Origin of the sequence: Streptomyces sp. NBC_00885 (genome assembly GCF_045207475.1) — a bacterium.
Taxonomy (GTDB): domain Bacteria; phylum Actinomycetota; class Actinomycetes; order Streptomycetales; family Streptomycetaceae; genus Streptomyces.
In genome coordinates, this window is sequence record NZ_CP108796.1 from 5,107,701 (window position 1) to 5,222,403 (window position 114,703).

The 114,703-nt window shown below is 69.9% G+C and carries 100 protein-coding genes, 1 tRNA gene and 3 rRNA genes (1 of these 104 running past the window's edge); 57 read left to right on the plus strand and 47 right to left on the minus strand.

The features are described 5' to 3' along the window. From eno to OHA61_RS23315, 6 genes are all read left to right on the plus strand, one after another. On the plus strand, positions 1–855 hold the 3' portion of the coding sequence (gene eno, locus OHA61_RS23290; protein WP_324990154.1) for a phosphopyruvate hydratase. Its footprint begins 432 nt before the window's first position; the window shows 855 of its 1,287 coding nt (coding positions 433–1,287); the start codon falls outside the window, past its left edge; it ends in the stop codon at positions 853–855. A 79-nt stretch (positions 856–934) separates the two neighbouring features. Continuing rightward, on the plus strand, positions 935–1,408 hold the full coding sequence (locus OHA61_RS23295; RefSeq protein ID WP_266475776.1) for a septum formation initiator family protein: 474 nt from the start codon (positions 935–937) through the stop codon (positions 1,406–1,408). A 30-nt stretch (positions 1,409–1,438) separates the two neighbouring features. Then, positions 1,439–1,972 carry a DUF501 domain-containing protein gene (locus tag OHA61_RS23300; protein WP_406304677.1) on the plus strand — a complete coding sequence of 178 codons (534 nt, stop codon included), beginning with the start codon at positions 1,439–1,441 and terminating at the stop codon, positions 1,970–1,972. Further along, positions 1,969–2,898, plus strand: coding sequence for an exopolyphosphatase (locus OHA61_RS23305; RefSeq protein WP_406304678.1), 930 nt, complete (start codon positions 1,969–1,971; stop codon positions 2,896–2,898). The genes OHA61_RS23300 and OHA61_RS23305 overlap by 4 nt, the downstream gene beginning before the upstream one ends. 320 nt (positions 2,899–3,218) lie before the next feature. Next, complete coding sequence (locus OHA61_RS23310; RefSeq protein ID WP_406304679.1) at positions 3,219–4,598, plus strand: NAD(P)/FAD-dependent oxidoreductase; 1,380 nt, start codon at positions 3,219–3,221, stop codon at positions 4,596–4,598. Positions 4,599–4,988: 390 nt separating this feature from the next. Next, positions 4,989–6,278 (plus strand): cyclopropane-fatty-acyl-phospholipid synthase family protein, encoded by a 1,290-nt coding sequence (locus OHA61_RS23315; protein ID WP_324990807.1) that lies wholly within the window; start codon positions 4,989–4,991, stop codon positions 6,276–6,278. 58 nt (positions 6,279–6,336) lie between these two features. Here OHA61_RS23315 and OHA61_RS23320 read toward each other — a convergent pair whose 3' ends face one another. Together OHA61_RS23320 and OHA61_RS23325 are read right to left on the minus strand one after the other, a co-directional pair. After that, a complete protein-coding gene (locus OHA61_RS23320) occupies positions 6,337–8,874 on the minus strand; it encodes an ABC transporter permease (protein WP_406304680.1) in 2,538 nt (845 codons plus the stop codon). Positions 8,875–8,940: 66 nt separating this feature from the next. Further along, the gene (locus OHA61_RS23325) at positions 8,941–9,711 is read right to left on the minus strand and encodes an ABC transporter ATP-binding protein (protein ID WP_361917698.1); all 771 of its coding nucleotides are present in this window, start codon (positions 9,709–9,711) and stop codon (positions 8,941–8,943) included. Between the two features lie 362 nt (positions 9,712–10,073). Between OHA61_RS23325 and OHA61_RS23330 the strand changes: the two genes are divergently transcribed. Beyond that, positions 10,074–10,156, plus strand: a tRNA-Leu gene (locus OHA61_RS23330). A 165-nt stretch (positions 10,157–10,321) separates the two neighbouring features. After that, the gene (locus OHA61_RS23335) at positions 10,322–11,194 is read left to right on the plus strand and encodes a Bax inhibitor-1/YccA family protein (protein ID WP_324990801.1); all 873 of its coding nucleotides are present in this window, start codon (positions 10,322–10,324) and stop codon (positions 11,192–11,194) included. A gap of 74 nt (positions 11,195–11,268) precedes the next feature. Here OHA61_RS23335 and OHA61_RS23340 read toward each other — a convergent pair whose 3' ends face one another. Then, a complete protein-coding gene (locus OHA61_RS23340; protein ID WP_142217527.1) occupies positions 11,269–11,499 on the minus strand; it encodes a DUF4287 domain-containing protein in 231 nt (76 codons plus the stop codon). A gap of 99 nt (positions 11,500–11,598) precedes the next feature. Between OHA61_RS23340 and OHA61_RS23345 the strand changes: the two genes are divergently transcribed. Then, positions 11,599–11,925, plus strand: coding sequence for a hypothetical protein (locus OHA61_RS23345; protein WP_389374541.1), 327 nt, complete (start codon positions 11,599–11,601; stop codon positions 11,923–11,925). Between the two features lie 79 nt (positions 11,926–12,004). On the opposite strand, the gene OHA61_RS23350 is transcribed toward OHA61_RS23345, so the two are convergent. The 3 genes from OHA61_RS23350 to OHA61_RS23360 form a co-directional block, all read right to left on the minus strand. Further along, positions 12,005–12,820 (minus strand): hypothetical protein, encoded by an 816-nt coding sequence (locus tag OHA61_RS23350; RefSeq protein ID WP_406307428.1) that lies wholly within the window; start codon positions 12,818–12,820, stop codon positions 12,005–12,007. Between the two features lie 245 nt (positions 12,821–13,065). Then, on the minus strand, positions 13,066–14,286 hold the full coding sequence (locus OHA61_RS23355) for an acetyl-CoA C-acetyltransferase (RefSeq protein ID WP_266475792.1): 1,221 nt from the start codon (positions 14,284–14,286) through the stop codon (positions 13,066–13,068). Between the two features lie 777 nt (positions 14,287–15,063). Next, on the minus strand, positions 15,064–16,059 hold the full coding sequence (locus OHA61_RS23360) for an SGNH/GDSL hydrolase family protein (RefSeq protein ID WP_406307429.1): 996 nt from the start codon (positions 16,057–16,059) through the stop codon (positions 15,064–15,066). Between the two features lie 140 nt (positions 16,060–16,199). On the opposite strand from OHA61_RS23360, the gene OHA61_RS23365 reads away from it, so the two are divergent. After that, entirely contained in the window at positions 16,200–17,588 is a 1,389-nt protein-coding gene (locus OHA61_RS23365) for a cystathionine beta-synthase (protein ID WP_266475793.1), read from the plus strand. A gap of 401 nt (positions 17,589–17,989) precedes the next feature. Here the strand turns inward: OHA61_RS23365 and OHA61_RS23370 are convergent, their stop codons facing one another. Then, a complete protein-coding gene (locus OHA61_RS23370) occupies positions 17,990–18,412 on the minus strand; it encodes a hypothetical protein (RefSeq protein WP_406304681.1) in 423 nt (140 codons plus the stop codon). A 162-nt stretch (positions 18,413–18,574) separates the two neighbouring features. Here OHA61_RS23370 and OHA61_RS23375 point away from each other — a divergent pair, with 162 nt between their 5' ends. Continuing rightward, positions 18,575–19,411, plus strand: coding sequence for a MurR/RpiR family transcriptional regulator (locus OHA61_RS23375; RefSeq protein ID WP_324989514.1), 837 nt, complete (start codon positions 18,575–18,577; stop codon positions 19,409–19,411). Between the two features lie 52 nt (positions 19,412–19,463). Here the strand turns inward: OHA61_RS23375 and OHA61_RS23380 are convergent, their stop codons facing one another. The 5 genes from OHA61_RS23380 to OHA61_RS23400 all read right to left on the minus strand — a co-directional run bounded on the left by OHA61_RS23380 (position 19,464) and on the right by OHA61_RS23400 (position 22,984). After that, the gene (locus tag OHA61_RS23380; protein WP_324989512.1) at positions 19,464–19,838 is read right to left on the minus strand and encodes a hypothetical protein; all 375 of its coding nucleotides are present in this window, start codon (positions 19,836–19,838) and stop codon (positions 19,464–19,466) included. 57 nt (positions 19,839–19,895) lie between these two features. Beyond that, complete coding sequence (locus OHA61_RS23385) at positions 19,896–20,324, minus strand: roadblock/LC7 domain-containing protein (protein ID WP_406304682.1); 429 nt, start codon at positions 20,322–20,324, stop codon at positions 19,896–19,898. Positions 20,325–20,361: 37 nt separating this feature from the next. Then, entirely contained in the window at positions 20,362–21,129 is a 768-nt protein-coding gene (locus tag OHA61_RS23390; protein WP_406304683.1) for a transcriptional regulator, read from the minus strand. Beyond that, positions 21,126–21,494, minus strand: a complete 369-nt coding sequence (locus tag OHA61_RS23395) for a hypothetical protein (protein WP_324989506.1) — start codon at positions 21,492–21,494, stop codon at positions 21,126–21,128. The genes OHA61_RS23390 and OHA61_RS23395 overlap by 4 nt, the downstream gene beginning before the upstream one ends. 161 nt (positions 21,495–21,655) lie before the next feature. After that, positions 21,656–22,984, minus strand: coding sequence for a diaminopimelate decarboxylase (locus OHA61_RS23400; RefSeq protein WP_406304684.1), 1,329 nt, complete (start codon positions 22,982–22,984; stop codon positions 21,656–21,658). A gap of 118 nt (positions 22,985–23,102) precedes the next feature. On the opposite strand from OHA61_RS23400, the gene hutU reads away from it, so the two are divergent. The 6 genes from hutU to OHA61_RS23430 all read left to right on the plus strand — a co-directional run bounded on the left by hutU (position 23,103) and on the right by OHA61_RS23430 (position 30,656). Continuing rightward, positions 23,103–24,764: a urocanate hydratase gene (gene hutU, locus OHA61_RS23405; RefSeq protein WP_324989502.1), complete on the plus strand. Its 1,662-nt coding sequence runs from the start codon at positions 23,103–23,105 to the stop codon at positions 24,762–24,764. 50 nt (positions 24,765–24,814) lie between these two features. After that, entirely contained in the window at positions 24,815–26,056 is a 1,242-nt protein-coding gene (locus tag OHA61_RS23410) for an allantoate amidohydrolase (protein WP_406304685.1), read from the plus strand. Then, a complete protein-coding gene (locus OHA61_RS23415) occupies positions 26,047–27,405 on the plus strand; it encodes a formimidoylglutamate deiminase (RefSeq protein ID WP_406304686.1) in 1,359 nt (452 codons plus the stop codon). Before OHA61_RS23410 ends, OHA61_RS23415 begins: the two co-directional genes overlap by 10 nt. A gap of 349 nt (positions 27,406–27,754) precedes the next feature. Continuing rightward, complete coding sequence (locus tag OHA61_RS23420) at positions 27,755–28,402, plus strand: hypothetical protein (protein ID WP_406304687.1); 648 nt, start codon at positions 27,755–27,757, stop codon at positions 28,400–28,402. Then, positions 28,399–29,067 (plus strand): DUF5987 family protein, encoded by a 669-nt coding sequence (locus OHA61_RS23425; protein WP_406304688.1) that lies wholly within the window; start codon positions 28,399–28,401, stop codon positions 29,065–29,067. Before OHA61_RS23420 ends, OHA61_RS23425 begins: the two co-directional genes overlap by 4 nt. Beyond that, positions 29,064–30,656 carry an FAD-dependent oxidoreductase gene (locus OHA61_RS23430; protein WP_406304689.1) on the plus strand — a complete coding sequence of 531 codons (1,593 nt, stop codon included), beginning with the start codon at positions 29,064–29,066 and terminating at the stop codon, positions 30,654–30,656. The genes OHA61_RS23425 and OHA61_RS23430 overlap by 4 nt, the downstream gene beginning before the upstream one ends. Here OHA61_RS23430 and OHA61_RS23435 read toward each other — a convergent pair. Then, entirely contained in the window at positions 30,625–31,965 is a 1,341-nt protein-coding gene (locus OHA61_RS23435; RefSeq protein ID WP_406304690.1) for a hypothetical protein, read from the minus strand. The genes OHA61_RS23430 and OHA61_RS23435 overlap by 32 nt on opposite strands. Before the next feature lie 125 nt (positions 31,966–32,090). Between OHA61_RS23435 and hutI the strand changes: the two genes are divergently transcribed. Then, positions 32,091–33,260, plus strand: a complete 1,170-nt coding sequence (gene hutI / locus OHA61_RS23440; protein WP_406304691.1) for an imidazolonepropionase — start codon at positions 32,091–32,093, stop codon at positions 33,258–33,260. On the opposite strand, the gene OHA61_RS23445 is transcribed toward hutI, so the two are convergent. The 3 genes from OHA61_RS23445 to OHA61_RS23455 all read right to left on the minus strand — a co-directional run bounded on the left by OHA61_RS23445 (position 33,239) and on the right by OHA61_RS23455 (position 35,388). After that, entirely contained in the window at positions 33,239–34,105 is an 867-nt protein-coding gene (locus OHA61_RS23445; protein WP_406304692.1) for an NmrA family NAD(P)-binding protein, read from the minus strand. The two genes, hutI and OHA61_RS23445, sit on opposite strands and share 22 nt — an antisense overlap. Positions 34,106–34,166: 61 nt before the next feature. Beyond that, positions 34,167–34,601, minus strand: coding sequence for a DUF6196 family protein (locus OHA61_RS23450; RefSeq protein WP_324989487.1), 435 nt, complete (start codon positions 34,599–34,601; stop codon positions 34,167–34,169). 55 nt (positions 34,602–34,656) lie between these two features. Then, positions 34,657–35,388 (minus strand): hypothetical protein, encoded by a 732-nt coding sequence (locus tag OHA61_RS23455; protein ID WP_406304693.1) that lies wholly within the window; start codon positions 35,386–35,388, stop codon positions 34,657–34,659. Positions 35,389–35,466: 78 nt separating this feature from the next. Here OHA61_RS23455 and OHA61_RS23460 point away from each other — a divergent pair, with 78 nt between their 5' ends. After that, complete coding sequence (locus OHA61_RS23460; RefSeq protein ID WP_406304694.1) at positions 35,467–36,162, plus strand: aspartate/glutamate racemase family protein; 696 nt, start codon at positions 35,467–35,469, stop codon at positions 36,160–36,162. Between the two features lie 21 nt (positions 36,163–36,183). On the opposite strand, the gene OHA61_RS23465 is transcribed toward OHA61_RS23460, so the two are convergent. The 6 genes from OHA61_RS23465 to OHA61_RS23490 are packed head-to-tail and all read right to left on the minus strand — an operon-like array spanning position 36,184 to position 41,481. Beyond that, positions 36,184–37,386, minus strand: coding sequence for a cytochrome P450 (locus OHA61_RS23465; RefSeq protein ID WP_406307430.1), 1,203 nt, complete (start codon positions 37,384–37,386; stop codon positions 36,184–36,186). Between the two features lie 26 nt (positions 37,387–37,412). Next, positions 37,413–38,732 (minus strand): cytochrome P450, encoded by a 1,320-nt coding sequence (locus OHA61_RS23470; protein WP_406304695.1) that lies wholly within the window; start codon positions 38,730–38,732, stop codon positions 37,413–37,415. Further along, on the minus strand, positions 38,729–39,361 hold the full coding sequence (locus OHA61_RS23475) for an ATP/GTP-binding protein (protein ID WP_324989479.1): 633 nt from the start codon (positions 39,359–39,361) through the stop codon (positions 38,729–38,731). The genes OHA61_RS23470 and OHA61_RS23475 overlap by 4 nt, the downstream gene beginning before the upstream one ends. Beyond that, positions 39,339–39,698, minus strand: coding sequence for a DUF742 domain-containing protein (locus OHA61_RS23480; RefSeq protein ID WP_405598558.1), 360 nt, complete (start codon positions 39,696–39,698; stop codon positions 39,339–39,341). The genes OHA61_RS23475 and OHA61_RS23480 overlap by 23 nt, the downstream gene beginning before the upstream one ends. Next, positions 39,695–40,141 (minus strand): roadblock/LC7 domain-containing protein, encoded by a 447-nt coding sequence (locus tag OHA61_RS23485; RefSeq protein ID WP_406304696.1) that lies wholly within the window; start codon positions 40,139–40,141, stop codon positions 39,695–39,697. Before OHA61_RS23485 ends, OHA61_RS23480 begins: the two co-directional genes overlap by 4 nt. After that, the gene (locus OHA61_RS23490; RefSeq protein ID WP_406304697.1) at positions 40,138–41,481 is read right to left on the minus strand and encodes an ATP-binding protein; all 1,344 of its coding nucleotides are present in this window, start codon (positions 41,479–41,481) and stop codon (positions 40,138–40,140) included. Before OHA61_RS23490 ends, OHA61_RS23485 begins: the two co-directional genes overlap by 4 nt. Before the next feature lie 343 nt (positions 41,482–41,824). On the opposite strand from OHA61_RS23490, the gene OHA61_RS23495 reads away from it, so the two are divergent. After that, a complete protein-coding gene (locus tag OHA61_RS23495) occupies positions 41,825–42,622 on the plus strand; it encodes a polysaccharide deacetylase family protein (RefSeq protein WP_406304698.1) in 798 nt (265 codons plus the stop codon). 42 nt (positions 42,623–42,664) lie between these two features. Here the strand turns inward: OHA61_RS23495 and OHA61_RS23500 are convergent, their stop codons facing one another. After that, entirely contained in the window at positions 42,665–43,567 is a 903-nt protein-coding gene (locus OHA61_RS23500) for an RNA polymerase sigma factor SigF (RefSeq protein ID WP_361916324.1), read from the minus strand. Positions 43,568–43,896: 329 nt separating this feature from the next. Between OHA61_RS23500 and OHA61_RS23505 the strand changes: the two genes are divergently transcribed. The 7 genes from OHA61_RS23505 to OHA61_RS23535 all read left to right on the plus strand — a co-directional run bounded on the left by OHA61_RS23505 (position 43,897) and on the right by OHA61_RS23535 (position 49,661). Then, complete coding sequence (locus OHA61_RS23505; protein WP_324981752.1) at positions 43,897–44,265, plus strand: STAS domain-containing protein; 369 nt, start codon at positions 43,897–43,899, stop codon at positions 44,263–44,265. Between the two features lie 159 nt (positions 44,266–44,424). Next, positions 44,425–44,919 (plus strand): ATP-binding protein, encoded by a 495-nt coding sequence (locus OHA61_RS23510; protein ID WP_406304699.1) that lies wholly within the window; start codon positions 44,425–44,427, stop codon positions 44,917–44,919. Positions 44,920–45,092: 173 nt separating this feature from the next. Beyond that, positions 45,093–45,758 carry a peptidase gene (locus OHA61_RS23515; protein WP_324981747.1) on the plus strand — a complete coding sequence of 222 codons (666 nt, stop codon included), beginning with the start codon at positions 45,093–45,095 and terminating at the stop codon, positions 45,756–45,758. A gap of 3 nt (positions 45,759–45,761) precedes the next feature. Next, the gene (locus OHA61_RS23520) at positions 45,762–46,667 is read left to right on the plus strand and encodes a hypothetical protein (protein WP_406304700.1); all 906 of its coding nucleotides are present in this window, start codon (positions 45,762–45,764) and stop codon (positions 46,665–46,667) included. After that, entirely contained in the window at positions 46,664–47,737 is a 1,074-nt protein-coding gene (locus tag OHA61_RS23525; RefSeq protein WP_406304701.1) for a hypothetical protein, read from the plus strand. Before OHA61_RS23520 ends, OHA61_RS23525 begins: the two co-directional genes overlap by 4 nt. A 14-nt stretch (positions 47,738–47,751) precedes the next feature. After that, positions 47,752–49,077, plus strand: a complete 1,326-nt coding sequence (locus tag OHA61_RS23530; protein WP_406307431.1) for a hypothetical protein — start codon at positions 47,752–47,754, stop codon at positions 49,075–49,077. A gap of 224 nt (positions 49,078–49,301) precedes the next feature. Further along, on the plus strand, positions 49,302–49,661 hold the full coding sequence (locus OHA61_RS23535) for a hypothetical protein (RefSeq protein ID WP_406304702.1): 360 nt from the start codon (positions 49,302–49,304) through the stop codon (positions 49,659–49,661). 80 nt (positions 49,662–49,741) lie between these two features. On the opposite strand, the gene OHA61_RS23540 is transcribed toward OHA61_RS23535, so the two are convergent. Continuing rightward, positions 49,742–51,247 carry a peptide MFS transporter gene (locus OHA61_RS23540; protein WP_406304703.1) on the minus strand — a complete coding sequence of 502 codons (1,506 nt, stop codon included), beginning with the start codon at positions 51,245–51,247 and terminating at the stop codon, positions 49,742–49,744. A gap of 466 nt (positions 51,248–51,713) precedes the next feature. On the opposite strand from OHA61_RS23540, the gene OHA61_RS23545 reads away from it, so the two are divergent. Together OHA61_RS23545 and OHA61_RS23550 are read left to right on the plus strand one after the other, a co-directional pair. Further along, on the plus strand, positions 51,714–52,391 hold the full coding sequence (locus OHA61_RS23545) for a response regulator transcription factor (protein ID WP_186357118.1): 678 nt from the start codon (positions 51,714–51,716) through the stop codon (positions 52,389–52,391). 173 nt (positions 52,392–52,564) lie between these two features. Continuing rightward, positions 52,565–53,830, plus strand: a complete 1,266-nt coding sequence (locus OHA61_RS23550; protein ID WP_324976918.1) for an ATP-binding protein — start codon at positions 52,565–52,567, stop codon at positions 53,828–53,830. Between the two features lie 90 nt (positions 53,831–53,920). Here the strand turns inward: OHA61_RS23550 and OHA61_RS23555 are convergent, their stop codons facing one another. Continuing rightward, positions 53,921–54,430 (minus strand): GtrA family protein, encoded by a 510-nt coding sequence (locus OHA61_RS23555; RefSeq protein WP_324976921.1) that lies wholly within the window; start codon positions 54,428–54,430, stop codon positions 53,921–53,923. A gap of 192 nt (positions 54,431–54,622) precedes the next feature. Between OHA61_RS23555 and OHA61_RS23560 the strand changes: the two genes are divergently transcribed. From OHA61_RS23560 to OHA61_RS23575, 4 genes are all read left to right on the plus strand, one after another. Beyond that, entirely contained in the window at positions 54,623–55,741 is a 1,119-nt protein-coding gene (locus tag OHA61_RS23560; protein ID WP_406307432.1) for a 5-(carboxyamino)imidazole ribonucleotide synthase, read from the plus strand. Then, on the plus strand, positions 55,738–56,259 hold the full coding sequence (gene purE / locus OHA61_RS23565) for a 5-(carboxyamino)imidazole ribonucleotide mutase (RefSeq protein WP_266475849.1): 522 nt from the start codon (positions 55,738–55,740) through the stop codon (positions 56,257–56,259). The genes OHA61_RS23560 and purE overlap by 4 nt, the downstream gene beginning before the upstream one ends. 6 nt (positions 56,260–56,265) lie before the next feature. Beyond that, the gene (locus OHA61_RS23570; protein ID WP_266475850.1) at positions 56,266–57,462 is read left to right on the plus strand and encodes a dipeptidase; all 1,197 of its coding nucleotides are present in this window, start codon (positions 56,266–56,268) and stop codon (positions 57,460–57,462) included. A 141-nt stretch (positions 57,463–57,603) separates the two neighbouring features. Next, the gene (locus OHA61_RS23575) at positions 57,604–58,713 is read left to right on the plus strand and encodes a membrane dipeptidase (protein WP_406304704.1); all 1,110 of its coding nucleotides are present in this window, start codon (positions 57,604–57,606) and stop codon (positions 58,711–58,713) included. Positions 58,714–58,914: 201 nt separating this feature from the next. Here the strand turns inward: OHA61_RS23575 and OHA61_RS23580 are convergent, their stop codons facing one another. After that, complete coding sequence (locus OHA61_RS23580) at positions 58,915–59,277, minus strand: VOC family protein (protein ID WP_406304705.1); 363 nt, start codon at positions 59,275–59,277, stop codon at positions 58,915–58,917. An 88-nt stretch (positions 59,278–59,365) separates the two neighbouring features. Between OHA61_RS23580 and OHA61_RS23585 the strand changes: the two genes are divergently transcribed. Then, positions 59,366–59,941 carry a CGNR zinc finger domain-containing protein gene (locus OHA61_RS23585; RefSeq protein WP_406304706.1) on the plus strand — a complete coding sequence of 192 codons (576 nt, stop codon included), beginning with the start codon at positions 59,366–59,368 and terminating at the stop codon, positions 59,939–59,941. Positions 59,942–60,151: 210 nt separating this feature from the next. Here the strand turns inward: OHA61_RS23585 and OHA61_RS23590 are convergent, their stop codons facing one another. After that, a complete protein-coding gene (locus tag OHA61_RS23590; protein WP_406304707.1) occupies positions 60,152–61,495 on the minus strand; it encodes a UDP-glucose dehydrogenase family protein in 1,344 nt (447 codons plus the stop codon). Between the two features lie 188 nt (positions 61,496–61,683). On the opposite strand from OHA61_RS23590, the gene OHA61_RS23595 reads away from it, so the two are divergent. Next, entirely contained in the window at positions 61,684–62,841 is a 1,158-nt protein-coding gene (locus OHA61_RS23595; protein WP_324976941.1) for an acyl-CoA dehydrogenase, read from the plus strand. Positions 62,842–63,007: 166 nt separating this feature from the next. Here the strand turns inward: OHA61_RS23595 and OHA61_RS23600 are convergent, their stop codons facing one another. The 3 genes from OHA61_RS23600 to OHA61_RS23610 form a co-directional block, all read right to left on the minus strand. Next, complete coding sequence (locus tag OHA61_RS23600; protein WP_406304708.1) at positions 63,008–63,595, minus strand: Uma2 family endonuclease; 588 nt, start codon at positions 63,593–63,595, stop codon at positions 63,008–63,010. A gap of 52 nt (positions 63,596–63,647) precedes the next feature. Then, on the minus strand, positions 63,648–64,592 hold the full coding sequence (locus tag OHA61_RS23605) for a helix-turn-helix domain-containing protein (RefSeq protein ID WP_406304709.1): 945 nt from the start codon (positions 64,590–64,592) through the stop codon (positions 63,648–63,650). A gap of 283 nt (positions 64,593–64,875) precedes the next feature. Then, the gene (locus OHA61_RS23610) at positions 64,876–65,316 is read right to left on the minus strand and encodes an ATP-binding protein (protein WP_406304710.1); all 441 of its coding nucleotides are present in this window, start codon (positions 65,314–65,316) and stop codon (positions 64,876–64,878) included. Between the two features lie 127 nt (positions 65,317–65,443). Between OHA61_RS23610 and OHA61_RS23615 the strand changes: the two genes are divergently transcribed. Further along, the gene (locus OHA61_RS23615) at positions 65,444–66,295 is read left to right on the plus strand and encodes a helix-turn-helix domain-containing protein (RefSeq protein ID WP_406304711.1); all 852 of its coding nucleotides are present in this window, start codon (positions 65,444–65,446) and stop codon (positions 66,293–66,295) included. Next, positions 66,292–66,498 (plus strand): DUF397 domain-containing protein, encoded by a 207-nt coding sequence (locus OHA61_RS23620; protein WP_406304712.1) that lies wholly within the window; start codon positions 66,292–66,294, stop codon positions 66,496–66,498. The genes OHA61_RS23615 and OHA61_RS23620 overlap by 4 nt, the downstream gene beginning before the upstream one ends. A 47-nt stretch (positions 66,499–66,545) precedes the next feature. On the opposite strand, the gene OHA61_RS23625 is transcribed toward OHA61_RS23620, so the two are convergent. Both OHA61_RS23625 and OHA61_RS23630 read right to left on the minus strand, forming a co-directional pair. Beyond that, the gene (locus OHA61_RS23625; RefSeq protein WP_406304713.1) at positions 66,546–66,854 is read right to left on the minus strand and encodes an antibiotic biosynthesis monooxygenase family protein; all 309 of its coding nucleotides are present in this window, start codon (positions 66,852–66,854) and stop codon (positions 66,546–66,548) included. A 151-nt stretch (positions 66,855–67,005) separates the two neighbouring features. Continuing rightward, positions 67,006–68,226, minus strand: coding sequence for an LCP family protein (locus tag OHA61_RS23630; RefSeq protein ID WP_406304714.1), 1,221 nt, complete (start codon positions 68,224–68,226; stop codon positions 67,006–67,008). A gap of 107 nt (positions 68,227–68,333) precedes the next feature. Here OHA61_RS23630 and OHA61_RS23635 point away from each other — a divergent pair, with 107 nt between their 5' ends. Beyond that, positions 68,334–68,882, plus strand: a complete 549-nt coding sequence (locus OHA61_RS23635; protein WP_324976948.1) for an acyl-CoA thioesterase — start codon at positions 68,334–68,336, stop codon at positions 68,880–68,882. Positions 68,883–68,934: 52 nt separating this feature from the next. On the opposite strand, the gene OHA61_RS23640 is transcribed toward OHA61_RS23635, so the two are convergent. Then, positions 68,935–70,296, minus strand: coding sequence for an LCP family protein (locus OHA61_RS23640; protein ID WP_406307434.1), 1,362 nt, complete (start codon positions 70,294–70,296; stop codon positions 68,935–68,937). Positions 70,297–70,503: 207 nt separating this feature from the next. Between OHA61_RS23640 and OHA61_RS23645 the strand changes: the two genes are divergently transcribed. After that, positions 70,504–71,532 carry a glycosyltransferase family 2 protein gene (locus OHA61_RS23645; protein ID WP_406304715.1) on the plus strand — a complete coding sequence of 343 codons (1,029 nt, stop codon included), beginning with the start codon at positions 70,504–70,506 and terminating at the stop codon, positions 71,530–71,532. Positions 71,533–71,818: 286 nt separating this feature from the next. On the opposite strand, the gene OHA61_RS23650 is transcribed toward OHA61_RS23645, so the two are convergent. The 4 genes from OHA61_RS23650 to OHA61_RS23665 all read right to left on the minus strand — a co-directional run bounded on the left by OHA61_RS23650 (position 71,819) and on the right by OHA61_RS23665 (position 77,931). After that, on the minus strand, positions 71,819–73,561 hold the full coding sequence (locus OHA61_RS23650; protein WP_406304716.1) for an LCP family protein: 1,743 nt from the start codon (positions 73,559–73,561) through the stop codon (positions 71,819–71,821). 51 nt (positions 73,562–73,612) lie between these two features. Further along, positions 73,613–75,355, minus strand: a complete 1,743-nt coding sequence (locus OHA61_RS23655) for an LCP family protein (RefSeq protein ID WP_406304717.1) — start codon at positions 75,353–75,355, stop codon at positions 73,613–73,615. A 221-nt stretch (positions 75,356–75,576) separates the two neighbouring features. Then, complete coding sequence (locus OHA61_RS23660; RefSeq protein WP_406304718.1) at positions 75,577–77,007, minus strand: LCP family protein; 1,431 nt, start codon at positions 77,005–77,007, stop codon at positions 75,577–75,579. 171 nt (positions 77,008–77,178) lie between these two features. Beyond that, positions 77,179–77,931, minus strand: a complete 753-nt coding sequence (locus OHA61_RS23665; protein ID WP_406304719.1) for a TIGR03089 family protein — start codon at positions 77,929–77,931, stop codon at positions 77,179–77,181. A 127-nt stretch (positions 77,932–78,058) separates the two neighbouring features. Between OHA61_RS23665 and OHA61_RS23670 the strand changes: the two genes are divergently transcribed. The 3 genes from OHA61_RS23670 (at position 78,059) to OHA61_RS23680 (ending at position 81,609) form a co-directional block, all read left to right on the plus strand. Next, positions 78,059–79,396, plus strand: a complete 1,338-nt coding sequence (locus OHA61_RS23670) for an N-acetylmuramoyl-L-alanine amidase (RefSeq protein ID WP_406304720.1) — start codon at positions 78,059–78,061, stop codon at positions 79,394–79,396. Positions 79,397–79,481: 85 nt separating this feature from the next. Continuing rightward, positions 79,482–80,564, plus strand: coding sequence for a sugar phosphate nucleotidyltransferase (locus OHA61_RS23675; RefSeq protein WP_406304721.1), 1,083 nt, complete (start codon positions 79,482–79,484; stop codon positions 80,562–80,564). Between the two features lie 40 nt (positions 80,565–80,604). Beyond that, entirely contained in the window at positions 80,605–81,609 is a 1,005-nt protein-coding gene (locus tag OHA61_RS23680) for a DNA-3-methyladenine glycosylase family protein (protein ID WP_406304722.1), read from the plus strand. A gap of 72 nt (positions 81,610–81,681) precedes the next feature. Here the strand turns inward: OHA61_RS23680 and OHA61_RS23685 are convergent, their stop codons facing one another. From OHA61_RS23685 to OHA61_RS23695, 3 genes are read right to left on the minus strand one after another with little or no spacing between them, the layout of a single operon-like run. Continuing rightward, positions 81,682–82,977: a coenzyme F420-0:L-glutamate ligase gene (locus OHA61_RS23685; RefSeq protein ID WP_406304723.1), complete on the minus strand. Its 1,296-nt coding sequence runs from the start codon at positions 82,975–82,977 to the stop codon at positions 81,682–81,684. After that, a complete protein-coding gene (gene cofD / locus OHA61_RS23690) occupies positions 82,974–83,930 on the minus strand; it encodes a 2-phospho-L-lactate transferase (protein ID WP_324976985.1) in 957 nt (318 codons plus the stop codon). Before cofD ends, OHA61_RS23685 begins: the two co-directional genes overlap by 4 nt. Before the next feature lie 13 nt (positions 83,931–83,943). After that, positions 83,944–84,444 (minus strand): cysteine dioxygenase, encoded by a 501-nt coding sequence (locus tag OHA61_RS23695; RefSeq protein WP_389374368.1) that lies wholly within the window; start codon positions 84,442–84,444, stop codon positions 83,944–83,946. A 637-nt stretch (positions 84,445–85,081) separates the two neighbouring features. Here OHA61_RS23695 and OHA61_RS23700 point away from each other — a divergent pair. The 3 genes from OHA61_RS23700 (at position 85,082) to OHA61_RS23710 (ending at position 90,842) form a co-directional block, all read left to right on the plus strand. Continuing rightward, positions 85,082–85,345, plus strand: a complete 264-nt coding sequence (locus OHA61_RS23700; protein ID WP_023541320.1) for a WhiB family transcriptional regulator — start codon at positions 85,082–85,084, stop codon at positions 85,343–85,345. Positions 85,346–85,557: 212 nt separating this feature from the next. Further along, the gene (locus tag OHA61_RS23705) at positions 85,558–89,283 is read left to right on the plus strand and encodes a glycosyltransferase (RefSeq protein ID WP_406304724.1); all 3,726 of its coding nucleotides are present in this window, start codon (positions 85,558–85,560) and stop codon (positions 89,281–89,283) included. Continuing rightward, the gene (locus tag OHA61_RS23710; RefSeq protein ID WP_406304726.1) at positions 89,280–90,842 is read left to right on the plus strand and encodes a DUF5719 family protein; all 1,563 of its coding nucleotides are present in this window, start codon (positions 89,280–89,282) and stop codon (positions 90,840–90,842) included. Before OHA61_RS23705 ends, OHA61_RS23710 begins: the two co-directional genes overlap by 4 nt. Before the next feature lie 35 nt (positions 90,843–90,877). On the opposite strand, the gene OHA61_RS23715 is transcribed toward OHA61_RS23710, so the two are convergent. Continuing rightward, a complete protein-coding gene (locus OHA61_RS23715; protein ID WP_324977014.1) occupies positions 90,878–91,306 on the minus strand; it encodes a metallopeptidase family protein in 429 nt (142 codons plus the stop codon). Positions 91,307–91,580: 274 nt separating this feature from the next. Between OHA61_RS23715 and OHA61_RS23720 the strand changes: the two genes are divergently transcribed. The 8 genes from OHA61_RS23720 to OHA61_RS23755 all read left to right on the plus strand — a co-directional run bounded on the left by OHA61_RS23720 (position 91,581) and on the right by OHA61_RS23755 (position 101,003). Further along, entirely contained in the window at positions 91,581–92,009 is a 429-nt protein-coding gene (locus OHA61_RS23720) for a DUF3499 domain-containing protein (protein ID WP_266475888.1), read from the plus strand. 129 nt (positions 92,010–92,138) lie between these two features. Beyond that, positions 92,139–93,503 (plus strand): phosphomannomutase/phosphoglucomutase, encoded by a 1,365-nt coding sequence (locus OHA61_RS23725; RefSeq protein WP_406304727.1) that lies wholly within the window; start codon positions 92,139–92,141, stop codon positions 93,501–93,503. Positions 93,504–94,687: 1,184 nt separating this feature from the next. After that, positions 94,688–94,870: a Trm112 family protein gene (locus OHA61_RS23730; RefSeq protein WP_266475891.1), complete on the plus strand. Its 183-nt coding sequence runs from the start codon at positions 94,688–94,690 to the stop codon at positions 94,868–94,870. A 34-nt stretch (positions 94,871–94,904) separates the two neighbouring features. Further along, positions 94,905–96,050, plus strand: coding sequence for an SIS domain-containing protein (locus OHA61_RS23735; protein WP_406304728.1), 1,146 nt, complete (start codon positions 94,905–94,907; stop codon positions 96,048–96,050). 122 nt (positions 96,051–96,172) lie between these two features. Continuing rightward, the gene (gene manA / locus OHA61_RS23740) at positions 96,173–97,336 is read left to right on the plus strand and encodes a mannose-6-phosphate isomerase, class I (protein WP_406304729.1); all 1,164 of its coding nucleotides are present in this window, start codon (positions 96,173–96,175) and stop codon (positions 97,334–97,336) included. A gap of 117 nt (positions 97,337–97,453) precedes the next feature. Then, positions 97,454–98,431, plus strand: coding sequence for a cation diffusion facilitator family transporter (locus OHA61_RS23745; RefSeq protein WP_406304730.1), 978 nt, complete (start codon positions 97,454–97,456; stop codon positions 98,429–98,431). 295 nt (positions 98,432–98,726) lie between these two features. Continuing rightward, entirely contained in the window at positions 98,727–100,184 is a 1,458-nt protein-coding gene (ahcY, locus tag OHA61_RS23750) for an adenosylhomocysteinase (RefSeq protein ID WP_361912805.1), read from the plus strand. Positions 100,185–100,388: 204 nt separating this feature from the next. Next, positions 100,389–101,003: a hypothetical protein gene (locus tag OHA61_RS23755; protein WP_406304731.1), complete on the plus strand. Its 615-nt coding sequence runs from the start codon at positions 100,389–100,391 to the stop codon at positions 101,001–101,003. 108 nt (positions 101,004–101,111) lie between these two features. Here OHA61_RS23755 and OHA61_RS23760 read toward each other — a convergent pair whose 3' ends face one another. Further along, positions 101,112–102,203, minus strand: a complete 1,092-nt coding sequence (locus tag OHA61_RS23760; RefSeq protein WP_406304732.1) for an RDD family protein — start codon at positions 102,201–102,203, stop codon at positions 101,112–101,114. 122 nt (positions 102,204–102,325) lie between these two features. On the opposite strand from OHA61_RS23760, the gene OHA61_RS23765 reads away from it, so the two are divergent. The 4 genes from OHA61_RS23765 (at position 102,326) to rrf (ending at position 109,082) form a co-directional block, all read left to right on the plus strand. Then, on the plus strand, positions 102,326–103,333 hold the full coding sequence (locus OHA61_RS23765; protein WP_406304733.1) for a stage II sporulation protein M: 1,008 nt from the start codon (positions 102,326–102,328) through the stop codon (positions 103,331–103,333). A gap of 588 nt (positions 103,334–103,921) precedes the next feature. After that, positions 103,922–105,447 (plus strand): 16S ribosomal RNA (locus OHA61_RS23770). Positions 105,448–105,748: 301 nt separating this feature from the next. Beyond that, positions 105,749–108,872, plus strand: a 23S ribosomal RNA gene (locus tag OHA61_RS23775). Positions 108,873–108,965: 93 nt separating this feature from the next. Further along, positions 108,966–109,082, plus strand: a 5S ribosomal RNA gene (gene rrf / locus OHA61_RS23780). The 16S, 23S and 5S rRNA genes sit together here, the layout of an rRNA operon. Before the next feature lie 74 nt (positions 109,083–109,156). Here rrf and OHA61_RS23785 read toward each other — a convergent pair. From OHA61_RS23785 to OHA61_RS23805, 5 genes are read right to left on the minus strand one after another with little or no spacing between them, the layout of a single operon-like run. Continuing rightward, positions 109,157–110,467: a DUF58 domain-containing protein gene (locus OHA61_RS23785; protein ID WP_406304734.1), complete on the minus strand. Its 1,311-nt coding sequence runs from the start codon at positions 110,465–110,467 to the stop codon at positions 109,157–109,159. Between the two features lie 11 nt (positions 110,468–110,478). Next, positions 110,479–111,462: an AAA family ATPase gene (locus OHA61_RS23790; RefSeq protein ID WP_406304735.1), complete on the minus strand. Its 984-nt coding sequence runs from the start codon at positions 111,460–111,462 to the stop codon at positions 110,479–110,481. After that, the gene (locus tag OHA61_RS23795; RefSeq protein WP_406304736.1) at positions 111,459–112,658 is read right to left on the minus strand and encodes a DUF4350 domain-containing protein; all 1,200 of its coding nucleotides are present in this window, start codon (positions 112,656–112,658) and stop codon (positions 111,459–111,461) included. The genes OHA61_RS23790 and OHA61_RS23795 overlap by 4 nt, the downstream gene beginning before the upstream one ends. Continuing rightward, positions 112,655–113,344, minus strand: a complete 690-nt coding sequence (locus OHA61_RS23800; RefSeq protein WP_406304737.1) for a DUF4129 domain-containing protein — start codon at positions 113,342–113,344, stop codon at positions 112,655–112,657. Before OHA61_RS23800 ends, OHA61_RS23795 begins: the two co-directional genes overlap by 4 nt. A 4-nt stretch (positions 113,345–113,348) precedes the next feature. Further along, a complete protein-coding gene (locus OHA61_RS23805) occupies positions 113,349–114,575 on the minus strand; it encodes a hypothetical protein (protein WP_406304738.1) in 1,227 nt (408 codons plus the stop codon). Positions 114,576–114,703 lie beyond the last annotated feature (128 nt).

A 114,703-nucleotide genomic window follows, 5' to 3' on the forward strand; every position in this document is an offset into this window, starting at 1 on the left:
CCCGTTCCGATGATGAACATCCTGAACGGCGGCTCGCACGCCGACTCCAATGTGGACATCCAGGAGTTCATGATCGCCCCGATCGGCGCGGAGTCCTTCTCCGAGGCCCTGCGCTGGGGCGCCGAGGTCTACCACACGCTGAAGAAGGTCCTGAAGACCAAGGGTCTGTCCACCGGTCTCGGCGACGAGGGCGGCTTCGCGCCGAACCTCGAGTCGAACCGCGCCGCGCTGGACCTGATCCTCGAGGCCATCAAGGAAGCCGGTTACGCCCCCGGCAAGGACATCGCGCTCGCGCTCGACGTCGCCGCGTCCGAGTTCTACAAGGACGGCACGTACGAGTTCGAGGGCAAGTCCCGCTCGGCCGCCGAGATGACCGAGTACTACGAGGACCTCGTCGCCTCCTACCCGCTGGTCTCCATCGAGGACCCGCTGTTCGAGGACGACTGGGCCGGCTGGAAGGTCCTCACCGACAAGCTGGGCACCAAGGTCCAGATCGTCGGCGACGACCTCTTCGTCACCAACCCGGAGCGCCTGGCCCGCGGTATCGAGGACGGCGCGGCCAACGCCCTGCTCGTCAAGGTCAACCAGATCGGTTCGCTGACCGAGACCCTGGACGCCGTGGAGCTCGCCCAGCGCAGCGGCTTCAAGTGCATGATGTCCCACCGCTCCGGCGAGACCGAGGACGTCACCATCGCCGACCTGGCCGTCGCGACCAACTGCGGCCAGATCAAGACCGGCGCCCCGGCCCGTTCCGAGCGCGTGGCCAAGTACAACCAGCTGCTGCGCATCGAGGAGATCCTCGACGACGCCGCGGTGTACGCGGGCCGCTCGGCGTTCCCGCGCTTCAAGGGCTGACCAGCCCGTCGTCGTCACGTCCCCGGCCGCGGTCCCGTACCGTGTCCGGGGACGTACGTACGTAATGGGGAGGCGGGACATGGCCGGGAAGGACCGGGATCGGTTCTCCACCGCGACCAGGATTCGGCTGCTCGGCGAGCAGACCGCCGCTCGCGTCTACCGCTCCCAGAGCCGCCGCCAGGCCCGCCGCTCCCGGCTGACCGGACGCGCGGCCTTCCTGACGCTGGTGGTCTGCTCGCTGGTCGTCGCGCTCGCCTATCCGATGCGGCAGTACGTGTCGCAGCGCGCCGACATCGCCGACGAGCAGCGCCGGATGGCGGACGCCCGGGAGCAGGTGGAACGGCTCCGGGACGAGAAGGCGCGCCTCCAGGACGACCAGTACGTCAAGCGCCTGGCCCGCGAGCACCTGCATCTCGTGCTTCCGGGCGAGACCGGCTACACCATGATCGACCCCGAGGCGGCGGAGCAGCGCCGTACGGAAGAGGGGGCGGCCGACCGCCCCTGGTACTCCAACGTCTGGGACGGCGTCGACAACGCCGACCGCCGCAAGTAGAACCGTAGAACTGTTAGAGCCAAGGCAGGCATGGACACCCCTCCTCCCACCACCGCACCGACCGAGCCGACCGACGCGGACATCGCCGCGTTCAAGGAGCAGCTCGGCCGGCCGCCGCGCGGGCTGCGCTCGATCGCGCACCGCTGCCCCTGCGGACAGCCGGACGTCGTCGAGACCGCGCCCCGGCTTCCCGACGGCACACCCTTCCCGACGCTGTACTACCTGACCTGCCCGCGGGCCGCTTCGGCGATCGGCACGCTGGAGGCAAACGGCGTGATGAAGGAGATGACCGAGCGCCTGGCGGCCGATCCGGAGCTGGCCGCCGCGTACCGGGCCGCGCACGAGGACTACATCGCGCGCCGCGACGCGATCGAGGAGCTGAAGGACTTCCCCAGCGCCGGCGGTATGCCGGACCGGGTGAAGTGTCTGCACGTGCTGGTCGGCCACTCGCTCGCGGCGGGGCCCGGCGTCAATCCGCTGGGCGACGAGGCGATCGCGATGCTGCCCGAGTGGTGGCGCAAGGGGCCGTGTGTGACCCCTTGTGAAGAAGGGGACAAGCAGTGACCCGGGTCGCGGCCGTCGACTGCGGTACCAACTCCATCCGCCTGCTCGTCGCCGACGTCGACCGTGAGACCGGTGAACTCGTCGACCTGGACCGGCGGATGATCATCGTCCGGCTCGGTCAGGGCGTCGACAAGACCGGCCGGCTCGCGCCGGACGCCCTGGAGCGCACCTTCGCCGCGTGCCGCGAGTACGCCGCGCTGATCAAGCAGTACGGCGCCGAGAAGCTCCGCTTCGTGGCCACCTCCGCATCGCGCGACGCCGAGAATCGCGACGACTTCGTGCGCGGGGTGCTCGACATCCTGGGCGTGGAGCCCGAGGTGATCACCGGCGACCAGGAGGCGGAGTTCTCCTTCACCGGTGCGACCGGCGGTCTGCCCGGCCACGAGGAGCGGCTGGTCGTGGACATCGGCGGCGGTTCGACGGAGTTCGTCGTCGGCGCCTCTCATGTGCGTGCGGCCCGGTCCGTCGACATCGGCTGCGTACGGCTGACCGAACGGCACGCGCTGAGCGACCCGGCGACGCCGGAGCAGATCGCCGCCGTGCGCGCGGACATCGAGGCGGCGCTCGACCTGGCGGAGGAGACCGTGCCGCTGCGCGAGGCCCGCACGCTGGTCGGTCTCGCCGGTTCCGTCACCACGATCGCGGGGATCGCGCTGGTCCTTCAGGAGTACGAGTCGGAGGCGATCCATCACTCGGTGATCTCCTACGAGCAGGTCCGCGCGATCACCGAATCACTGCTGAATTCCACCCACGACGAGCGCGCGGCCATCCCCGTGATGCACCCAGGACGGGTGGACGTCATCGGTGCCGGAGCGCTCGTACTGCTCACGATCATGGAGCGGATCGGGGCGCGCGAAGTGGTCGTCAGCGAGCACGACATCCTGGACGGGATCGCCTGGTCGGTCGCCGGGCAAGGAACTTCGTGAACTTCTTCACAAGGAAAAGGTCCCTGATGGGGGTCGTGAGGGGCTGAAAGGCCCCGTCGGCCCGATCGTCGGGCCCGGGGGCGCGGATTCCCGGTGCCGCACGGCGCGTCGGGCGGGTGGGGGCAGGGGCGTTGGTTCACCCTGGGGCGGCCGCTTAGGGGCCAGCTCACGAGGGGTGAACAACGTTCGCCACTGCGTCTGGGTTCCATGGCCGCGCCATGACCTCGATCACGTGGGCCGCGCAGTGTAGCACAGGTGGGTCCAGTGCTTGTGAAGGGGCTCACGAGCGACCCCTACTAGGGGGGTGGATACTCGATGCCATGAGCACCACGGAGCGTCCCAGGATCCTCGTAGTAGGCGGTGGGTACGTAGGCCTGTACGCAGCTCGACGCATTCTGAAGAAGATGCGTTATGCGGAAGCGACCGTCACGGTCGTGGACCCGCGCTCGTACATGACGTACCAGCCCTTCCTCCCCGAAGCTGCCGCAGGCAGCATCTCGCCTCGGCATGTCGTCGTCCCGCTGCGACGCGTGCTGCCCAAGGCTGAGGTGCTCACCGGCCGAGTCACCACCATCGATCAGGACCGCAAGGTCGCGACGATCTCGCCGCTGGTCGGCGAGGCGTACGAGCTGCCGTTCGACTACCTGATCATCGCGCTCGGCGCGGTCTCCCGTACCTTCCCGATCCCCGGCCTCGCCGAGCAGGGCATCGGTATGAAGGGCATCGAGGAGGCCATCGGGCTGCGCAACCACGTACTCGAGCAGCTCGACAAGGCCGACTCGACGACGGACGAGGAGGTCCGCCGCAAGGCGCTGACCTTCGTCTTCGTGGGTGGCGGCTTCGCCGGTGCGGAGACCATCGGCGAGGTGGAGGACCTGGCGCGCGACGCGGCCAAGTACTACACCAGCGTCAAGCGCGAGGACATGCGCTTCATCCTGGTCGACGCGGCCGACAAGATCCTTCCCGAGGTGGGCCCGAAGCTGGGCAAGTACGGCAAGGAGCACCTCGAGGGCCGCGGCATCGAGATCTACCTGTCGACCTCGATGGACTCCTGCGTGGACGGCCACGTGGTGCTGAAGAACGGCCTTGAGGCCGACTCCAACACCATCGTCTGGACGGCCGGCGTCAAGCCGAACCCGGCGCTGGCCCGCTACGGCCTGCCGCTCGGTCCGCGCGGCCACGTCGACACGCAGACGACGCTGCAGGTCCAGGGCACCGACTACATCTGGGCCGCGGGCGACAACGCACAGGTCCCGGACGTGGCGGCGCGCAAGGCCGGTGTCGAGAACGCCTGGTGCCCGCCGAACGCGCAGCACGCGCTGCGGCAGGCGAAGCTCCTCGGCGACAACGTCATCTCCGGCATGCGGGGCTTCCCGCAGAAGGAGTACAGCCACGCCAACAAGGGTGCGGTGGCCGGGCTCGGCCTGCACAAGGGCGTCGCGATGATCGTCATGGGCAAGATGAAGATCAAGCTCAAGGGCCGTCTGGCGTGGTACATGCACCGCGGCTACCACGGTCTGGCGATGCCGACGTGGAACCGTAAGATCCGGGTCTTCGCGGACTGGACACTGGCGATGTTCCTCAAGCGCGAGGTGGTCTCGCTCGGCGCGATGGAGTCGCCGCGCGAGGAGTTCTACGAGGCGGCCAAGCCGGCGCCGTCGGCGTCCGCGCCGGCCCCGGAGAAGGCGAAGGCCTCCTAGCCCGGGCGTTTTCAGCGAGGGGCCGCCCGCCATCCGTGGTGCGGGCGGCCCCTTCGCTGTGCCTGGGGGTCTTTTCCCACCCACCCGCCCCTTGGTTGGCGTGGGGGTACGGGTCCCCCACTCCTCCGGCGCCTCGCGGTGCTGCTGGGTGCGGCGTTGGCCTCGGGTTGACGGCAATCGGGTCGACTCGTCGTGCCGCCCGGCGCGTGCGCCTTGTGCGCGGGCGTGCGGTGGCCGGTAGGTGTGGGGTGCAGGTAAATTGCTTGGGCATTGCGCGTGCCCGGGAAGCACGCAGGGTGGTCGGATTGTTCCCAGGAGTGCATCGCGCTGCCACATGCGCGGCACGGTGCCGGAGCATTTCTGGGATCCATCGTCACGGAGGTGTGCGCCATGGGCGACGCCGCGATGCGGCTGACCACTCTTGCCGAGGAGTTGCTGGGGGCCCCGCTCCCGGTTCGTATCCGGGCCTGGGACGGCAGTGAGTCCGGGCCTCCAGGCGCTCCCGTACTCGTCGTCCGGCACCGCCGCGCCCTGCGCCGGCTGCTGTGGCGGCCCGGCGAGCTCGGGCTCGCGCGGGCCTGGGTGGCCGGGGAGATCGACGTCGAAGGCGATCTGTACGCCGCCCTTGATCTGCTCTCCGGGATCATCTGGGAGCGCGGCGAGGCGAGACCCGCGTCCGGCCACCCCCTGCGCGACCCCCGCCTGCGGGCCGCCGCCCGCGGCCTGCTGAAGATCGGCGGCGCGCTGCCGCCCCCGCCTCCGCCCGCCGAGGAGGTCCGCCGCCGCGCCGGGCCGTTGCACACCAAGCGCCGCGACAAGAAGGCCATCAGCCACCACTACGACGTCGGCAACCCCTTCTACGAGCTCGTCCTCGGGCCGTCCATGGTCTACTCCTGCGCCTACTGGCACGACGGCGGCACCCTCGAGGACGCCCAGCGCGACAAGCTCGACCTCGTCTGCCGCAAGCTCGGCCTCAAGGAGGGCGACCGGCTGCTCGACGTCGGCTGCGGCTGGGGCTCCATGGCCATGCACGCCGCCCGCGAGTACGGCGTTCAGGTCACCGGCATCACCCTCTCCCGTGAGCAGGCCGCGTTCGCCCGCAAGCGCATCGCCGAAGAGGGACTCACCGACCGGATCGAGATCCGCGTCCAGGACTACCGGGACGTCAGGGACGGTCCGTACGACGCCATTTCCTCCATCGGCATGGCCGAACACGTCGGCCAGGTCCGCTACCACCAGTACGCCGAACAGCTCTTCTCGCTGCTGGAGCCCGGCGGCCGGCTCCTCAACCACCAGATCGCCCGCCCTCCGGAGGAGAACGAATCCGCCTACCACGTGGACGAGTTCATCGACCGCTACGTCTTCCCCGACGGCGAGCTCGCGCCCCTCGGCCGTACCGTCACCAGCCTTGAGGCGGCCGGCTTCGAGGTGCGTGACGTCGAGGCGATCCGCGAGCACTACGCCCTCACCCTGCGCCGCTGGGTCGCCAACCTCGAGGCCGACTGGGACCAGGCCGTACGCCACAGCTCACCCGGACGCGCCCGCGTCTGGCGGCTCTACATGGCCGCCTGCGCGATCTCCTTCGAGCGCAACAAGATCGGCGTCAACCAGATCCTCGCCGTGAAGACACCCGGGAGCGGTGCCTCAGGGCTGCCGCTGCGCACCCGCACCTGGACTTGAGGACATGCGAGAGGCCCCGCGACCACACCGGTCGCGGGGCCCCTCGGCATCCGTATCGCTACTCCGTCTTGATCGCCGTCAGCATGTTCAGCTTCGCGGCGCTGCGCGCGGGCCACATCGCGGCCAGCACCCCGACCACTCCGGCCAGCAGCAGGAAGATCCCGATCCGGTCCCACGGCACGACCAGCGCGTATTCGGGGATCTCCGACTTGAGCGTCTCGCCCAGCGCCCAGGCCAGGAAGGACCCGAGCCCGATGCCGATCACCGCGCCGAAGAGCGAGATCACCACCGCCTCCAGGCGGATCATGCGCTTGACCTTGCGGCGGTCGAGGCCGATCGCCCGCAGCATGCCGATCTCCTGCTGACGCTCGAAGACGGACATCGCGAGGGTGTTGATGACGCCGAGCACCGCGATGATCAGGGCCATCGCCAGCAGTCCGTACATGATGTTCAGCATCGTGTTGATCATGCCGCCGAACATGTTCCGGATGTCCTGGCGGTCCATGACGCTCATCGCCGGGCTGTTTCCCAGCGCGTCCACCAGCGCCTGCTCGTTCGCCTCGCTCGCTCCGCCGTCCATCTTCACCCAGATCTCGGGGATGTACGGCTTCGTCTCGAAGGGCGCGATCAGCGACTTGGGCACCAGGACCGGCGAGAGGAACTCGTTGTCCTGGTAGACCGCTCCGACCGTCAGATTCCTGGTCTCTGCCTTGCCGCCCTCGCTGTGGTCACCGAACTTCACCGGCAGGGTGTCCCCGGCCTTCCAGCCGTTGGACTTGGCGGTCTTCTCGGCGACCGCGATCTGACCCTTGCCGAGCGTCGACATCGAGCCGCTGACGGGCTTCAGGGCGAAGACCTTCTCCACGTCCCCGGGGGTGACCGCGGAGACGGAGTGGTACTCGTCCTTGATCTGCAGCGAGGTGGCCTGATTCGCGGAGACCGCGCTGACACCCTTCGCCTTCTCCAGCGCGGTCAGCGCCGACTTGTCGAGGCCGCCGCCTCCGGCCATGGTGACCATGTAGTCGGCGCGGATGTTGTCCGTGGTCGTCTTGTCGATGGCCTGGCCCAGCGTGACGCCGATGACCGTGAGACCGGTGACCAGGGTGAGGCCGATCGACAGCGCCGATGCGGTGGCTCCGGTACGGCGGGGGTTGCGGACCGCGTTCTGCCCGGCCAGCTTGCCCGAGACTCCGAAGACCCGGTCCAGCAGCGGCCGCGCCAGCGCGATGACCGGACGGGACAGCAGCGGGATCACCACGATGATGCCGATCAGCGCCAGGAACGCGCCGCCGCCGATCATCATCCGGCCGTCGTCCTTGCCCATCGCCGCACCGGCGAAGATCGCCGCCATGCCGGCCAGCATGATGACGCTGCCGATGCTGTTGCGTACGACCAGGGACTTGGTCGTCGCGGGCAGATGGGCGCTGCCCATCGCCGCTACCGGCGGGATCTTCGCGGCCCGGCGGGCGGGCAGCCACGCGGCGAGCACGGTGACGAGGACGCCGACCGCGAGCGCGGCGATGACCGCGGTGGGCGAGATCACCAGCGGACCGGCCGGCACCTTCGCGCCGAAGGAGGTCATCGCCGAGCGCAGCCCGGTCGCGAGACCGATACCGAGGACGAAGCCGATCACCGAGGCGAGGGTGCCGACGACCAGGGCCTCCAGCATCACGGAGCGCTTGACCTGCCGGCGCGAGGCACCGACGGCGCGCATCAGCGCCAGCTCCCTGGTGCGCTGGGCGACCAGCATGGTGAAGGTGTTGGCGATCAGGAAGATGCCGACGAAGAGGGCGATGGCCGCGAAGGCGAGGAGCATCGTGTTGAGGTTGGACAGGCCCTGCTCGATCTCCCGGGCCTGCTGGTCGGCGAGCGCCTTACCGGTCTGCGCCCGGGCGTCCTTGGGCAGCAGCGGCTTGACCGCGTCCAGGATCTTCTGGTCGGAGGCCCCGGCCGCGGCTGCGATCGTGACGTCCTTGTAGTGGCCGGGCCGCAGATAGAGCTTCTGCGCGACGGGGGTGTTGAAGAGGACGAGGCTGCCGCCCGCGTTGACGGCGCCGTCCTCGGTGGTGAAGACACCGGAGAGGGTGTACTCCTTCGCCGGGCCGTTCCCGGCGACCCGCACGGTGTCCCCGACCCGGTACTTGCCCTTGTCGGCGGAGTCCTCGTCGAGGGCGATCTGGGAGTCCTGCTGCGGCCCCGAACCGTCGGTGAAGGTGTAGGCGGGGTCCTTGCCGTCCTTGCCGGGGGCGAAGTTCGCGCCGGTGTTGGACCAGCCGTTGCCGATCAGCTTGCCGTCCTGGTCGGCGACCCCGGCGAAGCCGGAGACCCGTCCGGTGGCACCGGCGACCCCTTCCAGACCCCGGATCTTCTCCAGCGTCTTGGCGTCGATCCCGGGGTCGTTCTGGTCGGCGTACGTCGTGACGGCGACCGCGACGTTGTCGTAACTCTTGGCCGACTGGTTGCGGTAGGCGTTGCCGAGGGTGTCGGTGAAGACCAGGGTGCCGGAGACGAAGGCCACGCCGAGCATCACGGCGAGGACGGTCATCAGCAGCCTGGCTTTGTGCGCGAGCACATTGCGCAGGGCGGTACGGAACATGTCTGTGTCAGTCCTGAGGTGAGAGCCGGGGTTCTGGGTCCTAGGGGGAGGAGCAGCGTCGGCCGTTCAGCTGGTCCGGCCCTTGGAGTCGAACTCCTTCATCCGGTCGAGGACGCCGTCGGCGGTGGGGCTGAGCATCTCGTCGACGATCCGGCCGTCCGCCAGGAAGATCACCCGGTCGGCATAGGAGGCGGCCACCGGGTCGTGGGTGACCATGACGACGGTCTGGCCCAGCTCCCGTACCGAATTGCGCAGGAAGCCCAGCACCTCGGCGCCCGAGCGCGAGTCCAGGTTTCCGGTCGGCTCATCGCCGAAGATGATGTCGGGCTGCGAGGCGAGGGCGCGGGCGACGGCGACGCGCTGCTGCTGGCCGCCGGAGAGCTCCGTGGGGCGGTGGCTGAGCCGGTCCCGCAGGCCCACCATCTCGATGACCTGCTCCAGCCACTGCTTGTCGGGCTTGCGGCCCGCGATGTCCATCGGGAGCGTGATGTTCTCCAGCGCGGTGAGCGTCGGCAGCAGGTTGAACGCCTGGAAGATGAAGCCGATCTTGTCCCGGCGCAGCTGGGTCAGCTGCTTGTCCTTGAGCGAGCCGAGCTCGGTCTCACCGATCCGTACGGATCCGGAGCTGAAGCTGTCGAGGCCGGCCACGCAGTGCATCAGCGTGGACTTGCCGGAGCCCGAGGGCCCCATGATCGCGGTGAACTCCGCCTGCCGGAAGTCGACGGTCACCCGGTCCAGCGCGACCACCTGGGTCTCGCCCTGTCCGTACACCTTGGACAGATCCGTGGCGCGGGCGGCCACTGCGGTGGCGCGGTGAGCGATGGGAGTGGTGGTCACGAGGAGGGCTCCTGTCGGGATGTGTCGTGGGGACCACCCCATCGTGTCCGCTGCCGCGCGGCGGATCGTCAGTCCCGGTGCCCGTTCCAGGGGGCCACTTGGGTCGGACCGCCGGGCTCGATCGTCCTCCTTTGGTATGACGGCGTCCCTGAGACCCGAGGAGGGTGACGGGCGGCGACTTTCCGTCATTCCGGTGTACGTGAGACGGCGTCAGCCGACCCGGCAGGGCGGCCAAGAATGCGCCGCCACCTGCACTGACGCACCCTCAGGCGCCAGTAAAATAAGACAACTTCGGGCCACGGGCCCGTAGGCCGGGCGATCTACCCGGATAGGCTCGGGTGCCAACGCGGACCGCACGCCATGCCCGGATGGTGGAATGCAGACACGGCGAGCTTAAACCTCGCTGCCCCTCGGGGGCGTGCCGGTTCAAGTCCGGCTCCGGGCACTTCGCCGCCCGGTCGAACCGCCCGGGCGGCGCCGGTACCGGTCTTGATTCGGACGCGATCCCGGTCACGATCGCGGAAAGATCCTCCCCGAGCACTAGGGCGTTCCTTTTGCTTGCCCATTACTCTGGCTCCAAGGCCGCGCAGGGTGGCCATGGAGGAGTGAGATGAGGAGCAGTAACCCGGTCTTCTCGCGACGGGGGTTCAGCCGCGACAACGGCTACGCGGGATTCAACGCGCAGCAGCCGCAGGCCGGGGGCCCCGCCGTAGGAACCAACCCCTACGCACAGGGCGCGGGCAACCCGTACGCCACCAACCCCTACGCTCCGGCGGACACGCAGTACGGCGCCCCGGCGCCCGCGCGCACCAACGCCATGACGATGGACGACGTCGTCTCGCGTACCGCCATCACCCTGGGCACCGTCACCGTCGGCGCGATCCTGGCCTGGACGCTGCTGCCCGTCTCGTCCACCAGCTATGCGCTCGCCTTCGGCGCCGCACTTGTGGCGTTCGTTCTCGCGATCGTCCAGTCCTTCAAGCGGACCGCTTCGCCCGCGCTGATCATCGGTTATGCCGCGTTCGAGGGCATTTTCCTCGGCGTGATCAGCGAGATGTACAACAGCGTCTGGTCGGGTGCGCCCTTCCAGGCCGTGCTGGGCACCATGGCGGTCAGCGGCGCCACGCTCTTCATGTACAAGCAGCGCTGGATCCGGGTCACCGCCCGGTATGCCCGCATCGGTATGACCATCGCGATCGCCTTCATCGTCGTGATGGCCGTGAACCTCCTGCTGGTGGTCTTCGGCGTCGCCGAGGACGGCGGTCTGCGCAGCTTCGGCCCGCTCGGCGCGATCGTGGGCATCCTCGCGATCCTGATCGGCTGCTTCTTCCTGACGCTGGACTTCAAGCAGATCGAGGACGGCATCGCCTACGGCGCTCCCCGTGAGGAGTCCTGGCTCGCGGCCTTCGGTCTGACGATGTCGCTGGTCTGGATCTACCTGGAGATGCTGCGACTGGTCGCGATCTTCAGCGGCGACGACTAGCGGGACCGGTTGCCACAGGTGTGACGAAGGGCCCGTACGGCGAGAGCCGGGCGGGCCCTTCGGCGTCTCGAGACCTAGAGCAGTTTGCGCGCGGCGCGCCTCAGGTCGTACTCATGGATGATCGCTTTGGCATGTCCGTAAGCGAGATTGTGCTCGCTCCGGAGCCAGCTGACCTTCTCCTCGAAGCGGAAGAGGGATGGGCCCTCCTCGACGGTGCGAAGCCAGTCGGAGATTTCACGACCGGTGCAGTGAGGGATTCGGGAGAGCAGATTTCGATGGGTCTCTTCGGAGAAGACTTGGGACATCGGCGCCTCCGGACGCGTTGCGCGTGTGCTCCTTCACGCCACCGTGCCTGAGCGTTCGCGTATTGGCAACAGTGCGGTCTCGGCGCATAGGGTCGCGGGGTGCTTGATACGAGTGAGCTGACGGCCGCGGTAGACCGCTTCGCCGACCGTTTGAGAGCCGCTCCGCAGAGCCGGCTGCAGCGTGGTGCGGCGGCCGAAGGCCTCGCGCTGGCCAGGGAGTTGGCACTGCGTGCCCAGCGCATCGAGGCCCCCGGAAGCGAGCCGAGGATCATGCCGGAGGCGGGTCTGTTTGCGGTCGCGGATCAGCTGATGGTGGCCGGGCGAGATTTGGCCGAGGCAATGAGAATGGCCCCGTCCGGTTCCGTGGCGGAGGTTGACGAGGCCGTGAATCTGGTGCGTGAGGCGGTGGGCCGGGCGGGGCTGTAGCCCGGGGGCCGAATGGCCCGTGTGGGGCTCTGTGGGGGCGTGGAGCCCGCGGGACTGGCCGTCGCGGGCAGGGACCGGGTTACAGCGAGGCGATGACGCGGTCCGCGAGGATGTAGACGCTCTCCTCGCCGCACGCGAACGTCAGGGCGTAGGCGCCCGAGACGCCGGAGCCGCCCAGCAGTACGGGGGCCTCGCCCACCCGCAGCGCCTCGGCGAGCCTCTCGGCGGTCTCGCGGTGACCGGGGGTCATGCACAGCGTCGTGCCGTCCGCGAAGACGTACACGTCGAGCGTGCCCAGCGGCCCGGGACGTACGTCCGCGAGCTCCGTGCGCGTCTCGGCGAGCTCCTCCAGGCGGGCCACGGTGCGCTCGTGGTCGGTGACGACCGGGGTCTGGACCGGGACGAAGTCCGGGTGCGAGGGGTGGCGGCGGCGGGCCGCGGCCAGTTCGGGGGAGTCCTCGGCGAACTCCGTCACCTCGGGCAGATCCGCCAGGTCGTCCAGCGCCTCGACCGCCTCGAAGTCCATCGCCTCAAGGCTCACGAAGTCGGCCTGGCGGGGTACGTAGAACGGGGGCAGCTCGTCGCCCGGCGCGGCCAGACCGCCCAGCAGCGACGGCGCGTCCGCGGCGTCGCGCGACTCCTGCGCGGCCCAGAAGGCGCGGGCCTCGGCCAGCTCGCGCTCGCGCTCCTCGGCCAGTGCCTCGGCGACCGCGGCGCGTATCTCGGCGGCGGGGGTGGGACGGGCCTGCGGCACGGTCGCGAGACGGCCGCCGCCGTGCACGGCCAGCTCACTGCGCAGGGCCGTGACCTGCTTACGGAGCCCATGGGCGGCGTGCAGGGCAGCGGCGCCCACGGCGGTGGCGGCGGCCGTGGTCAGCAGCAGGGCAATAGACATGGCGCTCACTGACGTACTCCTGGTTTCAATCGATCCCCCGACTTCCTACATCAGCTTGCGGTGAGCCCGCGCCCCCTGTCAGTGCATTACGTCACGAATTGGACAGGACTTTGTGCCCGGTGTTTAAGCCGAAAGGTGCCTTGACCTGGGGGAATGGCTCTCCCCCAGGAGACAGGTCACATCCTGGGGGAGATTCAGTCACGAGTTGAGTTCCGCGCGGGGCCGAAACGTCTCTCCGTTGCCGCTCAGCTCAGGCGCTCGATGACCATCGCCATGCCCTGGCCGCCACCGACGCACATGGTCTCCAGACCGAACTGCTTGTCGTGGAACTGGAGGCTGTTGATCAGCGTGCCGGTGATCCGCGCGCCGGTCATGCCGAAGGGGTGGCCGACGGCGATGGCGCCACCGTTGACGTTGACCTTCTCCAGGTCCAGGCCGAGGTCCCGGTAGGAGGGGATGACCTGGGCGGCGAATGCCTCGTTGATCTCGGCCAGGTCGATGTCGCCGACGGTCAGACCCGCCCGCTTCAGCGCCTGCTTGGACGCCTCGACCGGCCCGTAGCCCATGATCTCGGGGGACAGGCCGGAGACGCCGGTGGAGACGATCCGGGCCAGCGGGGTCAGACCCAGCTCGCGTGCCTTGGTGTCGGACATGATCACCAGGGCGGCGGCGCCGTCGTTGAGCGGGCAGCAGTTTCCGGCGGTCACGAAGCCGTCGGGGCGGAAGACCGGCTTCAGGCCCTGCACGGCCTCCAGGGTGACGCCCGCGCGCGGGCCGTCGTCCTTGGAGACGACCGTGCCGTCCGGAGTCGTCACAGGGGTGATCTCGCGCTCCCAGAAGCCGTTCTTGAGGGCTTCCTCGGCGAGGTTCTGCGACCGTACGCCGAACTCGTCCATGTCCTGGCGCGTCACGCCCTTGAGGCGGGCCAGGTTCTCGGCGGTCTGGCCCATGGTGATGTACGCGTCGGGGACCAGGCCGTCCTCGCGGGGGTCGTGCCAGTCGGCGGCGCCGTTCTCGGCGACGGAGGCGGTACGGGCCTCGGCCTCGGCGAAGAGCGGGTTGTGCGTCTCCGGAAGGCTGTCGGAGTTGCCCTTCACGAACCGGGACACCATCTCGACACCGGCGGAGATGAACACGTCGCCCTCGCCGGCCTTGATGGCGTGCAGCGCCATGCGGCTGGTCTGCAGGGAGGAGGAGCAGTAGCGGGTGACCGTACAGCCGGGAAGGTGGTCCATCCCCATCTGCACGGCGACGATGCGCCCGAGATTGTGCCCCTGCTCGCCACCGGGCAGACCGCAGCCGAGCATCAGGTCGTCGATGTCCTTGGGGTCGAGCTCGGGGACCTTGGCGAGGGCGGTCTGAATGATGGTGGCGGTCAGATCGTCGGCACGCAGGTCCTTCAGGGAGCCCTTGAAGGCCCGGCCGATGGGGGAGCGGGCGGCTGAGACGATCACGGCTTCGGGCATCACGGCTCCATGGTGTGCGGGGCGGGTAGGGGGCGCTGTCTGGGAAGTTACCGGTACGTATGGCTGTGGTCACGGGGCGGGGCGTGTGATGCGGGCCTCTTTTCTAAGCGAGCGCTCAGTTGGTGGGCGGGGGTTTGTCCCCCACCCCGCCCTCCCCCTACGGCCTGGCGGCCGTGGGAGGTACCCCCATCCCGAAACTGGGGGCTGCGCCGCCAGACCCCCGGGGTGGTGGGCCGGCGCCCCACACCCCATACTCCTGCGGCTTCGCCGCGGAGCGAAAAGCGCGGTGCTTCGCCCCGGCCCTCCTGGATGTCGGCTTCCCGCACGCCCACGCTCCTGCGGCTTCCCGCCGCACCGGGCGGTGGGGTGGGCGCCCCTCACCCCGGCTTCGGCGGCTTCGGCGCGCAGTCCACGGCCACCGTTCCCGCCGCGGCTTGGGCCCGCACGGTTCCGGGGCGGTGAGGACCCCCATTTCAGGTTGCGCGGGCGGACCCCCACGCACCGCATCCCGTCCGGTGGGGAGGGGCGGTGCAGGGTCGTCCCCGCGTTTCCAGCGTCCGTGGTGAACGTGGGCCAGGGGGCGTTGGTGGTTGCTGTCCGGTGGGTGGCTTCGCGGGCGAACCCCCGATTGGCGGCCAACACCGGGTGCCCTTACGGACCCCTCATCGCCGCCGACGCCGAGGAGTCGAGCCCGAAGGGGCCCCGGAACCCGCACCACACGCCACCGGGCACCCCGGAGCGGGACCATGCACGCCCGCGCCGCACGGCATCGGGCAGCTACCCCCGCCTCGCCTCCGGTGCCGGAGACGGTTCCGGGGTTGGTGCCGGGGTCGGGAGGCGGCGGCGTCGGCGGTGCTTCAGCAGAGCCCAGGGCGCCCTCGCCCCCGTGACCTCCGTGCCCGCCACCTTCGCCGCCGTCGCCGCCGCCTTCGCCACCGGGAGCATGTCCTCGTGGCGGTCCGCCTCCAGGCGGTCCGACTCCGGCCAGACGCCGAGCACCGCGCACAGCGTCGGCAGCATCGCCATCGCCGCCGTCGCGTAGCCCTCCGCCGACGGGTGGTAGTTGTCCGCGCCGAACATCTCCCGCGGGTTCGCCGCGAACTCCGGCCCCAGCAGGTCGCCCAGCGACACCGTGCGGCCGCCCTGCTCGACGACCACGATCGTCTGCGCCGCGGCCAGCTGCCGTGAGACTCTTCGCGCCAAAAACCGCAGCGGCTGGTAGACCGGCTCGATCGTGCCGAGATCCGGGCACGTGCCGACCACCACCTCCGCACCCGCCGTACGCAGCCTGCGCACCGCGGCCGCGAGATGGCGGACGGACTGCGTGGGCGGCATCCGGTGCGTGACGTCGTTCGCGCCGATCATGATCACGCAGACGTCCGGTGTCCGCGTCCGGTCCGCGAGCAGTGCCGTCACCTGTCGCTCCAGGTCGTCCGACTGCGCCCCCGGCAGCGCCACGTTGCGGACCTCCACCGCCCGCTCGGCCACCGCCGCCAGCCCGGACGCCAGCAGAGCCCCCGGCGTCTGGCCGGCCCGCCGTACGCCCTGCCCCGCCGCCGTCGAGTCCCCCAGTACGCCGAGGACCAGCGGATTGCTGCGCCCGAAGGCCAGCCCGTAGAGCCCGTCGCCGCGCGGTGGAAGAGGGGCCGTGCCCCCGCCCACGGAGCGCTTCGCCAGCTGGACCTCCGCCAGTACAAGTCCCACTGCCGCCGCTCCGAGAAGGCCGATACTGCCGCCCCCGTAGGCCGCGCCCGCCGCGATGCGCCGTGCCACCCTCGCCCTCGACACAGTCCCAGCCACCTCCTCGTAGCTCAGCTTCAGTCACCAGCTAACTGCCCCGTGGCAACCGTCGCCCAATCACTCGCTGCTCCGCTTAGGCTGGCCGCATACCTACGGAGATCCCGGAGAACATTGTGCGTATCCACCACTCGATGATCAGTCTCGTCGGCAATACCCCGCTGCTGAAGCTGAACAGCGTCACCACAGGCATTCAGGCGACCGTCCTGGCCAAGGTCGAGTACTTCAACCCCGGCGGGTCGGTGAAGGACCGGATCGCGCTGCGCATGATCGAGGCGGCCGAGGAGAGCGGGGCGCTCCAGCCCGGCGGCACGATCGTGGAGCCGACCAGCGGCAACACCGGCGTCGGCCTGGCGATCGTGGCCCAGCAGAAGGGCTACAAGTGCATCTTCGTCTGCCCGGACAAGGTGTCCACGGACAAGATCAATGTGCTCCGGGCGTACGGAGCCGAGGTCGTCGTGTGCCCCACGGCCGTCGACCCCGAGCACCCCGACTCGTACTACAACGTCTCCGACCGGCTGGTCCGCGAGACGCCCGGCGCCTGGAAGCCCGACCAGTACTCCAACCCGAACAACCCGCGTTCGCACTACGAGACCACCGGTCCCGAGCTGTGGGACCAGACGGACGGGAAGATCACCCATTTCGTCGCGGGCGTCGGCACCGGCGGCACGATCTCCGGGACCGGCAACTACCTGAAGGAGGTCAGCGACGGCAAGGTCAAGATCATCGGCGCTGACCCGGAGGGCTCCGTCTACTCCGGCGGCTCCGGCCGTCCCTACCTCGTCGAGGGCGTCGGCGAGGACTTCTGGCCGACCGCGTACGACCGGACCGTGACCGACGAGATCGTCGCCGTGTCCGACAAGGACTCCTTCCAGATGACGCGCCGTCTCGCCAAGGAGGAGGGCCTGCTCGTCGGCGGCTCCTGCGGCATGGCCGTGGTCGCGGCGCTGAAGGTGGCCGAAGGGCTCGGCCCGGACGACGTGGTCGTCGTCCTGCTGCCGGACAGCGGCCGCGGCTATCTCTCCAAGATCTTCAACGACGAGTGGATGGCGGACTACGGCTTCCTGGAGGACTCCGGTCCGTCCGCGAGCGTCGCTGACGTGCTGCGCGACAAGGAGGGCGGCAAGATCCCCAGCCTGGTGCACATGCACCCGGAGGAGACGGTCGGCGAGGCGATCGAGGTGCTCCGTGAGTACGGCGTGTCCCAGATGCCGATCGTGAAGCCGGGCGCGGGCCACCCGGACGTGATGGCCGCCGAGGTCATCGGCTCGGTCGTCGAACGCGAGCTTCTGGACGCGCTGTTCACCCAGCGCGCCTCGCTCGGCGACCCCCTGGAGAAGCACATGAGCGCGCCCCTCCCGCAGGTGGGCTCGGGCGAGCCGGTCGGGGACCTGATGTCGGTCCTCGGTGTGGCGGATGCGGCGATTGTGCTGGTGGAGGGCAAGCCGACGGGTGTGGTGAGCCGTCAGGACCTGCTGTCATTCCTCGCCAAGGGCGGTAAGTAGCACTGTACGAACGCGGTTTCGCACAATCGGTACGCGCGCGACACGTTCGCGCAGCACCCGCTTAACACGCGTCCTGCACAGTGGTGGATGTCGGCAGGGGGACCGGGCAGGGATCCCGGCCGGCACCCACAGCGGCGTCTAGGATTTTCGGAGCGGCTCCCGGACCTCCCAAGACGCCCTGGACGCGGAGACCGGCCCTGACCCGGGACCGTGTCCCACGCGGGGACCGCCGTCGTCCCGCCCCCCGGTTCGCCGGGGGTGCGGCGGTCCCCGCGCTTTTTTGCGCCTAAACCGGCGCCGCTCTCGCGGAGTTGGTTGCCCACCGTCGGGGTTCCTCAATGGATGGCTGCGGTGATCGTCGTTTCAGACACCCGGACGCACCCGCAGCGTGAGGGGACCGCTCAGTCCTGCCAGTCGGACTTGTCGCGCTCGCGCGACCCCCTCATCCACGGCCAACCCCGCGCCGCATGCACCGCGTTCACGCCGACGATTCCGAACCAGGCCACGATCAGGCCCTCCAGGTTCGCGTTGACCACGGCGATCGCCGACAGCGGGATCGCCAGGATCAGCGAGACGATCGCGAAGCCGAAGCGTTCCCCGAAGTTCCCCTCGGGGGACTGCGGCGGGCGGGTGCCGCGGGCCACCACCATCTGCTGCTCGGCGAGCTGGCGGCGCACACGGCGGTCCACCGTGCCGTCGAGCCGCTGCTCGACCTTCTCCAGAAACGATTCGACGAGCGCGGCGTCGTACTCCTCCCCCAGCTCACGGCGGGCGTGCAGAGTGGCGTCGAGCTCCTTTTTGAGCTCAGGGTCGCGGGCTTCCATAACCGTTCACGCTATGGCCGTGCGGCTGCCGCGTCAGTGGGGTTAGCCCCACTCTTTTCCCCTGGGCTACCTGCAGTGATCCCTTGCCGGGGCTGCATATCGTCATGCAGAGTTGTCGGTGTCTGAATAGGACGTGATGAACGACCTGACGAGGGGGATGGCATGAGCGACAGCCCTGCCGCACGGCTCCAACAGCTCTTCGAGGGCCACCGGCTCACCCCCACCCAGCGCCGGATCGCCCACAGCATGGTGCGCCGGGCCGCCGACGTCCCGTTTCTGTCCAGCGTGGAACTCGCCGAGGTCGCCGGGGTCAGCCAGCCCTCCGTCACCCGCTTCGCCGTCGCCCTCGGCTTCGACGGCTACCCGGCGCTGCGCAAGCATCTGCGGGAGGTCGCGCCCGCGGAGAGCGAGGCGGGCAACAACGGGATCAACGAGTACCAGCAGGCGGTGCAGGCCGAGATCGAGAACCTGCGCCATCTCGCCGACCTGCTCGCCGACCCCTCCCCGGTCGAAAGCGCGGGCCGTCTCCTCGCCGCCTCCCGTCCGCTGCCGGTGCTCGGACTGCGCGCCGCGTCCTCGCAGGCCCGCGGCTTCGCCTACTTCGCCGCCAAGGTGCACCCCGACGTACGCCTCCTCGACGAGGGCGGCACGATGCTCACCGACCGCATCGACGCGGCCCGCCTGGCGGGTGCGAGCGCGCTGCTGTGCTTCGCGCTGCCCCGCCACCCCAAGGAGGTCGTGGAGGCGCTGGCGCACGCGCGCTCGGCGGGCCTGAAGGTGGTGACCGTCGCCGACTCGGCCTTCGCCCCGGTGGCCGGCCACAGCGATCTGCTGATCCCGGCGGCGGTCGGCACGGGCCTGGCCTTCGACACGGCGTGCGCGCCGATGCTGCTGGGGCGGGTGCTGCTGGAGGCGATGTGCGACGACCTGCCGGACGCGCAGGCGCGGCTGGAAGAGTTCGACGCGAAGGCTGCCGCGCGGGGCTTGTTCGTGGAGTAGCGGGGCCGGCCGGAAAGGCTCCACCGATGCCTCTCCGGCCGGCCCCGGGCCGTCAGATCTCCAGTTCGGCCTCGATCTTCTTCAGCTGGTGCCGGGCCATGGCGAGGTTCGCCCGCTCCTTGTCGAGCGCCAGGTAGAGGAACAGGCCGCTGGTCCCCCGGCCCTTCATCAGCCGGATCAGGTGGTACTGCGTGCCGAGCGTGATCAGGATGTCCTCGATGCCGTCCTTGAGCCCGAGCTGTTCCATGGTGCGCACCTTGGCGCGCACCACATCGGTGTTGCCCGCCGCGGCCACGGACAGGTCCAGATCCTTTCCGCCGCCGATGGTGCCGAGGGCCATTCCGCTGGTGTAGTCGACGAGCGCGGCGCCGAGGGCACCCTCGATGACAGTGGTGGCTTCCTTGAGGGCGCGTTCGGTGTTGGCCATGAGATGCGCACTTCCTTTCCGTCTGCTGGTTGATCGTGATGGTGTGTCGGTCATGGGTCAGTTGTTCTCCGGTCGGTCGAGGGCGCCGTCCACCAGCTCTCCGATACGGGCGCCGGAGCGTCGGGCCTCGAGGTGGAGCCGGCCCACGTTGATGCGTGGCTCGGCCAGGAGGGTGAGGAGGGCCGAGGAACCCGCCGCGTAGGTCGCGACGTATCCCCGCTCGCTCTGGACGAGCAGCTCGCGGAAGCCCCCTTGTCCGGTCGCCTCGGTGAGCCGCAGCGCGACGCCGAGCGCCGCGGCGGTCAGCGAGGCGACGCTCTCCGCCGCCTCGGTGTCCGCCGCCAGCACGAGCCCCTCCGGACTGGCGGCGAGTGCGCCCGTGAGCTGCGGTACGCGTATGCGCAGGCGTTTCAGTTCGGCGAGCAGGTCGCCCTCGGCCCTCATGAGTGCTCTCCTCTCGGCGCGCAGCCTCAACGCGCGCCTCATGACGGTGGGAAAAGGACCAGATGGACACAGCGGTGCCTCACAGGGTTGCCTCCAGTGCGTCACGCAGCCGTCGGAGCAGGGCGGAGTCCAGGACCGACGCGGGCTCGGTGACCTCGGCGGCGGGGGCGGCGGGCCGGCTGGGCAGCGCCGACTTCTCGGGCGTCTCGATGAGCCCGTCGGCGGCCAGCCTGCGCACCTCGATCAGGGTGTTGAAGGCGGGACGCCCCAGTTCTCTCGCGATGACGGCCGGGGTGCGTACACCGTCGGCGAGGTCGAGCAGCGACTGCCTGAGCGGGCTGACACCCCGCGCGGCGGGGTGCGCGCGGCGCTCCACCGGAGCGGTGTCGACCGTGGGGTGGGGCCAGACGGAGTCCAGCAGCCGGCTGCGCCGCTTGGCTTCGCGTTCCACGACCTCTGTGGGCACAGGTCGCAGGCGGCCGATCCAGTGCACGACCCCGTAGCGGAAGCGGGTCGGCCCGCCGGTCGGCGCGAGCGCGAAGAAGGCCGCGTCGAACAGCGCGCCCAGATGGCAGATCTCCAGCTTGCCCCCGGCCACCTGGCCGCTGTCGACAAGGAAGCGGGCGACCTCGCAGCGCGCGCCTGCCTGCGCGACCGCGTCCGCCCAGCTGTCGGGCCGCAGCAGGCCGCTCGCGGTGAGCAGGACGTCGAGTCCGGGCGCTCGGGGGCTCTCGGCGTGCACGACCTGGCCTTCGGCGAGATAGAGGGCGCCGTGGTCGCGGACCAGCACTCCCGTCGCGCGTTCGTCGGCGAGTCTGACGAGCATGGGGGAGACGGCCGCTCTCATACGAGCACCAGCCCCTCGGCCAGATTCCGCAGCCGTATCCGGGCCAGTGCGAGATTGCCCTGGTCCCGGTCGAGCCACAGATGCAGGAACACGGTGCTGTCGAAGCCGGTCTCAACGAAATGCACCAGGTGGTAGGAGCTCTGTGTGGTGAGGATGAGGTCCTCTACCGCGGGGCCCTGCCCGGTGGCGTATTCGGTGGCCATCCTGGCCAGTTCGGCGGTCTCCGCGGCGGTGGCCTCGTGGTCGTCGCCGGCGGCCTCGCCGACCGCGCCGAGCGCGAGCCCGCTGATCCAGTCCACAAGGGACGCTCCGCGCGCGCCCGGCACCGTCATGGCCGCCAGCAGACACTCGTCGATTCCGGGCACGCCGACTCCCTTTCCCGCCACGGCGTTCCGCGCACTGTTGTGCGGCGGTGACGGGGAGACTACGCAACGTGGCCACGGTTGGGGGGAGTTGAGGCATTTTCCGTTGGAACATGCCCCTGTCCCGGTAGGGTCCGGTGCTCAGGTGTGTGCCTGCGTACGGCTCAGGGGCTGAGCAGTGCGTCCGGCTGCCCGCCGCCCGACTCGGCGACGATCTCGACCGGGCTCTGCGGCGCCCGAACGGTCGCGAACCGCGTCGTGCTGCTGTCCCCCTCCGGGTCGGTGGTGAAGCCGTAGATGCCGGGCCGCGGAAGGCTGTTGTAGCCGTAGTGGTTGGAGAAGTAGTACGCGCCCGTGTCCAGCACCGCGATCACGTCGCCCGGCTCCAGCAGGGGCAGCGGACGTGCCTCGGCGAGCAGGTCGCCGGCGAAGCAGGCGGGTCCCGCGACGTCCTGCACGACGGCCGCACCGCTCTTGGGGCGGCCCTTGGAGTCGTACGCGGCGATGCGCAGCGGCCAGGAGGCCGGGTCGTAGACGGTACGGGTGGCGACCTGGACGCCCGCATGGGTCACCGCGATGGGGCGGCCGCCCGCCGTCTTGGTGTACTCGACGCGGGCCAGGATCGTGCCGTGCTTGGCGAGCAGGGAGCGGCCGAACTCGGTGACCAGGCCGTAGCGGCCATCCAGCAGACCGGGCACGTCCTCCTTCAGCAGCCGGGCGTACGCGGCGAAGGTCGGCGTCTGCTCGTCGGACGCGAAGTTGACCGGCAGGCCGCCGCCGATGTCGACGGTGTCGATCTGCTGCCGTCCGGCCGTGGCGTTGATCTCCTCGGCGAGCTCGTACACCGCGCCGATGGCCCGGGTCATGAGGGTTGGCGGCATGCCCTGCGAGCCAGAGTGGGTGTGCAGCCGGGTCAGCCAGGGGCGGTCGAGATACGCGCGTACGACCCAGTCGCGGGCGCCCTCGTCGCGCAGCGCGACACCGAATTTCGAGGTCGCCGTGGCCGTGGACAGGGCTTCGATCGCGCCGCCGCCGACCTGCGGATTCACCCGCAGTCCGAGCGGGGAGCTGGTCGGCGAGGCCCCGACGAGGGCGTCGATCCGCGCCAGCTCCTGCGGATTGTCGGCGTTGACCGCGATACCCAGCTCCAGTGCCTCGCGCAGCTCGGCGGGCGTCTTGGCGGGGGAGTCGAGGACCGTGCGGTCGGGGGGCAGGCCTGCCGCCCGGGCCAGGGCCAGCTCGCCCGGGCTCGCGACCTCCGCGCCGATGCCCTCGTCCCGCAGCAGGGCCAGTACGGGGACCAGTGGCGCGGCCTTCACCGCGAAGGCGTGCAGCACGGGCGCATCGGTGACGGCGGCGAAAGCGCCCCGCAGAGCGGCGGCACAGGCCCGGATGCCGGTCACGTCGAGGAGGGCCGCGACGGGTTGCTCCGCACGGAGGAGACCCTGCTCCACCGCTGCTCGTACGGCCTGATCCCGGCGGTCGAAAGGCACATCTGCCAGCCAATCATCCGGGACGCGGTACCGCAGCTGTTGACTAAGACTATTCAGAGCCTCAGGATGTGAATAGAACAGCCAACAGTGATGGTCGCAGTCGCGAGGAGGCATTGCCATGTCAGGACCCCGCCCCGTACGGGCACCGCGCGGTACGGAACTGAGCGCCCTGGGATGGCAGCAGGAAGCCGCCCTGCGCATGCTCCAGAACAACCTGGACCCCGAGGTCGCCGAGCACCCCGACAAGCTCGTCGTCTACGGCGGCACGGGCAAGGCCGCGCGTGACTGGCGCTCCTTCGACGCGATGGTGCGCACGCTGCGGACCCTGAAGCAGGACGAGACGATGCTCGTCCAGTCCGGCCGTCCCGTCGGCGTGATGCAGACCCACGAGTGGGCGCCGCGCGTGCTCATCGCCAACTCCAACCTGGTCGGCGACTGGGCGAACTGGGAGGAGTTCCGGCGCCTGGAGGCCCTCGGCCTCACCATGTACGGGCAGATGACGGCCGGATCCTGGATCTACATCGGCACGCAGGGCATCCTCCAGGGCACCTACGAGACCTTCGCCGCCGTCGCCGCGAAGAAGTTCGGCGGCACGCTCGCCGGGACTATCACGCTGACCGCGGGCCTCGGCGGCATGGGCGGTGCGCAGCCGCTCGCCGTGACCATGAACGACGGCGTCGCGATCTGTATCGACGTCGACCCGCGCGCGATCGAGCGCCGCATCGAGCACCGCTACCTGGACGTGCGCGCCAACTCCCTGGAGCACGCGCTCCAGCTGGCCGTCGAGGCGCGCGACGCCCGCAAGCCGCTCTCCATCGGTCTCCTCGGCAACGCGGCGGAACTGCTGCCGCGGATGCTCGCCGAGAGTGCGCCGATCGACATCGTGACCGACCAGACCTCGGCCCACGACCCGCTCTCGTACCTGCCGCTCGGCGTCGACTTCGACGACATGGCCTCGTACGCGGCGGAGAAGCCCGCGGACTTCACCCAGCGCGCACGCGAGTCGATGGCGCGCCATGTGGAGGCGATGGTCGGCTTCATGGACGCGGGCGCGGAGGTCTTCGACTACGGCAACTCGATCCGCGGCGAGGCCCAATTGGCCGGATACGACCGGGCGTTCGCCTTCCCCGGCTTCGTACCCGCCTACATCCGGCCGCTGTTCTGCGAGGGCAAGGGCCCCTTCCGCTGGGCGGCGCTCTCGGGCGAGGCATCGGACATCCACAAGACCGACAAGGCCATGCTGGAGCTCTTCCCCGAGAACGAGTCCCTGCACCGCTGGATCAAGATGGCGGGCGAGAGGGTCCACTTCCAGGGTCTCCCGGCGCGTATCTGCTGGCTCGGCTACGGCGAGCGGGACAAGGCGGGCGAGCGCTTCAACGACATGGTGGCGTCCGGCGAACTGGCGGCCCCGCTGGCGATCGGCCGCGACCACCTGGACTGCGGCTCCGTGGCGTCCCCGTACCGCGAGACCGAGGCGATGCTGGACGGCTCCGACGCGATCGCGGACTGGCCGCTGCTGAACGCGATGGTGAACGTGGCCTCCGGTGCGTCGTGGGTCTCCATCCACCACGGCGGCGGCGTCGGCATGGGCCGCTCGATCCACGCGGGCCAGGTGTCGGTGGCGGACGGTACGAAGCTGGCGGGCGAGAAGATCCGCCGGGTGCTGACGAACGACCCGGGGATGGGCGTCATCCGGCATGTGGACGCGGGGTACGACATCGCGGAGTCGGTCGCCGGTGAGCGCGGGGTCCGCGTCCCGATGCAGGAGGGCGACGCGTGACCTCGGACCACGAGTCTGCGGGCAGTCGTTCCGCCGATGCGGAGCCGCACATGTCACAGTCGGAAGGGGGCGGGGTGGGGGAAGCTCCCTCGTTCCACCGGATGTGGCGCGAGCTCGCGCCCATCGGGCGCGACGCCACCACCCGCGGCTACCGCCGCTACGCCTGGACCGCCGCCGACGCCGACTGCCGTGCCTGGTTCCGGGCGCAGGCCGAATCCCGCGGCCTCGCCTACGAAGTCGACTGGAACGGAAACCAGTGGGCCTGGCTCGGTGACCCCACCGCCGGGGACGCGGTCGTCACGGGGTCGCACCTCGACTCCGTTCCCGACGGTGGCGCCTTCGACGGTCCGCTCGGCGTCGTCTCCTCCTTCGCCGCGCTCGACGAACTGCGGGGCAGGGGCGCGGAGTTCACCCGGCCTCTCGCCATCACCAACTTCGGTGACGAAGAGGGCGCCCGATTCGGGCTCGCCTGTGTCGGCTCCCGCCTCGCCTCCGGGCAGCTGGCGCCCGAGGCCGCGCACCGGCTGCGGGACGGCGACGGCATCACCCTGCCGCAGGCCATGGAGACGGCCGGCTACGACCCCTCCGCCATCGGCCCCGACCCCGAACGCCTCGCCCGCATCGGCGCGTTCGTCGAGCTCCATGTCGAGCAGGGCCGGGCGCTCGACCTGTCCGGCGACCGCGTCGGCATCGCGTCCGCGATCTGGCCGCACGGCCGCTGGCGGTTCGACTTCCACGGCGAGGCCAACCACGCCGGGACGACCCGCCTCGTCGACCGCCGCGACCCGATGCTGACGTACGCGGAGACCGTGCTCGCGGCCCGCCGCGAGGCGGAACTCGCGGGCGCCGTCGCCACCTTCGGCAAGATCTCCGTCGAGCCGAACGGCGTCAACGCGATCCCCTCCCTGGTCCGCGGCTGGCTGGACTCGCGCGCCGCCGACCAGTCCACGCTCGACACGGTCGTCGCCGCGATCCAGCAGGCCGCGCGCGAGTACGCCGACCGGCACGGGGTGGACCTGACGGTCGTACGGGAGTCCTTCACCCCCGTGGTCGAGTTCGAGCACGCCCTGCGCGACGAGATGAACAAGATCCTTGGCGGTGCCATCCCCGTGCTCGGCACCGGCGCGGGCCATGACGCGGGTATTTTGTCCGGATCGATTCCGACCGCCATGCTGTTCGTACGCAACCCCACCGGTGTCTCGCACTCCCCGGCGGAGTTCGCCGCCGAGGACGACTGCGTGGCCGGGGTGCTCGCACTCGCCGACGTACTGGAGGGCCTGGCGTGCAGGTGACGTACTGGGCGGAACACGTCTGGCTGGACACGCATGTCGAGCCGGGCGTCGCGCTGACTGTGTCCATCAGCGGCTCCGCCGCGGGGTCGGACGGCCGGATCGCAGCCGTACGCACGGGCGTCGAGGCCCCGCCGCAGGGCGCGACGGTGCTGCGAGGACTGACGATCCCGGGCCTGGCGAACGCGCACTCGCACGCCTTCCACCGGGCCCTGCGCGGGACCGTGCAGGTGGGCTCCGGGACCTTCTGGACCTGGCGCGAGGTCATGTACCAGGTCGCGTCCCGGCTGACACCCGAGTCGTACTTCTCGCTCGCCAGAGCCGTGTACGCGGAGATGGCGCTGGCGGGGATCACGGCCGTGGGCGAGTTCCACTATCTGCACCACGCGCCCGGGGGAGCCGCGTACGCCGACCCGAACGCGATGGGCGAGGCGCTCATCGCCGCGGCGGCGGACGCGGGCATCCGGATCACGCTGCTGGACACGGCGTATCTGTCGGCCGGCTTCGGCGAGGCACCCAACCAGCACCAGCTGCGCTTCTGCGACGGCACGGCGGATGCGTGGGCCGAGCGTGCCTCCGCCCTCAAGGACAGCGAACACGCGCTGATCGGTGCGGCGATCCACTCCGTACGGGCCGTGCCCGCCGACCAGCTGTCGACCGTCGCTCAGTGGGCGTCGTCCAGGAACGCGCCCCTTCACGTGCACCTCTCCGAGCAGACGGCCGAGAACGACGCGTGCCGGGCGGCCCACGGCTGCACGCCCACGCGCCTGCTGGCCGACCACGGCGTACTGGGCCCGCGCACGACCGGCGTCCACAACACGCATCTGACGGACGAGGACATCGCGCTGCTCGGCGGTACGACGACGGGCACCTGCATGTGCCCGACGACGGAACGCGACCTGGCGGACGGCATCGGCCCGGCGGCCGCGCTCCAGCGGGCGGGCTCCCCGCTCTCGCTGGGCAGCGACAGCCACGCGGTCATCGACCTCCTGGAAGAGGCCCGCGCGATGGAACTCGACGAACGCCTGCGCACGCGGACCCGCGGCCACTGGACGACGGCGGCCCTCCTCCGCGCGGCCACCGCGGACGGTCACGCCGCCCTGGGCCGCCCGGACGCGGGCACCATCGAGCCCGGCGCGCTCGCGGACTTCACCACGGTGGCGCTGGACACGGTCCGCACGGCGGGTCCGGTGCGGCGGCTGGCGGCGGAGGCGGTGGTGTTCGCGGGGACGGCGGCGGACGTACGGCACACGGTGGTGGCCGGGCGCCATGTGGTGCGGGACGGTGCGCATGCGTCGGTCCCGGACGTCCCGAGGGCGCTGGCGGAGGCGATTGCGGCGCTGCGGGACTGACGGGCCTGGGGCCTGACGGGCCCGTGGTTGTGGCGAGCCGGACACCCTGGAACAGCCTGGCCGGTTCGTGCCGTTCCGGCCGGGTTCCGTCGAGAATTCCGCCACCCCCGGGCCTAGTGCAGTGGCTGAGTGGATGAGTCACTGTCCCAACCCTTTACTGACGGGTAGTCATGCCCCACTCTGTGGGTGTGCCGAGCCGTTCCGCGGCCCGGCTCTAGCCCACCGGCACGCCTGCGCGCGTACGGCCGCTGTCTGTGTGCCTGCACTCCGCCCCGAAACCGCCACCCGTCCCAGAGCGAATGCGACCCGCAGCCCGGCCGGTCGCTCGCCGAGGAAGGCAGGAATCGCCATGTTCGGTATGTGCCGCAAGCGCCGCACCCGCAGATCTGTCATGTCCCTGGCGATCACGCTGGGGGTGTGCACCGTGGCCCTCGTGCCGGGGACCGCCTCGGCTGCCCCTCGTTCGGAGGTCTCGGCCACCAGCGCCATGACCACCGCATCCCGAATCGGGCCGTTCACCGAGCCCGCCTTCGCCGCCACCTGCGACTGGCACCGCTTCGGCGAGGGCGAGATCCCGCCGTGGTGGCTGATGTTCCGCGATCCGCTGTGCGTGGAGTACAGCAAGCGCGACATCACCTTCGACAACGGCGGCGCCCTGCGCTTCCTCGTCGCCGAGCCCTCGCGCTTCGCCCTCGCCATGGTCACCTGCCGCTACTACCAGAAGGACCACTGGAGCGTGCAGACCACCACCGGTGCGACGCCCTGGGTGACCTGGGACGGCCAGTACTGGTGGGACAAGACCACGCAGCGCGCCGGCGCACACCTGACCAACTTCCGCATCCACGGCACGAGCGTGGGCATCGGCGACGCCGTCGCCGCGCTCCGCACCGCCTTCCCGGAACTGGCCGACGTGCTGTCCGACTACGGCAAGGACGCCGGGAAGACGGGACTGACCGTCACCCTCCCCTACGACCTGCGCTGCTCCCTGGCCGGGTGAGCACCGTGTCTTCGCTCGACCGGAGGACGGCCCTCAAAGCCCTTGCCTGGGCCGCTGCCCTGTCCGCCGTTCGGCTCCCGGCCGCCGCCTCCCGGGCGGCGGCCGCCGAGGCCGGGTCCGGTGGGTGGACGGTGCAGACGATGGAGGCCTTCGCCGACACCCTGATCCCCGGCGAACGCCGCTTCGCCGGGGACCTCTCCATCGCCGGGGCCGTCAGCGGCCCCGGCGCCGTACAGGCCGGCGTGATCAAGACGCTGACCTCGCCCGAACTGCCCCTGGCTCCTCTGCTTCCGGACATCGCGGCCCTGCTCAACGCCCGGGCGGTCGCCTACGCCGCCAGCCACCTCATCCTGCTGCCGATCACACTCCCCGCCTTCGTCGGCCTGTCCTTCCGCCACCGCACCGCCCTCGTACGCGGACTGTTCGGCCCCGAGGACCCGGACCGCGTCATCTGGCAGATGCTCAGCCTGCTGACCGGTCTCGCCTTCGACACCGCCGCCCACCTCGACACCCGCCAGGCCGTGGCCACCGGCCACCCCGGACTGACCTGGCTGGGCTTCCCGCCCGCCGGCCCCGACGGGCTGTGGCGTTTCCCCGACTACTCCTACGGCAGGGCACTCGCCGCCCTGCACCCCGCCACCACCGCCTCGGGGAGTCCCGCATGAGCGCCGAGACCACGGATGTCCTCGTCATCGGCAGCGGCTTCGGCGGCGCGATCCCGGCCTACTACCTCGCTGCCGGGGGCGCCCGCGTCACCGTCCTCGAACGCGGCCCACGCCTGGCCGCGGCCGACTTCACCCACTCCATGCAACTGGGCACGTACAACCGGATCGTCGACGTCATCCGCGGCGACGGCGTCGCCGTGGTCGCGGGCAACTGCGTCGGCGGCGGCAGTGTCGTCTACTTCGCCGCCTCCCTCAGAGCACCGGCCTTCGTCTTCGAACGCCGCGGCGGCCTGGGCCGGCGCATCTGGCCGGCCGCGCTCACCCGCGCCGCGCTCGACCCCTGGTACGACCGCGTCGAGGAGGCGATCCCGGTCACCCGCACCGGCTGGTCCGACGTCTCCTACGCAGGCGGTGTGCTCGCCGCCGCCTGCGCGCGGGCCGGGCACACCTGCAACCCCGTGCCCGTGGCTGTCGACACCGAGCGGTGCACCAACTGCAACTGGATGCTGTCCGGCTGCCGCTTCGACGCCAAACGCTCGATGCTGCTCAACTACCTTCCCGCGGCCGAGGCACACGGGGCGACGATCCGGCCCCTGCACGAAGTCCAGACCCTCGGCCCCTCCCTGATCCCGGGCTACCGATACGCCGCCACCTACACCGTCCTCGACCCCGACGACTACTCGTGCACCCTCCAGAGCGGCACCGTCCACGCCAAGGTGGTCGTCCTCGCCGCCGGCGCCGTCGGCACCCCTGTCGTCCTCCAGCGCTCGGCCCTGCTGCTCGGCGGCATCCCGGCCGCGGTGGGGCGGTACTTCTCCGGCAACGGCGATCGCGTCAGCTTCGCCGATGTGGACGAGAGCAAGGTGCGCTCGGTGCTGGGGCTTTCCCGCCCGGACGGCGTCCCGTACGAGGGGCTGCCGATCGGCCGCCCCATCACGGCGGCGACCTACGACTACCTGGACGCGACGGCACCCGAGTACAGCCGGTTCATGCTCCAGCAGATCTACTTCCCGTCCGTGACCAATGTGCTCGCCCAGGCCGTCGACCCGCCCCACTGGTTCGGCATCCCCGGCCGTGACCTCCGCTCCCGCTGGACCTCCTGGCTCACCCTGCTGGCGATGACCGAGGACGACAACGAAGGCACTTTCGGCACCGTCCTCCCGCTCACCGGAAGCTTCACCCGCCTCGCGCCCGGACTCGGACTGGGCACGATGACCTACCGCCCCACCACCCGGACCCGCGGGGGCTGGGCCAAGGCGGACGCGGCACTGCGCGCCATTCTCGAGAAGGACGGACTGGCCCGGGTCCGTCCCTGGAGCGAGGACGTCGCCGGGTCCGTGACCGCCCACCCCATCAGCTCGGCCCGCATGGGCGACAGCCCCGGCACCAGCGCTCTCACCGACACCAACGAACTGCGTGGCCACCCGGGCCTGTTCGTCACCGACGGCTCCGCGGTCCCCACCTCTCTGACCGTGAATCCGTCGCTCACCATCGCCGCCCTCGCCGAACGCGCCACGCCCGCGATCACGGACCGCGCGGAGCAGGCGGGGGTCACGGTCAGGTACGGGGCACCGCTGCCTCCCCCGTAGGGGCTTCCGGTCGCTGCTCGAGCAGGGCCTCGGCATCGCGCCGCCCCCGGTAGCGACGTACCAGCGCCGGCACCCACGGCGAGACCCCGAAGGCGAGCAGCAACGAGAGCAGCGGCAGCCGCCACCACCACGAGATACTCGCCCCCGGCGAGGGCGGCGTGTCCTCCACCCACGGCCGCGCGGTCTTCGACCAGGCCAGGAATGCGTCACCGATCGGCATCAGCCCGGCCGCGTACCGCTTGGTCCACGGGGTCTCCACCGGCATGCCCAGCAGCTCGCTGAGGTTCGTCAGGCCCTCGGCGAGCGCGCTGTCCCCGTGCACCTGGGCCGCGCCCGCGGTGACCACGGACGCCGACAGGCTGACGCCCAGCGGGAGCGGGCCGGAGTCGACATCGGCCGGGCCGTCCGTTCCCTTCGGGTACTCCCGCACGGCCGGCCCGAGGCCGAGCGGCGAGACGACGTACCGGTCACGGAAGCGCAGGTACTGCTCACGCGCGAAGGCCGGGTCGATGTCGACGAGGAAGCGCTGGATCATGCTCTGTGAGGTGGCCCTGGCCACCTCGGCCGGTGCGCCGGTGGCGGCGTCGACACGATGCGGGAGCAGCCCCGTACGCGGATCGAGCCGTTCGCGTACGCCCCGGAGCCAGCGGTCGGCCGTCCCGGCGAAGCGAGGCGGCAGCAGCTTGTCGTGCAGCCGCAGCGACGCCATCGCCACCGTGGAGTCCACCGGCCACGCCTGGCCGGGGTACGCGGCCAGGTACGGCGTATTCGAGGCCGACGCGTCGAACGCCGCACCCAGCGCCGTGGAGTCGTCGGCGAACCGGCGCAGCTCGGCCGGGTCGCGGTCCGCGGCCGGCTGCAGGCTGAGCACTCCGCCGCGCAGCCAGTTGCCCCAGCCGCGGTAGAAGACCCCGTACGACGGGACGAGGTCCGCGCTGAACGGGGCGCGGCCCGCCGGCGAGTCCAGCCGCTCCAGCGCCCACCGCGCCTCCCGCAGCGCCTCGGCGCGCTCGCCGGCAGGTTCGCGCATCCCGATCTCGACCCAGGTCAGGCCGTACAGCGCGTGCAGGAAGAAGTACCCCTCGGGGAACAGCTGCTGAGCCTCGTCACCGGCGCCGTCGTCCAGGGCGGCGCGCAGGAACGCCAACTGACGCTGAACCCCGGGCGGTTCACCTTTCGTACCCGCGGTGGCGGGAGCGACCAGGCGCACCACACCCACCAGCGCGCACAGGCTGACGGCACAGGCGATGATCCGGCGCGACCATCGCAGAGCCCGACGCAGACGTACTGACGATCGCGGTCCTGGCATGCGCACGACCCTATATTCGCGTGCTGAGAGGGCGGGAAGACGGCCGGGGGATACCCCTGTGAAAGCATGGGAGCGTCAAGGTCTGCCCCTGGCCGTAGGGGGTCGGACCCCCCGGAGAGGAACTCATGAGCACCACCCTCATCACCAACATCGGCAGCCTCGTCACCAACGACCCCGCCGGCGGCGAAGGCTCCCTCGGCCTGATCGAGAACGCCGCGCTGGTCCTCGACGGCGAAACGGTTGCCTGGGTCGGCCCCGCCGCAAGCGCGCCCGCCGCCGACGAGGCGTACGACGCGGCCGGGCGCGCCGCCGTCCCCGGGTTCGTCGACTCCCACTCGCACCTCGTCTTCGCGGGCGACCGCACCCAGGAGTTCAACGCCCGGATGTCCGGCCGCGCCTACTCCGCCGGCGGCATCCGCACCACCGTCGCCGCGACCCGCGCCGCCACCGACGAGGCGCTCGAAGCGAACCTCACGCGCTACCTCGACGAGGCACTGCGCCAGGGCACCACGACCTTCGAGACCAAGTCCGGCTACGGGCTCACCGTCGAGGACGAGGCCCGCGCCCTGCGGATCGCGGCGCAGCACACCGACGAGGTCACCTATCTCGGCGCCCACATCGTCCCGCCCGACTACGCCGACGACCCGGCGGCCTACGTCGCCCTGGTCACCGGCGAGATGCTCGACGCCTGTGCCCCGTACGCCCGTTGGGTCGATGTCTTCTGCGAGAAGGGCGCCTTCGACGGCGACCAGGCACGGGCGATCCTCACGGCGGGCAAGGCCAAGGGCCTGCACCCCCGCGTCCACGCCAACCAGCTCGGCCACGGCCCCGGCGTCCAGCTCGCGGTCGAGCTGGACGCCGCCAGCGCCGACCACTGCACCCACCTCACGGACGCGGACGTCGACGCTCTCGCCAACAGCGCCACGGTCGCCACCCTCCTCCCCGGCGCGGAGTTCTCGACGCGCGCCCAGTGGCCGGACGCCCGCCGCCTCCTCGACGCGGGCGTGACGGTCGCGCTGTCGACGGACTGCAACCCGGGTTCGTCCTTCACCTCCTCGGTCCCGTTCTGTATGGCGCTGGCGGTACGGGACATGGGGATGACCCCGGACGAGGCGGTCTGGTCGGCGACGGCTGGTGGCGCGGCGGCCCTGCGGCGTACGGACATCGGCCGTATCACGCCCGGCGCCCGCGCGGACCTCATGTTGCTGGACGCGCCGAGCCATGTGCATCTGGCCTACCGGCCGGGTGTGCCGCTCGTCTCGGAGGTGTGGCGTCAGGGCAGGAGGTGCCTGTAGGTGCCCGGGTGCTCCTTCAGGAAGTCGGCGAAGGACCGCGCCCGGTGGCCCGTCAGCCGCCGTACCGCGTCGGAGACCGTGGCTATCTCGCCTGCCGCGATCGCCTCGTAGGAGGAGACCCAGCCCGCCACTTCCCACGGCTCGGCCCCGTACCCGGCCCGTGACGCGAAAGCCTCCTCGCGCGTCTCGGGCTCGTAGGTGACCGTGCGCCCGCTGAACCTGCTCAGCTCGGCGGCCACTTCGTCGAGGGACAGCGAGGAAGGCCCGGTGATGTCGTACGTCGCCCTGTCATGGCCGTCACCCAGGAGCACGGCGGCCGCGGCGTCCGCGACGTCGTCGTGTGCGACGGCCGAGACCTGCCCGTTGCCCGCAGGTCCGCGGATCACCCCGTCTGCTCCGGCCATCGCGGGCAGCCCGGAGCAGTAGAGACTGTCGCGCAGGAAGGTGTACGCGAGCCCGGTCGCGCGGATGTGCTCCTCCGTGTGCCAGTGGTCCCGGGCGAAGGTGAAGGTCGCGTCCGCGGCGGCCCCGATGAAGGACACGTACACGATCCGCCCGACACCCGCCGCCACGGCCGCGTCGACGGCGGTGGTGTGCTCCCGCACCCGGTCGGCGCTCTCGCGCGCGGAGACGAGGAACAGCGTCTGGGCGCCGTCACAGGCCTGCCGCATCGCCTCGCCGTCCCCGTACGAGGCGTGCGGCGCGACGGTGGTCCCGACGATCGGCGGCACCCGCGCCGGATCCCGTACGAGCAGCCGGGGCGCCGCGCCCTGTTCGGCCAGACGGTGGGCGACCCGGCTGCCGAGGTGGCCGCTCGCGCCGGTGACGGCGATGACTGGAGGCATGGGCGCGTCCTCTCGTAGTGCGTGGTCCGAGTCGTGGTGCGTGCTCCGAGACCTACGCGCCTCAGGCCTCCCGCAGTTCGGCCACCACCCTGATCGCCTCCGCCGTCAGATCGGCCGGGCAGCCCCAGTAGTCGTAGATACCGCCGCGCCCGCGGTTGCTTCCGCAGACGACGAAGACGCCCGTGCCCAGCCGCGCCTTGAGGTGGGTGGCCAGCCAGCCGACGAAACCGCTGTTGTCCGCGCCGTCGGGGAAGTGGAACGAGAAGATCCCGAACCGTTCGGCAGCGCCTCCGTCTCCGGTCGCGGGGACCAGCCGGCACCAGCTGTCCGCGTCCCGGACGACCGCCAGCGTGTCGGCGGTGAGCGCCGGCGGCCGGTCGGCCGGGAACTCCTCGAAGGACCAGATGCCCTCCTGGATCACGAACTCGGCCTCCGCGAGCACGCGTTGGAGGCGCTCCTCGGTCTGCTGGGCGGTCTCGACGCTGACACTGACCATGAGCGCGCTCCTCGATGCCCGGGATCCGTACGTGGGATCCGTCTCCGGGTCGAGGCTAACGCTCGGGCTCCGGCGGCAGCGGCTGCGGGTTCAGCGCCGCGGCGTCCTCCTTCCCCGTCAGGGCGTTGAGGATCAGGACCACGCTCGCGGCCAGCACCCATGCCGCGAGCAGAATCGGCGTCAGCCACGCGCTCCACGGGCCCGCCAGGGACAGCACCGCCACGACGAGGCCGGCCCAGCCGAGCCATGCCGGGATCGCGTGGGTCTCCTGCGATGCACGCCAGAGCGCGAACAGCATCACCGCGGCACCCACCATCGCCGCGATGATCGCGCCGTACGCAGTGTTCAGCAGCAGGATCGCGATGAGCGAGGTCTCCGGGAGCACCGGGAACACGTCGGAGGTGCGCACCGTGATCGCGAAGATGTTCCCGGCGAGCGCCCCGACCAGCAGGAACGCCGTGTAGATCGTGCCGCCCACCATCACCAGATGAGAGCGGTTCCCGGCCAGTCTCGACAGCGCGACCAGGAAGAACAGGAACAGCAGGCCCGCCGCGAGCAGGATCAGGGCCAAGGCTTCCGACTGGTCCTGGTTGCTCTCTTTGAGGTACCAGAGCACGACTGTCCTCAGTGCGCCCGTCCCGGTGACGTCGGGTGTGAACGTCCACAGTACGTACCCGGCGATCAGCAGCCCTCCGGCCGCCAGACCGGCGATCCCGGGCCACAGGTCTCTGTGCTGGGCGGGCTGGACGGGTTCTGCGTTCTGCGACGCCATCATCGTGCCTCCCACGGGAACATCCCCGAGCAAAGGTCCTCGCCCCATTTTCCCACTCACGGCCGAGTCGGCACGGCGTGGCACAGTGGACCGGTGAAGACCATTGGGCTGATCGGCGGCATGAGCTGGGAATCCAGCGCGGAGTACTACCGGCTGCTCAATGAGCTCGTACGCGAACGACTGGGCGGGCTGCACTCCGCCAAGTGCGTTCTGCACTCCGTGGATTTCGCCGAAATCGAGGAGCTTCAGGTCGCGGGCGACTGGGAGCGCGCCGGTGAGATCCTCGCGGATGCCGCCCGGGGGCTCCAGGCCGCCGGTGCGGATCTGCTGCTGATCTGCACCAACACCATGCACAAGGTGGCGGGCCAGGTGGAGGCCGCCGTCTCCGTGCCGCTGCTGCACCTCGCGGACGCCACCGCGGATGCCGTACGGGCCCAGGGGATCGGGCGGGTCGGGCTGCTCGGGACGGCGTTCACCATGGAGCAGGACTTCTACCGCGACCGGCTGGCCGGACACGGGCTCGATGTGCTCACGCCCGACGCCGAGGGGCGTGCGCTGGTGCACCGGGTGATCTACGAGGAGCTGTGCCTCGGTGTCGTACGGGAGGAGTCCCGTGCCGCCTACCAGGACGTCATCGCCAGGCTCGTCGCGGCCGGGGCGGAAGGTGTCGTCCTGGGGTGCACCGAGATCGAGCTGCTGATCGGGGAGAAGGACAGCCCCGTGCCGGTCTTCCCGACGACCCGGCTGCACGTGGAGGCGGCCGTGGACGCCGCCCTGGGCGGGCGCTGACGCCCGCCCAGAACGGTCTCGTCAGGCTCGCGGGCGTACCGGCAGCTCCTGCACGCTGTTGCCCACGAAGCTCGCGTGCCGCGGCAGATCGGACTCGGCCATCGCCAGATCCAGCTCGGGGAAGCGCGTGAACAGCCGCTCCAGCGCGATCGTCGCCTCCATCCGCGCCAGCGGTGAGCCCAGGCAGTAGTGCGGCCCGTGGCCCAGCGACAGATGCCGGGCGCCACTCCGGGTGATGTCGAAGCGGTCCGCGTCCGGGCCGTGGGCCGCCTTGTCGCGGCCCGCGGCGGAGTAACCGGCAAGCACCGGCGTGCCCTTGGGGATCACCGTGCCGTCGAGTGTGAGGTCCCGGGTCGGGTAGCGGAACGGGAAGAAGCTGACCGGGCTGTCCCAGCGCAGCGTCTCCTCGACCACGTCCGACCAGGAAGCCTTGCCGGACTGCACGAGCTCCAGCTGGTCCCGGTGCGCGCACAGGGCGCGTACCGCGTTGGTGATGAGGTTCAGCGTCGTCTCGTGCCCGGCGATGATCATCAACAGCAGGGTGCCGATGAGCTCGTGCTGGCTGAGCCGGTCGCCGTCCTCCTCGCGGGCCGCGATCAGCGCGCTGGTCAGATCGTCGCCGGGGCTCTCCACGCGGGTCGCGGCGACCGTCCCGAGCACGGCCACCAGCTCACGGTTCGCGGCCACCGCCTCCTCGGGCCCGATGGAGGTGCTCACCACCTGGTTCGACAGATGGTGCAGCCGGTCCTGGTGCTCGGCGTCGACCCCGAGGAGTTCGCAGATCACCCCCATCGGCAGCGGCAGCGCGAAGTGCCTGCGCAGATCGGCGACGCCGTCGCCCGCCCGCGCCGCCTCGTCCAGGCCGTCGAGCAGCTGCGCCGTCACCGTCTCGATCCGCGGCCGCAGCTCCTCGACCCGGCGGGCCGTGAACGCCTTGCTGACCAGCGAGCGCAGCCGCCGGTGGTTCGCGTCGTCGGCGGTCGTCATGCCCTGCACGGTCGCGAAGGTCTTCAGCGGCCACCCGTCGGGTATCTCCCCGTCGCGCAGCGCGGTGAAATGCTCGGCCCCCTTGGCGACATCGGGGTGGGCGAGGAACTCCTTGAGCGCGTCGTGGCCGAGCACCGCCATGCCCGCCACATCACCGGGGAGCACGACGGACGCGACCGCGCCCTCGGCGAGGAGGCGGGCATTGTCCGCGTGCGGGCAGCCGCCGGCCGGGTCCATCCGGTGCGGACTCTCGTGCGAGGTGGTCAACTGGGCTCTCCTGACTGCGAGATGGACGATGGAGCCGACGCTGCGGACGGCAGCTGAGGGTCCGTGAAACGCACCGGAAGCGCCGCGAGCCCTTTGCTCCAGGGCGACTTGACCCAGGCGAGCTCGCTCTCCGGCACGGCCAGTTCCAGATCGGGCAGCCTGTGCCGGATGGTGTCCACCGCGGTTCGGGTGATCAGCCGGGCCGGGTCCTGCGCCGGGCAGGTGTGCGGGCCCGCGCCGAACGCCAGATGCGAACGGTTGCCGCTCACCGGAACCCCGTCCGCGGGCAGGATCTCGGGGTCCTGATTGGCCCCCGCGAGGCCCAGGAGCAGCATGTCCCCGGCACGGATCTCCTGTCCGGCGAAGGTCAGGTCGCGGGTGGCGTAGCGCGCGGGGAAGTTCTGCGTGGGCGGGAAGCGCCACAGTACGAGATCGAGCGCGTCGTCCACGCTCAGATGCCCGCCCGTCAGCGAGGACCGGAACGCCGGGTCGCAGAGCAGGATCCGCAGGGTGGTGGCAATCCAGTTCACGGTGGTCTGATTCCCCGCCACGAGCATCACCACCAGGTTGTGCAGCACTTCCTCGTCGGTGAGCCGCGCCGGATGGTGCAGCAGCGCCGATGGCACGTCGTTTCCCGGTGTCTGCCGCTTCTCCTCGATCAGCCCCTGCAGGATCACGCCCATCCGCTTGCCCGCGTTGACCGAGTCGGCGTTGGCGGCGGCCATGCCCGCGATCGCCTGCACCAGCTGCTGGCCGGTCCGCTCGTCCAGACCGAGCAGCCCGGTGATGACCATCATCGGAAGCTTGCGCGCGTAGTGGGGGACCAGGTCGGCCTCGCGCCGTGCGGCGAAGGACGCGATCAGCCGCTCGGCCGTGGCCCGTACGCTGCGGCGCAGCTCGTGCCCGTTGATCCTGGCCAGCGCGTCGGACACGGCGGCCCGCATACGGCGGTGCTGCTGTCCGTCGGCGTACAGCAGTGCGGGCCGCCAGCCGACGATCGGCAGGATCGGCGAGTCGGCGGGGACCCGGCCCTCGCGCAGCAGGGTCCAGCGGCGCGGGTCGTGCGAGAAGTCCTGCTCCTCACGGGTCAGCCGGAGCAGTTCGCGATGGCCGAGTACGAGCCAGGCCTCGATGCCGGGCGCGATGGTCACCGGGGCCACCGGGCCGTGTTCGCGGCGCAGTTCCTCGTAGAGCGCGGGCATGGCGTCGCCGTCGAGATCGGGTCCGTAGAGCGGGGTCGCGACCGGGCAGCGGCCTGCGGGCGAGTGCGCAGGTACGGCGGACGGGTGCGGGGGTACGGCAGGCGGCGTGCTCATGAGGACTCCGTGGCTGCGTGGATGAGATGGCTGACGAGGGCGATCAGCGCCCGAACCGAGGAGCGGGCGTCGCGCGCGTCGCAGGAGACCAGCGGGGTGCTGGGGAGCAGGTCGAGGGCCGTGCGCAGCTCCTCCTCGCGGTGCAGCGGGCTGCCGGGGAAGACGTTCACGGCCACGGCGAAGGGCAGGTCGAGATCCTCCAGATTGCCCAGGGCGTCGAAGGACGCGGACAGATCGCGGGTGTCGATCAGGGCCAGCGCACCCAGCGCACCCTTGGCCAGGTCCCGCCAGGCGGGCAGGAAGCGCTGCTGGCCGGGGGTGCCGAACAGATAGAGCACCAGTTCGCCGTCGATCGTCATCCGGCCGAAGTCCAGGGCGACGGTGGTGGTCTTCTTGGACCGCTCGCCGCCGGTGTCGACGCGGGCGCCCGCCTGCGTCATCACCGCCTCGGTGGACAGCGGCCTGATCTCCGAGACGGTACCGATCAGCGTGGTCTTGCCGACCCCGAGCGGGCCGACGACCAGGATCTTCGCCGCGCCCGCGACACTGGACGTGACGTACTTTCCCGACTGTCCCGACTCGGCGCCCGACGCCCGGCCAAGGGCGTCAGAGGCGGCTTTCGAGGCCATGGAGGACCTTTCTGAGCATGGTCACATCGGCGCGTTCGGCCGGCGGTATGGGCGGGCGGGTCACGATCAGGCCCCACTCGAGGAGGTCGGACAGCAGCACCTGCACCACCGAGGGCGACTGGCCCAGGTGGGCGGCCACCTCGGCGACCGACAGCAGACCCTGACAGTGCGACAGGATCGTGTGGTGTTCCGGCTGGAGGGACGCCGGGAAGGCGGCGTCCGTGGCCATCACCAGCGTCTCCCAGGACAAAGGCTCGCCGCCGGTGTCCGAGCGTCCGCCGGTGATGACATACGGACGGACCGCCGACGTGGTCCGTACCTCCGGGCGGTCCGTCATGAGGAAGGTGTCACCGGATCACGTGGCTGACTGCTCAGGTGCGCGCCGATCTTGGCGACCAGCAGCTGCATCTGCTGGGCGACCAGGCCCACATCGGCCCCCGTGTCGGTGGCCACCCCCAGATGCGCACCGACTCCTGCGTGCGTGAACAGCACGAAGCCGTGCTCGGACTCCAGCATCAGCTGGCGCACCCCCGCGCCGGCGCCGAACAGCAGCGTGGCGGTGGACCGGCCGGTCATGGTCATCGCGGCGCAGGCCGCGGAGAGCGATTCTGCTTCGGCCACGCTCAGGGAGGCGACCGCTCCCGAGAGGTTCTCGGCGGAGGCGTGCCCGAGGCGCAGCCCGTCCTCGGAGACGACGACGGCATGGCGGACGCCCGGGATCTCGGTCAGCGGGCGCAGCATCCAGCCCAGGTCGGGAAGTCTGGCAATGGTCCCGGTCACGGCCGGCCTCCATCGTGCTCGTCGGGTACGTCGGTGTGGTCCTCGTCGTTCTCCAGGGCCGCGCGCCCGCGGCGGGAGCCGGACACCACGCTGGCGATCGACGCGCGCGCGGCCTCCGGAGTCCAGGGGGAGGCGGGTTCGGGAGCCGGGGCCGGGGGCGGCGCGTGCAGGGCGCTCTGGGCCGCGGCCTCCACGGCGCTTCCGCGGCGGCTGCGGCGCCGGGGCAGCGCGCCGGGCGCGAGCACTTCGGCGGGCTCGGCGCCGGGCCCGGCAGGCTCGGCGGCCGCGGCCCCGGCGGGCGCTGTCACCGCGGGCGCCTGGTGCGAGGCCGTGAAGTGCGACAGCGGCTCGGTCAGCAGCCGGTACGGCACGAACGTCACCGCCCGAGTGCCCCCGTACGCCGATGTGCCCGTCAGCTCCACGTTGAAGCCGAGTTCCCGGCTCCACCGCCCGACACAGGCGAGCCCGAGCCGCGGCACCGCGCCCAGCCGGGCCAGGTCCAGTTCCTGCCGCAGCTGTCCGGTCGCCTGCTGGAGCACGTCCGGGGGCATGCCAAGACCCGCGTCGTCGATCTCCACGACCGCGCCCGCGCCCACCTCCCGGATCGTGACGACGACCTGGGTGCGGGAGGGGGAGAACACCGTGGCGTTCTCGAGCAGTTCGGCGATGGCGTGCATGAGGCCCTCGACCGCGGGCGGCACCACATAGAGCGTCTGCCCGCCGTGCACGTCGATGCGCCCGAACTCCACGATCCGGGACTGGGCGCCGCGTACACAGTCGTAGAGCGAGACCGGCCGGGTCTCCCTGCGGGCGGGCCAGATACCGCACATCACCAGCAGGGTCTGGGCCTTGCGGGTCATCTGCGCGGCCGCGTGGTCGGCCTTCATCACCTCGGCCATCAGCCGGGTGTCGTCGATGGACTGCTCGACATGGTCGAGGACCTGCTGCTGCACCGTGGCCATCGCGTGCATGGTGCGGGCCACCGATTCGAAGGCCGCCTGCACGGAGTCCCGCAGTGCCCGTTCGCGGCGTACCGCCTCGTCGGAGCCGAGGGCCACGACCACCGCGGCCAGTGCCCGGGCGAATTCGTGGCCGGTGTCCTCGGGGGCGAGCGGCCCGGGAATGCCGTCGAGCCGCTGTCCCGTACGCATCCGTTCGGTGATGGCGGGAATCCGTACCGAGGCCAGATGCGCCACTTCGGCGCCCCGGGCGGCGGCGACGGCCTGCTCGCGGACCCGTAACGCCCGCTCGGCCCGCAGCTGCCGCAACAGCAGGAGCGCCCAGGCGAGCAGCAGCACCGCCGCGGCCACGCAGCCGCCCGCCAATATCTGCCGGCTCACCACGACAACCTCACCACGACGACCTCGACACGACGTTCTTGCAGACCACGACCACGGAGACTGAGCCCTTCCCGGACACGCCGAGCTCCCGCGGGGGATCGGGAGCAGTCAGATCCTATGAGCAACAGGTCATGCTCGAACGCCAGTTGTGCAACTCTCGTCACTTTGCTGCCGCCTCCCGCTTCCGGCTCCTTCACGGATCCGTCACAGGAAGGGCGACGCTCCCGGTTCGTCTTCGACGAGCGCGACCCGGCCGCGCTGCGTACGCTCATGGAGTGGAGGTCCGCGCAGTGCCGCAGGACGGCTATCCGTGGGACGAGCTGCACAAACCGCGGGTGGAGACATGACGACGCCCCCGATTCCCGTACTGCTCTATCACGCCGTGATGGACGATCCGCCCGACTGGATCGCCGAATTCACCGTCACACCACGGGACTTCCGCGCGCAGCTGGACGCGATCGTGGCCGGCGGCCGCACGCCCGTCACGATCAGCGCGCTGGCCGGCCACTTCGCGGGCCGCTCCCCGCTGCCGGACCGGCCCGTCGTCCTGACCTTCGACGACGGTTTCGCCGATCTGCCGGGCCCCACCGCCGATGCGCTGGCCGCCCGCGGCCTGCCCGCAACGGCGTATCTCACCACCGGCGCCGTCACACCGGGGCGGCGCAGCCTGCTGCCGCCCGCGCCGATGATGAAGCTCTCCGAGGCGCCGCTCCTGGAGCAGTACGGCATGGAGGTCGGCGCCCACACCATCACGCACCCGCAGCTGGACACGCTCCCGGCCAAGGCGCTGCGGCGTGAACTGACCGAGCCCAAGGCGGTGCTCGAGGATGTCCTCGGCCACGAGGTGGCGCATCTCGCCTATCCGCACGGCTACAACGGCCCGGCCGTCCGCAGGGCCGCCCTCCGCGCGGGCTACGCCTCGGCGGTCGCCGTCCGCCACGCGCTGAGCTCCGGGACCGACGAGAGTTACCGCATCGCCCGCCTCATCCTGCGCCGCAGCCACACAGTGGCGGACATCGAGGCGTGGATGGACGGACGGGGCGCGCCGGTCGCGCCGTTCCCCGACTCGCTGCCGACGGTCGGGTGGCGGCTCTACCGGCGCGCCCGCGCCAGGCTCAAAGGTCCGGTCTTCGCGGGCTGACGTTCCGACGGCCTGTGCGGCGCGTCCCCGCGGTGCGTGCGGCTATTCCTCCAGCGTCAGGGCGTCCCTGAGCCTGACCAGAGTGCGTGACAGCAGCCGGGACACGTGCATCTGTGAGATGCCGAGCTCCTCACCGATCTCCGACTGCGTCATGTTCGCGACGAAGCGCAGGGAGAGGATTGTGCGGTCCCGTGGCGGAAGGCTCGCAATCAGCGGCTTCAGCGACTCGACGTACTCGATGCCTTCGAGGCCGTGGTCCTCGTAGCCGATGCGGTCGGCCAGCGCGCCCTCGCTGTCGTCCTCCTCGGGCTGGGCGTCGAGCGAGCTCGCGGTGTACGCGTTGCTCGCCGCCATGCCCTCGACGACCTGGTCGTTGCTGATGCCCAGCTGCTGGGCCAGCTCGTCCACGGTGGGTGCGCGGTCGAGCTGCTGGGAGAGTTCGTCGCCCGCCTTGGCGAGGTCGAGGCGCAGCTCCTGAAGGCGGCGCGGTACCCGTACCGACCAGGAGGTGTCGCGGAAGAAGCGCTTGATCTCACCGACGATGGTCGGCATCGCGAAGGTCGGGAACTCCACGCCCCGGCTGAGCTCGAAGCGGTCGATCGCCTTGATCAGGCCGATCGTGCCGACCTGGATGATGTCCTCCATCGGCTCACTGCGGGTGCGGAAGCGGGAGGCGGCGAACTTCACGAGCGCCAGGTTGAGTTCGACGAGTGTGTTGCGCACGTACGCGTGCTCGTGGGTGCCCTCTTCGAGGGACTCGAGCCGTCCGAAGAGCGTCTTGGACAGGGCTCGCGCGTCCAGCGCCCCCATCTCGTCGTACGGCGGGATCTCCGGGAGTGCCTCGACGAGTTCGGGGCCGTCGGGGCTCGCGGACGGGGGGGTGCCGGGGGCGGGCGGTGCCGACGGCGCGGTGGGGGTGCGCGTTTCGTCGAGCCGGGGTGACATGGTCTCCTCCATCGTTCTCGGCATATGGCTGCCGATGCCAATACATGCGCTGCGGTGAGCGGCGCCTCCAAAGCCGGTCGTGGTTGTTTGTGTCCCTACTAGCCCTACCCGCTCCGGGTGGACCGGTGCAAGTGTCAAATGCGCCATATGCCCGTTTTGATAGGGAGTTCGGCTGGCCCCCCGGCGTACGGAAGGCGTAATGTTCGACGGACGTCAGCGCCGTCATCGACGGCGCTGTGCGCGCAGAGCGGCACGGTGGACGATCCGGCGCACCATCGGCGAATACGCAGTGATGACGCAGCGAACGACACGGCGAAGAGGGACGGGCAATGGACCGCGGGACGGTCGGCAGCGCGAACCGGGGCCGGCTTCAGGTCGAGGTTCGGACCGAGGGCCACAGCGAGGTTGTGAAACCGGCGGGTGAGTTGGATCACCACACCGCCGATCTGCTCCGCGCGCCCTTGGAGGAAGCACTCGCTCAGGGCCGTGCGCGCCTTGTGATCGACTGCTCACAGCTCGAATTCTGCGATTCCACAGGACTCAATGTGCTGCTCGGTGCCAGGCTGAAGGCGGAAGCGGCCGGGGGAGGGGTCCATTTGGCCGGGATGCTGCCCGTAGTGGCAAGGGTTTTCGAGATCACCGGGGCGGAGGCGGTCTTCACCGTGCACGACTCGCTCGAAGAGGCCCTTTCCGGCTGACGGCCCACCTTCCTGTAGTCCGCGTCACGCGTACCGCGCAGGCGTCGTGGGTGTTGTCACGATCCGGCAGGGCAGGAGAACCCCGCAGAACGTTGATGGCCCAGCACTCTGAGTACTGAAGTAGATGGCGAATCGGTGAATCGGTGAGGTGAAGCGCTGATGAGCACCACCCGGCAGCAACCGCCGGGCGACCTCGGTCCCGAGCCGAACGGCGCCGGCGCCGCCGACTCCTCCGGGGTGCCCGGCAACCTGGTGCGCAGGCTTGCCCTGGGCAGCGCGAGCGGCATCGTGCCGCTCGCGCGCGACTTCACGCGCCAGGCGCTCTACGACTGGGGCTGGCTGCCCGCCGCCACGGCCGACCGCCGGGCGGCCGCCGAGGATGTGCTGCTCGTCGTCTCCGAACTGGTCACCAACGCCTGCCTGCACGCGGAGGGCCCGGAGGAACTGCGAGTCGGCTGCGACGGCAAGGTGCTCCGCCTCGAGGTCACGGACCGCGGCACGGGACAGCCCGCGCCGCGCACCCCGCACCGGGCGGGCCGGCCCGGCGGACACGGCATGTTCATCGTCCAACGGCTCTGTCTGGACTGGGGAGTTGTCCGGGTCCCCGGAGCCCCGGGCAAGACGGTCTGGGCGGACCTCGCCGCTCCGTCGTAGCCGCTCGCGGTGGTGTACGGCAGGTTTTGAAACTCTTGTAGAGCACGTCAATAGGGCGTGCTCTTTGTCTTCCCTCCCCAAGGTCCCAGGCGTACCTTGAGCGCCCGATCTGATGTGTCGTCAGTAACTTCGGCGACACCCGGCGGTAACTTCCGGCATGAGGGGAACTAGAGGTGTCGTACCAGAAGCGGACAGCTCTCTCGCTGGCAGCAGCGGTGGCGGGCTCGGTGGTGCTGATGGCCGCCCCCGCCGCCCATGCCAGTGTCCAGGACGTCGATTACCAGTGTCAGACGCCGATCGGGCCGAAAGGCGCGGTCTCGCCGATCGACATCAAGGCCGTCAAGAGCGGCAGCGGCTACCAGCTGACCATGACCTTCCAGAAGGGTGTCTCCTCCAGCCCGGTGGAGCTCGGCAAGGGCGCGATGAAGCCGAGCGCCCTGATCAAGCTGGGCGGGGCCGACGGGGGCACGGTCGCGGTGTCCGGGCCGCCGAACGCGGCCGCGATCCCCGCCAACACCCCCATCAAAATCAGTGACTTGTCGGGCACGTACACGCCCAGGAAGAGTGGCAAGGTCACCTTCACGGCCGGCGTGCTGACCATCAAGGCCCTTGGTACGACGACGACCTGCACGCCCAAGAACAATCCGAAGCCCTCCCTCGAACTGGACGTCGCCGCGGCGACCGGCTCACAGTCCGCGCCCTCCGGCGGCGGCGAACTGCCCAGGACCGGCCCGCTCGACTCGGCACTCGCGCTCGGCACGCTCGGCGGCACCGTGCTGCTGTCCGGGGCTGCCGGAGTGCTCTGGCTGACCAGGCGCGGTCAGCGGACCGCGAGCTGACCCGTGCTGCCGCGCCTCGCCGTCACCTTTGCCGCGCTGCTGTGCGCGCTGTGCGCCCCCGCGGCGCGGGCGGCGGACGCGGCATGGACGGTGCAGCCGGGCGGCGCCCGGCCGTACGTCTATCTGGAGGGCGGGCCCGGAACGGTGCTGGAGGACACGCTGTCCGTGACCAACCCGGGCACGAAGCCGCTCACCGTACGGCTGCGCCCGGCCGACGCGTACAACACCGGGACCGGGGCGCTCGCCGTACGCGGCGCGCGGAAGTCCCACGGCGCTGGCACCTGGATCACGCTCGCATCCGAGCGCGTGAGAGTTCCGCCGCGCACGCGCGCACAGATCCCCTTCTCGGTCACGGTTCCCCCGGGCGCGCTCCCCGGCGACCACCCCGGCGCGATCATGGCGGCCTCCGGCGGGCGGGAGGCGGGGTTGCGGATCCATCTGCGCGTCAGCGGCCCGACGCTGGCGGCCTTCACGGTCGAGCAGGTGAAGATCTCCGGCGGCGCGATCCACTACACCCTCGTCAACCGCGGCAACACCGTTCTGACCCCGCGCGTGACGATCCGAGCGGACGGCCTCTTCGGCGAGGTACTGCGCCGCGCGCCGCGCACGCTCCCCGTGGAACTCCTCCCCGCCCAGCGCGTCACCCTCGCCGAGAAATGGCCCGGGCATCCGTCCCTGGACGCGGTGACGGTCCACGTTGATGCGACGGCGCCCGGCGACGCCCGGGCGAAGGGGTCGGCGTCGGTGACGTTCGTGCCCTGGGCGACGGTGGCCGGTTCTGCGGCGGGGCTGCTCGCGGCGGCGGGCGGCACCGTGTGGTTCCTGCGCCGCCGCCGACGTCCTGCGGACCCTGGCCCGACCCTTGAACAGACCGGCAGCGAACGGCACTTGGCGAGGTCAGGAGCATGAGGATGTATGAAGCCGACGTGCCGCGTCGCGAAGCCGGTCCTGCGCAAACCCTGGCCGTGCTGTTCGCCCTGCTCCCGTTCCTGCTGCTTCCCCTGGCACCCCGGGCCACCGCGGCCGACGCGCAACCCGACGTCAAGCTCTCCCGGCAACAGGCGGGCGCGGGCGGGGACATCACCGTCAGCGGCAGCGGTTGGCGGCCGAACACCCTGCTGATGATGCTCATCTGCGGGCAGGCCGCGCCAGGCAAAGGCGTCATCGGCGGCACCAACGCCTGCGCCAACGCCGAGGGCCGCGCCGTCACCACCGACGCCAAGGGCGCCTTCAGCAAGAAGATGCCGGTCGCCGAGCCGCCCAAACCCTGCCCCTGTGTGGTGCACGTGGCGACCGTCACCGGTGAACAGGCCCTCGTGGACGCCCCGTTCGTCGTCGCGGGCTACCCTACCGCCCCACTGCCCGGGCGCACCGGCGGCGGAAGGCTCGCCGTGCTCGCCGCCACCCGGCTCGAAGGCGACTCCGGCATCCTCGTCTTCTTCGGAGCCCCGCCGTCCCGCCGGCTCGAATTCACTGTCGGCAACCTGGGTTCCGAGCCGGTGAAGGACCCCGTCTTCCAGATCGGCACCGCGCACGGCGTCTTCGCCCCGCAGTGGGAGGAGCAGCAGTGGCGCGGCACGATCGCGCCCGGCCGGAAGGTACTGGTCAAGCTGCCCGTCCAGCTCTCCGCGGGAGCGCACGGCGACTACCAGATCTCGGTCAAGTACGGCACGAAGGTGCTCGCCGAACAGCCGTGGGGTGTCGGCCGTCCCTGGGGCGTGACGATCTTCTGGATCCTGCTCGCCGTGGTCGTGCCCGCCGCCGCCTTCCGTATCGGCATGGCGGTCGTCGACCGCGTCCGCCCCCGCGGCAACGGCCGCCCCCGCGCCCGCGGCACCGGCCGCCACCGCACCGTACGGCTGCGCAGGCCACCGGACCCCGGGCCGAGGAGCACCACGACCACCACGGCGGCTCTGCCGTGGTTCACACCTGACTCCGCACCGTCAGACAACCGGTCCACGACGAAGGGACATTCGTGAGCACGCAACGGAGGATGAGCGCGGCCGGGGTCGCGCTGATGCTCGGCGGCGCGGGGATCCTGCTGGCCGCAAGCCCCGCCCAGGCAGCCGAGGTCGCATATAAGACGGAGTGCATCCCACCACCCATCTCGGGGCTGCCACCCGTGCAGGGCACCACGAAGGTGCAGATCACCGCGCCCGCCGAGGCGAAGGTCGGCGACGAGGTCGAAGTGGTGTGGAAGTTCGTCGAGGCGGCCTCGAAGAACCCCGACATCCTCGACCTGGACAAGGACACGGTGAAGCCGACCGGCACGCTGAAGGCGGCCGGGGCACAGACCGTGAACATCGCGATGGAGGGACCGCGTTCGAACCCGCCGATTCCCAAGAACAGCCCGATGAAGCTGTCCGACATGAAAGGCAAGATCAAGCTGACCACGGCGGGCGAGATCACGCTGACGCCGGATGCGTACAACATCAACGTCTCCAAGCCGATGTCGACCGACACCAAGTGCACGCCGAAGGAGACGGTCAAGGCGGCGGCGACGATCAAGGTGACGGACGGCGGGGGCGGTACGTCGGGCGGCACGACGAGCGGTGGTTCGACCTCGGGCGGTTCGACTTCGGGCGGTTCGACTTCGGGCGGTTCGACTTCCGGTGGTTCGACCTCGGGCGGATCCACGTCCGGCGGGGGCGGCGGCCAGACCGACTTCCCCGGCAAGGAAGTCACCGTCGCCTTCGCGTGCAAGTCGCCGGGACCGGCGAGCATCAACTCGAAGGTGACCATCAACGCCAAGAAGAACGGCGGCAGTTACGACCTGGTCGTCAAGACGGCCAAAGGCGTCATGAACAGCCCGGCCGCACTCCCCGCCGGCGCACTCAAGCCCTCCATGGCGGTCCTCCTCGGCGGAGCCGACAAGGGCACCGTCCCGGTCACGGGCCCCGCGAACCCCGACCCCCTGGAACAGGGCAAACCGGTCGACCTGCCCGACATGACCGGTACGTACAAGCCGGGCGCCAGCGGCAAGTCCACACTCAGCCCCGGCACCCTGACGATCGACGTCACCCTGGGCGGCCAGAAGATCAGCATCCCGTGCACGGTCAAGGGCACGGCGGAGGCCTCCCTCGAACTCGACACGTCGGCCCAGCCGGGAGGCGCGTCGGGCGGCTCCAGCAATGGCAGCGGCAGCTCGGCTGGGGGCACATCGAGCGGCGGCACGAGCACAAGCGGCGGCCTGGCCCAGACGGGCTCCGACAACGCCGGCGCCCTGCGCGCCCTGGCCCTGGTCGCGGGCACGGTGATCCTGCTGGGCGGCGCGGTCTTCACGTTCACCCCGTGGCGCAGGCTGCGCGGGACGCGCTAGAGCGACCGAACGGCGCCTCGGCCCCGGCCCGCCAGGCCGGGGCCCGAGTGCGTCTTGCTCAGATGTTGCTCAGATCGGCCTTCGCGCTTTGCTTGTCCAAGATCCGGACGGATATGTTCCATGCATTCGCCCGAGCGAAGGCGGAGTTGGGTAATCGGCACATAAGTGCAGCTCGATGAGCTCTGACCGTCCATCGTGGTGCACGGCCGCAGAAAGGAAAGCAAATGCGCTGGGGGAAGAAGTTCGCCACGGGGACGCTCGCCATGCTGATGGGAGCTACGGCGACAGGGCTGGTCACCGCGGCACCTGCCGAGGCGGCTACGGCCAAGTACGCGTGCAAGGCGTATGCCGACATGGACAGCATCGGCAGGCCCACGGCCTACTCCACGTGTGTCAAGAAGGGCAGCGGCAAGGCTGTCCGTCTCCACCGGGTGGAGATCAAGTGCGACCAGGTTCAGGGCGCCCGCGAGACGGTCGTCACTTACACCCTGCACGGCCCGTGGGTGTCGCCGGCCAAGAAGTCGAAGGTCAGGTGCGGCACCAAGAACTTCCTGCGCGGGTTCAAGGTCCAGACGAAGAGCTGAACAGCTGAAACACATGAGCCGGGCCGGTACGAAGCGATTCGTACCGGCCCGGCTCTGTTGTGCCCGCAGGCGCGGGGGAGCTACTTGACGTCACCCATGAGCGCGCGGATCTTCTTGCCCGCGGTCATGAACGCGAGGCCCGCGACGACGGCGATGATCGCCCACATCGTGTAGTAGACGGCGTCGCCCAGCGGGGCGTTGAGCTTGGTGGTCCAGCCGTTCAGGGCGTTGCCCGTCGAGGTGGCGAGGAACCACAGACCCATGATCTGGCCGACGAACTGCTTCGGAGCCAGCTTGGTCGACAGGGACAGACCGACCGGCGACAGGCACATCTCGCCGAGGGTCTGGACGAGGTAGACGCTGAGCAGCCAGAAGACGGTGACCTTGCCGGTCTCGCTGTTGGCGGCGGCAGCGCCGGCCAGACCCATGATCGCGAAGGAGCCACCGATGAGGAGCATCGCCAGGGCGAACTTCATCGGGGTGCTGGGCTCGCGGTTGCGCTTGGCCAGCTTGACCCACAGAGCGGCGAACAGCGGGGCCAGGATGATGACCATCATCGGGTTCACCGACTGGTACCAGGAGGCCGGGAACTCCCAGCCGCCGATCATGCGGTCCGTCTTGTTGTCGGCGAAGATCGTCAGCAGCGAGCCGGACTGGTCGTAGATCATCCAGAACAGCACGGCGGTCAGGAAGAACCACACGTAGGCCTGGATCTTCGGCCTGTCCTCACTCTTCAGCGCCGGGTTACGGAAGATCGTGACGAAGTACACGATCGGCACGACGATGCCGAGGATGGCCAGGACGTTGACGATGTGCTCGATGTCGTACGTGCCCGCGACCAGGTCGATGACCAGCGCGCCGAGGGCGATGCCGCCCCACAGCACGACCTTGCGCAGCGTCGCGCGCTTCTCCTCCGGCGAGGCCGGCGTGGCCGGCTCCTTGCCGACGTCACCGAGGTGACGGCCGCCCAGGACGTACTGGACGACGGCGAGGCTCATGCCGATACCGGCAACGGCGAAGCCGAGGTGCCAGTTGACGTTCTCGCCGAGGTAGCCGACGACCAGCGGAGCGGCCATGCCGCCGATGTTGATCGCCATGTAGAACAGCGTGAAACCGGCGTCGCGGCGGGCGCTGGGCTGACCCTCGTAGAGGCCGCCGACCATCGCGGAGATGTTCGGCTTCAGCAGGCCCGTACCGACCGCGATCAGGGCGAGACCGCAGAAGAAGGCGATGTCGGTCGGGATCGCGAGGGTGAAGTGGCCCAGCGCGATGACGATGCCGCCGACGAGAACGGCCTTGCGCGCACCCCAGAGGCGGTCCGCGACCCAGCCGCCGGGCATCGCGCCCATGTAGACGACGGCGTTGTAGACGCCGTAGATCGACGCGGCCAGGGCTTCACGACCCTCAAGGGGCCCGTCGAGAACACCCGCGATCAAGTAGAGGACGAGGATGCCGCGCATTCCGTACCAGGAAAAGCGCTCCCACATCTCGGTCATGAAGAGGGTGGCCATACCGCGGGGGTGGCCGAAGAAGGTCTTCTCGCCGGAGGGGGTACCGGCAGTGTCCTTCGTCAGGCTGGACGCCATGGGTCGATCCTTGCTAGCTCGGGACGCGGCGCTTCGTGAGCGTTACGCGCCCGGTGGGGGGCGGCCGGCACCGGCAAGGGAGGTGTCCCACCCCACGCCTTTGGGGCTCACTCCGCGGAAGGCGAAGACGGGGGACAGTCCGCACCGGGATCCACGCCCCGCGCGCTGTGTCGCGCTCGGGGCCCGGCCCACAGGTCAGTCACTGTCTCGAGGCCGGCAACCCAACCTCGCGCAGCAAAGAGACCCTTGACCGGTGTCGCAGGCCAAAGGTCCCGTGTCGTGCTACAGGCGTCACGCCACCATACGACACGACACAGCCCCATATGGAAGGACTTGAGAGATGGATCACAGGCATACCTGGAACCAGGTGCCCTGAATCGAAGGTCGTAATCATGATCGCATCCTTAACCCGCAGGCCTTGCCGATCACGCAACGACGCGTGCGCCACGCGGACTACCATCACCCCATGACCCGTGTACTGCTCGCCGAGGACGACGCTTCCATCTCGGAGCCGCTGGCCCGCGCCCTGCGACGGGAGGGTTACGAGGTCGAGGTCCGCGAGGACGGCCCGACGGCGCTGGACGCCGGACTGGCAGGCGGTGTCGACCTCGTCGTCCTCGACCTGGGGCTGCCCGGTATGGACGGCCTGGAGGTCGCGAGACGGCTGCGCGCCGAGGGCCACACGGTGCCGATCCTGGTGCTGACGGCCCGCGCGGACGAGGTGGACACCGTCGTCGGCCTGGACGCCGGCGCGGACGACTACGTCACCAAGCCGTTCCGCCTCGCCGAACTGCTAGCCCGGGTCCGGGCCCTGCTGCGCCGCGGCGCCTCTGAACCCTCACCCGCGCCGGCGACGCACGGCGTGCGGATCGACGTCGAGTCGCACCGCGCCTGGATGGGCGACGAGGAACTGCAGCTCACGGCGAAGGAGTTCGACCTGCTGCGCGTCCTGGTCCGCGACGCGGGCCGGGTGGTCACGCGCGACCAGCTGATGCGTGAGGTCTGGGACACGACGTGGTGGTCCTCGACGAAGACGCTGGACATGCACATCTCCTGGCTGCGCAAGAAACTGGGCGACGACGCGGCGAACCCGAGGTACATCGCGACGGTGCGGGGTGTGGGTTTCCGCTTCGAGAAGAGCTGAGCCCCCGGGACGGCCTCCCGCGCTCACGCCGTTCCGGTGGGGAGTGACCCTGTCCGGGCCGGCCCTCCGGGTTCGCCCGCGAAGCCACCCACCGGGCAGCAACCGCCAACGCCCCTGGCCCACGGCAGCCACGACCCCTGGAAACGACCAAACGGACACCGCCGGAGAGCACCATGCGACGACGACTCATCACCTCAACCCTCGCCGTCGTCCTCGTCGTCATCGCCGTCTTCGGTGTCTCCCTCGTTCTCGTCGAGACCCGCACCATCTCCAGCAGCGCCCAGGAAAGCGTCGACTCCGAGGCACTGCGCCTCGTCAGCATCGTCGACAGCCGGCTCATCGGCGGTGAGCCCGTCAACCCCGACATCCTCTCCGAGCAGAGCGGCGCCAAGCGGTACGCCCTGATCACGATCCCCGGCCGCGAGCCGATCGAGATCGGCAAGCGCCCCACCGGCAGCGTCATCCGCGGGGTCGCGCACGGTGAGCGCAACGAGAGCGTCACCGTCGAGGAGTCCCGCTCGTCCGTGACGCGCGAGGTCGGGCGGACCCTGTTGATCATCGCCGGGGTCGCGCTGCTCGCCGTCGTCGCCGCCGTGCTGCTCGCCGTACGCCAGGCGAACCGCCTCGGCTCCCCGCTCACCGATCTCGCCGAGACCGCCGAGCGCCTCGGCTCCGGCGACCCGCGCCCCCGGCACAAGCGCTACGGCGTCCCCGAGCTGGACCGCGTCGCGGACGTCCTCGACTCCAGTGCCGAGCGCATCGCGCGCATGCTCACCGCCGAGCGCCGGCTCGCCGCGGACGCCTCGCATCAGCTGCGTACGCCCCTGACGGCGCTCTCCATGCGGCTGGAGGAGATCACCCTCACCGACGACCCGGACACGGTGAAGGAGGAGGCGAGCATCGCGCTCGCGCAGGTGGAGCGGCTCACCGACGTCGTGGACCGGCTGCTCACGAACTCCCGCGACCCCCGCACCGGCTCCGCCGTCGTCTTCGACCTCGACGAGGTGGTCAAGCAGCAGCTGGAGGAGTGGCGCCCGGCCTACCGCAGCGCGGGCCGCGCCATCGTCTGCTCGGGAAAGCAGGGCATGCGAGCCGTCGGCACCCCGGGCGCGGTCGCCCAGGTGCTGGCCGCGCTGATCGAGAACTCGCTCATGCACGGCGGGGGAACGGTCGCGCTGCGGACCCGTGTCACGGGAAACCAGGCCGTGGTCGAGGTGACGGACGAGGGCCCGGGCGTACCGGCCGACCTCGGCGCGCGGATCTTCGAGCGGACCATCAGCGGCCGCAATTCCACCGGCATCGGACTGGCCGTGGCCCGGGATCTGGCGGAGGCGGACGGTGGCCGGCTGGAGCTGCTCCAGCAGCATCCGCCGGTCTTCGCGCTGTTCCTGAGCCGGGTGGCGCGCAGCCGCAAGAACGGCCCGCCCACGGTCCGCTGAAGCGGACGGCTCAGCGCCCGACGCTCACAGCCCGAGCCAGACGCTCAGGCCCAGCCCGACGCTCAGCCCGGGCCGTCCGGCACCAGACGCTCAGCGCCCGACGCGGTCCGGCTCCGGCCGCCGCTGCCCCAGGAACGACTCCGCCGTGTGCACGGCCTCGCGTGCGGGCAGCGCCCGGAAGACCCAGGTGCGGTAGGACCAGAAGCGGAACAGCGTCGCGATGCCGATGCCGAGGAACTTGAAGACGTTGCTCTGCAGCGGGCTGTCCCAGTCGAAGCCGTACGTCGCCGCGTACAGAATGCCGTTCTCGATCACCAGGCCGACCACGCTGAACAGCAGAAAGAGCGTGAGCTCCTTGGTGCGCCCGCTCTTGTCGCGGTCGCGGTAGGTGAAGTAGCGAAAGCCCACGTAGTTGAAGGCGATCGCGACGACGGTCGCCAGAATCGACGCCCGCACCACAGGGATCCCGGTGGTGTGACGTACGAGGTTGAAGACGGCGAGGTTGACCAGCAGCCCCGCACCGCCCACCGCTCCGAACTTGGCGACTTCGCGGGAGAGCTGCTGGAGCTGCCCGCGCAGCGCACTGCCTCGTTCACTCATAGTGAGAGTCCAGCCCCATCGTTTCGGCAGCGTCAACGCAGCCATGCTATCCACCCGCTCCCGCCGCCGCCCGGGGACGTACCCAACCATGTGGCGAGGCTGTGACAAGCCCGACCCCGGCCGGGCGCCTCGGGCGGCAGGGGGCCCCGGGGCGGCGGATACCCTAAGAGGGTGACGTTCCCGGTAGTCGGCATGGTCGGCGGCGGCCAGCTCGCCCGTATGACCCACGAGGCGGGCATCCCCCTCGGCATCAGATTCAAGCTCCTCAGTGACACCCCGCAGGACTCCGCGGCCCAGGTGGTCAGCGATGTCGTCATCGGCGACTATCGCGACCTGGACACGCTGCGTGAGTTCGCGCGGGAGTGCGACGTGCTCACGTTCGATCATGAGCATGTCCCGATCGAGCACCTGCGCGCCCTGGAGGCGGACGGCATCCCCGTCCGCCCGGGGCCCGACGCCCTGGTGCACGCGCAGGACAAGGGCGTGATGCGCGCGAAGCTCGACGAGCTCGGCGCGCCCTGCCCGCGCCACCGCATCGTCACCGGCCCCGCCGATGTGACGGCCTTCGCCGAGGAGGGCGACGGTTTCCCCGTCATCCTCAAGACCGTGCGCGGCGGCTACGACGGCAAGGGCGTCTGGTTCGTGCGTACGCAGGCCGACGCCGAGGCCCCCTTCAAGGCGGGCGTTCCCGTCCTCGCCGAGGAGAAGGTCGACTTCACCCGTGAGCTGGCGGCGAACATCGTCCGCTCCCCGCACGGCCAGGCCGTCGCCTATCCCGTGGTCGAGTCCCGGCAGGTCGACGGCGTCTGCGACACGGTGATCGCACCCGCGCCCGCCCTGGACCCGGAGCTGGCGGGCCAGGCACAGGAGCTCGCCCTGCGGATCGCCGACGCGCTCGGCGTCGTCGGCCATCTCGCGGTCGAGCTGTTCGAGACCACCGACGGCCGCATCCTGGTCAACGAGCTCGCGATGCGCCCGCACAACTCCGGCCACTGGACCCAGGACGGCGCGATCACCTCGCAGTTCGCCAACCATGTCCGCGCGGTGCTCGACCTGCCGCTGGGCGACCCGCGCCCGCGGGCCAGGTGGACCGTGATGGCCAACGTCCTCGGCGGCGACTACCCGGACATGTACCAGGCGTATCTGCACTGCATGGCCCGCGATCCGCAGCTGAAGATCCATATGTACGGCAAGGACGTCAAGCCCGGCCGCAAGGTGGGTCACGTCAACACCTACGGCGACGATCTGGACGACGCGCTGGAGCGCGCCCGTCACGCAGCCGGCTATCTCAGAGGAACGATCACCGAATGAGCCCTGTCGTTGGCATTGTCATGGGGTCCGACTCCGACTGGCCCGTCATGGAGGCCGCGGCGCAGGCCCTGGACGAGTTCGAGATCGAGTACGAGGTCGACGTCGTCTCCGCGCACCGGATGCCGCGCGAAATGATCGCCTACGGAGAGCAGGCCGCCGACCGCGGCCTCAAGGCGATCATCGCGGGCGCCGGGGGAGCGGCCCACCTTCCGGGCATGCTCGCCTCCGTCACCCCGCTCCCGGTGATCGGCGTCCCCGTACCGCTGAAGTACCTCGACGGCATGGACTCGCTGCTGTCGATCGTGCAGATGCCCGCGGGAGTGCCCGTCGCTACGGTCTCGGTCGCCGGCGCCCGTAACGCAGGCCTGCTCGCCGCCCGGATCCTGGCGACGCACGACGATGAACTCCTCGCCCGTATGCGGGAGTTCCAGCAGGAGCTGAACGACCAGGCGACCGAGAAGGGCAAGCGGCTGCGCACCAAGGTGGCAGGTGCGGACTCCTTCGGCTTCGGGAAGTAACAGCGCATGGAATCCCCCACGGACCACCTGAGCCAGGCGCGCGAGCTGCTCGCGTCCCACCCGGTCGTCGACGGCCACAACGACCTGCCCTGGGCGCTGCGCCAGCACGTCCGCTACGACCTGAACCGCATGGACATCGCCGGTGACCGGACCGGCGAGCTGCACACCGACATCCCGCGGCTGCGCAAGGGCGGCGTCGGCGCGCAGTTCTGGTCCGTGTACGTACGCAGCGACATGGCGGGCGACGACGCGGTCAGCGCGACCCTGGAGCAGATCGACGGGGTGCGCCAGCTGCTCGAGCGCTATCCGGCGGACCTCGCCGCCGCGCTGAGCGCGGACGACATCGAGAAGGTGCGCGGCGAGGGCCGTATCGCCTCCCTCATGGGCGCCGAGGGCGGCCACTCCATCAACAACTCCCTGGCCACGCTGCGGGCGTTGTACGCGCTGGGCGTGCGCTACATGACCCTGACCCACAACGACAACATCGCGTGGGCGGACTCGGCGACCGACGAGGTCGGCGTCGGCGGCCTGTCGGCCTTCGGCCACGAGGTCGTACGGGAGATGAACCGGATCGGCATGCTCGTCGACCTCTCGCACGTCGCCCCCTCGACGATGCGCGACGCGCTCGGCACGTCGGTCGCGCCGGTCGTCTTCTCTCACTCCTCGGCCCGGGCGATCTGCGACCACGTACGCAACATCCCCGACGACGTGCTGGAGCGGCTGCCCGCGAACGGCGGTGTCGCGATGGCGACGTTCGTGCCCAAGTTCATCCTGCCCGCCGCGGTCGACTGGACCCGCGCAGCCGACGAGAACATGGAGGCGCACGGGCTGCACCCCCTGGACACCACGCCGGGGGCGATGAAGGTCCACGCCGCGTTCGAGGCGGCGAATCCGCGGCCGGTGGCGACCGTCGCGACCGTCGCCGACCACCTGGACCACATGCGCGAGGTGGCCGGCGTCGACCACATCGGCATCGGCGGCGACTTCGACGGGACGGCCTTCACACCGGCCGGTCTCGAAGATGTCGCGGGCTATCCGAACCTGATAGCGGAACTGCTCGGCCGCGGCTGGTCCGCCTCGGACCTCGCCAAGCTGACCTGGCAGAACGCGGTCCGTACGCTGCGCGCGGCGGAGGATGTCGCCCGTGGGCTCCAGGCAGAGCGTGGTCCCTCGAACGCGACGATCGAGCAGCTCGACGGCTGAGACGGGCCGACGGGGTACGGGCCGGATGCGGGGCTGTCCCGCATCCGGCCCCGTACCCCCGAACGCACCGCCTGCCGTGAAGCCTCGCCGCTCCCGTGCCACGGTTGATCCACGGCACCGCCGTCGACGCTCGGAGCACCCATGGCAGATCTGCAGAACGACCCCCCGGCCGAGTCCATAGCCGTCGGCGACCTCGACGATGTGGCGCCGCCGCGCAGAGAGCCGTCCACCGAGCCCGCCGCCCCGGCCGCCGCAGGCCCGGCCGCCGGAAGCCCGGCAGCCCGAAGCCTGGAGCGCGCACGCGAACTCCTCGCCGCACACCCGATAGCCGACGGCTGCAGTGGGCTCGGCCTGGCGCTGCGGGAGATCCCCTCGTACGACATCGAGGACGGCGAGCGCATGCTGGAGACGGACATCCCGCGGCTGCGGGACGGCGGGGTGGGCGCGCAGTTCTGGTCCCTGCACGTGCGCGGCGAGCCCACGGGGGACCGTGCGGTCACCGCGACACTGGAACAACTCGACCTGGTCCGTGCCCTGGTGGCCGAGTGCCCCGAGGGCCTGCGCCTGGCCCTGAGCGCCGGCGACCTGGCCGACGCACGCAACTGCGGGCGCATAGCCGCCCTGCTCGGCCCGGTGGCGGGCCCGGCCCTCGGCGATTCACTCTCCACGCTGCGCGCTTATCACGCCCTCGGCGTCCGCAGCGTCACCCTCGCGGGCACCCGCTGGACACAGCGCACCGGACTGACCCCCTTCGGCCAGGAGGTCGTCCGTGAGATGAACCGCCTGGGCGTCCTCGTCGACCTCTCCGGCTGCACGCTGGAAACGATGCGCCGCGCGCTCGTCGTGGCAAAGGCCCCCGTCGTCATCTCGCACCACCCCGAGCCGGTCCCGGACGACGTGCTGCGCCAGCTGCGCGCCAACTGCGGTGTGTGCATGGTCGCCTGCACGGGCACCTCGATCCGGGAGACGGCGGACCGCCTGGACCATGTCCGCGAGACGGCGGGCCCGCAGTCGGTGGCCCTGACGGGCGCCTACGACACGGGCTCCCCGCACGCCCCCGGCCTGGCGGATGTGTCCTGCTTCCCGCGCCTGATCGCCGAACTCCTGGACCGCGACTGGCCGCAGTCCGATATCGAGGCCCTGACCTGGACGAACGTATCCAGGGTTCTCAGGGACGCGGAATTCGTCTCCCGCGCGATCCAGGCACGCCGACCCCCGTCGACAGCGAGACCGACACCGCAGGACGGCTGAGCGGCGGGGCCGGAGCTTCCGCCTCAGCAGGCGCAGAGGCAGAACGGGTGCCCGGCCGGGTCCGCGTACACGCGCCACGACCGTGCCCTGTCGTCGGCGACCGATTCTTGACGCCGGTCTCGCACCGTTCGGCGCCGGGGCGCCTCCCGGGCTTCGCCCGGCTGCGCCGGACTCCGTCCGGCGGTGTGGAGCACGTGCCTCTCAGCAGGCGCAGAGGCAGAACGGGTGCCCGGCCGGGTCGGCGTACACCCGCCACGACCGTGCCCTGTCGTCGGCGTCGAGCGCCTTCGCGCCCAGTGCCAGTACGTGCTTCTCCGCCGCGTCCAGGTCGTTCACCGTCAGGTCCAGATGGAACTGCTGGGAGGCGTCCGGCGCGGGCCACTTCGGCGGTACGAAACCGGGCGAGACCTGGAACGAGAGCGGCGTCCCGGCGGCTCCCCTGAGGGACACCCAGCCGTCGCCGTCGTCCTCGATCTCACCGCCGAGCACGCCTGCGTAGAAACGGCCGAGTGCGACGGGGTCGGGACAGTCCAGCACGACGGTCCCCAGGGTGGCGATGGGCATGACTCCTCCTCGGGTCAGAGTTACCGTTGAAGTGGCTCAGCCGGTAACGGTTACTTCATGCTGCCGCATCGGAGGTAACGTCGCAACCATGAATGAGAGGGAAACCGCGCCCGGAGCCCTCGCCCTGGTCGAGGCCTTGGTGAACACGCTCGATGTCGAGACCGGCACCGACTCCCTCGACACGGAGGACGGCCGCGCCGCCTTCGGTCTCGCCGAGCAGGACGTGCCGCACGCGCGCGAACTGCGTGAGGCCCTGCGTGCCGCGTGCCTCGCGCACGCGGGCCACCGGTCGGACCGTTCGCCCGCCGCGCTGGACGAGCTGCTGGCCGGGGCGCCGCTGTACGTCACCGTCGCGGAAGACGGCACCGCCGCACTCCGCCCGGCGGACCCGGACACGCTCGCCTCCCGCATCGCCGAGGCGCTCGCCGCGGCGTCCGCCGACGGGACATGGGCGCGCCTGAAGGCGTGCGAGGCGGAGGACTGCCGGTGGGTGTACTACGACCGCAGCCCGGGCGGCCGGCGCCGCTGGTGCTCGATGTCGGTCTGCGGCGCCCGCGCCAAGATGCGCACGTACCGGGCCAGGGGCAAGGCCTCTGCCTCGGGTTCCACCCCGGACCCGGCGCCTCGAACGCCGGCGGCGCTGGATTTGCCCGGGCAGTCCTGAAGATCCGCACGGTCGGAATACCCAGCCCGTCCGGCGTTTGAGGACATGCGGCCGAAGGTCGCATACGGGGTCCGGGGCGAAGCCCCGGTTCGTGCCCGACGCCCGAGCGGGGGGGCTGGGGGCCTGCCCCCAGTTCGGGATGGGGGTACCTCCCGCGGCCGCCAGGCCGTAGCGGGAGGGCGGGTAGGGGCAAAGACCCCCGCGCGAGCCCTACGCCCGCGGCCGGCCCATCGCCCGATACGTCCAGCCCGCCTCGCGCCACTTCACCGGGTCCAGCGCATTCCGCCCGTCCAGGACGATCCGGCTCGACGTGACACTGCCCAGAGCCGCCGGGTCCAGTTCGCGGAACTCGCGCCATTCCGTCAGGTGCAGCACCACGTCCGCACCCCGCACCGTGTCCAGCGCCGTGTCCGCGTACCCGAGGGTCGGGAACATCCGGCGTGCGTTGTCCATGCCCTTGGGGTCGTACACCGTGACCTGACCGCCCTGCAGATGGATCTGCCCGGCGACATTCAGCGCGGGCGAGTCCCGCACATCGTCCGAGTCGGGCTTGAACGTCGCCCCGAGCACCGCCACTCGCTTGCCCAGGAACGATCCGCCGCCCACGGCCTCCCGCGCCAGCTCCACCATGTGGCCGCGGCGCCGCATGTTGATCGAGTCGACCTCGCGCAGGAAGGTCAGCGCCTGGTCGGCGCCCAGCTCACCGGCGCGGGCCATGAAGGCGCGGATGTCCTTCGGCAGACAGCCGCCGCCGAAGCCGATGCCCGCGCGCAGGAATTTGGAGCCGATGCGCTCGTCGTATCCGATGGCCTCGGCGAGCTTCACGACATCGCCGTCGGCGGCCTCGCACACCTCGGCCATCGCATTGATGAAGGAAATCTTCGTCGCGAGGAACGAATTCGCGGAGGTCTTCACCAGCTCGGCGGTCGGGAAGTCCGTCACCACGAACGGCGAGCCCTCGCCGACCGGCGTCGCGTACACCTCGCGCAGCAGCTTCTCAGCCCGCTCGCTCTGAACACCCACCACGATCCGGTCGGGGTGCAGCGTGTCCTGGACGGCGAAGCCCTCGCGCAGGAACTCGGGGTTCCACGCCAGCTCGGCGTCCGCGCCCACCGGGGCCAGTTCGGTGAGCAGAGCCGCCAGCCGGGCCGCGCTGCCGACCGGGACGGTCGACTTGCCGACCACCAGGGCGGGCCGCTTCAGCTGCGGCGCGAGCGAGGCGAAGGCGCGGTCGACGTAACTCATGTCACAGGCATACTCCCCGTGCTTCTGCGGGGTGTTCACGCAGACGAAGTGGACGTCGCCGAACTCCCCGATCTCCTCCCACGAGGTCGTGAAGCGCAGCCGCCCGCTCGAGCCCTCGATCCCGGCGACATGCCTGGCGAGCAGCTCCTCCAGCCCCGGTTCGTACATGGGGACCTTGCCCGCGGAGAGCATCTCGATCTTCTCGGGCACGACATCGAGTCCGAGGACCTCGAAGCCCAATTCAGCCATGGCCGCGGCGTGGGTGGCGCCGAGATATCCGGTGCCGATCACGGTGATCTTGAGGGCCATGCGGTGCTCCAGTGAATCGCGGGCTGGGAATGCCTGCCCGAGCATAGCTGCGCCCCGCACCGGGGTCGCGAGCCCGCCGAGCAGTGCTCTTTTCCGCTGTCGCCAAGGTCACGTATGCCTTGGGGCTGCTGGACCTTTAAAATTAGGTTACTTAACGGTAGTTAGCGTTCCCTGGGGAGTGAGAGACAGTGGCCGGATCGGCTGATTTCGACCTGTACCGCCCGTCCGAAGAGCACGACATGCTCCGTGACGCCATCCGCTCGCTCGCCGAGGCGAAGATCGCTCCGTTCGCGGCCGAGGTCGACGAAGAGGCCCGCTTCCCGCAGGAGGCGCTGGACGCGCTCGTCTCCGCCGACCTGCACGCCGTCCACGTCCCGGAGGAGTACGGCGGCGCCGGTGCCGACGCCCTGGCCACCGTGATCGTCATCGAAGAGGTCGCGCGCGTCTGTGCCTCCTCCTCTCTTATCCCGGCCGTGAACAAGCTCGGCTCGCTCCCGGTGATCCTTTCCGGTTCCGAGGACCTGAAGAAGAAGTACCTGGGTCCGCTCGCCCAGGGCGACGGGATGTTCTCGTACTGCCTCTCCGAGCCGGACGCGGGCTCCGACGCGGCGGGCATGAAGACCAAGGCCGTCCGCGACGGCGACTTCTGGGTGCTCAACGGCGTGAAGCGCTGGATCACCAACGCCGGTGTGTCCGAGTACTACACGGTGATGGCCGTCACCGACCCCGAGAAGCGCTCCAAGGGCATCTCGGCCTTCGTCGTCGAGAAGTCCGACGAGGGCGTCTCCTTCGGCGCCCCGGAGAAGAAGCTCGGCATCAAGGGCTCCCCGACCCGCGAGGTCTACCTCGACAACGTCCGTATCCCCGCCGACCGCATGATCGGCGCGGAGGGCACCGGCTTCGCCACCGCGATGAAGACCCTGGACCACACCCGCATCACGATCGCGGCCCAGGCTCTCGGCATCGCCCAGGGCGCGCTGGACTACGCCAAGGGCTACGTCCAGGAGCGCAAGCAGTTCGGCAAGCCGATCGCCGACTTCCAGGGCATTCAGTTCATGCTCGCCGACATGGCCATGAAGCTCGAGGCCGCCCGCCAGCTCACCTACTCCGCCGCCGCCAAGTCGGAGCGCGGCGACGGCGACCTGACCTTCTTCGGCGCGGCGGCGAAGTGCTTCGCCTCCGACGTCGCGATGGAGGTCACGACGGACGCGGTCCAGCTCCTCGGCGGCTACGGCTACACCCGCGACTACCCGGTCGAGCGCATGATGCGCGACGCCAAGATCACCCAGATCTACGAGGGCACGAACCAGGTCCAGCGGATCGTCATGGCCCGCAACCTGCCGTAGCAGCTTTTTGCAGCTCAGAACGCCTCTGCCGCGATCGGCAGGGGCGTTCTTGTGTACTTAGCCGGAGTGGGCTCGCCGGGTGAGGAGCTGGCGGCGGGCGGTACTGAACGCACAAGGCTGGTAGCTGGACCGGTGGGGTTCGTACGCAGACGGTCCGGGCGACGGGCTATGCGTACCGGGGGAGGTCCCCGGTCGGGATGGTCCAGTCGCCGATGGTGACGTCCTCGCCGTACACGAACTCCTTGCGCGTGGCGTAGCGAGGACCTGCCGGGGTGGAGTGGATGTCGCAGAGCACCGCTCCCGAGCCGGTGCGCGGATCGAAGACCGCGTAGACCGGGACGCCGAGAAGGGGGTAGTCCCGCATCTTGCCCACCCAGTCGTTGTCCGGGTTCGACCGCGAGACGACCTCGATCGCAGCGAGGAGCGTGCGGGGATCGAAGGAACCCTCGCCCTCCATGTCGGACTCGGCGATCACCATCACGTCGGGGTGCCGCATGATGCCCTCGGGCGGGTGCTCCACGTCCGGGGTGCCGGTATGAGCCACCAGCTCGTCCGGCAGGACCTTTTCGAGGCGCTTGCGTACCCGCAGCACGGTGAGTTCGTGCGGTCTGGCGGGCGACATCATGTCGTGGACGATCCCTTCCTTGGTGATCTCGAACTTGCCGGGAAGGGTGTCGTCCATCGACGACACGAACTCGCGCATGACCTGGTACTGGCGGGCGTCGTGCTGCGCGTCGTCCGGGGCGATGGTCATGGTGCTCGCTCCTCGTCGTCCGTACCCGGCGGCAGGGGTCGTCCCCTTCATGCTAGGCGGCCTCGGCGAGGTCGGTTCTGCAGTCGCGGCACCGGCCTGGTTCCGGGGCGCGGAAGGCGCGGTCGCACCGGTCGCAGTTCTGGAGCGGGTCGCGGGGTCTCGCAGGCGTTGGTGTAGCGGGTAGCGGGGGCGGGAGGAGCGCGGTGAGCCGGTGGGCGAGGAGTCCTGCGGGCTGTTTCAGCCGGTCGGGCAGGTCGGCGGTGAGTGCGTGGCGTACGGCGTCGGGGTGGGCGTTCCGTTCGAGCCAGGCGGCCACGGCGGGGGCCAGCCGGCGGACGTCGTGCTCGCCCAGGAGCAGCCGGGGATCGTCGCGGCGCAGACCGGCGAGGAGGTCGGTCGCCGCGCGGTGGCGCTTCAGGTCGGGGGCTTGCGGCTGGGGGAGCGGAGGGCGCGGGCGCGCGGGCGGCGGCGGCAGAGGGGCGGATTCGGCCTCCGCGGCGGGGGTTGCCGGCAGGGCGGGCTCTGGGGCCGCAGGCTCGGGTTCCGCCGCCGGAGGCGGGGGCGTAGCCGCGACCGGGGTCGGGAGACTGGGCGCGGTCTGCGGCTCGCGCCCTGCGGCGGGAGACGGGGCGGCACCAGGCTGGTTGTACGAGATCGTGCGCGTGGCGAGCTTGCCGCCGGGCAGGCGCACCAGCGTGCGCTCCAGGTAGCTGTGCTCCTCCAGTTCGCGCAGCGCGGCAGCGATACGAGCCTCGCTCTCCGGGAAGCGGTCGGCGAGCACCTTGATGCCGATCTTCGCCCCGTCGGGCAGCGACTGGATGTGGATGGCGAGCCCGATCGCGGTGAGCGACAACTCGCCGTGCTGGGCGAGGTGGTTGCCGACGATCGTGAAGCGGCTGGTGTGGATCGCGTTCACGTGGATCACACCGGAAGCGGTGACACGTCCGGGAACAGGGGACGAGGCGCGCGAGCGCGCGCTAACCTGCTGGGTATCCATCGGGAAGGGCCTAACTTCCTCGGTGGTCAGGCCCTCGATCGGGATTGCGAGTCCCGGCCGGGGGCCGACGCATGTCTGCGGTTGTCGCGGCGAGCATATGCCCGCCAACCCGCCCGAAATCCAGCCCGATTGGCCAAGGTCACCCGTGAGGGTGACGGGGGTGGGGTGGGGTTGGGTGGGTGATTTCCCCGGTTCTTTCAAACGTTCTTAAGAGCTTTTTGCGTCGTGCGGCAGCGCGTCGCGGACAGCCGGGTCGCAGGACTCCGCGACCCGGTGCGACGAGTCACGGTACGAGGTCGAGTTCGGCCCAAATGGTCTTGCGGGGCACGGGTCCTGACGCGACACCCCAGCGGTCGGCGAGCGCTTCCACGATCAGCAGACCGCGCCCGGACTCGGACCCGGCGGCCGGGGTGGCGGGGGCGCCGGGGCCGGGCGGAAAGCGGTCCCCACGGGTGTCGGTGACCTCGATCCGCAGCCGCTTGCCGCCGTCCTGGACGGCGAGATCCAGTCGGAAGTCCCTGCCCGGTACGCGGCCGTGGACGATGGCGTTGGTGGCCAGTTCGGCGACGATGTGCGCCGCCGACTCCGACGGCAGTCCCCAGGAGGCCAGTTGAGCCGTGGTCAGCAGGCGTGCGAGCCGGGCTCCTCGGCGCGTGGGGGAGAGCAGCACGGTGAACTGCCTGGCAGGAGCGGAAGGTTCGGTTCGGGTGATTTCCAGATTCACGTGACTCAGCGTGGTCCGTCCATGCTTACGCTGAACAGAGCGACGCGTGTACGGACAGTGATTGTCCAGGTGGCGTACGGCCCTGTCCATCCGGTACGACGTCGACACGGATGAAGGCGGGTGTCGTATGGCGGACGAGATCGGCACGGACGAGCCGGACCGGGACGTGGATCTGGATGACGACTCGGGAGCGGTGATCGCGGCGGTCGGCCGACAGGTCCGGCTCTGGCGCGAGGCGGCCGGGATGCGCGCGGCGGAGCTGGGCGCGGCGATCGGGTACGGGGAGAACCAGGTCTACAAGGTCGAGACCGGAAAGCGCATCCCGAAACCGGAGTTCCTGGACCGGGCGGACGAGGTCCTGGGCGCGGGCGGGAAGCTGGCCGCGATGAAGAAGGACGTGGCGGAGGCCAGGTACCCGAAGAAGGTGCGGGACTTGGCGAAGCTGGAGGCGGACGCGGTCGAGCTCGGCGCGTATGCCAGTGTCACGGTGCACGGCCTGCTGCAGACCGAGGAGTACGCCCGTGCGCTCTACGGAGAACGCCGACCCGCGTTCTCTGAGGACGAAGTGGAGCGGCGGGTGGCGGCGCGCATGGCCCGGCAGTCGGTATTCGAGCGGCAGCCCGCCCCGCTCCTCACCTTCGTTCAGGAAGAGGCGACGCTGAGGCGGCCGACTGGGGGCAGAATTGTGTTGCGCCGCCAGCTCGAACGCCTCTTGGAACTAAGCTCGTTGAGGCACGTCGAGATTCAGGTCATGCCGACGGAGACTGAGGAGCACGCGGGCCTCGACGGCTCGCACCGGGTGCTTAAGCTGAGGGACGGTACGGCTGTGGGCTACAACGAAGTTCAGCTCACCAGCCGTCTCTTCAGCGATCCGAAGGAGGTCCAGATTCTTGAGATGCGGTACGGCCTGATCAGGGCCCAGGCACTCACGCCTCGGCTGTCGCGGACCTTCATCGAGAAACTGCTGGGAGAGACATGAGCGTCAAGCCCTCGGCCGGAGTTCCTTCCGGGCTGACCTGGGTCAAGAGCAGCTACAGCGGGGCCGACGGCCCTGACTGCGTTGAGGTCGCTGCTGCCGTCAGCACGGTCCACGTCCGTGACTCCAAGAAAGCTCCCGGCCCGCAGCTTGGCTTCACGCACGGCGCGTGGACGGACTTTGTGACCTACGCGTCCAGGAGCTGACCCCCGAGAAGCGCACCCCGAGCCCGGTTGAGCAGGCTGAGGGCACCTCAGATCACCACGGCCGACTCGTAGTTGCCGGCATGCATCTGTGAGCAGAGAGCCCGACAGCCTCCGAAGTGTTCGGCGAACTCGGGCTTGTGCTTCCATGCGTTGAGGGAGTCGATGTCCCGCCACTCCGCAAACGACAGGAAGTGATCCGGGTCATTCAGATCATGGATGAGCCGAGCCGTCACGAAGCCCTCGTTCGCTTCCCTGGTCCAGGTCAGAAATCCGGTCCATCGCTCGATGAACTCCTCGGCCTTGCCCTCGGCCACATGCCAGCTCCCCGACGCCCAGTACTTGGTCTCCTCAACCATGCGCGCACCCCTCGTTCCTTGATCGCGGTGCTCGTCAGCCTAGGGCCGGCCCCTCGGGTGCGCGATCGCAGCGCCGCCGGCCGGATGAGGTACGGCAAAGGCTCCGGACCCGAGGTCCGGAGCCTTCGGCCGGGTGCGCTGCCCGGGTGCGTCAGCGCTCCGAGGTGACCGTGACCTTCTCGTCGTTCTTCAGCTGCTCGACGAGCTGCTTCACCTTGGCCTTGTCCCAGACCAGGTTGCCGCCCCTGCTGCCCGAGATCGGCATGTTCATCGATGTGCCGTCGCCGCCCGTGACGCCCTTCATCGCGAAGAACATCTGGCCCAGCGACCACAGGGACATGTCCTTGTCCACGATGAGCGTGTCCAGGCCCGCGCCCGCCGTCGGATAGAACTTGAACGGGTTGAGGATCGTGCCCGGCGTCGCCGTCTGGCTGGCCAGGGCCGCGAGGAACTTCTGCTGGTTCTTCGTACGGTCCAGGTCGCTGTTCGCGAAGGCGTAGCGCGTCCGTACGAACGCCAGCGACTGCTCGCCGTCCAGCGTCTGCTTGCCCGCCTGGAAGTCCGCGCCCGAGTTCTTGTCCTTGAAGGCCTTCGGGATGTCGATCTCGACTCCGCCGATCGCGTCCACGATGTTCGCGAAGCCCGCGAAGCCGATCTCGACGTAGTGGTCGATGTGCAGGCCGGTGTTGTGCTCGACGGTGCGGACCAGGAGCTCCGGTCCGTCCTCCGCGTACGCCGCGTTCAGCTTGGTGTGGCGGCCCTTCGCCGGGAAGAGCTTGCCTGACTGGGAGCCCTTGAAGGAGGGGATCTCCACGTCCGAGTCGCGCGGCAGCGAGATCAGCGTCGGGCCGTTGGAGCCGTCGTGCAGGATCATCATCGAGTCGGTCCGCTTGCCCTCGGCCGAGCCCGTGTGGAGCTTCTTCTTCTCCTCGTCCGACATGCCCTCACGGCTGTCGGAGCCCACGATCAGATAGTTCGTGCCCTCGCCCCCGCCCGGGCGCTCGATGACCTTCGAGAGATCGACCTCGCGCTTGAGCTTGGAGTCGGCCCAGAAGTACGTGCCTATGGACACCGCGAGCAGCAGGACCACCAGTGTCAGGGAACCGATCTTGAGCCGTCGGCGCCAGTCGGGGCCGGTGTGCGGCGGGTAGCCCTGCGGGGGGCCGCCGTTGCCGCCGCCGTTGCCTCCGCCCTGGCCTCCGTAGACCTGGCCCGTGTTGTAGCCGCTGTCGTAAGGGGTGTCGTAACCGTCGTCGTACCCCTGCGACTGCTGCTGCGGAACCGGTCGTCGCTGCACATGGCGCATCGCGCGAGCGCCTTCGGGCTGGGAGCCCTGGCTGCCGCGTCCGTATCCATCGGGCCAATCGTTCATGCGGACCAGTGTGCAGGCCGGGGCTGCGGCCTCACAGGGGGGGTGGGAAATCGGGCCAGGGCTGTTGCCAAGCTGATGCAATGCGGCCCCGGCATATGGTGGAGCCCATGACAGATCTGGCCCAGCGCCCGGAATCAGAGATTCCGGGTAAGCCCACCTCGGCGTCCCGTACCACCTTGAGTCACATCATGACCGGCCATGACACCAACCTTCTCGGCACGGTGCACGGCGGCGTGATCATGAAGCTGGTCGACGACGCGGCGGGCGCGGTCGCGGGCCGCCACTCGGGCGGGCCCGCGGTCACGGCCTCCATGGACGAGATGGTCTTCCTCGTGCCGGTACGCGTCGGGGATCTGGTTCATGTGAAGGCCCAGGTCAACTGGACCGGGCGGTCCTCGATGGAGGTCGGCGTGCGGGTGCTCGCCGAACGCTGGAACGAGTCGACCCCCGCGACACAGGTCGGCAGCGCGTATCTCGTCTTCGCCGCGGTCGACGGGGACGGCAAGCCGCGTCCCGTACCGGCGGTGATCCCCGAGACCGAGCGGGACCAGCGGCGCTATCAGGAGGCGCAGATCCGGCGCACGCACCGGCTGGCGCGGCGCCGCGCCATCAAGGAGCTGCGCGAGAAGCGCGCGTCGGAGGGCCTGGAGGACTGACCGGGGAGCCCCGGGCCCCCGCATAGACTGCGCTTTGTGCGGGTTTGCCCGGTTACGGGCAGACCACCTGGTCTCCCGTCACCGCTCCGAACTCGCCCTGGTGCTTGGCCTCCGCCCGGACCGGTGTCACTCCCTTGTAGTCCGTCCCGGCCGTCACCTTCAGCGTTGGCCCCTGGCCCCTCACCTTGAGCAGTTCGCAGCCCGGCAGAGCCGCCGCCAGCGACTTCGCCGAGCGGTCCCAGCGCGGGTCGTATCTCACATACGTGCGCCGCACCTCCGCGCCGGCCCGGTTCAGCGGCGTGCGCGTCGTGCTGAAGCCCGTGGCCCTCAGCGCATCGTCGAGCTTGCGCCCCATGCCGTCCGTCCGTGTCCCGTTGTAGACCTGCACCCGGATCTGCTGCGGCGGCACGTCGACCAACGTCGCCTTCGGCCCCGCCGGCCGGTGCGGCGCCAGCGGCTTGTCCTCGCGCATCATCTGGAAGAGCTTCTTCGACTTCGCCTCGTCCCACTTCACCGTGGAGCCGATGCCCTTGACGTGGTAGCCGCCGCGGACCGGCACGGTCGTGAACTCCGACGAGGCCGCCGTGAAGCCGCGCATCGCCCTGCCCAGCGCGATCATCTCCTCCGTCCCGAAGCCCTCGTCGGCGCGCACGGAGCCGAGCATCATCGAGCTGACCCGACGGAACTTCGCCGGGTTCAGCAGCACCCCGCTGCTGGTCGCCTGATGGATGAGCGCCGCGAGAAAACGCTGCTGGCGCTGCATCCGGCCCAGGTCGGCCGCCCCGTCGACATACCGCGAGCGCACGTACTGCAACGCCTGCCCGCCGTTCAGCCTGTGCGTGCCGGCCGCGAGATCAAGACCGGTGTACGTGTCCTTCATCGGCCGGGGCGTGCAGACCTCCACCCCGCCGAGCGCGTCCACCGTCTTCATGAAGCTGGTGAAGTCGACCTCCAGATAGTGGTCGATCTTCACCCTGGTCATCTTCTCGACGGTCCGCAGGGTCAGGCCCGGCCCGCCCTCCGCGTAGGCCGCGTTCAGCTTCACCGGGTGCGCCCCGTGGCGCTTGCCGGTCGTCCGGTCGACGTGTGCGGGAATCTCCGTGTACGTGTCCCGGGGCAGGCTCACCACAGTCGCCCGCTCCCGCTCCCGCGAGATGTGGACCAGCATGATCGTGTCGGTGCAGCGGCAGGGCGCGCCGCCGAGCCGGTACTGCCGCTTCTCCGCCCGGGTGATCTTGTCGCGGCCGTCGGTGCCGACGAGCAGGAGGTTCATGCCGTGGCCCGGCTCGGGCCGGTTCTTCATGTCCTTGAAGGGGTCCACCCTGGCGATATTGGTGTCCAGGCTGGTCACCACCGCGTGTCCGATGCCGCCCACGCCGAGCACCAGGACCGAGAGCGACGTCCCCATCCGCAAGCCCCAGCGCGGCCGCGCGAGGCGCCGGCCGGTCCTGGACTGGGCACTTTGCCGGGGACGGCGGGAGCGGGGCGGCGTGGGCACCGGGGGACCTCCGCGAGCGACAGGGGGAATCCCGCACACCGTAGGCCGATACGATCTGCGACCACCGGCACCGACCCGGCCGCCGCGCGTCCGTGTCCCCCGTTCGCGGTAACGTGGCGACCGATGAACGCCACACCCGCCGCCACGCCCCCTGTCTCCGTGATCATTCCGGTCCTCAATGAGGAGCGGCATCTGCGCAACTCGGTCCGTCACATCCTCGAGCAGGAGTACGACGGCGAGATGGAGGTGGTGATCGCGCTCGGGCCCTCGACGGACCGCACCGACGAGATCGCCGCCGAACTCGTGTCGGAGGACCCCAGGGTCCACACCGTGCCGAACCCGACCGGCCGCACCCCGGCCGCCCTGAACGCCGCCATCAAGGCGTCGCGTCACCCGATCGTGGTGCGCGTCGACGGCCACGGCATGCTGTCGGCGAACTACATCGCCACCGCCGTGCGCCTCCTCGAGGAGACCGGCGCGCAGAACGTCGGCGGCATCATGCACGCCGAGGGCGAGAGCGACTGGGAGCACGCCGTCGCCGCCGCGATGACGTCGAAGGTCGGCGTGGGCAATGCCGCCTTCCACACCGGTGGCGAGGCGGGCCCGGCCGAAACCGTGTATCTGGGCGTCTTCCGCCGCGAGGCGCTGGAGCAGCAGGGCGGCTACAACGAGGAGTTCATCCGTGCCCAGGACTGGGAGCTGAACTTCCGCATCCGTGAGGCGGGCGGCCTGATCTGGTTCTCGCCGGAGCTCAAGGTCCAGTACCGTCCGCGGCCCTCCGTCAAGGCGCTCGCCAAGCAGTACAAGGACTACGGCCGCTGGCGGCATGTCGTCGCCCGCTACCACCAGGGCTCCATCAATCTTCGCTACCTCGCGGCGCCGGCCGCCCTGTGCGCGGTCGCCGCGGGCATCGTCGTCGGCGCGGCCCTCACGCCCCTCGGCTTCGTCGTCCCGGCCGGCTACCTCGCGGGGATAACGGCAGGGTCGGTCCCCGCGGGCAAGGGCCTGCCGCTCAAGGCGCGCCTGCAGATCCCTGTGGCGCTCGCCACCATGCACATGTCGTGGGGATACGGCTTCCTGACCAGTCCGCGCGCGCTGGCGAAGAAGGTCATCGCCAGCCGCCGCCCGGCCGTGCGGACTGCTTCCGCCTGACACGCGTACCCAGGCCCTGTCCGGCCGATCTTGCCGGGCTCGCGTGCCCTGGCACGGCACTCCCCCGTAGCCCTTCGGGCACGGGAGGTGCCCCCACGCTGCGTTGCGTCAGTCGCCTACGCTCCGCGTGGGCTCGCCCCCTGCCTTCGGCGGGGGGACCCCCATCCTCCGGCCTGCGATGCACCACGCCAGACCCCGCTCACTGATCCGGCCTGATCGACCGGACAGGACCTAGATGAGAGGGCCCCGGGCGATCGCCCGGGGCCCCTCTCATGACGAGCACGGCCTACCAGGTGAAGCCGTCCTGCACCGCCATGCACTCCTTGTCGTTGGCGCCGTTCAGCGGCCGCGCCGATGTCGGCGTCTTGTTGTCGTCCTTCGGCGCCGTCTTCGGGTAGGTGTCACCCTGCCGCCAGTCCGCGCCCACGATCAGCGTGATGCCGGTGACGTCCGTCGACTTCTTCACCGAAGTCAGCGGAATCCCGAGGGACTTGGCGATCGCCTGGGCATCGCCCTCGAGTTCGGCGTTGGAGAACCGGATGACCGTGTTCGCCTGCGGATTGGTCGTGGCGTCGGCCTGGGCCCGGGTGAAGCCCTTGTCCGCCAGAATCCCGGCCACCGCCGTCGCCCTGCCCTTCGCGGCGAACTGACCGTCACCCGAAGTGCCGTTCTGCACCATCACCGCGATCTCGCCGGGCGCCGCCGCGGCGTCCTTGGAGGCGGCCGGGGTGGTGGCCGGCTTCTTCTTCGGCGCCTTGCCGTCCAGCGGGATGTCCTCGCGGACCATCCGGAACAACTGCTCCGCGTCGCCGGGCTTGGGCTCGACCTTGCCGCTGAAGCCCGGCCGCTCGGTGTAGAAGTTCGGCATGGTCGTCATGGTGATCCGGTCGGTCGGGACGCTCTTGAGCTCCTCGCCCAGGTCGTAGAGCTCCTTGACCGAGCCGATGCCCTTGTCGACGGTGAGCGCGCCGATCGCGGCCTCGGCGAGGTTGCGCAGCTTGGCCGGGTCGGTGAGCTTGGTGTTCTTCCGCAGCTCACGGACCATCGAGTTCATGTACATGTGCTGGGCGTGTGTACGGGCGAGGTCGGTGCCGTCCTCGAAGCCGTACCGCGTCCGCAGCCACTGCAGGGCCTGTTCGCCCTTGACCGGGTGGGTGCCCGCCTCCAGCTTGAGGCCGGAGCCCTGGCCCTGGCGGTTGCGCGAGTTGACGTTCTTCTCGACACAGACCGGGACGCCGCCGATGGCGTCGGCCATGGAGACCACACCGGCGAAGTCGATCATCATGAAGTGGTCGATGGTGATGCCGGTGAGTTCGTACCAGGTGGCCACCGTGCAGCCGGGCCCACCGCGGCCGAGCGATTCGTTCGTCAGTGTCCAGCCGGTCGCCGCGTACGTCTTGCCGGTGTCCGGGTCCTTGCACTCGGGCATTTTGACCACGGTGTCGCGCGGCATGCTGATCACCGAGATGTTGCTGCGGTCCGCCGAGACGTGCAGCAGCATCTGCACATCCGCGAGCGGTGTCCCGCCGAAGGTGTCCCTGGCGCCGCCGAGCTCTTGGTTCTTCTTGGAGTCCCGCGCGTCCGAGCCGATCAGCAGGATGTTCAACGGCGTCTGGCCCGCCGCGTTCGCCTGGTGCTCGCGCATCTTGTCGCCGAGCGTCAGGTCGTCCTTCTTGAGCTTGCTGTTGAGGTGCTCGTAATAGAGGTATCCGGCGCCGGCCGTGCCAAGTATCAGCAGCGACAGCACGGACGCGACCCAGCGCAGTACGCGGCGCTTGCCGCGTTTCCCGCGGCGTGGGCCGCCAAGCCGGTGACCTGAGCCCGGATCGTCGCCGGAGCCCTCCGCGCTCTCGGCATTCCCCGCCTCGGCGTCCTGCTCGTCGGACCGGGTCTGACGGCCGATCCGGGCGCGGCGGCCCTTGCCGGCCCCCCCGCCCCGCTCTCCGTACAGGCTGTCGTCCCAGCCCAGGTCACGGGCGTGCGGGACGCGCTCTCGCGTCCCCTCCCCCTGCACGCTTTTCTGTCCCACCCCGGGTCCCCCCTGTCGTTCAGGCTCGCCGCATGACCCGGTGTTCCGGGGTCACTTGGCGCACACCTGTTTGTCCGCTTCGACCTTCTGCACACCTTCCGGCGCTTTCGCCGGACCGGTGAGGGGCACCCCTGCCCCCTTGAAATCGGCGCCGAGGGTCAGGGTCATGGCCTCAAGACCCACGGCGTTCTTCGTGCCCGGCTTCAGCGCCGTGGCGGGCAGACCCATCAGGTCCGCGAGCTTGCGGGCCTGGTCGGCCTGGTTCGGCGCGTACACCAGCGTCGTCTTGGCGAGCTTCTGCGGGGCGTTGCCCTCATTGCTCGACTTCAGTACGCCTTCCTCGTTCTGCAGCCAGGTCAGTGTCGCCAGCGCCGCCCCTTGTGTGTCGCTGCCGTTGAAGACCGCGACGCGGACCTTGGACGCCTGCGCCCTCGGCCCCTTGAGCAGATTCGCCTGCTGGTTCTTGGCGTCCTGCTCCTTCTGCTTCACCTCGGTGAGCGAGGTGTCGTTCTGGATCATCGAGAACAGCGGCTTGGCCTTGCTCTCGTTGAGCAGCACCGTCGCGCCGTCGGTGTTGTCGACCACCGGCACCGTGGCGAAGGTGATGTTCTTCGGGTTGACCTTCTTGAGCTCCAGACCGAGATCGCGGAGCCGGGAGATCTTGCCTATGCCGGTGTCGACGGTGAGCGCCTTGGTGGCGGCCTCGGCCAGGTCCCACATCTTGGTGGGGCTGGAGAGGGTGTCGCTCGACTTCATCTTCCGGATCAGTGAACTCAGGAACTGCTGCTGGATCTCGATCCGGCTGAGGTCGCCGCCGAAGCCCACCGAGTGACGCGTGCGCACGAACGCCAGCGCCTGCTCACCCTCGACGACGTGCTTGCCCGCCGGGAGGTTGAGCTTGGAGTCCTTGTCCTTGATGTCCTTGGCGAGGCAGACCTCGACGCCGCCGACCGCCGAGGTCATCGTCTTGACCGCGTTGAAGTCGGCCATCATGAAGTGGTCGACGGTGACGCCGGTGATCTGCTTGACCGTCCGCATGGTGCAGCCCGGGTCGCGGCCCCCTTGCCCGAGGCTCTCGTTGAACCGCGTCCTGGTCGTACCGCCTATGACCTTGGTCCCCTCGGTCGTCTTGGTCTGGCAGTCCGGGATGTCGGTGATCAGGTCGCGCGGGATGGACAGGGCGGTCGCGTTCGTCCGGTCCTTGGAGACATGGAAGAGGATCGTGGTGTCGGCGTGCCCGACGCTGTTCTTGTCGCCGTAGCCGTCATTGCCCGCACCGGAGCGCTTGTCCGTGCCGATGATCAGGATGTTGACGGCCTGGTCCTTCTTGAAGCCGTCGCTGCCCGCTCCCGTGACATCGACCGTGTTCAGGTTCGAGTCGAAGTGCTGGTAGACGAGGTACGCGCCGGCGGCTCCGGCAACCACGACGAAAGCCATCACGCCGCCCGTCCACAGCAGCGCCTTCTTCTTGCGCGAAGTGGACTGCTTGCGCTTGCGGCGGCCGGCAGTGGGGGGAATGGTACCGCCCGAGGCATTGCCCGTACGGCGCGAGCGCTGACCGGGTACGTCCCTGCCCGGGGTCGCTGTCCCGCGATCGTCCTCGGGACGTCTCGGGGCCGGGGGCCTCGCACCGGCGCGCCTTGATCCGCCGCCGCCCGAACCGGTGCTTCTCGACGGGGACGACTGCGGTGCGGATTGGTCCAGTCGCAATTCGTAATTGCCGGTGTGCGGGTTAAGTACCCACTGGTCGGCGGGGTCGATCTCGTCCGCCCGTCCACGGCTTTGCGCATCCACGGTTGCTTGAGTCCTCCGTCGGTGCCACGCGAGGCGCCTCCCCCGAAGGGCGCTCGGTCTTTCGATCCAGCAGTGCGCGACCCGAGGTCGGAAGCACCGGATCGCGTCACACTATCCGCCCAGTTCAACGGGAAGCGACGCCCGTGACAAATTCCACGCCCCTTACAACCGGGCAATCCGCCCAATCTTCATGGACTTCCCGCACTGGCTTGGTCATCGCTTTACTCACACATGCCCACGGCGGCGTTCGTTCCGGAGAATGTCGGTGCCGGAGTCGGGCTCACGGAACCGGTGCCGTCGGGCTTCTCGTCCGTCGGTGTTTCCGCGTTTTTGTCCTCCGCTTTTTTGTTCTTCTTGTCCTTGTCCGGGACGACGCGGACGAGCCTGTCCTCGCGCAGCCGCTTGAAGAGCTCGCTCGCCTCCGGCTCGACCAGTTCGTCACGGTTCGGGTCGGCGGAGTACGGCTGGCGCGGAACCGTAAGGAATTGCACCTTTTCGGTCGGTACGTTGCGAATTGAGCGGGTCAGGTCGTACAGATCCCTCAGCGAGTCCAGCCCCGGGTCGGTCGTCAGTGACTTCGTCGCCGCGTCGAGCACCGGGTAGAGCCGGATCGGATTGAGCAGTACGCCATTGCTCTGCACCTTCTTGACCAGCGCGCCGAGAAACTGCTGCTGGCGTTCCATACGTTCGGTGTCGCTGCCGTTGCCGATGGACTTGCGGGCCCGTACGAAACCGAGGGCCTGCTCGCCGTTCAGCTTCTGCTTGCCGGCGCGCAGCCGCAGATGCGCGTCGGCGTCGTCGATCGGCTCCTTGAGACAGACCTCGACGCCGTGCACTGCGTCGACCATGGCTTTGAAGCCCCGGAAGTCCACCACCATGTGGTGATCGATCCGGATGCCGGTGAATCCCTCGACGGTACGGATGGTGCAGGCCGCGCCGCCGAACTCGAACGCCCAGTTGAACTGCGCGAACTGCGGCTTCGTGCGGGTGCCGTCGGGCTTGCGGCAGCTGGGGATGTCGACCATGAGATCGCGTGGGACGGACATCGCCGTCGCGCTCTGCCGGTCCGCGGCGATGTGCAGCAGGATCGTGGTGTCGGAGCGCTGGCTGCCGCCGTCGTCGCGGCCGTACTTGCTGTTGCCCGCGCCGGAGCGGGTGTCCGAGCCGAGGAGAAGGATGTTCTGCGCCTCGAGCGAGACGGGCCTGGGGCGTTCCTTCTCGTACGTCCGCAGCTCGGCGGCCGCGGTGGTGTCCGTGGTGATGTTGGCGTCGAGCTTGCGGTAGAACCACCAGCCGACGCCCGCGGCGGCGAGAACGACGACGGAGGTGCCGAGGGCGGCCCAACGGAGCCAGTGGCGCTTGTGCTTGGGGGTTTCGGCTTCGGCGTCCGTGCCGCCGTCCGTGCCGCCGTCCGTACCGTCACCGGCGTCGGCGTCCGCAGCGGCGCGTGAGTCCGCACCGCTGTCGGTGCCCGCGCTGGTGTCCGCTGCGTCCGCTTCCGTACCGGCGTCAGCGCCCGGCTCCGTGCCGGGCTCCCTACCGGGGGCGGATCTACTGGACTCCCCACCCGCGTCCTTGCCGGCTTCGCCGCCCCCGGCCGGGCCGTCCGGTTCGGAGGGCGTGCCAGCAGTGTCCGTCACGTCTGCGTCCATCCTTCGTGGCGTCGGCGGCGCGCTGGGTCGCCGATCGCAGGACTAGACGGCAGAACCTCGCGCGTGGTTGTGCGTTGAAGCACGCGTATCGCCGATCATCCACCGGAGTTGACGCAGGATCCCGGGGGCTCGGCCCGGGTGTGCGCCACACGGGTGGACCTCAGAGGGTTGTCATACAGCGGTGCTGGTGACGCGCTCGTCCGCGATCCGCTTTTCGAGGCCCTCCTGGGGCAGTTTGCCGAGGTTTCGGCACAGCACAACGGACCCGCCGGCCGCGAGCGGCGCGTACAGCCCGGCGGACAGCCCCTCCCAGGTGTCGTACGAAAGCCCCGTCAGCAAGCGCGACCCGGGCCCGAGGCCCAGCTCGGCCGCATCCGTACGAGCCCGCTCGACCAGGCCGGCGCCGCTCAGTTCCGTATCGCCCACGACGAGCGCGGGCGCGGCCGGGTCCACCGGCGCGTACGGCGCGAAGCGGTCGCCCTGCCCGGGCACCTCCACCGCGTAGTCGGCGAAGCCCGCCGGGGGCTGCGGGAAACGCCCGCCCAGCGGGCGCAGCGCGAGCGCCACCCGCTCGCCGGAGCAGGCGCGCGCCTCCTCCAGGGTGTCGGGACCGCTGACGACGAGATCCGCGTCGGCCGGATCGCCGCCCACCTCGACGCATACGCCGACCGACGAACAGGCGAGCAGCCAGACCGCGCTCTGCCAGTGCGCGGGAAGCAGCAGAGCGAGCCGGTCGCCGGGCGCGGCGGCGAGGTCGCCCTGGAGCAGATTCGCGGTCTTTGCCACCCAATTGGCGAGGGTCGCCACGGACAATTCGACCCGCTCACCGGTGGCATCGTCGTAGAAAGTGACCAAGGGGCGTGCCGGGTCCGCGGCGAGCGCGGATCGCAGCAGGTCGGCAGGGGTACGGTCGCTGGCGTTCACCCGCGCAAGGGTACGCGGCGACGGCGGGACCCTGCCGCCGTACGGGTGGCGGGGTACACCGGTCGGACGGATGGGCCGCCGGTTTCCCGAAAGGCGGAGTGGGCGGACCCGGCTCAGGATCGTTTTCATGCGTGGATTCCTGGCTACTTCGATCGGCGTCGCGTGCTCAGCCGCACTGGTGCTTCCCCTCTGGCTGTCCTCCGGAACGGTGGCCGCGGCGCCACCGTCGCCGGATCTCCCCGGCTCCACCCAGTCGTTGCCACTGGCGGCGATGAGGGCATCGGACCGGTCTCTCGGCCCGACGGCGGAACAGGGATTGACCCAGCGTGACGTCAGACCCTTCTCCCTCCTAGGTGTCGTCTGGGACGACGCGAACGCCGAGCTGCACGGCACGGTCCAGGTCCGCACGCGGGCCGTGGGCTCCGGCCAGTGGTCGGGCTGGCTGGATGTGGAGACCCACAACGACGAGCACGGCGCGGATCTCGACAGCGAGGAGCGCGCCTCGGGGAAAGTACGCGGTTCGACGGCCCCGTTGTGGGTGGGGGAGTCGGACGGCGTGGAGGCACGCGTACGGGCGGAGACGACGTCCGAACCGGCCCAGTTGCCCAAGGGGCTGCGCCTCGAACTCGTGGACCCGGGCAAGGTACCGGCTCCGCAGGTACCGGTCCCGGAGGAACCGGCGGCACAGGAGCCCGCGGCGGACGAGCCCGCGGACCCGGTGGGCTTCGGGCCCGTACTCGGGCTGCCCTTCCGCGCGGCCGCGGACGTACCGGAGACGGCACCGGACGAACTCCCGGCCCTCTCCCAGGAGGAGACGGAGGCCGAGGCGGGCCTGGAGCAGGTGGTGGGAGCGAAGCCGTACATCGGACCGCGCCCCGCCATCATCACGCGCAAGGGATGGGGCGCCGACGAGTCCCTGCGCGAGCCGGACTTCGTCTATACGAACACGGTCAAAGCGGCATTTGTGCACCACACCGCGACCGGCAACAGCTATACCTGCGCGGAGGCGCCCTCCGTCCTTCGCGGTATCTACCGCTACCACGTAGTGAGCAGCGGCTGGCGCGACATCGGCTACAACTTCGCCATCGACAAGTGCGGAAACATCTACGAAGGACGGGCGGGAGGCGTGACCAAGGCCGTCCTCGGCGCACACACCCTCGGTTTCAACACCGACAGCATGGGCATCGCCGTGCTCGGCACGTACAGTTCCTCCACTCCGCCGGCGGCCGCGGTCACCGCGATCGCCAAACTGACGGCCTGGAAGCTCGGGCTGTTCGGAGGCAATCCCCTCGGCAAGGTGCTGCTGACGTCCGGCGGGAGCGGCAAGTACGAGAAGGGCGCGAAGGTCACCTTCAACGTCATTTCCGGGCACCGGGACGGATTCCTGACGGAGTGCCCGGGAGCCCTGCTCTACGGCAAGCTCGGCGCGGCGCGGAGCGCCTCGGCCGCGTACCAGGGCCGCTGACAGGGAGTGCGCCACACCAACTGCATACACTGCCGGTCTCCAACGATTGACCGTGCCGGCCCCAGCAGGAAGCAGAGACGACAAGGTGACAGAAGCGATCCTCCTGGTCGGTGGCAAAGGCACCCGACTGCGCCCGCTCACCGTCAACACTCCCAAGCCGATGGTCCCGGCGGCGGGCGTACCGTTCCTGACGCATCAACTGGCGCGGGCAAGGGCGGCGGGGGTCGAGCACATCGTGCTGGCGACGTCGTATCTGGCGGAGGTCTTCGAGCCGTACTTCGGCGACGGCTCGGCGCTCGGGCTCCATCTGGAGTACGTCACCGAGGAGGAGCCGCTCGGCACGGGCGGCGCGATCCGCAACGTCGCCTCCCGGCTGCGGTCGGGCCCCGACGACCCGGTGCTGATCTTCAACGGCGACATCCTGACGGGCCTGGACATCGAGGCACTGGTCGCCACGCACCGGTCCTCCGGTGCGGACGTCTCGCTGCACCTGACACGGGTCGAGGACCCCCGGGCGTTCGGTCTGGTCCCGACCGACGCCGACGGGCGCGTCCGTGCCTTCCTGGAAAAGCCCCAGACGCCCGAGGAGATCGTCACCGACCAGATCAACGCGGGGGCGTACGTCTTCCGCCGCTCCGTCATCGACACGATCCCGGCCGGCCGTCCCGTCTCCGTGGAACGCGAGACCTTCCCCGACCTGCTCTCCTCCGGGGCGCACCTGCAGGGCATGGTCGACTCCACCTACTGGCTCGACCTCGGCACCCCCCAGGCCTTCGTCCGCGGCTCGGCCGATCTGGTGATGGGCCGCGCCCCGTCCCCGGCGGTCCAGGGCAGCTGCGGCGACTGCCTGGTCCTGCCGACGGCCAGGGTGGCCCCCGACGCGAAACTGACGGGCGGCACGGTCATCGGCGCGAACGCGGTGATCGCCGAGGGCGCCCGTATCGACGGCAGCGCGGTCCTCGACGGCGCGATCGTGGAGGAGGGCGCGGTCGTCACCGCCTCCCTGATCGGCGCGGGCGCACGCATCGGCGCCCGTACGGTCCTGTCGGACGTGGTCATCGGCGACGGCGCGGTGGTGGGCCCGGACAACGAACTCCGCGACGGCGCGAGGGTGTGGTGCGGCGCGGTCATCCCGGCGTCGTCGGTCCGCTTCTCCTCGGACCAGTAGCCGGAGCGCCACGCGCGAGCTGCCCGTACCCTCATACACCGTGGCAGGACGCTTCGCACCGGACCGACCCACCCGCACCACCGTGCGCGGCGGTCACACCGCCCTGCCCAAAGCCGTTCCCCGGCAGGTCACCGCCGCCCGCACCCGCCGCTGGACACCCCCCGGCCCCCTTGACCTGGGTCTCGTCCTCGGACCGCTGCGCCGCGGCCCCGCCGATCCCACCTTCCGTACGTCCCCCGACGGCTCCGTCTGGCGCGCCAGCCGTACGCCCGCGGGGCCCGGCACGCTCAGGGTCGCGCTGCGGGCCGACAGCGGCATCGCCGAGGCCGAGGCGTGGGGCCCCGGCGCGGAGTGGCTGCTCGACCAGTTGCCCGCGATGCTGGGCGCAGGGGACGATCCCGCCGCCTTCACCCCCCGCCACCGCCTCGTCGCCGTGTCCCAGCACCGCCGCCCGGGCCTGCGGCTGACCCGCACCTCGCTCGTCATGGAAGCCCTGATCCCGTCGATCCTGGAACAGAAGGTCACGACGGGCGAGGCGTACCGGGCCTGGCGGCTGCTCGTCCGCAAGCACGGCGAGCCCGCTCCGGGCCCGGACGACCGGCTGCATGTCATGCCGGACCCCCGCACCTGGGCGCTGATCCCCTCCTGGGAGTGGCACCGCGCGGGCGTCGACAACAAGCGCGCCTCCACGATCCTGCGCGCCGTCCGCGTCGCCCGCCGACTGGAGGAGGCCGCGGCGATGGAGCCCCAACAGGCCCAGGAACGGCTGGAGTTGATCCCCGGCATCGGCCCTTGGACCTCCGCCGAAACCATCCAGCGCAGCAACGGCGCCCCCGACGCGGTGACCGTCGGCGATCTGCACCTGCCCGGCATCGTCGGCTACGCGCTCGCGGGCGACCGCCACGCCGACGACGCGGCGATGCTCGAACTCCTGGCCCCCTACGCGGGCCAGCGCCACCGCGCCGCCCGCCTGATCCTCCTGAGCGGCCGCACCCCGGCCCGCCGCACCCCGAAGATGCCCCGCAGCGACATCGCGAGCCTGTAGTAAGCCGAGGGCGGCACAGCTGAATTGAGTGAGTGGTGAACGATATGCGGGCCAAGAGGGTCCGCGCAGGGCTCAGCGCACCTCGATGAACGCGGAAGCCTCCCGCGCCGGCCGCTCCTTCGCCGGCGCAGCCGCGTGCCCCACCGCCACCGCCCCCATCGGGTCCCACCCCTCCGGAAGCCCCAGCACGTCCCGTACGACCTCGCGGCAGAACATCGTCGAGGACACCCACGCCGAGCCGAGCCGCTCGCCCGCCAGTGCCACCAGGAAGTTCTGGACGCCCGCGCCCGCCGCGACCACGAACATCTCGCGTTCGGCGGCGTCGCGGCGCTCGTCGCCGTAGTGGTGCGAGCCGTCCATCACCAGGCACGGCACCACCAGGTACGGCGCGCGGCGCAGCACCTCGCCGCGGCGGACCCGCTTCGCGATGGACTCCGGCGACTTGCCGTCGCGCCGCAGGTCGGCGATCCACGCGTCCCGCATCGCGTCCAGCAACTCCGTGCGCGCCGAGGCCGATTCGAGCAGGACGAAGCGCCAGGGCGTCGTGTGGTGCGGCGCGGGTGCCGTGACGGCCGCGGCGACGGCCCGCCGGACCGCGCCGCCGTCCACCGGCTCGTCGGTGAACTCGCGGACCGTACGCCGCAGGGTCACCGCCTCCCGTACCGCCTCGGACGTCCCGAGCCGGAACATGTCGTCCGCGGCAACTCGCACCATCGCGCGTGCGCCGTCCTCGCCGCCCACCAGATGGGCCAGGCCCCTGACCACCGCGACCGGCAGCCCCTCCGTCTTGCCCTTGACCAGGTCGCCCGCCGCGGCCAGTTCGTCCGCGGTGGCGACGACGGTCGCGTTCAGCGGGTTGCCGTGCGCGTCGCTGCCGCCCCGCAGATCGTCCAGGACCCGCACGCCCGCCGCGCCGATCGCGACATCGGTCAGACCGTTGCGCCAGGGCCGCCCGAACGTGTCCGTGACGATCACGCCGACGTCCACGCCGAGCGTCTCCCGCAGCCCCTCGCGGATCGCCCGCGCCGACGCGTCGGGATCGGCGGGCAGCAACAGCACGGTCCCGGCAGGGGTGTTGGAGGCATCGACCCCGGCCGCGGCCATCACCAGGCCCTGCCGGTTCTCGACGATGCGAAGGGTGCCGCGGCGCGCCACGACCCGTACCGTCTCCGCGTCGATGGCGGCCTCGCGGTCGTCCGCCGCGACGACCCGCCCCTCAGCCTTGCTCACGATCTTGGACGTGACCAGCAGGACATCGCCGTCCACGAGCCCCGGCTCGGTCGCGGAGATCAGCTTGGCGAGGTCGTCGCCCGGCCGTACCTCGCCGAGACCGGGCAGTGCCCAGACGCGGTACGACGGCGAGCTCACGCCCGTACCTCCTCGGCGAGCGCCAGCGCTTGGCGCGCCATCTCGGCGGCGGCGTCCGTGTCCGTCATCAGCAGTGGCACGGCCCGGCAGCGGATCCCCGCCTCCTCGACCTCTGCCACGGCGCCCGCGTCGACGGTGTCGACGAGCCAGCCGTCCAGCAGCCCGGAGCCGTAGTGCCGGGCCACGGCCGCGGCCCTCGCCTCGACGCCCACCGCGGCGAGCACCTTGTCGGCCATCCCGCGCACGGGCGCGTCCCCGACGATGGGGGACAGGCCCACCACCGGGACGCCCGCCTCGGCGATGGCCTCGCGGATCCCCGGCACCGCCAGGATCGTGCCGACGCTGACGACGGGGTTGGACGGCGGGAAGACGATGACGTCGGCCGCGGCGATCGCCTCGAGCACACCCGGCGCGGGCTTCGCCTGGTCCGCGCCGACGGGCACGACCGCCTCCGCGGCCACCGACGCCCGCAGCTTCACCCAGTACTCCTGGAAGTGGATGACCTTCTTCTCGCCGTCCACCTCGACGGCGACATGCGTCTCGACGCGGTCGTCGGACATCGGCAGCAGCCGCACGCCCGGATTCCAGCGGGCGCACAGCGCCTCGGTGACGGCGCTGAGCGGATAGCCCGCGGCGAGCATCTGCGTACGGACGATGTGCGTGGCGAAGTCACGGTCGCCGAGACCGAACCACTCGGGGCCGACGCCGTACGCCGCGAGCTCCTCCTTGACCCGGAAGCTCTCGTCCGTACGCCCCCAGCCCTGCTCTTCGTTGATGCCACCGCCGAGGGTGTACATCACGGTGTCGAGGTCGGGGCAGACCTTCAGCCCGAACAGATGGATGTCGTCACCGGTGTTGCCGATCACCGTGACGTCCGCTTCGGGCGCGGCCTGCTTGAGACCGCGGAGGAAACGGGCGCCGCCGATGCCGCCGGCCAGAACCACAATGCGCATGGACAGCAGTTTGTCAGGCGGGTACGGCATCCCGGTCGGCCGGGGAGCACTGGGAGCCGTGCATCGGCATATCGGTCAGGCCCGGGTAGTAGACGTGCAGGCTGACGGCAGGCTCGAGCGAGTCATTGACCACCTCGTGCACATATCCGGGCGCGAACACCCGCTGCGCGCCCGCGGCCAGCGAGCGGGACGACTGCTCGGTGCGCTCGGTGAGCTCGCCGTCGAGGACGGTCAGGACGCCCGAGGACAGGCCGTGGTCGTGCAGTCCGCTGCCCTGACCGGGGACCCAGGACAGCAGCCACACCTCGTAGCCGGGGCCGGTCCGCAGCCGGTGGTACCAGCGGGTCGTGGTGTCGTACTGGACGAGATGGGCCCACTGCGCGCGATCGGCGGCGATGGAGCGGGCAAGACCGACGAAGTCGGCGACGGTGGCCGGGTGCTCCCGGGCGGGCTGGAGAAGGTGCTGTACGGCGAGGATGTCGCCGGCGATCTGGAGGTCGCTGTCGCTGTTCATGGGTGCGGTGGTTCCTCGGCAGAGAAGTGCAGGGGGTCGCAGGACATGCGGGCGGAGCTACATGCGGAGAAGAAGCCGGAGCGCTACGGGCGCATCAACAGCTGGAACAGCAACAGCGGGCCTGGACAGCGCTGCGGAACCCACGGAGCGGGGTCGCGAGGTGCGCTGAGGTCGCTGGCATGGGATCAAAGGTGACGGTTGGGTTCTTTGCTTGTCAACCCGATGCCCGATTTGGTGGCAATGTTTCACCTCATCCGGTTACTCCGCCCGGAGAAAGGTTTGTGCACTCGCGACCCGGGAGACATGGCGCAGCAACCGCGCTCGCAAACGCCGCGGCGGGTCCCGTGATCGGACTGTGATCCGGATCGCTTAAATGGCTGGATCGCAACATGATCGAACCCTGCGGCGTCCTCTCCCGTGAGAGGGGGTCGCGGGCAGGCGCCGCCGGCAAGTGCCAGGTTTTTGCTGATTTGCACACTTTCCGCATAGCTTTGGTTCCGCAGAGTGAATACCGGGCCCAATAGCAGATCTCGGCTTGACTGGCCCGGAGCACCGCACTTGTAATTTCACTCGTGTCGTTCGGCCGAAATCGATAACGGCAACACCACGGGGACGCAAAAACAGACGAGGGGCGCACATGACCGAGCTGTTCGAACAACTGCTGGTCGAGGACGCGGACGAGGAACTCGGCTGGCAGGAGCGCGCGTTGTGCGCCCAGACCGATCCCGAGTCCTTCTTCCCCGAGAAGGGCGGCTCCACCCGCGAGGCCAAGAAGGTCTGCCTCGCCTGCGAGGTCCGCTCCGAATGCCTCGAGTACGCCCTCGCCAACGATGAGCGATTCGGTATCTGGGGCGGCCTGTCCGAGCGCGAACGCCGCCGGCTCAAGAAGGCCGCCGTCTGAACGCCGCACGGATACCCGAGACCGAGACCAACGCCCAGACCTCCACAGAAGCCCGACAGAACACCACAAGTCAGTACGTAAACCACGGTCCGCCGACTGCGCAGTCTCAGCAGTCGGCGGACCGCTCTAGTACCAGCCGTTAGTGTGGGGCCCCGTCCGAGACGCACAACGCCCCTACGGGGCGACCCCCCGGCCGGAGGGCCCGTACCTCAATGTCCGCCACCACAGCCGCGTTCGCACCAGAGCACCCGCCAGAGTTCCCGCGGCATGTCGTCACCGCCGTGCTCGTCGCCCACGACGGCGCGCGCTGGCTTCCCGACGCCCTCGCCGGACTCGTCGGCCAGGAACGCCCCGTACAGAACGTCATCGCCGCCGACACCGGCAGCGCCGACGACTCCGCGCGGCTGATCACCGAGGCCCTCGGCGCCGAACGCGTACTGCACCTGGCACGCCGTACCGGATTCGGCACCGCCGTCGAGGAAGCCGCCCGCACCGCGGGCGTCCTCACCCCCGACGACCTGCCCTACCTGAAGCGGCCCAGCGGCTGGGACCCCGTCAGCAGGACCTGGCGCGACGACGCGTACGACATGCCCGAACTCCCCTACGGGGAACCCGTCCAGTGGCTGTGGCTGCTCCACGACGACTGCGCGCCCGCCCCCGACGCCCTGGCCGAACTCCTGCGCGTGGCCGACTCCGACGAACACGCCGCGATCATCGGCCCCAAACTCCGCGGCTGGTACGACCGCAAGCAACTGCTCGAGGCAGGCGTCTCCATCGCCAACAGCGGACGCCGCTGGACCGGACTCGACCGCCGCGAGCAGGACCAGGGACAGCACGACCAGATCCGCAGCGTCCTGTCCGTCTCCTCCGCCGGCATGCTCATCCGCCGCGACGTCTTCGAACAGCTCGGCGGCTTCGACCGGCGGCTGCCCCTCATGCGCGACGATGTCGACCTGTGCTGGCGCGCCCACGCCGCCGGCCACCGCGTCCTCATCGCACCCGACGCCGTCATGCGGCACGCCGAAGCCGCCGCCCGCGAACGCCGCACCGTCGACTGCGCGGGCCGCTCCGTCGCCAGCCCCCACCGCGTCGACAAGGCCGGCGCCGTCTACACCCTGCTGACGAACGCACGCACCGTCGCCCTCCCCTATGTCCTGCTGCGCATCGTCCTCGGCACGCTGCTGCGCACCCTCGCCTACCTCGTCGGCAAGGTGCCCGGCCAGGCCGTCGACGAGGTCATGGGACTCTTCGGCACCCTGCTGCGGCCCGAGCGGATCATCGCCGGGCGCCGCAGAAGAGCCAGGCAGGGCGGCTCGGTGGAAGCGGGCGAACTGCGCCCCCTCTTCCCGGCGCCCGGCGCGACCGTCCGCGCCACCGTCGAACAGGTCGCCGGCCACATCGGCGGCGGCTCGGACGCCGACTCCGGCGGCTCACGCCACGGCGCCGTCGAATCAGGACCGGGTGGGGACGACGCCGACTTCCTGGAGATCGAGCAGTTCGCGCGTCTGAAGAAGATCGCCCGCAAGCCCGGTCCTGTCCTCTTCGCCCTGCTGCTCCTCGTCTCCGTCGTCGCCTGCCGCGACCTGTTCGGGGGCGGATCGCTCGCGGGCGGCGCCCTGCTGCCCGCGCCCTCCGACGTCTCCGACCTCTGGTCCCGGTACGCGGACAACTGGCACCCCCTCGGCACCGGCGGTACCCAGACCGCGCCCCCCTACCTCGCGGTGCTGGCCGCCCTGTCCACTCTCTTCCTCGGCTCCACCGGCTTCGCCCTGACCGTGCTGCTCGTCTGCTCGGTCCCGCTCGCCGGACTCAGCGCGTACTTCGCCTCGCGCCCCATCGTCGAATCCCGGCTGCTGCGGGCCTGGGCGAGCATCGCGTACGCCTTCCTGCCCGCCGCCACCGGCGCACTGGCGACCGGACGCCTGGGCACCGCCGTCCTCGCGATCCTGCTGCCGCTCATCGCCCGCGCGGGCGTCGCGGCCCACGGACTGCGCATCAGCGGCAGCGGGCGCGGCAGCTGGCGCGCCACCTGGGCCTACGCACTCCTGCTGACCCTCGCGATGGCGTTCACCCCCATCGTGTGGCCGCTCGCGCTCGTCCTCGGCATCGCCGTACTCGTCCTGCGCCGCGACGACATCACGGCGTACGGGCTGCGCTTCCTCGCCGCCGTCGGCACCCCGCTGCTGGTCCTCGCGCCCTGGTCGCTCACCCTGCTGACAGGGCCGTCGGCTTTCTTCCGCGAAGCGGGGCTCGCATTCGGCACCGGATCGGCCTCCGCCCTCGACCTGCTCGGCATCAGCCCCGGCGGCCCCAAGGCCGCGGGCGGGATCCTGCTCATCGGCATCGTGCTCGCGGCGCTTGCCGCCCTGCTGCGCGACGAGCGGCAGTTCGCGATCCGGGCCTCCTGGGCCGTCGCGCTGACCGGACTGATCTTCGCGGTGATCGCCAACGGCAGTGGCTGGGCCGGACCCGCCACCCTCGTCTACGGCATCGCCCTGCTGGCCGCCGCCGTGCTGGGCGCGGAAGGCGGCCGTACCCGCGTCGCCGCCCAGAACTTCGGCTGGCGCCAGCCCGTCGCGGCCCTCATCGCACTCGCCGCCGGAATCGCGCCCCTGCTCGCCGCCTTCAACTGGATGATCGGCGGCGCCGCGCACCCGCTGGAGCGGCGCGACCCCGTCCAGGTCCCCGCCTTCGTGGCCGAGGAGAGCGACACCCGCGACCAGCCGCGCACCCTCGTCCTCGGCGGAACATCCGCCGCCAAGGTCTCGTACAGCCTCGTACGCGGCTCCGGCGGGCGGCTCGGCGACGCGGAACTGGCGCAGGCGGGCGGCAGTGACGCCCGGCTCGACAAGATCGTCGCGAACCTGGTGGCGGGCTCCGGCGCCGACCAGACCAGCGAACTGAGCGGCTTCGCCATCCGTTACGTCCTCGTGCGCGACGGAGCACCCCGCCAGACCAGCCGCGTCCTGGACGCGACGCCCGGCCTGAGCAGGCTCAGCCAGCTCGACGGCAGCGCACTGTGGCGCGTCGACCGCCAGGTCGCGCGGGCCACCATCGTCAGCGGCAAGGGCGACCCGCTGCCCGTCGCGTCCGACGCCGTCGAGGCCCACGCCAAGATCCCCTCGGGGGCGGCGGGGCGGGTGCTGCGCATCGCGGACCGCGCGGACGAGGGCTGGCAGGCCACCCTCGACGGACGCGTACTGAACAAGACGGTCGTCGACGGCTGGGCCCAGGGCTTCGAACTCCCCGCCGAGGGCGGCCGGCTCGACCTGTCCTACGACGACCCCGTCACGCACACCGGCTGGATCTGGGCGCAGGGCGCACTCGCGCTGGTGCTGCTGGTGCTCGCGCTGCCGGGCAGGCGCCGGGAGATCGACGACGATCTGCCCGACGAGGAGATCGCCGTACCGGCGCAGGCAGTGGAGGGCGAAGGACGCAGGGCACGCAGGCTGCGCGCCCAGGCGGAAGCGGAGTCCTCGCAGGAGGAGACCGAAGCGGATCCGTACGCCCAACTCCCCGTCGGCCAGGACGCCTTCGCGCAGCACGGGCAACAGGCGTACGAGCCGCAGTCCTTCGAGGAACCGCGGTCCTTCGACGAGCAGGCGCCGTACGCGGCTGTGCCTCAGCAGCAGCAGTACGGCGAGTGGGACGCGCGGTCGTACGCGGACGGCGGCTACACCGCCCCGTACGGCAACGAGCAGTACCAGGGCGCTCAGTACAGCGGCGAGCAGCAGTACGGCGGCGAGCAGTACCAGCAACAGCCGTACCAGGCCGACCAGTACCAGGACCCGTACCAGAACACGGGCTACGCCGAAGGGCAGTACCAGGAGGGGCAGCAGTACGACCCCTACGCCTACGGCGGCGAGAGTGACCAGCAGCCCCGCCCGAACGGCACGAACGGCACCACCGGCAACGCGACGCGAGGCGAGTCAGAGTGAACCGCACAACCATCTCCCTGCTCGCGACCGCCACCGCACTCGCCGCGATCACCGGCCTCGCCGCGCTCACCGCGCCCGGAAGCGGCGCCGAGACCGAGGCGAAGGCCCCGGCGCGGCTGCCCGTCGAACGCTCCAGCCTGCTCTGCCCCACGCCCAGCACCTCCGAGCTGGCCGAGACCGCGTACACCTCGTTCACACCGGCAGGCAAGAGCGGTGACGCCAAGGACGGCACGGCCGAACTGAAGGCGTCCGCCGCCGTACTGGCCGAGACGGACACCGCCCCGGCCAAGGACAAGACCAAGAAGGGCGACGCGGCGAAGGGCGCGAAGGGGGCCAAGGACGCGAAGAAGCCGGCGCCCGACAAGGCGGTACTCGCGCTGAAGGAGCCCGGCAAGCCCGTCGCGGCCAAGGCGAGCGGCGGCGACGCCCCCGCCCTCGTCGGCACCGCCACCGGCCGCCTCGCGCCCGGCTGGAGCGCCCAGCAGACCACCACGGAGACCGCGGGCGACGCGCGCGGCCTGCTCGGCGTCAGCTGCACCGGGCCCGACACCGACTTCTGGTTCCCGGGCGCGTCCACGGCCAAGGAACGCCACGACTACGTCCACCTCACCAACCCGGACGACACCCCGGCCGTCGCCGACATCGAGCTGTTCGGCAAGGACGGTGCGCTCAAGACCACGCTGACCGAAGGCATCCCGGTCCCTGCCGGGGCGAGCGTCCCCGTCCTGCTGTCCACCCTGACCTCCGACCCGGCCGCCGACCTGACCGTCCATGTCACCACCCGGACTGGCCGGGTGGGCGCCGTGCTGCGCGCCGCCGACGACAAGGCGGGCAGCGACTGGCTCACCGCTTCGGCCGACCCGTCCGGCACCGCCGTGCTGCCGGGCATCCCCGCGGACGCCACCTCGGTACGTCTGGTGGCCTTCGCGCCCGGCGAGGACGACGCCGACCTCACGGTGCAACTCGCGGGCCCGGGCGGGAAGATCGTCCCGGCCGGACACGAGACGCTGCACCTCAAGTCGGGCATGACCGCGAGCGTGGACCTGCTGGACGTGACCAAGGGCGAGGCCGGGTCCCTGATCCTCAGCCCGTCCCAGAGCGGCCGGGCGACCCCGGTGGTGGCGGCGCTGCGCGTCGTACGCGGCAAAGGCGACAAGCAGGAGGTCGCCTTCATTCCGGCGGCCGCGCCGGTGGGGGAGCGGGCGAGCGTCGCCGACAACCGTGCCAAGGGCTCGACGCTCTCACTGACCGCCCCGGGCGCGGCCGCCGAGGTCAAGGTAACCGCGTCGGCAGGCACCGAGGGCGGCACCCAGGTCGTCAAGACGTACAAGGTCAAGGCGGGCACGACCCTCGCAGTCGTCCCGCCGGTGCCCGCCGGACTGAAGGGCTCGTACGCGCTGACGGTGGAGGCGGTCTCGGGCGGCCCGGTGCACGCGTCGCGCACGCTGGCACTGCCGAAGGACGGGATCCCGATGTTCACGGTGCAGACGCTGCCGGACGACCGGGGGACGGTGGCGGTGCCGGCGGCGGAGCAGGACCTGTCGGTTCTGGACGACTGAGGGGGCGGGGCGGGCTGAAAGGGCTGAGGGCCCGGTCAGTCCTGCCCGTACCGCGGGTCCACCGACTCCGGCGAGAGACCCAGCAGCTCCGCCACCTGCTCCACGACGACCTCGTGCACCAGGAGGGCTCGCTCGTCGCGGTTCTTCGTACGGATCTCGACGGGCCGCCGGTAGACCACGATCCGTGCCGGGTGCCCCTTGTCCGCCGGGGCCGAGCTGCCCAGCGGCACGGACTCCTCCGGCGCGCCCGGCACGTCCAGCACGAGAAAGTCGACGTCGGCCAGCTGCGGCCAGCGCCGCTCCAGCCGCTCCACCGAGTCCTGCACGAGGTCACGGAAGGACTCGGCGCGACTCGCGGCCAGGGGTACCTGGGGAGGGGCGACCGGCCCTCGCATGCCGCGGCCGTGGCGGTCGCGACGGCGCGGCCCTGGCTCGGTCGGACGGGGGGGTACGGGACTGTCCATCACTGACGCAGCGTAGCTCTCCGGGGCGCGCGGCGATCGCGTGCGCGCGCCGGGTCGAAAGCCTGTCGCCAATTGAACATTCCGGCCAAGCTTGCGTCCGATTGAATATCCCCTCGCGATCGCGGATCCCATCGTGATTGACCTCATTTACGCCAAGTCATGACCGGATCACCAGCGGTGGCTGCGCGTGGGCTTCTCTTTCCGTGCAGGTCAGGCCAGTTGCTCGGGGAGCCCATATGTCGGGTGTCACACCACGACACGGTGGAGTGACCTGGTGGAGAGTCGTCGCAGCCCGCTCAAGAGTGCGGTACCGTCCAACGTCGTGAGCCCTGTACGTCGCTGTTCGCGCACCGCGTGCGGCCGCCCCGCCGTCGCGACACTGACGTACGTCTATGCCGATTCGACCGCGGTCCTCGGCCCGCTCGCCACCTACGCCGAGCCCCACTGCTACGACCTGTGCGCCGAGCACAGTGAGCGCCTGACCGCCCCGCGCGGCTGGGAGGTCGTGCGGCTCACCGACGGCTCGGCCCCCGCCCGCCCCAGCGGCGACGATCTCGAAGCGCTCGCGAATGCGGTACGGGAAGCGGCGCGTCCCCAGGGGCGTACGGCCGAGGCGGGCGCGCAGAACGGCCGCCGGACGGCGGATCCGAGAGAGGTCGCGCGCCGCGGCCATCTGCGGGTGCTGCGTTCCCCCGACTCCTGAGCGAGTCTTTTCGGCTCCCCTCTCGTGCGCACGGCGGCACTGGGCTGAATGCTCTTCCAGCCTGTGCGGGTACGTTGAGGCTTTGAGGTGACCTCAGAGACTTCAGGGACTTTCAGGAGGGTTGGGCCCGTGACTGCTGATCTGTCGCAGATCGTGAAGGCGTACGACGTCCGCGGGGTGGTGCCGGATCAGTGGGACGAGGCGCTGGCCGAACTGTTCGGGGCGGCCTTCGTCCAGGTGACGGGCGCGGAAGCGATCGTCATCGGCCATGACATGCGGCCGTCGTCGCCGGGGCTCTCGGGGGCGTTCGCGCGGGGGGCCGCGGCCAGGGGCGCCGACGTCACACTGATCGGACTCTGCTCGACCGACCAGCTGTACTTCGCTTCGGGGCACTTCGGGCTGCCGGGTGCGATGTTCACGGCCTCGCACAACCCGGCGCAGTACAACGGCATCAAGATGTGCCGCGCGGGCGCCGCGCCGGTCGGCCAGGACACGGGCCTGGCGGACATCCGCCAACTGGTCGAGTCCTGGTCCGAACAGGGCGCGCCGGAGCCGGTGGCAAGGCCGGGCAAGGTGACCGAGCGCGACACGCTCACCGACTACGCGGCGCATCTGCTCTCGCTCGTGGACCTGTCGGCGATGCGCCCGCTCAAGGTGGTCGTGGACGCGGGCAACGGCATGGGCGGCCACACGGTCCCCACGGTCTTCGACGCCCTGCCGGTCACCCTCGTACCGATGTACTTCGAGCTCGACGGCACCTTCCCCAACCACGAGGCGAACCCGCTGGACCCGGCGAACATCGTCGACCTGCAGGCCCGCGTCCGGTCCGAGGGCGCGGACCTGGGCCTCGCCTTCGACGGGGACGCGGACCGCTGCTTCGTCGTCGACGAGCGCGGCGAGGGCATCTCGCCGTCGGCCATCACGGCGCTGGTCGCGGCGCGCGAACTGGCGAAGCACCCCGGCGGCACGGTGATCCACAACCTGATCACGTCGTGGTCGGTCCCGGAGGTCGTCCGCGAGAACGGCGGAACGCCGCAGCGGACGCGGGTCGGCCACTCCTTCATCAAGGAGGAGATGGCCCGTACGGGAGCGATCTTCGGCGGCGAGCACTCCGCGCACTACTACTTCCGCGACTTCTGGAACGCGGACACGGGCATGCTGGCGGCCCTCCACGTCCTGGCGGCGCTGGGCTCGCAGGAGGGCCCGCTGTCGGAGCTGGTCGCGCAGTACGACCGCTACAGGGGCTCGGGCGAGATCAACTCCACGGTCGACGACCAGGCGGGCCGCACGGCGGCGGTGAAGGCGGCGTACGGGTCGCGCGACGACGTGACGATCGACGAGCTGGACGGCCTGACGGTCTCGACGGAGGACTGGTGGTTCAACCTCCGCCCGTCGAACACGGAACCGCTGCTGCGGCTGAACGTGGAGGCACGGGACGACCAGACGATGGCAAAGGTGAGGGACGAGGTACTGGGGCTGGTCCGCGGGGCGTAGGACACGGCGGGGGCGGGGCGGCGCCGCGTTTGCGGCACGCGGAGGTATCCGCTGCGCCCGCCCGCCGCTGGGTCTCCGATCCCGCCCGCGGGCGGCGCGAAACGGCCGTCCGCGGGGTTGGGGTGCGGTCGGCTGGGCCCCGTGCGCCGGTCCGCCCACGGCGCGAACCGGCGGTCGGGGATCTGCGGCCTGGCTGGCGGACCGCCCAGGCCAGGCCCGTGTTTGCCGCGTATGCCCGGACCTTGGCCCGCCGCCGCGGGTCTTGTGGTCCCTTCACCGAGTGGGCGGTGACACGCCCACGGTGCGAGGGTCCCGTCGGGGATCTGCGGTCCGGGCGGCTGCCCGACCGAACCAGGCGCCGGGCCCCGTCGGCCGTTCTTCCGGTCTCTTTCGCCTACGGAGGAGCGCGCCTGTCCACGGCGTGAGGCGCGGACCAGGTCCGCGTCTGCGGCGTACTGCCGACGTCGGCCGGGCACCTGGTCGTCTGGTCCCTTCTGCCGAGGGAGCGGCAGCCCCCAGCCATGGCGCGGAGTGGCCGTATGCGGGGCGGCAGCGGGGGCGGCTGCCCGCCCGGACCAGCCCGCGGCAGGGTTCGGCCGCTTCGGCCGGGCCCCCGGGTCTACCGGTCCCTTCCGCTGAGGGAGGGGTGACCCGCCCACGGCGTGAAGCGGCCGTCCGCGGCTCTGCGGTGCGGTTGGCGGCTGCCCCGGACCAGGCTCGCGTCCGCGGCGTATGGCCGACGTCGGCCAGGCTCCGGTCTTCCGATCCGTTCCGCCTACGGAGGGGCGCCCCCGTCCACCGCGCGAAGGGGCCCGCCGACCGGCCCCTGCGGCCGCCGGGGCCGCAGGTTCGCCCGCGTGCGGCTCACGCCCGGTGCCGCTGCCCACCCTCCCCGTGGCGTAGGCCCACGGCTCACCCGGCTGCCTGTGTCCCGGCGGCGCGAAGCTGCCGCACCAGGGGCCCGGGGCTCGCCCCGGTTTCGGGAAGGGGCGGGTGCGGGGGAACCGCCCCCCCCGTACCCACAGAACGCGCCGCACCCCTCCCCCCAGCGGTACGCTGACGTGGCCCGATCCGCAGACCCGCGACCGCCCGTCCGACCCGCGACCGCACCCCGCGAACCGCGACCCGCAAGCGACCCGCATGCAAGCGGCCGCGCCGCCCCACCCGAAGGGACACCCCCGCACATGCCGCTCGAAGCCGGCCTCCTCGAGATCCTCGCCTGCCCCGCCTGCCACGCCCCCCTCAGCGACAGTTCCGCAGCCGAGACCCCCGAGCTGATCTGCACCGGCAAGGACTGCGGCCTGGCCTACCCCGTACGGGACGGAATCCCCGTCCTCCTCGTCGACGAGGCACGCCGCCCCGCCTGACCCACAACCGCACGGCGATCGGAGGCCCCATCCCATGCTCGACGAGTCACTCCTCGACGCCCCGGAAGCCCTGGCCCGCGCCGATCGCCGCGGACTGCTCCGTGGCGCAGCCGAGGCCGGGGCGCGTGTACGCACCGCCGCCCGGCACGCCGCCGAGGCGGGTATCGCCGAGCTGAAGCCCGAGGGCCGCCCCCGCCACGTCCTCGTCGCCGGCCCCGGCCACGCCGCCACCGGAGTCGCGGACCTGATCGGCTCTCTGGCCGGCGCCTCCGCCCCTGTCACCCGTCTGCACCCCACCGGCGTCGCACCCGCCGCCGGCGCCCTGCGCTGGTCGCTCCCGGGCTGGGCGGGTTCCCTGGACCTGCTGCTCATCGCGACCACCGACGGCAGTGAACCCGGCCTTGCGCTGCTCGCCGAGCAGGCGTACCGCCGCGGTTCCACCGTCGTCGCCGTGGCCCCGCAGGACTCCCCGCTCGCGGAGGCCGTCGACGGCAGGCACGGCATGGTCGTCCCGATGGCCAAGGCCCCGCACGAGTTGTACGAGGAGACGCAAGCCGCGAGCCCGGGCGCCCTGTGGGCGCTGTTCACCCCGCTCCTGGCCCTCCTCGACAGGGTCGGCCTGCTCGAGGCGTCCCAGGAGACCCTGGCGAAGGTGGCCGACCGCCTGGACAAGACCGCCGAACGCTGCGGCCCGGCCATCGCCACGTACAGCAATCCGGCGAAGACACTCGCGGCCGAGCTCGCCGACAGCCTTCCGCTGATCTGGACGGAGGGCGTGGGCGCCGGCCCCACCGGCCGCCGCTTCGCCGCCGTACTGGCCGAGTTGGCCGGCTGCCCCGCCCTCGTCGCCGAGCTGCCCGAGGCGCTCCCCGCGCACGGCGGGCTCCTCGTGGGCGACTTCGCCCTCGGCGCCGACCCGGGGGACTTCTTCCGCGACCGTGTCGACGAGCCGCAGGCGCTGCGCGCCCGGGTCGTACTGCTGCGGGACCGCCCCATCGGCGGCCTCACCGCCGCCCCGGCAGCCCGCGAGCTCGCGCTCAGTCATGACACCCCGATCAGCGAGCTGGAGCCGGAGGACGGCACCGAGCTGGAGTCGATCGCCGAACTCCTCGCGATCACCGACTTCGCCGCCGTCTACCTGGCCCTGGCGGGCAACGGCGCCAACGGCGCCAACGCGTAACCATCGCGCCGCAGCAGCGACACGACAGCGCCACGCCGCAGCCGTCACCACGCGCAAGCGTCCCGCGTAGCCGTTCACCACGAGTAAGACGTCACTACGAGAACCGGGAAAGAACACAGACCATGGACCGCCTCTCCAACACCGTGCGCCCCTACGCCTGGGGATCCACGACCGCCATCCCGGAGCTGCTCGGCATCGCCCCCACCGGCGAGCCCCAGGCCGAGATGTGGATGGGCGCCCACCCCGGAGCACCCTCGCGCGTCACCCGTGATCACGTGGAGCGGCCGCTTTCCGAGGTCATCGCCGCCGACCCCGTACACGAACTGGGCGCCGCGGCCGTCGATAAGTTCGGCCCCCGTCTGCCCTTCCTCCTCAAGATCCTCGCGGCCGGCGCCCCCCTCTCCCTCCAGGTCCACCCGAACCTCGCGCAGGCGAAGGAGGGTTACGCCGCCGAGGAGAGCGCGGGCGTGCCCATCGACGCCCCGCACCGCAACTACAAGGACGCCAACCACAAGCCCGAACTGATCTGCGCGCTCACCCCCTTCGAGGGCCTGTGCGGTTTCCGCCCGCCCCTCGAAGCCGCCGACGTCCTCGCGGGTCTCGACGTGGACTCGCTCAAGCCGTACGTCGACCTCCTGCACGCCCACCCGGAGGAGGCCGCGCTGCGCGAGGTCCTGACCGCGGTGCTGAGCGCCGACCCCAACGAGATGGCGGTCACCGTCACCGAGGCCGCGTACGCCTGCGAGGAGCTCGGCGGCCACTACGCCCCGTACGCAGCCGTTGCGCACCACTTCCCCGGTGACCCGGGCGTTATCGCGGCCATGCTGCTCAATCACGTCCAACTGCAGCCCGGCGAGGCCCTGTTCCTCGGCGCCGGAGTCCCGCACGCCTACATCGAAGGCCTCGGCGTGGAGATCATGGCCAACTCCGACAACGTGCTGCGCTGCGGGCTGACGCCGAAGCACGTGGACGTCCCCGAGCTGCTGCGTGTCGTCCGCTTCGAGGCGGGCGACCCGGGCGTCCTGCGCCCCGAGGCGTCGCCCGAGGGCGAGGAGGTCTACGAGACGCCGATCGGCGAGTTCCGGCTCTCCCGTTATGTCCTCGCGCCCGGAGCCGCGCCCCGCGATCTGACGACCCGCACCCCGCAGATCCTGCTCTGCACAGCGGGCACGGTCCGCGCCGGTGAACTCGCCCTCTCCCCGGGCCAGTCCGCCTTCGTCCCGGCGGGCGAAAAGGCCGAAGTGTCCGGAGTCGGCACGGTCTTCCGTGCCACCGTGATGGCCTGACGCGCCCTCGCGGCCCCGGGCTGCAACAATGGCGCACCGTAAAGGACGGGCAAAGCCCAAAACGGCGTACGGCGCGCGGCGTACGGCACGGGGCATACGAAGGGACTGCGGGAACAGATGAGCGCTTCAGGCGGAACAAGGGCGATCGTGGCGGCACTTGCCGCCAACCTCGCGATCGCGGTGGCGAAGTTCGTGGCGTTCCTCTTCAGTGGCTCGTCCTCGATGCTCGCCGAATCCGTTCACTCGGTCGCCGACTCAGGGAACCAGGGCCTCCTGCTGCTCGGCGGCAAGAAGGCCCAGCGTGAGGCGACCCCGCAGCACCCCTTCGGCTACGGGCGCGAGCGCTACATCTACGCCTTCCTCGTCTCCATCGTGCTCTTCTCGGTCGGCGGCATGTTCGCGATCTACGAGGGCTACGAGAAGATCAAGCACCCGCACGAGATCGAGGACTGGTACTGGCCGATCGGCGTCCTCGTCTTCGCGATCATCGCCGAGTCCTTCTCCTTCCGTACAGCCATCAAGGAGTCGAACCTGACCCGGGGTGAGCTCTCCTGGACGGAGTACGTCCGCCGGGCCAAGGCCCCCGAGCTGCCCGTCGTCCTGCTGGAGGACCTGGGCGCGCTGGTCGGTCTGGTCCTGGCGCTCGGCGGCGTCGGCATCGCCCTGGCCACGGGCGACGGCGTCTGGGACGGCATCGGCACGCTCTGCATCGGCATCCTGCTGATCGTGATCGCGCTCGTCCTGGCGGCCGAGACGAAGTCGCTGCTGCTGGGCGAGGCCGCGGGCATCGACGACATCGAGAAGATCAAGGCGGCGGCCGTGGACGGTGAAGGGGTCACCGGCATCATCCACATGCGTACGCTCCACCTCGGCCCGGAGGAACTGCTGGTCGCCGCGAAGATCGCGGTACAGCACGACGACACCGCCGCCGAGGTCGCCAACGCGATCAACGCCGCCGAGGACCGTATCCGCGCCGCCGTACCCATCGCGCGCGTGATCTACCTGGAGCCCGACATCTACAGCGAGTCCGCGGCCGCGGCCGGCATCAACCCGGCCAAGTCCCCGGGCGGCCCGACCCCGGACGCTTCCCACTGAGCCCTGCGGACCGCGCGGACCGGCCGCGCAGACCGGCCGCGCGGCTCGGTGAGAGAGCGATGTGACCGGATCCCGGCCCCGGGCGGGCTGGGGTACGCCGCGTCGATCGGTGTAGATTCGTGACCAGAGTCAGACGTCGCTGCTGATGGCGGTCGGGCGGTCCCCTTGCCGGGACCGGCCGAGGGAGAGAGGGCCTCCGACGGACTGCAATGCGAGCGCCCGGGCATTCCTGTGTCCGCCGCCGCAGAGCCAGCCGTACCCACACCCTCGACCCACACCACGAGGAGCAGCTCGCATGTCGACTGTCGCCACTGGCCAGGACTTCAAGGTCGCCGACCTTTCCCTCGCCGCTTTCGGCCGCAAGGAGATCACCCTCGCCGAGCACGAAATGCCCGGCCTGATGTCGATCCGCAAGGAGTACGCCGCCAGCCGGCCGCTGGCGGGCGCCCGCATCACCGGCTCCCTGCACATGACCGTGCAGACCGCCGTACTGATCGAGACCCTGGTCGCCCTCGGCGCCGAGGTCCGCTGGGCGTCGTGCAACATCTTCTCCACCCAGGACCACGCGGCCGCGGCCATCGCGGTCGGCCCGAACGGCACCCCGGAAGCCCCCCAGGGCATCCCGGTCTTCGCCTGGAAGGGCGAGACGCTCGAGGAGTACTGGTGGTGCACGGAGCAGGCGCTGACCTGGCCGAACACCCCCACCGCCGGCCCGAACATGATCCTCGACGACGGTGGCGACGCCACCCTCCTCGTCCACAAGGGCGTGGAGTTCGAGAAGGCGGGCGCCGCCCCGGACCCCTCGACCGCGGACAGCGAGGAGTACTTCCACGTCCTCACCGTGCTGAACCGCACCCTCGGCGAGTCCCCGCAGAAGTGGACCCAGCTGGCGTCCGAGATCCGCGGCGTCACCGAGGAGACCACGACCGGTGTGCACCGCCTGTACGAGATGCACCGTGACGGCAACCTCCTGTTCCCGGCGATCAACGTCAACGACGCCGTCACCAAGTCGAAGTTCGACAACAAGTACGGCTGCCGCCACTCCCTGATCGACGGCATCAACCGCGCCACCGACGTCCTGATCGGTGGCAAGACCGCCGTCGTGTGCGGGTACGGCGACGTGGGCAAGGGCTGCGCGGAGTCGCTGCGCGGGCAGGGCGCCCGGGTGATCGTCACGGAGATCGACCCGATCTGCGCGCTGCAGGCCGCCATGGACGGCTACCAGGTCACCACGCTCGACGAGGTCATCGACAAGGCCGACATCTTCGTCACGACCACGGGCAACAAGGACATCATCATGGCCGCGGACATGGCCAAGATGAAGCACCAGGCGATCGTGGGCAACATCGGCCACTTCGACAACGAGATCGACATGGCCGGCCTGGCGCAGATCCCGGGCATCGTCAAGGACGAGGTCAAGCCCCAGGTACACACCTGGACCTTCGAGGACGGCAAGGTGCTGATCGTGCTGTCCGAGGGCCGCCTGCTGAACCTGGGCAACGCGACCGGTCACCCCTCGTTCGTGATGTCCAACAGCTTCGCGGACCAGACGCTGGCCCAGATCGAGCTGTTCACCAAGCCCGAGGAGTACCCGACCGACGTCTACGTGCTGCCCAAGCACCTCGACGAGAAGGTCGCCCGGCTCCACCTGGACGCGCTCGGCGTCAAGCTGACGACGCTCCGCCCGGAGCAGGCCTCCTACATCGGCGTCGAGGTCGACGGCCCGTACAAGTCCGACCACTACCGCTACTGATCGGTCACTCATGATCGGTCAGTGCTTCTGACCGGTCAGCGCTTGTGATCGGCGTGCTGACACGCCTCGGCAGCCCTCGGCGTCAGGCACCAGCGGTATGGGGCAGGCCCCCGCACCCCCGTGTCGGGGGCCTGCCCCATACCCTCCCCGAACGGCTCCGGCTCCACCGCACGAGCCTCACCGCACAAGGACACCCACGCCCCCATGCCCCGCGGCCGTTATTCGCTCCACGATCCGCACGATCACACCCCCCTCGGCGAAGAACACTTCCAATGCGCCCCCGGTCCCTCCGGCTGGCGTTACGTCTCCCAGATCACCACCCCCTCCGGCGACCACGCCGGCTCCGTCGATCTCGCCCTCGACGAACTCGGCCGTCCCATCCGTCTCGAACTCCACGCCGGGAGCTGGCAGGTCCGCGGTGCCGCCATCGACGGCGTCACCTGGGTCCGTACCGACCCCACCGGCACCCATGCCACCGAAGGCAACGTCCGCGCCCATGCCTTCACCGGCAGTTCCCCCGCTTTCCTTGTCGCTACCGCACGTCTCTTGCGCCTCACCCCCGATTCCCCGGCGACGCGCGTACGCCTCGTCGCCTTCACGGATCCTGTCCTCGCCCCCCGCACACTCGATCAGTCCTGGGCCCTGATGAAGAGTGAAGCGCATGCCACTGACAATGGCCCCCTGACCGTGGACGAATACCAGGTCAGCGCCCTGGACACGGGGGAGCAGCACGTCGTTCACATCGCGGGGGACGTGGTGCTCGCAGCCCCCGGCATCGAACTCGAAGACCTTGAGAGCCCGCCCTCGGTCCTTCCATGACGGCGGCGGCCCTGCACGGCGGCCTGTGCGGGGAGGGGCTGGTGCGGGGAGGGGCGCTGCTTAAGCGTTCGCTGCTTGTGGGGTCGGTGTTTATGGGCGCGCGGCGACCTACGCGGGTGGCGCGAACCCCGTGGCCTGCGGTCGCGGCTGCGGCGTCTCGGTCGCGGCGCGGGAAGACGGCCCTGGCGCCGGTACGCCCGTAGCTGTCACCCCAGGCGGCACAGCTGCCCCACCAGCTCCTACGGTCTCGTCCCGCTCAACGGCGGGCGCCGGCCCCACCGCTCCCGGTGCCGCATAGCCAAGGGCCCCGGTACCCGCCCCGTCGGAAAGCGCCGCCCCGGCCCCCGGAGCCACCGCCCCCGCAGCGCCCGCCGTGATCGCGTCCGGAGCGACCGCACCGGGCAGCCCCGCCCCCTTCGAACTGCCACCGGCTGCTGCCCGCGCATTCGCCCCCGCCCGGAAAGCACGCCGCGCATCGCGCGCCTGCCGCTCGTTCACCACGGCAGCCAGGAACGCCGCCGGCGGCACCCCGTCCGGCGCCGGAGCCCCCGTACACGCCGCAAGATCGCCGGCCAGCCGCACCGCCATCGACCAGTTCACGGCCGGGTCCAGCTGCCTCATACGCGTCAGGTACTGACGTATCGCGAGCCACAGGTCGTCCGGCACCGCTGACAGATCCAGCTCGGAGAATCGCCCCATCAGCCACGGCGGCGGAGGCGGCATCACCATGCCCCGCGAGGCCGGCACCCGCTCCCTTATTACCAGCGTGCCCGCGAACACATCCCCGATCCGCCGCCCCCTGGCCGACACGAGCGAGGCGATACAGGCGATGACCCCGAACGACATCAGGATCTCCACCACCCCCATCGCCCCGCGCACCAGCGCGTGCCGGAACCGGATCGGCCCTCCGTCGTCCCGCACCACTCGCAGCCCACAGGCGAGCTTCCCCAGCGAGCGCCCATGACTGAGCGTCTCCACAGCTATCGGCGCTCCGACCAGCACGAGCAGAAACGTCGCGATCGACACGGCCATCACCGCCGCCTCGTCCAGCGAGGCCGTCGCCACCGCGAGCCCGATCGACACCATGAGATAGGCGGCGAACACGACCACAAGATCGATCGCGACAGCGAGTGCCCGGCTCGGCAGTTTCGCCGGCCGCAGCCCCAGTACGACCGCATCCCCCGTCACAAGCGCACTCACTGTTGCCCGCCCTTCGCCATCGACCTTCCCCGCCCCTTGATTCCTCAGTCTGCCAAGCTGACCCGCAGCCCGCCGCAGTAGTACGGACCGTACGCACCCATTGCCTGGAGCAGCAGCCGACCATGGACCTCGACGTCTTCGTGACCGCCCACCGTGCCGAGTGGGACCGCCTGGACCACCTTCTGCGGCGGGGACGCCGTCTGACCGGCGCCGAGGCCGACGAACTGGTCGCCCTCTACCAGCGCACGGCGACCCATCTCTCCCTCATCCAGTCCAGCGCACCGGACCCTATGCTGACGGGCAGGCTCACCCAGCTCGTCGCTCGCGCCCGCTCCACCGTGACCGGAACGCGCCGAGCCACCTGGCGCGACGCAGTTCGCTTCCTCACCGCCGGTTTTCCCGCGGCCGTCTACCGCTCACGGCACTGGTGGATACCCACCGCCGTCCTCTCCACGGTCCTTGCCGCAATCATCGGCTGGTGGATCGGCACCCACCCCGAAGTCCAGGCCACGATCGCCGCGCCGGACGAACTCCGCAGGCTCACGCGCCCGGGTGGCGAGTACGAGACGTACTACTCCAGCCACCCCGCGGCCTCCTTCGCCGCCCAGGTCTGGACGAACAACGCCCAGGCCGCGGCCATGTGCCTGACGCTGGGCGCGTTCCTGTGCGTTCCGGTGGTCTGGATCCTCTTCCTCAACGTGCTGAACCTGGGCGTCGGCATCGGCCTCATGTCCTCGGCGGGCCGACTCGACACCTTCCTCGGTCTTGTCCTTCCGCACGGCCTGCTGGAACTGACGGCCGTCTTCGTCGCCGCGGGCACGGGCCTGCGCCTGGGCTGGACGGTCATCGACCCGGGTCCCCAATCCCGCCGCACAGCCCTCGCCCAACAGGGCCGCGCGGCCCTCGGCATGGCCATCGGCCTCGCGCTCGTCCTGTTCGTGTCCGGCGTGATCGAAGGCTTCGTCACGCCTTCGGGCCTGCCGACGTGGGCACGTATCGCCATCGGCATCGCTGCTGAGCTGGCCTTTCTGGCGTACGTCTACATCCTGGGCGGTCGAGCGGCCCGCGAGGGTGACACGGGCGACCTGGACGCGGCAGACCGCAGCGCCGAGCTCCCAGCTGCTGCCTGATGTGCAAGCACCCCTTCTGACCTGCTAGCCTCCTCTCCGCCCACAAAAACCGTTGACACGGCAGGAGTGGGGAGGTAGATTCAAACGGTTGCCTGGAACTGGACAAGGTCCAGTGCGACCGCTAGTGTCTCTCTCGCTCTCAACGGAAATGTAATTTCCGCAGAGCCTTCCGATGTGAATCCAGATCACAAGGTCGATTAGCTCGACCGAAATGCTTCTGATAAAGTCGGATCAGCCGAAAGGCAAAGGCCTTCCAACGGCCACTGGAATCGAATTCCTCACCGGAAACGGAACGGAAAAAGAGTCTGGTAGGGTTGGAAACGCAAGACCGAAGGGAAGCGCCCGGAGGAAAGCCCGTGAGGGTGAGTACGAAGGAAGCGTCCGTTCCTTGAGAACTCAACAGCGTGCCAAAAGTCAACGCCAGATTGACAACCCCGGCCCATTTCGGTGGGTTGAGGTTCCTTTGAAAGTCCTGTCGGCCCTTTTGTGGCGGGCAGGCAATGACACAGCGAGGACGCTGTGGATGACCGGTCTTATTCCGACCGGTTGTCCCGCTCTTGTGGTGTTCGACCCGATTACGGGTAAACATTCATGGAGAGTTTGATCCTGGCTCAGGACGAACGCTGGCGGCGTGCTTAACACATGCAAGTCGAACGATGAAGCCCTTCGGGGTGGATTAGTGGCGAACGGGTGAGTAACACGTGGGCAATCTGCCCTTCACTCTGGGACAAGCCCTGGAAACGGGGTCTAATACCGGATACCACCTCCCGAGGCATCTTGGGGGGTTGAAAGCTCCGGCGGTGAAGGATGAGCCCGCGGCCTATCAGCTTGTTGGTGGGGTGATGGCCTACCAAGGCGACGACGGGTAGCCGGCCTGAGAGGGCGACCGGCCACACTGGGACTGAGACACGGCCCAGACTCCTACGGGAGGCAGCAGTGGGGAATATTGCACAATGGGCGAAAGCCTGATGCAGCGACGCCGCGTGAGGGATGACGGCCTTCGGGTTGTAAACCTCTTTCAGCAGGGAAGAAGCGCAAGTGACGGTACCTGCAGAAGAAGCGCCGGCTAACTACGTGCCAGCAGCCGCGGTAATACGTAGGGCGCAAGCGTTGTCCGGAATTATTGGGCGTAAAGAGCTCGTAGGCGGCTTGTCACGTCGGATGTGAAAGCCCGGGGCTTAACCCCGGGTCTGCATTCGATACGGGCTAGCTAGAGTGTGGTAGGGGAGATCGGAATTCCTGGTGTAGCGGTGAAATGCGCAGATATCAGGAGGAACACCGGTGGCGAAGGCGGATCTCTGGGCCATTACTGACGCTGAGGAGCGAAAGCGTGGGGAGCGAACAGGATTAGATACCCTGGTAGTCCACGCCGTAAACGTTGGGAACTAGGTGTTGGCGACATTCCACGTCGTCGGTGCCGCAGCTAACGCATTAAGTTCCCCGCCTGGGGAGTACGGCCGCAAGGCTAAAACTCAAAGGAATTGACGGGGGCCCGCACAAGCAGCGGAGCATGTGGCTTAATTCGACGCAACGCGAAGAACCTTACCAAGGCTTGACATATACCGGAAAGCATCAGAGATGGTGCCCCCCTTGTGGTCGGTATACAGGTGGTGCATGGCTGTCGTCAGCTCGTGTCGTGAGATGTTGGGTTAAGTCCCGCAACGAGCGCAACCCTTGTTCTGTGTTGCCAGCATGCCCTTCGGGGTGATGGGGACTCACAGGAGACTGCCGGGGTCAACTCGGAGGAAGGTGGGGACGACGTCAAGTCATCATGCCCCTTATGTCTTGGGCTGCACACGTGCTACAATGGCCGGTACAAAGAGCTGCGATGCCGCGAGGCGGAGCGAATCTCAAAAAGCCGGTCTCAGTTCGGATTGGGGTCTGCAACTCGACCCCATGAAGTCGGAGTTGCTAGTAATCGCAGATCAGCATTGCTGCGGTGAATACGTTCCCGGGCCTTGTACACACCGCCCGTCACGTCACGAAAGTCGGTAACACCCGAAGCCGGTGGCCCAACCCCTTGTGGGAGGGAGCTGTCGAAGGTGGGACTGGCGATTGGGACGAAGTCGTAACAAGGTAGCCGTACCGGAAGGTGCGGCTGGATCACCTCCTTTCTAAGGAGCACTTCTAGGCCGGCTCTGCCGGTCCAGAGGCCAGTACATCGGCGTACGTCCGGTGCTGGTTGCTCATGGGTGGAACGTTGACTATTCGGCACGATGAGTTGGGATCACTAGTACTGCTTCGGCGTGGAACGTGATGTCCTGACTGGTCGTGCCGGGCGCGCTGTTGGGTGTCTGAGGGTACGAGCGTTTGCTCGTCCTTCGCGATGCCGGCCCCGGTGAACTCGCCCTGTTGGGTGGGGTGGTGGGTGGCTGGTCGTTGCTTGAGAACTGCACAGTGGACGCGAGCATCTGTGGCCAAGTTTTTAAGGGCGCACGGTGGATGCCTTGGCACCAGGAACCGATGAAGGACGTGGGAGGCCACGATAGTCCCCGGGGAGCCGTCAACCAGGCTTTGATCCGGGGGTTTCCGAATGGGGAAACCCGGCAGTCGTCATGGGCTGTCACCCGCTGCTGAACACATAGGCAGTGTGGAGGGAACGAGGGGAAGTGAAACATCTCAGTACCCTCAGGAAGAGAAAACAACCGTGATTCCGGGAGTAGTGGCGAGCGAAACCGGATGAGGCCAAACCGTATGCGTGTGATACCCGGCAGGGGTTGCGCATGCGGGGTTGTGGGATCTCTTTGTCATCGTCTGCCGGCGATGAGACGAGTCAGAAACCGTTGATGTAGGCGAAGGACATGCGAAAGGTCCGGCGTAGAGGGTAAGACCCCCGTAGCTGAAACATCAGCGGCTCGTTTAAGAGACACCCAAGTAGCACGGGGCCCGAGAAATCCCGTGTGAATCTGGCGGGACCACCCGTTAAGCCTAAATATTCCCTGGTGACCGATAGCGGATAGTACCGTGAGGGAATGGTGAAAAGTACCGCGGGAGCGGAGTGAAATAGTACCTGAAACCGTGTGCCTACAAGCCGTGGGAGCGTCGCGCGCAGAGTTTACTCTGTGCGTCGTGACTGCGTGCCTTTTGAAGAATGAGCCTGCGAGTTTGCGGTGTGTTGCGAGGTTAACCCGTGTGGGGAAGCCGTAGCGAAAGCGAGTCCGAACAGGGCGGTTTAGTAGCGCGCTCAAGACCCGAAGCGGAGTGATCTAGCCATGGGCAGGTTGAAGCGGAGGTAAGACTTCGTGGAGGACCGAACCCACCAGGGTTGAAAACCTGGGGGATGACCTGTGGTTAGGGGTGAAAGGCCAATCAAACTCCGTGATAGCTGGTTCTCCCCGAAATGCATTTAGGTGCAGCGTCGTGTGTTTCTTGCCGGAGGTAGAGCACTGGATAGGCGATGGGCCCTACCGGGTTACTGACCTTAGCCAAACTCCGAATGCCGGTAAGTGAGAGCGCGGCAGTGAGACTGTGGGGGATAAGCTCCATGGTCGAGAGGGAAACAGCCCAGAGCATCGACTAAGGCCCCTAAGCGTACGCTAAGTGGGAAAGGATGTGGAGTCGCAGAGACAACCAGGAGGTTGGCTTAGAAGCAGCCACCCTTGAAAGAGTGCGTAATAGCTCACTGGTCAAGTGATTCCGCGCCGACAATGTAGCGGGGCTCAAGCGTACCGCCGAAGTCGTGTCATTCCAGCATGAGGGCCAACGCCCGCTGGGATGGGTAGGGGAGCGTCGTGTGCCGGGTGAAGCCGCCGCGTAAGCGAGTGGTGGACGGTACACGAGTGAGAATGCAGGCATGAGTAGCGATACACACGTGAGAAACGTGTGCGCCGATTGACTAAGGGTTCCTGGGTCAAGCTGATCTGCCCAGGGTAAGTCGGGACCTAAGGCGAGGCCGACAGGCGTAGTCGATGGACAACCGGTTGATATTCCGGTACCCGCTTTGAAACGCCCAGTATCGAGCCCATTAATGCTAAGGCCGTGAAGCCGTCCTGGAGCCTTCGGGCGAAGGGGAGTGGTGGAGCCGCCGGCCCAAGGTGGTAGTAGGTAAGCGATGGGGTGACGCAGGAAGGTAGTCCAGCCCGGGCGGTGGTTGTCCCGGGGTAAGGGTGTAGGCCGTGTGATAGGCAAATCCGTCACACATTAAGGCTGAGACCTGATGCCGAGCCGATTGTGGTGAAGTGGATGATCCTATGCTGTCGAGAAAAGCCTCTAGCGAGTTTCATGGCGGCCCGTACCCTAAACCGACTCAGGTGGTCAGGTAGAGAATACCGAGGCGTTCGGGTGAACTATGGTTAAGGAACTCGGCAAAATGCCCCCGTAACTTCGGGAGAAGGGGGGCCATCACTGGTGAGAGGACTTGCTCCTTGAGCTGGGGGTGGCCGCAGAGACCAGCGAGAAGCGACTGTTTACTAAAAACACAGGTCCGTGCGAAGCCGTAAGGCGATGTATACGGACTGACGCCTGCCCGGTGCTGGAACGTTAAGGGGACCGGTTAGTCACATTTCGGTGTGGCGAAGCTGAGAACTTAAGCGCCAGTAAACGGCGGTGGTAACTATAACCATCCTAAGGTAGCGAAATTCCTTGTCGGGTAAGTTCCGACCTGCACGAATGGCGTAACGACTTCTCGACTGTCTCAACCATAGGCCCGGTGAAATTGCACTACGAGTAAAGATGCTCGTTTCGCGCAGCAGGACGGAAAGACCCCGGGACCTTTACTACAGTTTGATATTGGTGTTCGGTTCGGCTTGTGTAGGATAGGTGGGAGACTTTGAAGCAGCCACGCCAGTGGTTGTGGAGTCGCCGTTGAAATACCACTCTGGTCGTGCTGGATGTCTAACCTGGGTCCGTGATCCGGATCAGGGACAGTGTCTGATGGGTAGTTTAACTGGGGCGGTTGCCTCCCAAAGGGTAACGGAGGCGCCCAAAGGTTCCCTCAGCCTGGTTGGCAATCAGGTGTTGAGTGTAAGTGCACAAGGGAGCTTGACTGTGAGACCGACGGGTCGAGCAGGGACGAAAGTCGGGACTAGTGATCCGGCGGTGGCTTGTGGAAGCGCCGTCGCTCAACGGATAAAAGGTACCCCGGGGATAACAGGCTGATCTTCCCCAAGAGTCCATATCGACGGGATGGTTTGGCACCTCGATGTCGGCTCGTCGCATCCTGGGGCTGGAGTCGGTCCCAAGGGTTGGGCTGTTCGCCCATTAAAGCGGTACGCGAGCTGGGTTTAGAACGTCGTGAGACAGTTCGGTCCCTATCCGCTGTGCGCGTAGGAGTCTTGAGAAGGGCTGTCCCTAGTACGAGAGGACCGGGACGGACGAACCTCTGGTGTGCCAGTTGTCCTGCCAAGGGCATGGCTGGTTGGCTACGTTCGGAAAGGATAACCGCTGAAAGCATCTAAGCGGGAAGCCTGCTTCGAGATGAGGACTCCCACCCCCTTTGAGGGGTTAAGGCTCCCAGTAGACGACTGGGTTGATAGGCCAGATGTGGAAGCCCCGCAAGGGGTGGAGCTGACTGGTACTAATAGGCCGAGGGCTTGTCCTCAGTTGCTCGCGTCCACTGTGTCAGTTCTGAAGTAACGAACTGTCGAGTCCCCCCTTTGGCCGGGGGATTCCGGAATCGATATCTTCATAGTGTTTCGGTGGTCATTGCGTTAGGGAAACGCCCGGTTACATTCCGAACCCGGAAGCTAAGCCTTTCAGCGCCGATGGTACTGCAGGGGGGACCCTGTGGGAGAGTAGGACGCCGCCGAACAATTATTGTGGGAGAGCCCCGCACCTTCTGGTGCGGGGCTTTTCTGCGTTCACGGGGCATGCGCCCCACCCCCGTCAGAGTCGACCGGCGGCTTTCAGCGCGAGGTAGGCATCTGCAAGTGCAGGTGCAAGATTGTCAGGGGTCGCATCGACGACGGTGACGCCGTGGCGCTGGAGCTGGTCTGCCGTACGGCGGCGCTGAGCTTGAGCCTGGGTGGCAGCCGCCGCGTCGTACACCGCCTCGATCGTGCCTCGGGAGGTGGACATCTGCTGGACATGAGGGTCGGAGACCGAGGCGACGAGCACGGTGTGCCGTTGTGTGAGCTGCGGGAGAACCGGAAGCAGTCCTTCTTCGATGGGCGCGGCGTCGAGGCTTGTGAGCAGCACGATCAAGGAGCGGCGCGGGGCGCAGCTCAGGGCGGTGGAGCTGAGGCCACGGGCGTCGGTCTCGACGAGTTCCGGTTCCAGCGGAGCAAGTGCGTTGACCAGGGCGGGCAGGAGATCTCCTGCGGAGCGTCCCTGGACCTGGGCTCGGACACGGCGGTCGTAGGCCAGGAGGTCCACCCGGTCGCCGGCGCGTGAGGCCAGCGCGGTGAGGAGCATTGCCGCGTCCATGGCCGCGTCGAGGCGCGGGACATCTCCGACTCGACCGGCAGATGTGCGGCCGGTGTCGAGGACGACGAGGATGTGGCGGTCGCGTTCGGGACGCCAGGTGCGCACGGCGACGGTGGTCTGGCGGGCGGTTGCTCGCCAGTCGATGGAACGGGTGTCGTCGCCGGGGACGTAATCGCGAAGGCTGTCGAACTCGGTGCCCTGGCCACGGATGAGGACGCTGGTGCGGCCGTCCAGCTCGCGCAGCCTGGCCAGCCTGGAGGGCAGGTGCTTGCGGCTGGTGAAGGGCGGCAGGACGCGCACGGTCCAGGGGACTTGGTGATTGCTCTGGCGGGCGGCGAGGCCCAGCGGTCCGTACGAGCGGACGGTGACGCGCTCCGCCTGGCGGTCGCCGCGGCGGGTGGGGCGAAGGATCGTGGTGATACGGCGGCGTTCGCCGGCGGGGACGGTCAACTTGTGGCGCGATGCGGCCTGTTCGGTACCGGTGATCCAGCTGCTCGGGGGCCAGGCGTCGCGAAGGTGGGCGCGCAGGGGGCGGCCGGAGGGGTTGGTGACCGTGAGGTGGACCTCGGCACCGTCACCCAGTCGAACTGATGTATCACCGCTTCGGGTGAATCGGAGCGTTCGCACTGGCGCGGCGAGGGCGTAGTCGCACAAGATTGCCAGGGAAAGAGGCGCATTCACAGCAAGCATCCCGGTCCAGCTCGGGGCCAGGATGCCCACGGGGAGAGAGCCGAGAGCGGCGAGGAGTGCGGTTCGTCCGGTGAGGGCCACGGGGCAGCTCCTCAGCGGGGGACGGGTACGTGGCTGAGGATCGCGGTGATGACGGAGTCGGTGGTGACTCCTTCCATTTCCGCTTCGGGCCGCAGCTGGATCCGGTGGCGCAGGGTGGGCAGCGCCAGGGCTTTGACATCGTCGGGGATGACGTAGTCGCGGCCGGTGAGCCAGGCCCATGCGCGGGCGGTGGAGAGCAGCGCAGTGGCGCCTCGGGGGGACACACCGAGAGTGAGTGAGGGGGATTCACGGGTGGCGCGGCAGATATCGACGACGTAGCCGGCGATTTCGGCGGACACCGAGGTCTTGGCGACGGCGGCCCTGGCGGCTTCCAGGTCAGCCGGGCCGGCGACGGGGCGTACGCCTGCAGCTTCCAGGTCGCGGGGGTTGAAGCCTTCCGCGTGACGGGTCAGGACGTTGATCTCGTCCTCGCGGTTGGGAAGCGGGACTGTGAGCTTGAGGAGGAAGCGGTCCAGTTGGGCTTCCGGAAGGGGGTAAGTGCCCTCGTACTCAACGGGGTTCTGGGTCGCGGCGACGAGGAAGGGGTCGGGCAGCGGACGGGGTGCGCCGTCGACGGTGACCTGGCGCTCCTCCATTGCCTCCAGGAGCGAGGACTGCGTCTTGGGCGGCGTGCGGTTGATCTCGTCGGCGAGGAGGAGGTTGGTGAAGACGGGGCCGGGCTGGAAGGAGAACTCGGCTGTGCGTGCGTCGTAGACAAGGGAGCCGGTCACGTCGCTGGGCATCAGGTCGGGAGTGAACTGGACACGCTTGGTGTCGAGTTCGAGGGATGCGGCGAGGGTGCGGACCAGCAGGGTCTTGGCGACGCCCGGTACTCCTTCGAGGAGGACATGGCCGCGGCAGAGCAGAGCCACGACGAGTCCGGTGACAGCGGGATCCTGGCCGACAACGGCCTTGGCGATCTCGGTGCGCAGGGCCTCCAGGGAGGTGCGGGCGCGGTCCGAGTTCTCAGCTGTCTCGGGGGTCGGGGCGCTCATGAAGTGCGTACCTCTCTTTCGAGGGCGTCGAGTTGGTCAGCCAGGTGGATGAGAGCGGTGTCGTCGGCCGGAGCCGGGCCGAAGAGCAGGCCGTTGAGGTCTCGTTCGCCGGTCGGCAGATGGGCCGAGACAGCTGGGAGCAGGGCATCGGGGGAGTGCGCTCCGGCAGGGGGGACGCCGAGCAGCGGGGCGATACGCGTACGGGTGGCCGAGCGCAGGGCCGCGGCGGCACGGTCGCGGGCGTTCACCTTGCGGTAGAGGCGGGCGCGGCCCTCGGTGGACTCGGAGGCGCGGATAGCGACGGGAAGCCTTTCGGTGACGAGGGGGCCCAGTCGGCGGGCGCGCCAGATCGCGGCCAGGACGGCGGCGACGGCGAGCTGGAGTGTCCCCCAGAGCCAGCCCGAGGGGATCAGATCGAGGAACGCACTGTCGGTGTCGCCGTCGGTGCTGTCTTGTGCGGCGGAGTTGTCGCCGAGCGAAGGGAGGTACCAGACCAAATGGCCTCGGGAGCCGAGGAGTTGCAGGGCGAGGGAGGCGTTGCCGTTCTTGTCCAGGCGGTGGTTGTAGAGGATGTCGGGGGAGCCGAGCAGGACGGTGTCGCCGTTGCCGGTTTCGTCGATCCTGAGGAGTGTGGGCAGGCCGTCGCTCGGGTAGCAGCGGTCGGCGCCCGGCCTCTCGGTGGTGTACCGCTCACCGCCGAGCTCGGCGCTGCCCGCGCTGTCGGCAGCGGGGAGGGAACACTGGGGGGTGCGTGCCGAGACGGAGGTCGGGGCCTCGCTGTGGACTCCGGGGGCCAGGGTGCCGAGCGACGCGGGTCCGGCGGCGAGGAGAACCGTGCGCCCGCCGGAGTCGGCCATCGCGTCGCGGAGCGTTCCTTGCTGAGTTTCCGTCAGCAGGTCGGGGACGGTGACGAGAAGAGTGGTGTCGGGTCCGCCGGCACTGGCCGCCTCGTCGAGGGTGGTGACCACGCGGGTGGAGACGCCGCGGTCCTTGAGGAGTTCGGCGACGGCGCGGCTGCCGTAGCGGTCGGCGGAGCGGGGGTCGAGGCGGCCGTGCTGGTCCCCGGAGCGCAGGGCGGCCATGGCGATCCCGGCTGCGACGAGGATGACAAGTGCGAGCAGGAGGCCGCGAGTTCGGGACCACACCTGGCGCTTCGTCGGAGCTATGGATGTGGAGCTGACGGAGGCCGCGGTCATTCGGCCGCTCCCTGGGTCGCGCCGCTCAGTTGGGGCTTTGTGCGCTCCAGTTCGAGGTCGAGATCACGCAGACGCAGATATGCCTGCCGGTCGGCGGTCCGGCCGCCGTATGTGACGTCGTCGAACTCCCTGGCGGCGGCGCGGAGTCCGTCGGACTGGGCGGGGAGGGAACGTCCGGCCTCGTCGGCGGCCTCGTCCGCGGTGCGGCCGGGACGCGGGTCGAGGAGGGTTCGTTCCTCCAGGGAGCGGACGATGGCTCGCATGCGTTCCTGGACGGCCTGGTTCCAGCGTCCTGCGGCTGCGTGGGCCTCGGCGGCTGTGCGGTGTTCGGACGCGCTGCGTGGGCTGTCGTCGAAGAGGGAGTCCGCGGAGCCGGGGGTGCGCCGGGGCGTGCCAAGACGCCACCAGAGGGCGGCGAGCAGGCCGACCACGACCAGGACGACCACGATGAGTCCGAGCGGGCCGCCGGGAGTGGCGCCGGAGGCGGAGTCGAAGAGGCCGCCGACCCAGTCCCAGAAGCGGTCGAGGGCACGCTGGAGGAGACTCGGGTCGTTCTCGTGGTACATCGGTTTGGACAGTTCCCGCTCCGCTGCCTCCCGTGCGGGGATGCGGGGAGTGTCCACCGGTACGTCGTCGCTCGCGCGGATCAGTAGCCGCGCCCTCATCACGCCCCCCGTGGTGGACACCGCATCAGGTCCTGGAGGCGTTGTGGCCCGACGGCTCGGAGCCGTAGCCGGGGACGCCCGCGGCGCGTGCGAGTTCCAGGTCGAGAGCTTCGCGGCGGATGCGCTGGTCGACGTAGAGGAGGACCGTCACGCCGGCGGAGATCGGGTAGGTGATGGAGGATGCGATCACCGAGCCGATGCCCGTGATGATCAGGAACGGCCATCCGAAGTCGGGGCTGTTTCCGGCGAAGAGGTCGCCGAACCCGCTGCCGTCCACCGCGAACGCGATCACCGTGAACGGCACAGCGATGATCATCGAAACCAGCAGTGTCAGCAGCAGCGTGAGTACGACGATGCCGAAGGTCCGCCACCAGGCGCCCTGGACCAGTTTGGCCGAGCGGCGGAGGGAGGCGATGACACCTTGACGCTCCAGCATCAGCGCGGGAGAAGCGAGGGCGAACCGGATCATCAGCCAGAGGACCACCCCGCAGGCCCCGAGGCCTGCGAACACGGCGAGTGCGATTCCACCTCCGCCCCCGAGCAGCAGACCGGGCAGAATCGCCCCGGTCATGATTGCTGCGCCCATCAGGGGCAACAGCAGGGTCAGGCCCAGCAGTTGAGGAAGCCGGGGCCGTGCTTCCTGCCAGGCCTCGGAGAGCGTCACCGGGCGGCCGAGCACGGAGCGGCTGATCACTATGGTGAGAAGCGCCGTGGTGAACAGGGTCACGATCATGGTGATGATCAGCGCCGGGCCCATGGCGAGCAGGCTGGCCTGGAGCGAGTCCACGGACTGCCTCAGGGCCTCCGAGGGCGTTGCGTCCGGATTGACCTCGGGCGGGTCGGGCAGCAGGTAGCGCTCGACGAGGATGTTGCAGATCTGGGAGACCACCGAGACGGTGATCGTGATGCCCAGCACCGTGCGCCAGTGGGCGCGGAGTGTGGAAACAGCGCCGTCGAGGATCTCGCCGACTCCCAGGGGGCGCAGCGGGATGACACCGGGCTTGGCTGCGGCCGGTGGCCTGCCCCAGCTGCCGCGCGGCTGTCCGCCCCAGCCCGGGGCGGGCGGGGGTACGGGGATGCGGTCGGCACCCGGGGCGGTCGGCGCGGACCACCGGCCCGGAGGCGGCTGGTCGGTGGACCACTTCGAGGCGGGGCCGCTCTCTTCGGCAGGCGCGGCAGGACGCGGAACGCCGGCGTCCTGCCCGTCGGAGGGAGCAGATCCGGGCGAGGCCCAGCCCGGAGTGTCGTTCACGGTCGTCCACCTCATGGATTGGTCGCGGGACCGGCTCGCCGAGCCGGTGCGTTCACGGTGCCTGTCCCCTTGGCGGGACGGCAGTGGTGGCCATCGTGCCACGCGTCGCTCGCGGGTGGGCGGGGGCC

What these genes read in the sequence shown, in the direction of transcription:
- OHA61_RS23295 (WP_266475776.1), top strand. Translation starts at nt 935, where the DNA reads ATGGCCGGGAAGGACCGGGATCGGTTCTCCACCGCGACCAGGATTCGG.
- OHA61_RS23300 (WP_406304677.1), top strand. Translation starts at nt 1,439, where the DNA reads ATGGACACCCCTCCTCCCACCACCGCACCGACCGAGCCGACCGACGCG.
- OHA61_RS23310 (WP_406304679.1), top strand. Translation starts at nt 3,219, where the DNA reads ATGAGCACCACGGAGCGTCCCAGGATCCTCGTAGTAGGCGGTGGGTAC.
- OHA61_RS23315 (WP_324990807.1), top strand. Translation starts at nt 4,989, where the DNA reads ATGGGCGACGCCGCGATGCGGCTGACCACTCTTGCCGAGGAGTTGCTG.
- OHA61_RS23320 (WP_406304680.1), bottom strand. Translation starts at nt 8,874, where the DNA reads ATGTTCCGTACCGCCCTGCGCAATGTGCTCGCGCACAAAGCCAGGCTG.
- OHA61_RS23335 (WP_324990801.1), top strand. Translation starts at nt 10,322, where the DNA reads ATGAGGAGCAGTAACCCGGTCTTCTCGCGACGGGGGTTCAGCCGCGAC.
- OHA61_RS23340 (WP_142217527.1), bottom strand. Translation starts at nt 11,499, where the DNA reads ATGTCCCAAGTCTTCTCCGAAGAGACCCATCGAAATCTGCTCTCCCGA.
- OHA61_RS23350 (WP_406307428.1), bottom strand. Translation starts at nt 12,820, where the DNA reads ATGTCTATTGCCCTGCTGCTGACCACGGCCGCCGCCACCGCCGTGGGC.
- OHA61_RS23355 (WP_266475792.1), bottom strand. Translation starts at nt 14,286, where the DNA reads ATGCCCGAAGCCGTGATCGTCTCAGCCGCCCGCTCCCCCATCGGCCGG.
- OHA61_RS23370 (WP_406304681.1), bottom strand. Translation starts at nt 18,412, where the DNA reads ATGGAAGCCCGCGACCCTGAGCTCAAAAAGGAGCTCGACGCCACTCTG.
- OHA61_RS23375 (WP_324989514.1), top strand. Translation starts at nt 18,575, where the DNA reads ATGAGCGACAGCCCTGCCGCACGGCTCCAACAGCTCTTCGAGGGCCAC.
- OHA61_RS23380 (WP_324989512.1), bottom strand. Translation starts at nt 19,838, where the DNA reads ATGGCCAACACCGAACGCGCCCTCAAGGAAGCCACCACTGTCATCGAG.
- OHA61_RS23385 (WP_406304682.1), bottom strand. Translation starts at nt 20,324, where the DNA reads ATGAGGCGCGCGTTGAGGCTGCGCGCCGAGAGGAGAGCACTCATGAGG.
- OHA61_RS23390 (WP_406304683.1), bottom strand. Translation starts at nt 21,129, where the DNA reads ATGAGAGCGGCCGTCTCCCCCATGCTCGTCAGACTCGCCGACGAACGC.
- hutU (WP_324989502.1), top strand. Translation starts at nt 23,103, where the DNA reads ATGTCAGGACCCCGCCCCGTACGGGCACCGCGCGGTACGGAACTGAGC.
- OHA61_RS23410 (WP_406304685.1), top strand. Translation starts at nt 24,815, where the DNA reads ATGTCACAGTCGGAAGGGGGCGGGGTGGGGGAAGCTCCCTCGTTCCAC.
- OHA61_RS23420 (WP_406304687.1), top strand. Translation starts at nt 27,755, where the DNA reads ATGTTCGGTATGTGCCGCAAGCGCCGCACCCGCAGATCTGTCATGTCC.
- OHA61_RS23430 (WP_406304689.1), top strand. Translation starts at nt 29,064, where the DNA reads ATGAGCGCCGAGACCACGGATGTCCTCGTCATCGGCAGCGGCTTCGGC.
- OHA61_RS23435 (WP_406304690.1), bottom strand. Translation starts at nt 31,965, where the DNA reads ATGCCAGGACCGCGATCGTCAGTACGTCTGCGTCGGGCTCTGCGATGG.
- hutI (WP_406304691.1), top strand. Translation starts at nt 32,091, where the DNA reads ATGAGCACCACCCTCATCACCAACATCGGCAGCCTCGTCACCAACGAC.
- OHA61_RS23445 (WP_406304692.1), bottom strand. Translation starts at nt 34,105, where the DNA reads ATGCCTCCAGTCATCGCCGTCACCGGCGCGAGCGGCCACCTCGGCAGC.
- OHA61_RS23450 (WP_324989487.1), bottom strand. Translation starts at nt 34,601, where the DNA reads ATGGTCAGTGTCAGCGTCGAGACCGCCCAGCAGACCGAGGAGCGCCTC.
- OHA61_RS23465 (WP_406307430.1), bottom strand. Translation starts at nt 37,386, where the DNA reads ATGGACCCGGCCGGCGGCTGCCCGCACGCGGACAATGCCCGCCTCCTC.
- OHA61_RS23470 (WP_406304695.1), bottom strand. Translation starts at nt 38,732, where the DNA reads ATGAGCACGCCGCCTGCCGTACCCCCGCACCCGTCCGCCGTACCTGCG.
- OHA61_RS23475 (WP_324989479.1), bottom strand. Translation starts at nt 39,361, where the DNA reads ATGGCCTCGAAAGCCGCCTCTGACGCCCTTGGCCGGGCGTCGGGCGCC.
- OHA61_RS23480 (WP_405598558.1), bottom strand. Translation starts at nt 39,698, where the DNA reads ATGACGGACCGCCCGGAGGTACGGACCACGTCGGCGGTCCGTCCGTAT.
- OHA61_RS23495 (WP_406304698.1), top strand. Translation starts at nt 41,825, where the DNA reads ATGACGACGCCCCCGATTCCCGTACTGCTCTATCACGCCGTGATGGAC.
- OHA61_RS23500 (WP_361916324.1), bottom strand. Translation starts at nt 43,567, where the DNA reads ATGTCACCCCGGCTCGACGAAACGCGCACCCCCACCGCGCCGTCGGCA.
- OHA61_RS23505 (WP_324981752.1), top strand. Translation starts at nt 43,897, where the DNA reads ATGGACCGCGGGACGGTCGGCAGCGCGAACCGGGGCCGGCTTCAGGTC.
- OHA61_RS23510 (WP_406304699.1), top strand. Translation starts at nt 44,425, where the DNA reads ATGAGCACCACCCGGCAGCAACCGCCGGGCGACCTCGGTCCCGAGCCG.
- OHA61_RS23525 (WP_406304701.1), top strand. Translation starts at nt 46,664, where the DNA reads ATGAGGATGTATGAAGCCGACGTGCCGCGTCGCGAAGCCGGTCCTGCG.
- OHA61_RS23530 (WP_406307431.1), top strand. Translation starts at nt 47,752, where the DNA reads ATGAGCGCGGCCGGGGTCGCGCTGATGCTCGGCGGCGCGGGGATCCTG.
- OHA61_RS23535 (WP_406304702.1), top strand. Translation starts at nt 49,302, where the DNA reads ATGCGCTGGGGGAAGAAGTTCGCCACGGGGACGCTCGCCATGCTGATG.
- OHA61_RS23540 (WP_406304703.1), bottom strand. Translation starts at nt 51,247, where the DNA reads ATGGCGTCCAGCCTGACGAAGGACACTGCCGGTACCCCCTCCGGCGAG.
- OHA61_RS23545 (WP_186357118.1), top strand. Translation starts at nt 51,714, where the DNA reads ATGACCCGTGTACTGCTCGCCGAGGACGACGCTTCCATCTCGGAGCCG.
- OHA61_RS23550 (WP_324976918.1), top strand. Translation starts at nt 52,565, where the DNA reads ATGCGACGACGACTCATCACCTCAACCCTCGCCGTCGTCCTCGTCGTC.
- OHA61_RS23555 (WP_324976921.1), bottom strand. Translation starts at nt 54,430, where the DNA reads ATGAGTGAACGAGGCAGTGCGCTGCGCGGGCAGCTCCAGCAGCTCTCC.
- OHA61_RS23560 (WP_406307432.1), top strand. Translation starts at nt 54,623, where the DNA reads ATGGTCGGCGGCGGCCAGCTCGCCCGTATGACCCACGAGGCGGGCATC.
- purE (WP_266475849.1), top strand. Translation starts at nt 55,738, where the DNA reads ATGAGCCCTGTCGTTGGCATTGTCATGGGGTCCGACTCCGACTGGCCC.
- OHA61_RS23570 (WP_266475850.1), top strand. Translation starts at nt 56,266, where the DNA reads ATGGAATCCCCCACGGACCACCTGAGCCAGGCGCGCGAGCTGCTCGCG.
- OHA61_RS23575 (WP_406304704.1), top strand. Translation starts at nt 57,604, where the DNA reads ATGGCAGATCTGCAGAACGACCCCCCGGCCGAGTCCATAGCCGTCGGC.
- OHA61_RS23580 (WP_406304705.1), bottom strand. Translation starts at nt 59,277, where the DNA reads ATGCCCATCGCCACCCTGGGGACCGTCGTGCTGGACTGTCCCGACCCC.
- OHA61_RS23585 (WP_406304706.1), top strand. Translation starts at nt 59,366, where the DNA reads ATGAATGAGAGGGAAACCGCGCCCGGAGCCCTCGCCCTGGTCGAGGCC.
- OHA61_RS23590 (WP_406304707.1), bottom strand. Translation starts at nt 61,495, where the DNA reads ATGGCCCTCAAGATCACCGTGATCGGCACCGGATATCTCGGCGCCACC.
- OHA61_RS23600 (WP_406304708.1), bottom strand. Translation starts at nt 63,595, where the DNA reads ATGACCATCGCCCCGGACGACGCGCAGCACGACGCCCGCCAGTACCAG.
- OHA61_RS23605 (WP_406304709.1), bottom strand. Translation starts at nt 64,592, where the DNA reads ATGGATACCCAGCAGGTTAGCGCGCGCTCGCGCGCCTCGTCCCCTGTT.
- OHA61_RS23615 (WP_406304711.1), top strand. Translation starts at nt 65,444, where the DNA reads ATGGCGGACGAGATCGGCACGGACGAGCCGGACCGGGACGTGGATCTG.
- OHA61_RS23620 (WP_406304712.1), top strand. Translation starts at nt 66,292, where the DNA reads ATGAGCGTCAAGCCCTCGGCCGGAGTTCCTTCCGGGCTGACCTGGGTC.
- OHA61_RS23625 (WP_406304713.1), bottom strand. Translation starts at nt 66,854, where the DNA reads ATGGTTGAGGAGACCAAGTACTGGGCGTCGGGGAGCTGGCATGTGGCC.
- OHA61_RS23630 (WP_406304714.1), bottom strand. Translation starts at nt 68,226, where the DNA reads ATGAACGATTGGCCCGATGGATACGGACGCGGCAGCCAGGGCTCCCAG.
- OHA61_RS23635 (WP_324976948.1), top strand. Translation starts at nt 68,334, where the DNA reads ATGACAGATCTGGCCCAGCGCCCGGAATCAGAGATTCCGGGTAAGCCC.
- OHA61_RS23645 (WP_406304715.1), top strand. Translation starts at nt 70,504, where the DNA reads ATGAACGCCACACCCGCCGCCACGCCCCCTGTCTCCGTGATCATTCCG.
- OHA61_RS23660 (WP_406304718.1), bottom strand. Translation starts at nt 77,007, where the DNA reads ATGGACGCAGACGTGACGGACACTGCTGGCACGCCCTCCGAACCGGAC.
- OHA61_RS23670 (WP_406304720.1), top strand. Translation starts at nt 78,059, where the DNA reads ATGCGTGGATTCCTGGCTACTTCGATCGGCGTCGCGTGCTCAGCCGCA.
- cofD (WP_324976985.1), bottom strand. Translation starts at nt 83,930, where the DNA reads ATGCGCATTGTGGTTCTGGCCGGCGGCATCGGCGGCGCCCGTTTCCTC.
- OHA61_RS23695 (WP_389374368.1), bottom strand. Translation starts at nt 84,444, where the DNA reads ATGAACAGCGACAGCGACCTCCAGATCGCCGGCGACATCCTCGCCGTA.
- OHA61_RS23700 (WP_023541320.1), top strand. Translation starts at nt 85,082, where the DNA reads ATGACCGAGCTGTTCGAACAACTGCTGGTCGAGGACGCGGACGAGGAA.
- OHA61_RS23705 (WP_406304724.1), top strand. Translation starts at nt 85,558, where the DNA reads ATGTCCGCCACCACAGCCGCGTTCGCACCAGAGCACCCGCCAGAGTTC.
- OHA61_RS23715 (WP_324977014.1), bottom strand. Translation starts at nt 91,306, where the DNA reads ATGGACAGTCCCGTACCCCCCCGTCCGACCGAGCCAGGGCCGCGCCGT.
- OHA61_RS23730 (WP_266475891.1), top strand. Translation starts at nt 94,688, where the DNA reads ATGCCGCTCGAAGCCGGCCTCCTCGAGATCCTCGCCTGCCCCGCCTGC.
- OHA61_RS23735 (WP_406304728.1), top strand. Translation starts at nt 94,905, where the DNA reads ATGCTCGACGAGTCACTCCTCGACGCCCCGGAAGCCCTGGCCCGCGCC.
- manA (WP_406304729.1), top strand. Translation starts at nt 96,173, where the DNA reads ATGGACCGCCTCTCCAACACCGTGCGCCCCTACGCCTGGGGATCCACG.
- OHA61_RS23745 (WP_406304730.1), top strand. Translation starts at nt 97,454, where the DNA reads ATGAGCGCTTCAGGCGGAACAAGGGCGATCGTGGCGGCACTTGCCGCC.
- ahcY (WP_361912805.1), top strand. Translation starts at nt 98,727, where the DNA reads ATGTCGACTGTCGCCACTGGCCAGGACTTCAAGGTCGCCGACCTTTCC.
- OHA61_RS23755 (WP_406304731.1), top strand. Translation starts at nt 100,389, where the DNA reads ATGCCCCGCGGCCGTTATTCGCTCCACGATCCGCACGATCACACCCCC.
- OHA61_RS23765 (WP_406304733.1), top strand. Translation starts at nt 102,326, where the DNA reads ATGGACCTCGACGTCTTCGTGACCGCCCACCGTGCCGAGTGGGACCGC.
- OHA61_RS23790 (WP_406304735.1), bottom strand. Translation starts at nt 111,462, where the DNA reads ATGAGCGCCCCGACCCCCGAGACAGCTGAGAACTCGGACCGCGCCCGC.
- OHA61_RS23795 (WP_406304736.1), bottom strand. Translation starts at nt 112,658, where the DNA reads ATGACCGCGGCCTCCGTCAGCTCCACATCCATAGCTCCGACGAAGCGC.